At 73.0% G+C, this 111,645-nt stretch carries 106 protein-coding genes, 3 tRNA genes, 1 other RNA gene and 2 pseudogenes (2 of these 112 cut by a window edge); 54 read left to right on the top strand and 58 right to left on the bottom strand.

The genetic code is table 11. The annotated features are described in order from the left end of the window. From tmk to AC1VWI_RS24005, 3 genes are all read right to left on the bottom strand, one after another. Nucleotides 1–2,370: the 5' portion of a dTMP kinase gene (gene tmk, locus AC1VWI_RS24015; RefSeq protein WP_499513083.1), read on the bottom strand. The gene continues 663 nt to the left of window position 1, outside the view; 2,370 of the gene's 3,033 nt are visible here — the first part of the coding sequence; it begins with the start codon at nt 2,368–2,370; the stop codon falls past the left edge of the window. Between the two features lie 79 nt (nt 2,371–2,449). Next, nucleotides 2,450–5,326 (bottom strand): type I DNA topoisomerase, encoded by a 2,877-nt coding sequence (gene topA, locus AC1VWI_RS24010; protein ID WP_499513082.1) that lies wholly within the window; start codon nt 5,324–5,326, stop codon nt 2,450–2,452. Nucleotides 5,327–5,487: 161 nt separating this feature from the next. Then, complete coding sequence (locus tag AC1VWI_RS24005; protein ID WP_499513081.1) at nt 5,488–5,682, bottom strand: hypothetical protein; 195 nt, start codon at nt 5,680–5,682, stop codon at nt 5,488–5,490. 281 nt (nt 5,683–5,963) lie between these two features. On the opposite strand from AC1VWI_RS24005, the gene AC1VWI_RS24000 reads away from it, so the two are divergent. The 3 genes from AC1VWI_RS24000 to AC1VWI_RS23990 all read left to right on the top strand — a co-directional run bounded on the left by AC1VWI_RS24000 (nt 5,964) and on the right by AC1VWI_RS23990 (nt 7,197). Beyond that, on the top strand, nt 5,964–6,362 hold the full coding sequence (locus AC1VWI_RS24000) for a TM2 domain-containing protein (protein ID WP_499513080.1): 399 nt from the start codon (nt 5,964–5,966) through the stop codon (nt 6,360–6,362). A gap of 5 nt (nt 6,363–6,367) precedes the next feature. Next, on the top strand, nt 6,368–6,778 hold the full coding sequence (locus tag AC1VWI_RS23995) for a DUF2752 domain-containing protein (protein WP_499513079.1): 411 nt from the start codon (nt 6,368–6,370) through the stop codon (nt 6,776–6,778). 155 nt (nt 6,779–6,933) lie between these two features. Further along, entirely contained in the window at nt 6,934–7,197 is a 264-nt protein-coding gene (locus tag AC1VWI_RS23990; RefSeq protein ID WP_499513078.1) for a TM2 domain-containing protein, read from the top strand. 67 nt (nt 7,198–7,264) lie between these two features. Here the strand turns inward: AC1VWI_RS23990 and AC1VWI_RS23985 are convergent, their stop codons facing one another. From AC1VWI_RS23985 to bldG, 5 genes are all read right to left on the bottom strand, one after another. Next, entirely contained in the window at nt 7,265–8,782 is a 1,518-nt protein-coding gene (locus tag AC1VWI_RS23985) for a DUF7059 domain-containing protein (protein WP_499513077.1), read from the bottom strand. Nucleotides 8,783–8,838: 56 nt separating this feature from the next. Further along, a complete protein-coding gene (locus AC1VWI_RS23980) occupies nt 8,839–9,405 on the bottom strand; it encodes a small secreted protein (protein ID WP_499513076.1) in 567 nt (188 codons plus the stop codon). Nucleotides 9,406–9,578: 173 nt separating this feature from the next. Next, nucleotides 9,579–12,002 (bottom strand): sodium-translocating pyrophosphatase, encoded by a 2,424-nt coding sequence (locus AC1VWI_RS23975; protein WP_499513075.1) that lies wholly within the window; start codon nt 12,000–12,002, stop codon nt 9,579–9,581. Nucleotides 12,003–12,312: 310 nt separating this feature from the next. Further along, nucleotides 12,313–12,807, bottom strand: coding sequence for an ATP-binding protein (locus AC1VWI_RS23970; protein ID WP_499513074.1), 495 nt, complete (start codon nt 12,805–12,807; stop codon nt 12,313–12,315). 84 nt (nt 12,808–12,891) lie between these two features. Then, the gene (gene bldG / locus AC1VWI_RS23965) at nt 12,892–13,233 is read right to left on the bottom strand and encodes an anti-sigma factor antagonist BldG (protein ID WP_018562186.1); all 342 of its coding nucleotides are present in this window, start codon (nt 13,231–13,233) and stop codon (nt 12,892–12,894) included. Nucleotides 13,234–13,368: 135 nt separating this feature from the next. Here bldG and AC1VWI_RS23960 point away from each other — a divergent pair, with 135 nt between their 5' ends. Beyond that, entirely contained in the window at nt 13,369–15,774 is a 2,406-nt protein-coding gene (locus AC1VWI_RS23960) for a DEAD/DEAH box helicase (protein ID WP_499513073.1), read from the top strand. A gap of 35 nt (nt 15,775–15,809) precedes the next feature. Here AC1VWI_RS23960 and AC1VWI_RS23955 read toward each other — a convergent pair. From AC1VWI_RS23955 to ssd, 7 genes and pseudogenes are all read right to left on the bottom strand, one after another. Continuing rightward, nucleotides 15,810–16,094: pseudogene (locus AC1VWI_RS23955) on the bottom strand (Rv3654c family TadE-like protein); the annotation flags it as partial. Further along, complete coding sequence (locus AC1VWI_RS23950; RefSeq protein WP_499513072.1) at nt 16,091–16,438, bottom strand: TadE family type IV pilus minor pilin; 348 nt, start codon at nt 16,436–16,438, stop codon at nt 16,091–16,093. The gene AC1VWI_RS23950 and the pseudogene AC1VWI_RS23955, both read right to left, overlap by 4 nt. Further along, complete coding sequence (locus AC1VWI_RS23945) at nt 16,425–16,613, bottom strand: DUF4244 domain-containing protein (RefSeq protein ID WP_499513071.1); 189 nt, start codon at nt 16,611–16,613, stop codon at nt 16,425–16,427. Before AC1VWI_RS23945 ends, AC1VWI_RS23950 begins: the two co-directional genes overlap by 14 nt. Before the next feature lie 20 nt (nt 16,614–16,633). Further along, a complete protein-coding gene (locus AC1VWI_RS23940; RefSeq protein ID WP_499513070.1) occupies nt 16,634–17,410 on the bottom strand; it encodes a type II secretion system F family protein in 777 nt (258 codons plus the stop codon). Continuing rightward, nucleotides 17,407–18,315: a type II secretion system F family protein gene (locus tag AC1VWI_RS23935; RefSeq protein WP_499513069.1), complete on the bottom strand. Its 909-nt coding sequence runs from the start codon at nt 18,313–18,315 to the stop codon at nt 17,407–17,409. Before AC1VWI_RS23935 ends, AC1VWI_RS23940 begins: the two co-directional genes overlap by 4 nt. Continuing rightward, a complete protein-coding gene (locus AC1VWI_RS23930) occupies nt 18,312–19,466 on the bottom strand; it encodes a TadA family conjugal transfer-associated ATPase (protein ID WP_499513068.1) in 1,155 nt (384 codons plus the stop codon). Before AC1VWI_RS23930 ends, AC1VWI_RS23935 begins: the two co-directional genes overlap by 4 nt. Next, on the bottom strand, nt 19,463–20,617 hold the full coding sequence (gene ssd, locus AC1VWI_RS23925; protein ID WP_499513067.1) for a septum site-determining protein Ssd: 1,155 nt from the start codon (nt 20,615–20,617) through the stop codon (nt 19,463–19,465). The genes AC1VWI_RS23930 and ssd overlap by 4 nt, the downstream gene beginning before the upstream one ends. 494 nt (nt 20,618–21,111) lie before the next feature. On the opposite strand from ssd, the gene AC1VWI_RS23920 reads away from it, so the two are divergent. Further along, nucleotides 21,112–21,942 carry an HAD family hydrolase gene (locus tag AC1VWI_RS23920; RefSeq protein WP_499513066.1) on the top strand — a complete coding sequence of 277 codons (831 nt, stop codon included), beginning with the start codon at nt 21,112–21,114 and terminating at the stop codon, nt 21,940–21,942. Between the two features lie 378 nt (nt 21,943–22,320). Here AC1VWI_RS23920 and AC1VWI_RS23915 read toward each other — a convergent pair whose 3' ends face one another. Next, on the bottom strand, nt 22,321–23,151 hold the full coding sequence (locus AC1VWI_RS23915) for a Fic family protein (RefSeq protein ID WP_499513065.1): 831 nt from the start codon (nt 23,149–23,151) through the stop codon (nt 22,321–22,323). A gap of 179 nt (nt 23,152–23,330) precedes the next feature. Between AC1VWI_RS23915 and AC1VWI_RS23910 the strand changes: the two genes are divergently transcribed. The 7 genes from AC1VWI_RS23910 to AC1VWI_RS23880 all read left to right on the top strand — a co-directional run bounded on the left by AC1VWI_RS23910 (nt 23,331) and on the right by AC1VWI_RS23880 (nt 32,351). Further along, the gene (locus AC1VWI_RS23910; RefSeq protein WP_499513064.1) at nt 23,331–24,311 is read left to right on the top strand and encodes an ATP-binding protein; all 981 of its coding nucleotides are present in this window, start codon (nt 23,331–23,333) and stop codon (nt 24,309–24,311) included. Between the two features lie 197 nt (nt 24,312–24,508). Further along, on the top strand, nt 24,509–26,803 hold the full coding sequence (locus AC1VWI_RS23905) for a SulP family inorganic anion transporter (protein ID WP_499513063.1): 2,295 nt from the start codon (nt 24,509–24,511) through the stop codon (nt 26,801–26,803). A gap of 149 nt (nt 26,804–26,952) precedes the next feature. Next, entirely contained in the window at nt 26,953–28,956 is a 2,004-nt protein-coding gene (gene acs, locus AC1VWI_RS23900; RefSeq protein WP_499513062.1) for an acetate--CoA ligase, read from the top strand. A gap of 207 nt (nt 28,957–29,163) precedes the next feature. Further along, nucleotides 29,164–30,603, top strand: a complete 1,440-nt coding sequence (gene nhaA, locus AC1VWI_RS23895; protein ID WP_499513061.1) for a Na+/H+ antiporter NhaA — start codon at nt 29,164–29,166, stop codon at nt 30,601–30,603. A 52-nt stretch (nt 30,604–30,655) separates the two neighbouring features. Then, the gene (locus AC1VWI_RS23890) at nt 30,656–31,138 is read left to right on the top strand and encodes a phage holin family protein (protein ID WP_499513060.1); all 483 of its coding nucleotides are present in this window, start codon (nt 30,656–30,658) and stop codon (nt 31,136–31,138) included. Nucleotides 31,139–31,150: 12 nt separating this feature from the next. Further along, nucleotides 31,151–32,074, top strand: a complete 924-nt coding sequence (locus AC1VWI_RS23885; RefSeq protein ID WP_499513059.1) for an alpha/beta fold hydrolase — start codon at nt 31,151–31,153, stop codon at nt 32,072–32,074. Between the two features lie 94 nt (nt 32,075–32,168). Beyond that, a complete protein-coding gene (locus tag AC1VWI_RS23880; RefSeq protein WP_499513058.1) occupies nt 32,169–32,351 on the top strand; it encodes a hypothetical protein in 183 nt (60 codons plus the stop codon). Nucleotides 32,352–32,392: 41 nt separating this feature from the next. Here the strand turns inward: AC1VWI_RS23880 and AC1VWI_RS23875 are convergent, their stop codons facing one another. Genes AC1VWI_RS23875 through nth form a run of 3 tightly spaced genes read right to left on the bottom strand, consistent with a single transcriptional unit; the run spans nt 32,393 to nt 35,116 of the window. Beyond that, on the bottom strand, nt 32,393–33,595 hold the full coding sequence (locus AC1VWI_RS23875) for a MarP family serine protease (RefSeq protein ID WP_499513057.1): 1,203 nt from the start codon (nt 33,593–33,595) through the stop codon (nt 32,393–32,395). A gap of 22 nt (nt 33,596–33,617) precedes the next feature. Continuing rightward, on the bottom strand, nt 33,618–34,298 hold the full coding sequence (locus AC1VWI_RS23870) for an NUDIX hydrolase (RefSeq protein WP_499513056.1): 681 nt from the start codon (nt 34,296–34,298) through the stop codon (nt 33,618–33,620). Continuing rightward, entirely contained in the window at nt 34,295–35,116 is an 822-nt protein-coding gene (gene nth / locus AC1VWI_RS23865) for an endonuclease III (protein ID WP_499513055.1), read from the bottom strand. Before nth ends, AC1VWI_RS23870 begins: the two co-directional genes overlap by 4 nt. Nucleotides 35,117–35,371: 255 nt before the next feature. Between nth and AC1VWI_RS23860 the strand changes: the two genes are divergently transcribed. Then, nucleotides 35,372–36,046, top strand: a complete 675-nt coding sequence (locus tag AC1VWI_RS23860; RefSeq protein WP_431950174.1) for a Crp/Fnr family transcriptional regulator — start codon at nt 35,372–35,374, stop codon at nt 36,044–36,046. A gap of 125 nt (nt 36,047–36,171) precedes the next feature. Here the strand turns inward: AC1VWI_RS23860 and AC1VWI_RS23855 are convergent, their stop codons facing one another. The 4 genes from AC1VWI_RS23855 to sp36 all read right to left on the bottom strand — a co-directional run bounded on the left by AC1VWI_RS23855 (nt 36,172) and on the right by sp36 (nt 38,599). Further along, nucleotides 36,172–36,996: an MBL fold metallo-hydrolase gene (locus AC1VWI_RS23855; RefSeq protein ID WP_499513054.1), complete on the bottom strand. Its 825-nt coding sequence runs from the start codon at nt 36,994–36,996 to the stop codon at nt 36,172–36,174. Further along, nucleotides 36,993–37,865 (bottom strand): NUDIX hydrolase, encoded by an 873-nt coding sequence (locus tag AC1VWI_RS23850; protein ID WP_499513053.1) that lies wholly within the window; start codon nt 37,863–37,865, stop codon nt 36,993–36,995. The genes AC1VWI_RS23855 and AC1VWI_RS23850 overlap by 4 nt, the downstream gene beginning before the upstream one ends. Nucleotides 37,866–37,976: 111 nt before the next feature. After that, nucleotides 37,977–38,441 carry a RidA family protein gene (locus AC1VWI_RS23845; protein WP_499513052.1) on the bottom strand — a complete coding sequence of 155 codons (465 nt, stop codon included), beginning with the start codon at nt 38,439–38,441 and terminating at the stop codon, nt 37,977–37,979. Beyond that, nucleotides 38,438–38,599, bottom strand: a complete 162-nt coding sequence (gene sp36 / locus AC1VWI_RS23840; protein ID WP_450400653.1) for a Sp36 family protein — start codon at nt 38,597–38,599, stop codon at nt 38,438–38,440. The genes AC1VWI_RS23845 and sp36 overlap by 4 nt, the downstream gene beginning before the upstream one ends. Nucleotides 38,600–38,670: 71 nt before the next feature. Here sp36 and bagA point away from each other — a divergent pair, with 71 nt between their 5' ends. Further along, nucleotides 38,671–39,651, top strand: a complete 981-nt coding sequence (gene bagA / locus AC1VWI_RS23835) for an ATPase BagA (RefSeq protein WP_499513051.1) — start codon at nt 38,671–38,673, stop codon at nt 39,649–39,651. Then, complete coding sequence (bagB, locus tag AC1VWI_RS23830) at nt 39,648–41,081, top strand: ATPase BagB (protein ID WP_499513050.1); 1,434 nt, start codon at nt 39,648–39,650, stop codon at nt 41,079–41,081. The genes bagA and bagB overlap by 4 nt, the downstream gene beginning before the upstream one ends. Here bagB and AC1VWI_RS23825 read toward each other — a convergent pair. Further along, on the bottom strand, nt 41,063–41,413 hold the full coding sequence (locus AC1VWI_RS23825) for a WhiB family transcriptional regulator (RefSeq protein WP_499513049.1): 351 nt from the start codon (nt 41,411–41,413) through the stop codon (nt 41,063–41,065). The two genes, bagB and AC1VWI_RS23825, sit on opposite strands and share 19 nt — an antisense overlap. Nucleotides 41,414–41,810: 397 nt before the next feature. Here AC1VWI_RS23825 and AC1VWI_RS23820 point away from each other — a divergent pair, with 397 nt between their 5' ends. Further along, nucleotides 41,811–44,105 carry a transglycosylase domain-containing protein gene (locus AC1VWI_RS23820; protein WP_499513048.1) on the top strand — a complete coding sequence of 765 codons (2,295 nt, stop codon included), beginning with the start codon at nt 41,811–41,813 and terminating at the stop codon, nt 44,103–44,105. 141 nt (nt 44,106–44,246) lie between these two features. On the opposite strand, the gene AC1VWI_RS23815 is transcribed toward AC1VWI_RS23820, so the two are convergent. Further along, on the bottom strand, nt 44,247–44,708 hold the full coding sequence (locus AC1VWI_RS23815; RefSeq protein ID WP_499513047.1) for a GatB/YqeY domain-containing protein: 462 nt from the start codon (nt 44,706–44,708) through the stop codon (nt 44,247–44,249). Between the two features lie 76 nt (nt 44,709–44,784). Here AC1VWI_RS23815 and AC1VWI_RS23810 point away from each other — a divergent pair, with 76 nt between their 5' ends. Further along, nucleotides 44,785–45,717 carry a metallophosphoesterase gene (locus AC1VWI_RS23810; RefSeq protein ID WP_499513046.1) on the top strand — a complete coding sequence of 311 codons (933 nt, stop codon included), beginning with the start codon at nt 44,785–44,787 and terminating at the stop codon, nt 45,715–45,717. An 88-nt stretch (nt 45,718–45,805) separates the two neighbouring features. Beyond that, nucleotides 45,806–45,879: transfer RNA gene (locus AC1VWI_RS23805), tRNA-Pro, on the top strand. A 110-nt stretch (nt 45,880–45,989) separates the two neighbouring features. On the opposite strand, the gene AC1VWI_RS23800 is transcribed toward AC1VWI_RS23805, so the two are convergent. The 4 genes from AC1VWI_RS23800 to AC1VWI_RS23785 form a co-directional block, all read right to left on the bottom strand. Next, a complete protein-coding gene (locus tag AC1VWI_RS23800) occupies nt 45,990–46,736 on the bottom strand; it encodes an SDR family oxidoreductase (protein ID WP_499513045.1) in 747 nt (248 codons plus the stop codon). Between the two features lie 147 nt (nt 46,737–46,883). Further along, nucleotides 46,884–47,390: a hypothetical protein gene (locus tag AC1VWI_RS23795; protein WP_499513044.1), complete on the bottom strand. Its 507-nt coding sequence runs from the start codon at nt 47,388–47,390 to the stop codon at nt 46,884–46,886. Between the two features lie 60 nt (nt 47,391–47,450). Then, nucleotides 47,451–49,013, bottom strand: a complete 1,563-nt coding sequence (locus tag AC1VWI_RS23790; RefSeq protein ID WP_499513043.1) for an alpha/beta hydrolase — start codon at nt 49,011–49,013, stop codon at nt 47,451–47,453. 209 nt (nt 49,014–49,222) lie between these two features. Next, a complete protein-coding gene (locus tag AC1VWI_RS23785; protein WP_499513042.1) occupies nt 49,223–49,687 on the bottom strand; it encodes a GNAT family N-acetyltransferase in 465 nt (154 codons plus the stop codon). Nucleotides 49,688–49,754: 67 nt separating this feature from the next. Here AC1VWI_RS23785 and AC1VWI_RS23780 point away from each other — a divergent pair, with 67 nt between their 5' ends. Then, entirely contained in the window at nt 49,755–50,060 is a 306-nt protein-coding gene (locus AC1VWI_RS23780; protein WP_499513041.1) for a DUF6191 domain-containing protein, read from the top strand. A gap of 46 nt (nt 50,061–50,106) precedes the next feature. Then, nucleotides 50,107–51,897: a S9 family peptidase gene (locus tag AC1VWI_RS23775; RefSeq protein ID WP_499513040.1), complete on the top strand. Its 1,791-nt coding sequence runs from the start codon at nt 50,107–50,109 to the stop codon at nt 51,895–51,897. Here the strand turns inward: AC1VWI_RS23775 and AC1VWI_RS23770 are convergent. From AC1VWI_RS23770 to ffs, 9 genes are all read right to left on the bottom strand, one after another. Then, nucleotides 51,853–52,707, bottom strand: a complete 855-nt coding sequence (locus AC1VWI_RS23770) for an SURF1 family protein (protein WP_499513039.1) — start codon at nt 52,705–52,707, stop codon at nt 51,853–51,855. The genes AC1VWI_RS23775 and AC1VWI_RS23770 overlap by 45 nt on opposite strands. Nucleotides 52,708–52,755: 48 nt before the next feature. Beyond that, complete coding sequence (locus tag AC1VWI_RS23765) at nt 52,756–53,793, bottom strand: hypothetical protein (protein WP_499513038.1); 1,038 nt, start codon at nt 53,791–53,793, stop codon at nt 52,756–52,758. Beyond that, complete coding sequence (locus AC1VWI_RS23760) at nt 53,790–54,458, bottom strand: SigE family RNA polymerase sigma factor (RefSeq protein ID WP_499513037.1); 669 nt, start codon at nt 54,456–54,458, stop codon at nt 53,790–53,792. Before AC1VWI_RS23760 ends, AC1VWI_RS23765 begins: the two co-directional genes overlap by 4 nt. Nucleotides 54,459–54,745: 287 nt before the next feature. Then, entirely contained in the window at nt 54,746–56,020 is a 1,275-nt protein-coding gene (locus AC1VWI_RS23755) for an aspartate kinase (RefSeq protein ID WP_499513036.1), read from the bottom strand. Nucleotides 56,021–56,258: 238 nt separating this feature from the next. Beyond that, entirely contained in the window at nt 56,259–56,906 is a 648-nt protein-coding gene (locus tag AC1VWI_RS23750) for a DUF5063 domain-containing protein (RefSeq protein ID WP_499513035.1), read from the bottom strand. Beyond that, a complete protein-coding gene (gene recR / locus AC1VWI_RS23745; protein WP_018558314.1) occupies nt 56,899–57,498 on the bottom strand; it encodes a recombination mediator RecR in 600 nt (199 codons plus the stop codon). Before recR ends, AC1VWI_RS23750 begins: the two co-directional genes overlap by 8 nt. A 25-nt stretch (nt 57,499–57,523) precedes the next feature. Continuing rightward, nucleotides 57,524–57,859 carry a YbaB/EbfC family nucleoid-associated protein gene (locus tag AC1VWI_RS23740; protein WP_431958833.1) on the bottom strand — a complete coding sequence of 112 codons (336 nt, stop codon included), beginning with the start codon at nt 57,857–57,859 and terminating at the stop codon, nt 57,524–57,526. Between the two features lie 156 nt (nt 57,860–58,015). Next, nucleotides 58,016–60,214, bottom strand: a complete 2,199-nt coding sequence (locus AC1VWI_RS23735) for a DNA polymerase III subunit gamma and tau (RefSeq protein WP_499513034.1) — start codon at nt 60,212–60,214, stop codon at nt 58,016–58,018. 111 nt (nt 60,215–60,325) lie between these two features. After that, an RNA gene (gene ffs / locus AC1VWI_RS23730) (signal recognition particle sRNA small type) lies at nt 60,326–60,422 on the bottom strand. Between the two features lie 72 nt (nt 60,423–60,494). Here ffs and AC1VWI_RS23725 point away from each other — a divergent pair. Then, nucleotides 60,495–60,582 (top strand) — tRNA-Ser (locus AC1VWI_RS23725). A gap of 79 nt (nt 60,583–60,661) precedes the next feature. Here AC1VWI_RS23725 and AC1VWI_RS23720 read toward each other — a convergent pair. From AC1VWI_RS23720 to AC1VWI_RS23710, 3 genes and pseudogenes are all read right to left on the bottom strand, one after another. Continuing rightward, nucleotides 60,662–61,572: pseudogene (locus tag AC1VWI_RS23720) on the bottom strand (tyrosine-type recombinase/integrase); the annotation flags it as partial. Nucleotides 61,573–62,153: 581 nt separating this feature from the next. Continuing rightward, nucleotides 62,154–62,399: a hypothetical protein gene (locus AC1VWI_RS23715; RefSeq protein ID WP_499513033.1), complete on the bottom strand. Its 246-nt coding sequence runs from the start codon at nt 62,397–62,399 to the stop codon at nt 62,154–62,156. A 920-nt stretch (nt 62,400–63,319) separates the two neighbouring features. Next, a complete protein-coding gene (locus AC1VWI_RS23710) occupies nt 63,320–64,168 on the bottom strand; it encodes an alpha/beta fold hydrolase (RefSeq protein ID WP_499513032.1) in 849 nt (282 codons plus the stop codon). A 200-nt stretch (nt 64,169–64,368) separates the two neighbouring features. Between AC1VWI_RS23710 and AC1VWI_RS23705 the strand changes: the two genes are divergently transcribed. The 4 genes from AC1VWI_RS23705 (at nt 64,369) to AC1VWI_RS23690 (ending at nt 66,864) form a co-directional block, all read left to right on the top strand. Beyond that, on the top strand, nt 64,369–64,872 hold the full coding sequence (locus AC1VWI_RS23705; protein WP_499513031.1) for a MarR family winged helix-turn-helix transcriptional regulator: 504 nt from the start codon (nt 64,369–64,371) through the stop codon (nt 64,870–64,872). Between the two features lie 115 nt (nt 64,873–64,987). Beyond that, nucleotides 64,988–65,539: a SigE family RNA polymerase sigma factor gene (locus AC1VWI_RS23700; protein WP_499513030.1), complete on the top strand. Its 552-nt coding sequence runs from the start codon at nt 64,988–64,990 to the stop codon at nt 65,537–65,539. Further along, the gene (locus AC1VWI_RS23695; protein WP_499513029.1) at nt 65,532–66,107 is read left to right on the top strand and encodes a hypothetical protein; all 576 of its coding nucleotides are present in this window, start codon (nt 65,532–65,534) and stop codon (nt 66,105–66,107) included. Before AC1VWI_RS23700 ends, AC1VWI_RS23695 begins: the two co-directional genes overlap by 8 nt. 109 nt (nt 66,108–66,216) lie before the next feature. Continuing rightward, the gene (locus AC1VWI_RS23690) at nt 66,217–66,864 is read left to right on the top strand and encodes a hypothetical protein (RefSeq protein ID WP_499513028.1); all 648 of its coding nucleotides are present in this window, start codon (nt 66,217–66,219) and stop codon (nt 66,862–66,864) included. Nucleotides 66,865–66,931: 67 nt separating this feature from the next. Here the strand turns inward: AC1VWI_RS23690 and fmdA are convergent, their stop codons facing one another. The 3 genes from fmdA to AC1VWI_RS23675 form a co-directional block, all read right to left on the bottom strand. Beyond that, the gene (fmdA, locus tag AC1VWI_RS23685; RefSeq protein WP_499513027.1) at nt 66,932–68,179 is read right to left on the bottom strand and encodes a formamidase; all 1,248 of its coding nucleotides are present in this window, start codon (nt 68,177–68,179) and stop codon (nt 66,932–66,934) included. A 76-nt stretch (nt 68,180–68,255) separates the two neighbouring features. Further along, a complete protein-coding gene (locus AC1VWI_RS23680) occupies nt 68,256–68,885 on the bottom strand; it encodes an AmiS/UreI family transporter (protein WP_499513026.1) in 630 nt (209 codons plus the stop codon). 137 nt (nt 68,886–69,022) lie between these two features. Further along, nucleotides 69,023–69,301 carry an FmdB family zinc ribbon protein gene (locus AC1VWI_RS23675; RefSeq protein WP_499513025.1) on the bottom strand — a complete coding sequence of 93 codons (279 nt, stop codon included), beginning with the start codon at nt 69,299–69,301 and terminating at the stop codon, nt 69,023–69,025. Nucleotides 69,302–69,862: 561 nt separating this feature from the next. On the opposite strand from AC1VWI_RS23675, the gene AC1VWI_RS23670 reads away from it, so the two are divergent. After that, nucleotides 69,863–70,294, top strand: coding sequence for a hypothetical protein (locus AC1VWI_RS23670; protein ID WP_499513024.1), 432 nt, complete (start codon nt 69,863–69,865; stop codon nt 70,292–70,294). A 135-nt stretch (nt 70,295–70,429) separates the two neighbouring features. On the opposite strand, the gene AC1VWI_RS23665 is transcribed toward AC1VWI_RS23670, so the two are convergent. Together AC1VWI_RS23665 and AC1VWI_RS23660 are read right to left on the bottom strand one after the other, a co-directional pair. Next, nucleotides 70,430–71,539 (bottom strand): hypothetical protein, encoded by a 1,110-nt coding sequence (locus tag AC1VWI_RS23665; RefSeq protein ID WP_499513023.1) that lies wholly within the window; start codon nt 71,537–71,539, stop codon nt 70,430–70,432. Between the two features lie 115 nt (nt 71,540–71,654). Continuing rightward, complete coding sequence (locus AC1VWI_RS23660; protein ID WP_499513022.1) at nt 71,655–72,056, bottom strand: VOC family protein; 402 nt, start codon at nt 72,054–72,056, stop codon at nt 71,655–71,657. A gap of 167 nt (nt 72,057–72,223) precedes the next feature. On the opposite strand from AC1VWI_RS23660, the gene AC1VWI_RS23655 reads away from it, so the two are divergent. After that, nucleotides 72,224–72,574, top strand: coding sequence for a hypothetical protein (locus AC1VWI_RS23655; RefSeq protein ID WP_499513021.1), 351 nt, complete (start codon nt 72,224–72,226; stop codon nt 72,572–72,574). Between the two features lie 33 nt (nt 72,575–72,607). Here the strand turns inward: AC1VWI_RS23655 and AC1VWI_RS23650 are convergent, their stop codons facing one another. Beyond that, a complete protein-coding gene (locus AC1VWI_RS23650; protein ID WP_499513020.1) occupies nt 72,608–73,879 on the bottom strand; it encodes a ferritin-like domain-containing protein in 1,272 nt (423 codons plus the stop codon). A gap of 294 nt (nt 73,880–74,173) precedes the next feature. Here AC1VWI_RS23650 and AC1VWI_RS23645 point away from each other — a divergent pair, with 294 nt between their 5' ends. Further along, nucleotides 74,174–74,479, top strand: coding sequence for an ANTAR domain-containing protein (locus tag AC1VWI_RS23645; protein ID WP_499513019.1), 306 nt, complete (start codon nt 74,174–74,176; stop codon nt 74,477–74,479). Between the two features lie 14 nt (nt 74,480–74,493). Here AC1VWI_RS23645 and AC1VWI_RS23640 read toward each other — a convergent pair whose 3' ends face one another. After that, nucleotides 74,494–75,351, bottom strand: a complete 858-nt coding sequence (locus tag AC1VWI_RS23640; RefSeq protein WP_499513018.1) for a SigB/SigF/SigG family RNA polymerase sigma factor — start codon at nt 75,349–75,351, stop codon at nt 74,494–74,496. A gap of 388 nt (nt 75,352–75,739) precedes the next feature. Here AC1VWI_RS23640 and AC1VWI_RS23635 point away from each other — a divergent pair, with 388 nt between their 5' ends. Next, nucleotides 75,740–76,714: a lysylphosphatidylglycerol synthase transmembrane domain-containing protein gene (locus tag AC1VWI_RS23635; protein WP_499513017.1), complete on the top strand. Its 975-nt coding sequence runs from the start codon at nt 75,740–75,742 to the stop codon at nt 76,712–76,714. Nucleotides 76,715–76,879: 165 nt separating this feature from the next. Then, complete coding sequence (locus tag AC1VWI_RS23630) at nt 76,880–78,253, top strand: amidase (RefSeq protein ID WP_499513016.1); 1,374 nt, start codon at nt 76,880–76,882, stop codon at nt 78,251–78,253. A 30-nt stretch (nt 78,254–78,283) separates the two neighbouring features. Here the strand turns inward: AC1VWI_RS23630 and AC1VWI_RS23625 are convergent, their stop codons facing one another. Continuing rightward, nucleotides 78,284–79,669, bottom strand: a complete 1,386-nt coding sequence (locus tag AC1VWI_RS23625; RefSeq protein ID WP_499513015.1) for a serine hydrolase domain-containing protein — start codon at nt 79,667–79,669, stop codon at nt 78,284–78,286. A 193-nt stretch (nt 79,670–79,862) separates the two neighbouring features. Here AC1VWI_RS23625 and AC1VWI_RS23620 point away from each other — a divergent pair, with 193 nt between their 5' ends. The 3 genes from AC1VWI_RS23620 to AC1VWI_RS23610 are packed head-to-tail and all read left to right on the top strand — an operon-like array spanning nt 79,863 to nt 83,823. Then, on the top strand, nt 79,863–80,555 hold the full coding sequence (locus AC1VWI_RS23620) for a FadR/GntR family transcriptional regulator (RefSeq protein WP_499513014.1): 693 nt from the start codon (nt 79,863–79,865) through the stop codon (nt 80,553–80,555). After that, nucleotides 80,552–81,964 (top strand): tocopherol cyclase family protein, encoded by a 1,413-nt coding sequence (locus AC1VWI_RS23615; protein WP_499513013.1) that lies wholly within the window; start codon nt 80,552–80,554, stop codon nt 81,962–81,964. Before AC1VWI_RS23620 ends, AC1VWI_RS23615 begins: the two co-directional genes overlap by 4 nt. Then, nucleotides 81,961–83,823: a GMC family oxidoreductase gene (locus tag AC1VWI_RS23610; RefSeq protein WP_499513012.1), complete on the top strand. Its 1,863-nt coding sequence runs from the start codon at nt 81,961–81,963 to the stop codon at nt 83,821–83,823. Before AC1VWI_RS23615 ends, AC1VWI_RS23610 begins: the two co-directional genes overlap by 4 nt. Nucleotides 83,824–83,827: 4 nt before the next feature. Here the strand turns inward: AC1VWI_RS23610 and AC1VWI_RS23605 are convergent, their stop codons facing one another. Beyond that, the gene (locus AC1VWI_RS23605; protein ID WP_499513011.1) at nt 83,828–84,343 is read right to left on the bottom strand and encodes a PaaI family thioesterase; all 516 of its coding nucleotides are present in this window, start codon (nt 84,341–84,343) and stop codon (nt 83,828–83,830) included. A gap of 10 nt (nt 84,344–84,353) precedes the next feature. Then, on the bottom strand, nt 84,354–86,033 hold the full coding sequence (ctaD, locus tag AC1VWI_RS23600) for an aa3-type cytochrome oxidase subunit I (protein ID WP_499513010.1): 1,680 nt from the start codon (nt 86,031–86,033) through the stop codon (nt 84,354–84,356). 95 nt (nt 86,034–86,128) lie between these two features. Here ctaD and AC1VWI_RS23595 point away from each other — a divergent pair, with 95 nt between their 5' ends. Further along, nucleotides 86,129–86,671 carry a sigma-70 family RNA polymerase sigma factor gene (locus AC1VWI_RS23595; protein ID WP_499513009.1) on the top strand — a complete coding sequence of 181 codons (543 nt, stop codon included), beginning with the start codon at nt 86,129–86,131 and terminating at the stop codon, nt 86,669–86,671. Further along, nucleotides 86,668–87,711, top strand: coding sequence for a CU044_5270 family protein (locus tag AC1VWI_RS23590; protein WP_499513008.1), 1,044 nt, complete (start codon nt 86,668–86,670; stop codon nt 87,709–87,711). Before AC1VWI_RS23595 ends, AC1VWI_RS23590 begins: the two co-directional genes overlap by 4 nt. An 81-nt stretch (nt 87,712–87,792) precedes the next feature. Here the strand turns inward: AC1VWI_RS23590 and AC1VWI_RS23585 are convergent, their stop codons facing one another. Together AC1VWI_RS23585 and AC1VWI_RS23580 are read right to left on the bottom strand one after the other, a co-directional pair. After that, the gene (locus AC1VWI_RS23585) at nt 87,793–90,012 is read right to left on the bottom strand and encodes a family 2 encapsulin nanocompartment cargo protein terpene cyclase (protein WP_499513007.1); all 2,220 of its coding nucleotides are present in this window, start codon (nt 90,010–90,012) and stop codon (nt 87,793–87,795) included. 143 nt (nt 90,013–90,155) lie between these two features. Beyond that, on the bottom strand, nt 90,156–90,581 hold the full coding sequence (locus AC1VWI_RS23580; protein ID WP_499513006.1) for a DUF7144 family membrane protein: 426 nt from the start codon (nt 90,579–90,581) through the stop codon (nt 90,156–90,158). Between the two features lie 142 nt (nt 90,582–90,723). On the opposite strand from AC1VWI_RS23580, the gene AC1VWI_RS23575 reads away from it, so the two are divergent. Beyond that, nucleotides 90,724–91,320 carry an HhH-GPD-type base excision DNA repair protein gene (locus AC1VWI_RS23575; protein WP_499513005.1) on the top strand — a complete coding sequence of 199 codons (597 nt, stop codon included), beginning with the start codon at nt 90,724–90,726 and terminating at the stop codon, nt 91,318–91,320. A gap of 2 nt (nt 91,321–91,322) precedes the next feature. On the opposite strand, the gene AC1VWI_RS23570 is transcribed toward AC1VWI_RS23575, so the two are convergent. After that, on the bottom strand, nt 91,323–92,873 hold the full coding sequence (locus AC1VWI_RS23570; protein WP_499513004.1) for a helicase HerA-like domain-containing protein: 1,551 nt from the start codon (nt 92,871–92,873) through the stop codon (nt 91,323–91,325). Nucleotides 92,874–92,970: 97 nt separating this feature from the next. Here AC1VWI_RS23570 and AC1VWI_RS23565 point away from each other — a divergent pair, with 97 nt between their 5' ends. Together AC1VWI_RS23565 and AC1VWI_RS23560 are read left to right on the top strand one after the other, a co-directional pair. Then, nucleotides 92,971–93,267: a type II toxin-antitoxin system VapB family antitoxin gene (locus AC1VWI_RS23565; protein ID WP_499513003.1), complete on the top strand. Its 297-nt coding sequence runs from the start codon at nt 92,971–92,973 to the stop codon at nt 93,265–93,267. A gap of 132 nt (nt 93,268–93,399) precedes the next feature. Next, nucleotides 93,400–94,077: a LytR C-terminal domain-containing protein gene (locus tag AC1VWI_RS23560; RefSeq protein WP_499513002.1), complete on the top strand. Its 678-nt coding sequence runs from the start codon at nt 93,400–93,402 to the stop codon at nt 94,075–94,077. Nucleotides 94,078–94,167: 90 nt separating this feature from the next. Here AC1VWI_RS23560 and upp read toward each other — a convergent pair whose 3' ends face one another. Next, on the bottom strand, nt 94,168–94,803 hold the full coding sequence (gene upp, locus AC1VWI_RS23555) for a uracil phosphoribosyltransferase (RefSeq protein WP_499513001.1): 636 nt from the start codon (nt 94,801–94,803) through the stop codon (nt 94,168–94,170). 146 nt (nt 94,804–94,949) lie between these two features. Between upp and AC1VWI_RS23550 the strand changes: the two genes are divergently transcribed. From AC1VWI_RS23550 to AC1VWI_RS23505, 10 genes are all read left to right on the top strand, one after another. Continuing rightward, nucleotides 94,950–95,159, top strand: coding sequence for a hypothetical protein (locus AC1VWI_RS23550; RefSeq protein WP_499513000.1), 210 nt, complete (start codon nt 94,950–94,952; stop codon nt 95,157–95,159). A gap of 220 nt (nt 95,160–95,379) precedes the next feature. Continuing rightward, nucleotides 95,380–95,922 (top strand): tRNA adenosine deaminase-associated protein, encoded by a 543-nt coding sequence (locus AC1VWI_RS23545; protein ID WP_499512999.1) that lies wholly within the window; start codon nt 95,380–95,382, stop codon nt 95,920–95,922. A 38-nt stretch (nt 95,923–95,960) separates the two neighbouring features. Beyond that, complete coding sequence (gene tadA, locus AC1VWI_RS23540; RefSeq protein WP_499512998.1) at nt 95,961–96,416, top strand: tRNA adenosine(34) deaminase TadA; 456 nt, start codon at nt 95,961–95,963, stop codon at nt 96,414–96,416. A 10-nt stretch (nt 96,417–96,426) separates the two neighbouring features. Continuing rightward, a tRNA-Ser gene (locus AC1VWI_RS23535) sits at nt 96,427–96,513 on the top strand. 192 nt (nt 96,514–96,705) lie between these two features. Then, a complete protein-coding gene (locus tag AC1VWI_RS23530) occupies nt 96,706–97,062 on the top strand; it encodes a hypothetical protein (RefSeq protein WP_499512997.1) in 357 nt (118 codons plus the stop codon). A 346-nt stretch (nt 97,063–97,408) separates the two neighbouring features. Continuing rightward, the gene (locus AC1VWI_RS23525; protein WP_018558266.1) at nt 97,409–97,573 is read left to right on the top strand and encodes a hypothetical protein; all 165 of its coding nucleotides are present in this window, start codon (nt 97,409–97,411) and stop codon (nt 97,571–97,573) included. 31 nt (nt 97,574–97,604) lie between these two features. Beyond that, the gene (locus AC1VWI_RS23520; RefSeq protein ID WP_499512996.1) at nt 97,605–97,901 is read left to right on the top strand and encodes a Dabb family protein; all 297 of its coding nucleotides are present in this window, start codon (nt 97,605–97,607) and stop codon (nt 97,899–97,901) included. A 161-nt stretch (nt 97,902–98,062) separates the two neighbouring features. Beyond that, nucleotides 98,063–98,929: an RNA polymerase sigma factor SigF gene (locus AC1VWI_RS23515; protein WP_499512995.1), complete on the top strand. Its 867-nt coding sequence runs from the start codon at nt 98,063–98,065 to the stop codon at nt 98,927–98,929. Nucleotides 98,930–99,097: 168 nt separating this feature from the next. Further along, nucleotides 99,098–100,003 (top strand): RNA polymerase sigma factor SigF, encoded by a 906-nt coding sequence (locus AC1VWI_RS23510; protein WP_499512994.1) that lies wholly within the window; start codon nt 99,098–99,100, stop codon nt 100,001–100,003. Nucleotides 100,004–100,068: 65 nt separating this feature from the next. Beyond that, the gene (locus AC1VWI_RS23505; protein WP_499512993.1) at nt 100,069–100,824 is read left to right on the top strand and encodes a hypothetical protein; all 756 of its coding nucleotides are present in this window, start codon (nt 100,069–100,071) and stop codon (nt 100,822–100,824) included. An 87-nt stretch (nt 100,825–100,911) separates the two neighbouring features. Here the strand turns inward: AC1VWI_RS23505 and AC1VWI_RS23500 are convergent, their stop codons facing one another. Then, nucleotides 100,912–101,586, bottom strand: coding sequence for an esterase/lipase family protein (locus tag AC1VWI_RS23500; RefSeq protein ID WP_499512992.1), 675 nt, complete (start codon nt 101,584–101,586; stop codon nt 100,912–100,914). A gap of 145 nt (nt 101,587–101,731) precedes the next feature. Between AC1VWI_RS23500 and AC1VWI_RS23495 the strand changes: the two genes are divergently transcribed. Next, nucleotides 101,732–104,503: a helix-turn-helix transcriptional regulator gene (locus AC1VWI_RS23495; RefSeq protein WP_499512991.1), complete on the top strand. Its 2,772-nt coding sequence runs from the start codon at nt 101,732–101,734 to the stop codon at nt 104,501–104,503. 105 nt (nt 104,504–104,608) lie between these two features. Here the strand turns inward: AC1VWI_RS23495 and AC1VWI_RS23490 are convergent, their stop codons facing one another. After that, entirely contained in the window at nt 104,609–104,785 is a 177-nt protein-coding gene (locus AC1VWI_RS23490; RefSeq protein WP_499512990.1) for a hypothetical protein, read from the bottom strand. 106 nt (nt 104,786–104,891) lie between these two features. Between AC1VWI_RS23490 and AC1VWI_RS23485 the strand changes: the two genes are divergently transcribed. From AC1VWI_RS23485 to AC1VWI_RS23465, 5 genes are all read left to right on the top strand, one after another. Continuing rightward, on the top strand, nt 104,892–105,827 hold the full coding sequence (locus AC1VWI_RS23485; RefSeq protein ID WP_499512989.1) for an aldo/keto reductase: 936 nt from the start codon (nt 104,892–104,894) through the stop codon (nt 105,825–105,827). 146 nt (nt 105,828–105,973) lie between these two features. Beyond that, nucleotides 105,974–106,429, top strand: coding sequence for a MarR family winged helix-turn-helix transcriptional regulator (locus AC1VWI_RS23480; protein ID WP_499512988.1), 456 nt, complete (start codon nt 105,974–105,976; stop codon nt 106,427–106,429). A 77-nt stretch (nt 106,430–106,506) separates the two neighbouring features. After that, nucleotides 106,507–108,897 carry an MFS transporter gene (locus AC1VWI_RS23475; RefSeq protein ID WP_499512987.1) on the top strand — a complete coding sequence of 797 codons (2,391 nt, stop codon included), beginning with the start codon at nt 106,507–106,509 and terminating at the stop codon, nt 108,895–108,897. Nucleotides 108,898–109,043: 146 nt separating this feature from the next. Further along, nucleotides 109,044–109,892, top strand: coding sequence for a YceI family protein (locus AC1VWI_RS23470; RefSeq protein ID WP_499512986.1), 849 nt, complete (start codon nt 109,044–109,046; stop codon nt 109,890–109,892). Nucleotides 109,893–109,902: 10 nt separating this feature from the next. Continuing rightward, on the top strand, nt 109,903–110,373 hold the full coding sequence (locus AC1VWI_RS23465; protein ID WP_499512985.1) for a PPOX class F420-dependent oxidoreductase: 471 nt from the start codon (nt 109,903–109,905) through the stop codon (nt 110,371–110,373). A gap of 257 nt (nt 110,374–110,630) precedes the next feature. On the opposite strand, the gene AC1VWI_RS23460 is transcribed toward AC1VWI_RS23465, so the two are convergent. Next, nucleotides 110,631–111,645 carry the final stretch of an ArnT family glycosyltransferase gene (locus AC1VWI_RS23460; RefSeq protein ID WP_499512984.1) on the bottom strand. The gene runs 1,274 nt beyond the window's last position, so 1,015 of the gene's 2,289 nt are visible here — the last part of the coding sequence; the start codon falls outside the window, past its right edge; it ends in the stop codon at nt 110,631–110,633.

Genomic DNA, 111,645 nt, shown 5'->3' with positions numbered 1-111,645 from the left:
GCGCTCCTCCTCCGCCTGCCTGCGGGCCTCCTCGGCCTGGCGTCGGGCCTCCTCCGCGGCGGCCTCCTCGGCCTCGAGGCGGGCGGCCTCCTCGGCAAGGCGGCGGCGTTCCTCCTCCTCCGCGCGGAGCTTGTCCAGCTGGGCCTGGCGCTCGCGTTCGAGCCGCTCCTCCTCGGCCTTGCGGGCCGCCTCCTCCTCGGCGCGCCTGCGGGCGTCCTCCTCGGCCTGGCGGCGGGCCTCCTCGCGGGCCTCGACCTCCTTCTCCGACAGGGGGAGGATCTCGTCGAGACGGTGCCGTATCACCGTCGTGACGGCCTCGGGCTCCTGGGCCGCGTCGACGACCAGGTAGCGCGCGGGGTCGGCCGCGGCGAGCGTGAGGAAGCCGGAGCGCACGCGGTCGTGGAACTCCGCAGGCTCGGACTCGAGCCGGTCGGGCGCCTCGGTGAAGCGCTCGCGGGCCGCCTCGGGGGTGACGTCGAGCAGGACGGTCAGGTGCGGGACGAGACCGTCCGTCGCCCAGCGCGAGATGCGGGCGATCTCGGTCGGCGCGAGGTCGCGCCCGGCGCCCTGGTAGGCGACGGAGGAGTCGATGTAGCGGTCGGAGACGACGACCGCGCCGCGCTCCAGCGCGGGGCGTACGACGGTGTCGACGTGCTCGGCGCGGTCGGCGGCGTACAGCAGGGCCTCGGCGCGGTGGGAGAGTCCGCCGCTGGAGACGTCGAGCAGGATCGAGCGGAGCCGCTTGCCGACCGCCGTGGCACCCGGCTCGCGGGTGACGACGACCTCGTGGCCCTTGCCGCGGATCCACTCGGCGAGGGCCTCGACCTGCGTGGACTTGCCGGCCCCGTCGCCGCCCTCGACGGCGATGAAGAAGCCGGTGGGGGCGGGCGCCTGCTCGGGGTCGCCGCCGCGCAGCGCCTCGCGCAGGTCGCGGCGCAGGGGGACGCCCTGGCGGTCGTCGGTCTTGCCGAGGACGAGCGCGGCGACGGGCAGCAGCAGGGCGCCGATCAGCATGAGGGCGTAGGCGGCGCCGCCGTGGTCGAAGGTGAAGTGCCCGTTGACGACGCGGTGCGGGCCGATGCCCCCGGCCAGCAGGGGGGCGCCGACGGCGCCGACCGCCATGAGCAGGCGCGTGACCGCGTGCAGGTGGTCGGTGGCGCGGGCCCGCCGGGACTCCTCGGTCTCCTGGTCGATGAGGACGTGCCCGGTGTTGGCGGTGATCCCGGCCGCGGTGCCGGCGAGCAGCGCCAGCAGCAGCACCGTCGTCGGGTCGGGCACGATGCCGGTCAGCAGCAGGGCCAGACCGGTGACGGCGATGGCGATGGCGAGCAGGCGGCGCCGGGACAGCCCCGGGAAGGTGTGCGGGGCGATCCGGATGCCGAGCACGGGGCCCGCGGTGAGCGCCAGCACCAGAAGCCCGTAGCCGACCGGGCCCCCGCCGAGGTCGGCGGCGTGCAGCACGGCGAGCGCCACGGCGGCGGCGATGGCACCGGCGACGGTGGTGGTGCCGAGCACGAGCAGCGGTACGGCGCCGGTGCGCCCGCGGTCGTTGCTGCGCAGGCCCTGCAGCGGGGAGCGGAGCGGGGTCGCCTGGTCGCCCGGCAGCTCCAGCAGGTACAGGACGGCGCCGGAGGCGGCGAACAGCCCGGCGGCGACGTAGGAGGCGAGCGCGGCCTGGTGCAGCCCGAACCAGTCGACGCCGAGGCCGATCAGGTTGCCGACGAGCGTGACGACGACGAGGCCAGCGGCGGCGATCGGGAAGGCGACGAAGCCGGTGCGCTGGTCGAGGCGGCGCAGCGCGTCGAGGCGGTCGGGCAGCGGACGTACCGTTCCTGCGCCCGGCACGGGCGCGGGCAGCAGCCCGGGGGCGGCGCCGTCCTTGGCGACGGTCCACAGCCGCTCGGCCACCCCGGTGACGAAGACGGTGACCAGCAGCCAGGCGACGGCGTCGGCCGGCACCCAGTCGATCCACAACGGGGCGACGATCAGCAGCGCGAGGCGTACGACGTCGGAGCCGATCATCGTCCACCGGCGGTCCAGCACGCCGCCGGGCCCGGTGAGGGAGCCCAGCGGTCCGAGCAGGACGGCCCCGAAGAGCAGGGCGGCGAGGACCCGCGCCCCGAAGACGGCCGCGACCGCGAAGGCCGCGCCGCGGTATCCGCCGCCGAAGGCCTGGGCGCCGACGGCGGCCTGCGCCGTCAGGACGACCAGGACCAGCAGGGCGAGCCGGTCGCCGACGGTGCCGGTCAGCTGAGCGCCCCACAACTTGCGCAGGGGAGGGATCTTCAGCAGGGCACCCACGGCGCGTCGCCGCGAGTCGGCCTCGAGTTCGTCGGCGAACGTGTCCGTTGGCTGCTCGGATCGCGTCATTCCGCCAGCCTATCGGGACACGGTGCCGTCCCGGAGGGCGCCTGCCGGGACCGCACCTGCCGTGCGGCCCCCGCGGGGACTACTCGGCGGGCTCGGCGGCCGCGGCGGCGGCCTTCTTCGCCGTGGTCGTGGCCTTGGCGGCGGTCTTCTTGGCGGTCGTCTTGGCCGCCGCGGTCTTCTTCGCCGCGGTGGTCTTGGCGGCCGTCTTCTTCGCCGCCGTCTTGGTCGCGGTCGCCTTCTTCGCCGGGGCCTTCTTGGCCGCCGTCTTCTTCACCGTCTTCTTGGCGGGGGCCTTGGCCCGCTTCTCGGCGAGCAGCTCGTAGCCGCGCTCGGGCGTGATCGTCTCGACGTCGTCGTCACGGCGCAGTGTGGCGTTGGTCTCGCCGTCGGTGACGTACGGGCCGAAGCGGCCGTCCTTGACGACAACGGGGCGCTCGCTGACCGGGTCGGTGCCCAGTTCCTTCAGCGGGGGCTTGGCCGCGGCGCGGCCGCGCACCTTCGGCTGGGCGTAGATCGCCAGGGCCTGGTCGAGGGTGATCGTGAAGAGCTGGTCCTCGGTCTCCAGGGAGCGCGAGTCGGTCCCCTTCTTCAGGTACGGGCCGTAGCGGCCGTTCTGCGCGGTGATCTCGACGCCCTCGGCGTCGGCGCCGACGACGCGCGGCAGCGACATCAGCTTGAGCGCGTCCTCCAGCGTCACCGTGTCGAGGGTCATCGACTTGAAGAGGGAGGCGGTGCGCGGCTTGACCGCGTTCTTGCCGGTCTTCGGGGTGCCCTCGGGCAGGATCTCGGTGACGTACGGCCCGTAGCGGCCGTCCTTGGCCACGATCTGGCGGCCGGTCTCCGGGTCGGCGCCCAGCTCGAAGTCGCCGCTGGGCTTGGCCAGCAGCTCCTCGGCGAGCTCGACGGTCAGCTCGTCCGGCGGCATGTCGTCGGGGACGTCGGCACGCTGCCCGGTCTCGCCCTCGGTCTCGGCGGCCTTCTCCACGTACGGGCCGTAGCGGCCGACGCGCAGCACGATGCCGTTGCCGACGGGGAACGAGGAGACTTCGCGGGCGTCGATGGCGCCGAGGTCCTCGACGAGTTCCTTCAGGCCGCCGAGGTGGTCGCCGTCGCCGTTGCCCGCGTCCGCGGCACCGCCGACGGGGGTGTCGCCCTCGCCGAAGTAGAAGCGGCGCAGCCACGGCACCGCCTGTGCCTCGCCGCGGGCGATGCGGTCGAGGTCGTCCTCCATCCGCGCTGTGAAGTCGTAGTCGACGAGCCGGCCGAAGTGCTTCTCCAGCAGGCCGACGACGGCGAAGGAGAGGAAGGACGGCACCAGGGCCGTGCCCTTCTTGAAGACGTAGCCGCGGTCGAGGATGGTGCCGATGATCGAGGCGTACGTCGACGGACGTCCGATCTCGCGCTCTTCCAGCTCCTTGACCAGCGAGGCCTCGGTGTAGCGGGCGGGCGGCTTGGTGGCGTGGCCGTCGGCGGTGACGTCCCGCGCGGTGAGGGCGTCGCCCTCGGTGACGGCGGGCAGCCGGCGCTCGCTGCTGTCGAGCTCGGCGTTGGGGTCGTCGGCGCCCTCGACGTAGGCCTTCATGAAGCCGTGGAAGGTGATGATCTTGCCGGAGGCGGAGAACTCGGCGTCCCGGCCGTCGGCGGCGCGACCGCCGACCTTGACGGTGACGGACTGGCCGACCGCGTCCTTCATCTGGGAGGCGACGGTGCGCATCCAGATCAGCTCGTACAGGCGGTACTGGTCGCCGGTCAGGCCGGTCTCGGCCGGGGTGCGGAAACGATCACCCGAGGGGCGGATCGCCTCGTGCGCCTCCTGGGCGTTCTTGACCTTGCCCGCGTAGACGCGGGGCTTGTCCGGCAGGTAATCGGCGCCGTAGAGCTGGGTGACCTGGGCCCGGGCGGCGGTGATCGCGGTCTCCGACAGCGTGGTGGAGTCCGTACGCATGTAGGTGATGAAGCCGTTCTCGTACAGCTTCTGGGCGACCTGCATGGTGGCCTTGGCACCGAAGCCGAGCTTGCGGCTGGCCTCCTGCTGCAGGGTCGTGGTGCGGAAGGGCGCGTACGGCGAGCGGCGGTACGGCTTGGACTCGACCGAGCGGACGGAGAAGGCGGCGCCCTCCAGGGCGGCGGCGAGCGCACGGGCGGCGGCCTCGTCCAGGTGGAGGACGTTGGCACCGTCCTTGAGCTGCCCGTTCGCACCGAAGTCACGACCCTGCGCGACGCGCTTGCCGTCGACGGCGCTGAGCTTGGCGCCGAAGGTGCCCGGGTCGGTGGCGTCACCGGCCCGGCCGGTGGCGAAGGTCCCGGACAGGTCCCAGTACTCGGCGGAGCGGAAGGCGATGCGCTCACGCTCGCGCTGGACGACGAGCCGGGTGGCGACGGACTGGACACGGCCGGCCGACAGGCGCGGCATGACCTTCTTCCACAGGACCGGCGAGACCTCGTAGCCGTAGAGGCGGTCGAGGATGCGGCGGGTCTCCTGGGCGTCGACGAGGGGCTGGTTCAGCTCGCGCGGGTTGCGGACGGCTTCCTGGATGGCGTCCTTGGTGATCTCGTGGAAGACCATCCGGCGGACCGGGACCTTGGGCTTGAGGACCTCCTGCAGGTGCCAGGCGATGGCCTCGCCCTCGCGGTCCTCATCGGTGGCGAGCAGGAGCTCGTCGGACTCCTTGAGCAGGTCCTTCAGCTTCTTGACCTGGGCCTTCTTGTCCGCGTTGACGACGTAGATCGGCTGGAACTCGCTGTCGACGTTGACGCCGAGCCGCGCCCACGGCTGGCCCTTGTACTCCGCCGGCACTTCGGCGGCCCCGTTCGGGAGGTCGCGGATGTGCCCGACGCTGGCCTCGACGACATAGCCGGGGCCGAGGTAGCCCTTGATCGTCTTCGCCTTGGCAGGCGACTCGACGATCACGAGTCGGCGGCCGCTGCCCTGTGCGGTCTCGCGGGTCGGGGACAACTTCGCTCTTCTCTCCGGGTCGAAGGTGGTCTCGCTGCGGAGTGTGACCGTACATCCCGGTCCCGTGTCAAACGGGAAAAGTCCGCAACGCCACTCGAACGGTAACCCGACAAGCGTCCTGTCTGCCGCACGGACTGCCGTCCATGTCCGATTTGCCCAGCTCAGGGGATCAGGAACAGCCAGACCCCGACAAGAAGCGAAACGACCCCGAAGAAACCTGCCACGGCGGCGGACGCCGGGCCCCCTCCCTGGAGCACCGGCAGGTGCCGCAGCGACCGGGTGACGGTCCAGGCCAGGAGGGCTGCCCCGAATACCGCGAACACCGTCCCGGCGAAGATCCCTGGCGCGGTTTCCATGTACATGTCCCCCAGGTCCCTCTCGTGCTCCACGACCGACGCCCCCGCAGCCACGGAGAGTGGCACGCCGGGGCGACAACCGGAAGAACCCACGGTGAACTGCGCCCGAAAGGGCGTGGCCGGATCCTTTCGCTCCCGCCCGGTTCCACCGGGCCCGGACACGGCCCCTCCCCGCTCGCCGTCCCCCCTTCCCCCAGGCCGCCCTCCTCGCCCCTGACCGCCTTGACTCGCCTGACAAGATGTCCGGACACACCGAACGTTCTCTCAGGGGGAGTCCCACGATGTCCGACCCGAACAACCCGTACGGCCAGCCCGCGCCGGACGGTTACGGCTACCCGCAGCAGCCCCCGGCCGGCCCCGGCGGCTACGGCCAGCAGCCCGGCTACGGCTACCCGCAGCAGGGATACCCGCAGGGCGCCTACACCGGCGACCCCAACGCCCCGTACGGCTACGACATGTACGGCCGCCCGCTGTCGGACAAGTCCAAGGTCGTGGCCGGCGTGCTGCAGCTGCTGGTGGGCGGCCTGGGCATCGGCCGCTTCTACGTGGGCGACATCGGCATCGGCATCGCGCAGCTCCTCACCTGCGGCGGCTTCGGCATCTGGGCGCTGATCGACGGCATCCTCTTCCTCACGAGCAACGACCGCACCGACTCCCAGGGCCGGATCCTGCGCAGCTGAGGACGATGACCTCCGTGACCTGGAACCGCCTCAGGGCCGTGGCCGGACGACCGGCCACGGCCCCCGTGGCGTCGCTCGTCGCGGGCGCGGCGGGCGCCGCCTACCTGTGGGGCACCGACCCGCACCAGGAGGGGCACTGGCTGCCCCGATGCCCCTTCAACTTCCTGACGGGGCTGCTCTGTCCCGCCTGCGGCGCGACCCGCATGGTCTACGACCTGATGCACGGCGACCTGTCGGCCGCCTTCCATGACAACGCGCTGCTGCTCCTGGCGAGCCCCTTTCCCCTCTATCTGTACGCGCGGTGGGTGACGGAGGGGCTGCGCGGCCGTTCCTACCGCCCCACGCTCGGACGACGTGCGCAGATGGCGGTCCTGGGGATCGCCGTGGCCTGGGCCGTCGTACGCAACGCGGTTTGACAACGCGGTGATCACAGTTCCGTGACGGCTGTTCATCATCGGGACGGATGTCAATCATCTGATGTAAATATGTGGCCATCCGAGGCGGGGGGCCGGATCCTGAGGAAACGCGCGCTCCTGCCTGTTCGTCCCCATTCGCGCAAGGAGCGACCCCCATGGCCACGCCCACCACTGACGCCCCGCACGGCTACGACGCGGCCGGCCGTCCGCTGTCCGACAAGTCGAAGATCACCGCTGGTCTTCTGCAGCTCTTCCTGGGCGGCCTGGGCATCGGACGCTTCTACACCGGCCACACCGGCATGGCCATCGCCCAGCTCCTGACCTGCGGCGGCCTCGGCTTCTGGGCCCTGATCGACGCGATCCTCTTCTTCACCAGCAAGGACCGCACGGACTCCAAGGGCCGCGTCCTGCAGGGCTGATCCCCGCGACGCACCCCGACGGCCCGCCTCCGCTCTCCGCTGCGGAGGCGGGCCGCCGCGTTCCCGCTCACACCGGCTCGATGAAGCCCTGCTCCACCAGCAGCCGGATCGCCTCCGGCGTACGGTCCCGCAGCACCACCGGGTCCTCGCCCAGCAACTGGGCGATGGCGTCCAGGATCCGACCGGCCGTCAGCGTCCCGTCGCAGACGCCCGCGAAGCCCGCGCCGACCGTGTCCACCCTCGTCGCACGCCGCATGCCGCGGTTCGCCCGCAGGACGACGTGCTCCGGGTCCTCCGCGCCGGGCAGGCCCACCTGCTCCTGCACCACCTCGTCCGCCAGCCTGAAGCGCTCGTCGAGCAGCGCCGCGTCGTCGTGGGCCCGCAGGAAGTCCTGGCGGCCGAACCAGGCCGCGATGTGCGGCCCGAGCGGCTGCTCGACCGGGTGCGGCCACTCCTCGGCGGTGACGACGGGACGGTCGGAGCCGGTCCTGCGCACGGTGATCCAGCCGAAGCCCACGGCCTTGGTCTTGCGCTGCTCGAAGGCGTCCAGCCACGCGTCGTAGCGGGCGGCGTACGCCTCGGGCCCGGCCAGGTGGTCACCGCCGTCGCGCAGCCACAGCTCCGCGTACTGCGTGACGTCCTGCACCTCGCGCTGCACGATCCACGCGTCGCAGCCGGCGGGCACCCAGGCGGAGACGCGGTCCCGCCAGTCCTCGCCCTCGGTGTGCTCCCAGTTGGCGAGCAGTTGGAGGTGCCCGCCCTCGGTGAGGTGGTCGGCGGCCTGCCGGACGACGGTCCGGCACAGGTCGTCGCCGGCCATGCCGCCGTCGCGGTAGGTGAAGCGGCTGCCCGGGGAGATGACGAACGGCGGGTTGGACACGATCAGGTCGTAGCGCTCGCCGCCGACCGGCTCGAAGAGGCTGCCCTGCCGGACGTCCGGCTCGGGCGCGCCCGACAGGGCGAGGGTGAGCCGCGTGAAGTGCAGGGCGCGGGGGTTGAGGTCGGTCGCGGTGACCCGGGTGGCGTGCCGGGAGGCGTGCAGCGCCTGGATGCCGGAGCCGGTGCCGAGGTCCAGCGCCCGGGCCACGGGCGTGCGGACGGTGATCCCGGCGAGCGTGGTCGACGCACCGCCGACGCCGAGCACCAGGTCCGCGCGGTCCACGCCGGGCGTCGTGCGGATGCCGTTGGCGCCGCCCACCGCGCAGCCGAGGTCGGAGACGATGTACCAGTCCTCGCCGCCGTCGCCCCCGTAGGGGCGGACGTCCACCGTGGCGCGCACCTCGTCGCCGTCGCGGACGAGCCAGCCGTCCTCGAGGGCCGCGTCGAGGGGCAGCACGTCGCGCAGCCGGGCGTACGGGACCGGCTGCTGCAGCAGGAAGAGCCGCACCAGGCTCTCCAGCGGGCTGCCGCCGCGGGTGGCACGCAGGGCGGGTACGGTCTCCGCCCGCGAGAGCGCCGCGTAGGCGGTCCCCCCGAGCAGGTCGAGGCAGCCGTCGGCCGTGAAGGCCGCGGCGCGCAGCGCGTCGCGGAGGCGGTCGGCGCGGTCGGGGGCGGGCAGGGGCTGCGGGGGCGGCTGCGTACTCACGCTGCCATTGTCACCCGCGACGGGGCGCCCGGCGGGCCCCACCCGCCCTCGGACGGTCAGGACTTCGAGGGCTTCGCGCCGGAGTCCTGGCAGCCGGGCTGCTTCGCCATGGCCCGGCCGACCTCGCCCTGGCGCAGCGTGTCGAGCGCCTGCTCGCCGCTCTTGCTCACCTTGGCCAGGTTGTCGGAGACGCCCTTCAGCCCGTCGGCGAACTTCGCCTGGTCGGAGACGGGCAGCGCGTCGACCTGCTTGCGCAGGTTCGCGTAGGCGGTGGACAGCGAGTTGAGGTCGTTGACCGCGTCCTGCTTGAGCTTGGTGCCGTCGTCGACCGGCGGGTCGCCGGCCTTGCCGACGATCCCGGCGAGCGCCTTGTAGGCCTCCGAGATCTGCCCGAACGCCGTGGAGTCGGCACTCCGGACGTCCTGCGGCTTGGCGTTGCTCGGGGTGTTGCTGATGTGGGTGTTCGCGTCGTTGATCTTCTTGACCTGGGCGGAAGCCTGGTCGCAGACCGTCTTCGCCCAGGCGTCGAGCTTTTCGTTACCGCCGTCGCCGCATCCCGACAGCGACCCCGTCGCGAGGATCACAGCCGTGACGGACAGCGCAGCCGCGAGTTTGGTGTTCACGGCCCCGGAACCTACACGGCTCCTGTCCGCGGGCCACATCGCTTCCACTCGATACGCCCACTATTGCCCCTTATGAACCAAGAAGAGGGTGATGCATCTGACGTGCCCGCGGGCGGCGGGCGCCACCCCGGAGGATGACGCCCGCCGCCGTATCAAGATGAGCTCACACTACGTCAGACCGTGGCCGTCGCATTCGGGTCGGCTGATCGCTTCGTGGTCTCGGTGTCGTCGTGGCCGGCGTCGGCGCCCTCGTCGTCCCCGACCGCGATGCCGCGACGCTTGGAGATGTAGACGGCACCCACGATGACCACCAGGGACACCGCGGCGACGCCGATCCGCACGCCGAGGTTGGCCTGGTCGCCGTAGGAGAACTGGACCACCGCCGGGGCGACCAGCAGCGCCACCAGGTTCATGACCTTCAGCAGTGGGTTGATGGCCGGGCCCGCGGTGTCCTTGAACGGGTCGCCCACGGTGTCGCCGATGACGGTCGCGGCGTGGGCCTCGCTGCCCTTGCCGCCGTAATGGCCGTCCTCGACGAGCTTCTTGGCGTTGTCCCAGGCACCGCCGGAGTTGGCGAGGAAGACCGCCATGAGCGTGCCCGCGCCGATGGCTCCGGCGAGGTAGGAGCCCAGCGCTCCGATGCCGAGGGAGAAGCCGACGGCGATGGGGGCGAGTACGGCGAGCAGACCGGGGGTGGCCAGCTCGCGCAGCGCGTCCTTGGTGCAGATGTCCACGACGCGCCCGTACTCGGGCTTCTCGGTGTAGTCCATGATCCCGGGGTGCTCGCGGAACTGCCGGCGCACCTCGAAGACCACCGCACCCGCCGACCGGGAGACGGCGTTGATGGCCAGTCCGGAGAAGAGGAAGACGACGGCCGCGCCGAGCAGCAGGCCGAACAGGTTGTTCGGCTGGGAGATGTCCAGGTCCAGCCACCTGAGGTCGGCGGCGGAGATGTTCGCCTCCCGCACCGCGGTGTCGACGGCCTCCTTGAAGGACCCGAACAGCGCGGTCGCTGCGAGCACGGCGGTCGCGATGGCGATGCCCTTGGTGATCGCCTTGGTGGTGTTGCCGACCGCGTCGAGGTCGGTGAGCACCTGGGCGCCCTCGCCGTGGACGTCGCCGGACATCTCGGCGATGCCCTGGGCGTTGTCGGAGACCGGGCCGAAGGTGTCCATGGCCACGATCACGCCGACGGTGGTGAGCAGACCGGTGCCGGCCAGCGCCACGGCGAACAGGGCGAGCCAGATCGAGGCACCACCCAGCAGGAAGGCGCCGTACACCGAGAGGCCGATGAGGACGGCCGAGTACACCGCGGACTCCAGGCCGACGGAGATGCCGGACAGGACGACGGTGGCGGGCCCGGTCAGCGACGTCTTGCCGATGTCCCGCACCGGGCGCCGGCTGGTCTCGGTGAAGTAGCCGGTGAGCTGCTGGATGAGCGCCGCGAGCACGATGCCGATGGCGACCGCGACCAGCGCGAGGATGCGCGGGTCACCGCCGTGCGAGGCGATGTCGCCCGGGACGTTGGCCAGCTCCGCGTACGTCGAGGGCAGGTACGCGAACGCCGCGACGGCCACCATCGCCAGCGAGATCACCGCGGAGATGAAGAAGCCGCGGTTGATGGCGGTCATGCCGCTGCGGTCCTTGCGGCGGGGGGCCACCGCGAAGATGCCGACCATGGCGGTGAGCACGCCGATCGCCGGGATCAGCAGCGGGAAGGCCAGGCCGGAGTCGCCGAAGGCGACCTTGCCGAGGATGAGCGCGGCCACCAGGGTGACGGCGTACGACTCGAACAGGTCGGCCGCCATGCCGGCGCAGTCGCCGACGTTGTCGCCGACGTTGTCCGCGATGGTGGCGGCGTTGCGCGGGTCGTCCTCGGGGATGCCCTGCTCGACCTTGCCGACCAGGTCGGCGCCGACGTCCGCGGCCTTGGTGAAGATGCCGCCGCCGACACGCATGAACATGGCCAGCAGCGCGGCGCCGAAGCCGAAGCCCTCCAGCACCTTGGGCGCGTCGGCCTTGTAGACCAGCACGACGACGGAGGCGCCCAGCAGCCCCAGGCCCACGGTGAACATGCCGACCACGCCGCCGGTGCGGAAGGCGATCTTCATCGCGCGGTGCGAGACGGTCGTCAGGTCCGCCGGGGGTTCACCCGGCGCCGGGGTCGCGGCTCGTGCGGCTGCGGCCACGCGGACGTTGCTGCGCACCGCCAGCCACATGCCGATGTAGCCGGTGACCGCCGAGAAGCCGGCGCCCACCAGGAAGAACACGCTTCGGCCGATGCGCTGCGCCGTGGTGTCCGCGGGCAGCAGCATGAGCAGGAAGAACGCGACGACCGCGAAGACTCCCAGAGTGCGGAACTGCCGTGCGAGGTAGGCGTTTGCGCCTTCCTGCACGGCAGCCGCGATCTTCTTCATGCTGTCGGTGCCCTCGTCGGCACTGAGCACTTGACGTACCAGCACCACGGCGAGCACCAGGGCGGCCAGTGCCACCACCACGATGACGAGCACGAGATTGCGGTTGCCGTCGGTCAGTACGGGTGATGCGGCAAGCGGTTGGGCGATGTCCTGCAGGTGAGGGGTAAGTGGCCCCGCCATTCGTCCTCCTTGACGTTTGGCACGTGGGCGCGCGGCTCCGGCGACAAAGCAGCCACGACGCTCAGGCTTGTGAGCTGAGCAAAGATGGACGGATTGTAGGGAGCCGAACTAGATCAAAACAGGGCGCAGGAAACGAAATTCGCCGCCGCCGGGGATATAGCAAAGGAGATCGCCCGCAGATATCACCGGAAAAGGTGAACAGTCACCGTGTAAGTGGATCAACCACCGGGTGAATCCGCGCACGCCGAGCTGACCTGCGGCAGAAGCGCGCAGGCAGCTCGGCAGGAGTGCGTGAAGGGGGGCTGGGCGGCTAGGAGAGCGCGGCCGGGTTCAGCGGCCAGCTCATCCGGATGACATCGCCGTACTCTCCCGAGAAGACCTCGACGTCGTCGACGAGGCCGCTGATGACGGCCAGACCCATCTGGCCCTCGTCCTCCGCCTCGGAGGAGTCGGACGAGGAGGGTGAGCCGTCGGGAAGCGGCTCGGAGTGCTCGGCGGGGCTGTCACCACGCGCCGAGGGCACACTGGCGGCGTCGGCGGGGCGTTCGTCCGCCTCGGGGGACTTCTCGCCGACCTCGATGGAGAACTTCTTCTCCTCCTCGGTCAGCACCACCCGCACCGGACGGTCCGCACCACTGCTGCGGTACAGCCCGACGGCCCGGCTGCACGCCTCACCGACGGCGAGCCGGACCTCGTCGAGGACGGCCTCGTCCACCCCTGCCCTGCGGGCTACCGCAGCCGCCACCAGTCGTGCGGTGCGGACGTGCTCCGGCAGTGCGCTGAAGAGCAGTTCTACGGTGGGCATGGCCTCCCCCTCGTGCCTGTGGGCGGGCAACACAGGGGCCCGGGCGTCGGCGTCGCCCGGAGCCCCTCGGTCCGGCGTCGAACGTCAGTCGGTCGCCGCGACGGCCTCGTCGACCGAGGTGTGGATGGGGAACACCTTGGTCAGGCCGGTGATACGGAAAATCTTGAGAATGCGCTCCTGGTTGCACACCAGGCGCAGCGAGCCTTCATGCGCGCGAACCCGCTTGAGCCCGCCGACCAGCACGCCCAGCCCCGTCGAGTCCAGGAAGTCCACGCCTTCCATGTCCACGACCAGGTGGTAGCTACCGTCGTTCACGAGTTCCACCAGCTGCTCGCGCAGCTTGGGTGCGGTGTACACATCAATCTCGCCGCCGACCTCGACGACCGTACGGTCGCCGACGGTTCGAGTCGACAGGGACAGGTCCACGGATCCTCCAGCACCTTGCATCGAGCGGTCGCCCCCCATGGATCGGCAGCCGCGATGGCATTCAATCACTTACCAGCGGGCATGCACGACGCCTTACGGCGATTGTCCGTCATGCCAGTGACACACTGAGTGCCGATGGCTCAGGATCATCTTCCGCAGTCGGCGCACGGCCGCACCTCCCCGGTCGCCCTCCTGGAGCGGCTTGCCACGGGGGCGGGCAGGGCCGCGCGCATCACCCATACGGAGCACTTGCCCCCACGGGCGGGTCGCCATGCCGATTGGCCTGATCAGATCCGCCCGGAGGTGATCGACGCGGTCCGCGCGTCCGGCATCGAGCGGCCGTGGGAGCACCAGGCACAGGTGGCCGCCCACGCCCTCGCCGGCACCTCCGCGGTGGTCGCCACGGGAACGGCCTCCGGCAAGTCCCTGGCGTACCTCGTGCCGGTCCTCAGCGCCCTCGTGGAGGGCTCCGAGGCGCCGAACGGCCGGGGCGCCACCGCGCTCTACCTGGCGCCCACCAAGGCCCTGGCGGCCGACCAGCGGCGTGCCGTCGCCGAACTCGCCGCACCGCTGGGCAAGGCGGTGCGCGCGGCGGTCTACGACGGCGACACGCCGTTCGAGGAGCGCGAGTGGGTCCGCCAGTACGCGACCTACGTGCTCACCAACCCCGACATGCTCCATCTGGGTGTCCTCCCGGGCCATTCCCGGTGGTCCTCCTTCCTCCGGCAGCTGCGCTACGTCGTGATCGACGAGTGCCACACCTACCGGGGCGTCTTCGGCTCGCACGTCGCCCAGGTCATACGCAGGCTGCGGCGTGTCTGCGCCCGCTACGGGGCGGATCCCGTCTTCCTCCTCGCCTCCGCGACCGCCGCCGACCCCGGCGCCACGGCCACCCGGCTGACGGGCGTGCCCGTCGCCGAGGTCACCGAGGACGCCTCGCCGCGCGGCGAAGTCGCCTTCGCCCTGTGGGAGCCCCCGCTCACCGAGCTCAGCGGGGAGCACGGCGCCCCGGTGCGCCGCACGGCCACCGCCGAGGCCGCCGACCTGCTGACGGACCTGGTGCTCGACGGCACCCGCACGGTCGCCTTCGTGCGCTCCCGGCGGGCCGCCGAGCTGATCGCCGTCATCGCCCAGGAACGCCTCGCCGAGATCGACCGCCGGCTCACCCGCCGGGTCGCCGCCTACCGGGGCGGTTACCTGCCCCAGGAGCGCCGGGCCATCGAACGGGACCTGCACAGCGGGCGGCTCCTCGGACTGGCCTCCACGACGGCCCTGGAGCTGGGTGTGGACGTCTCCGGGCTCGACGCCGTGCTCCTGGCCGGGTACCCCGGCACGAGGGCCTCCCTGTGGCAGCAGGCGGGCCGTGCGGGGCGCTCGGGCCAGGGGGCGCTGGCGGTGCTGATCGCCCGCGACGACCCGCTGGACACCTACCTCGTGCACCACCCGGACGCGCTCTTCCGCCGCCCGGTCGAGTCGACCGTGCTGGACCCGGACAACCCGTACGTCCTCGCCCCGCACCTGTGCGCCGCCGCGGCAGAGCTACCGCTCGGCGAGGAGGACCTGGAGCTCTTCGGGCCCGAGACCGCCGCGCTGCTGCCCCAGCTGGAGCGCCGCGGACTGCTGCGGCGCCGCACCGGCGGCTGGTACTGGACGCGGCGGGAGCGGGCCGCCGACCTCACCGACATCCGCGGCGAGGGCGGCAAGCCCGTCCAGGTCGTCGAGGCCGGGACCGGGCGCCTGCTCGGCACCGTCGACGCGGGCGCCGCGCACACCACCGTCCACGAGGGCGCGGTCCACCTGCACCAGGGCCGCACCTATCTCGTCCGGCACCTGGACCTGGAGGACTCCGTCGCGCTGGTGGAGCAGGCCGACCCGCCGTACTCGACGATGGCCCGCGACACCACGGCGATCTCCGTGCTCGACGAGGACCTGGTGGAGGAATGGGGCGAGGCCCGCCTCCACTTCGGCTCCGTCGAGGTCACCCATCAGGTCGTCTCCTTCCTCCGTCGACGGCTGATCACCAACGAGGTGATGGGCGAGACCAAGCTGGACCTGCCGCCCCGCACCCTGCGCACCCGTGCCGTGTGGTGGACGGTCACCGACGATCAGCTCGACGCGGCGGGTATCCACCCCGAGGAGCTGCCCGGCGCCCTCCACGCCGCCGAGCACGCCTCCATCGGCCTCCTCCCGCTCTTCGCCACCTGTGACCGCTGGGACATCGGCGGGGTCTCCGTGCCGCTCCACCAGGACACCGGGCTGCCGACCGTCTTCGTGTACGACGGCCATCCCGGTGGCGCCGGCTTCGCGGAACGGGCCTTCCGCACCGCCCGCGGCTGGCTCACCGCCACCCGCGAGGCGATCGCCTCCTGCGAGTGCGAGTTCGGCTGCCCCTCCTGCGTGCAGTCGCCCAAGTGCGGCAACGGCAACGACCCGCTGGACAAGCAGGCCGCGGTACGCCTGCTCGACGTGCTCCTCGCGGCGGAGGGCCCGTCGGAGCCCATCCCCGCCGTACCGGCGCCCGCCCCGGATCCGGAGTCCTGAGGCCCGGCCCGGGAGCGGACCCGGGCGGGGCCGACCGCGGCCGTGACGTCGGCGATCTCACCGCTGACGGCACAGCGGACCAGCCGGGCGTGCTGGGCGGCCGCCACCCGCCCGGCCACGGCGCAGGCTTCCGCGCCGCCCCGCAGGGCGTGGTCCGCGGCGGCGAGCGCGGCGAGGTCCGCGGCGGCGCCTGCGCGGTGCCGTGCCGAGACGGCGGCGCCGAAGGCCAGCACGGCGCAGGCGGCCATCGCCAGCAGCGCTCCCAGGAGGGCCGTCCAGACCGTCGCGGAGCCCCGGTCGCTCCCTCGCCGGCGGCTCACGGCCCCTCCCCTGTTCCCTCCACGGCGGCGACCGCCTCACCGTGGAGGGTGAGGGACAGGGAGCGGGCCTCGACCGTGACCCGGACCAGGTCGCCGCCCCGGCGGACCGAGACGGCGGCCCCGGCGGGAGCCGCCGTGCGGGCCGCCCGCAGCACCGCGCCGTCCGGCTCCTCGCGGGCCGCCGCACGGGCTCCGGCCCGTGCGGCGTCGACGCAGCGGATCTGCGCGGCCGCCGCGGCCAGCCCCCACAGCAGCAGCGCCGTGAGGAACACCAGCGACGGGATGACCACCGCCGCCTCCGCCGTGACATAGCCGGCGTCACGGCGGCGCTCAGAACGCCACATCGAGGGCCCGCTTGATGAGCCCGCTGAGCGCGGAGCTGACCGCGCCCGAGGTGACCACCTTGTAGAGCACGGCCGCGAAACCGCAGGCCGCCAGCGTGCCCACGGCGTACTCGGCCGTGGTCATCCCGCCCTCGCCGGTGCGGCACCGGCGGCTCAGCTTCCTCAGACAACGCATGACTCGCATGGGATCCCCCTTCAGATCGTCGTGCCGGCGAGGATCGCCCCCGCCAGCCCCATCACCACCGGCGCGACCCCCACGAGGAGGAAGGCCGGCAGGAAGCACAGCCCCAGCGGGGCGGTGATCAGCACTCCGGCGCGGCGGGCCCGCGCCGCCCCGAAACGGGCGTGCTCGGCGCGGCAGCCGGCGGCGAGCCGCGCGATCTCCTCGACCGGCGGCACTCCCGTCGTGGTGGCGCGCTCCATGCACCGGGCGAGCTCCCGGCAGCCGAGCCGGTCCAGCCGGCCCCAGCACTGCGCGGGGTCGCCGCCCAGGCGGAGCTCGGCGGCGGCGCGGGTGAGCGCCTCGCCGAGCGGCCCGCCCAGGGACGGTCCGACGGCCTCGGCTGCCTCGCGGGGCCCGGCTCCGGCCGCGACACAGGCGGCCATCAGATCGGCCGCCAGTGGCAGCTGCCGCGCGGCCCGGGCCTGGTCCGCGGGCCCGGCGGGCCGGGGCCGCCGCTGCCGTCGGCGCAGCGCGTACGCGGCGCCGAGCCCGGCCGCCGCGCCGGGGACTCCGCCGACCAGAGCGAACGCACCCAGGGCGACCCCGGCGACCGGCGCCCATTCCCGGGCGGAGGCCGTGCCCGGCCATCTGCGGCCGCGCCGGGCCGGTGGCGCCGCGCCCATGAGCAACCGCAGCCTGCGCCGCGCGGCACGCTCCCTCCGGGTGGCGGCGAGGGCGCCCGCGGCGCACAGGGCGGTGGCGGCGACGGCCACGACGATCCCCAGCCTGTGGACGGCGTCGCCGCTCATGACCCGCCCTCCGCGGTCCGGACGATGCGCGCGGTCCAGGCGAGCCCGGCCCACTCCAGAAGCCCGCCGGCGGCCAGGCAGCCCAGCCCCGCGGGTGTGCGCAGCAGGATGCCCAGCGGATCGGCGCCCAGCCCGGCGCCCAGGACCAGCCCGAAGACGGGCAGCAGGGCCAGCAGCGCGACGGTGGAGCGGGGTGCCGCCAGCTGGGCCCTCAGGTCCTCCCGCTGGTCGCGTTCGGCACGCAGGGCGGCCGCGATCCGGTCCAGGCCGTCGGCGAGCCCCGCGCCGCCGTCCACCGCCACCTGCCAGCAGGCGGCGACACCGGAGAGCCCCTCGGCGCCCTCCAGCCGGGCGGCCGACCGCAGCGCCGCGGGCACGTCACCGCCGAAACGGGCGGCTGCCAGCAACGGCAGTGCCGCGTCCGACAGGCCGGGGTGCTCCGGCCAGCCCTCGCGGCCCAGCGCACCCGCCAGCGCGGCGGGCGGTGCCAGTCCTGCCCGCAGATCGCCGGCGACCGCCGCACACAGCGCACCCACCGCCAGGGCCCGCCGTTCCGCTTCGGCGCGCCGCTCCCGCCCGCGCAGCCACCGCCCGGCGAACGGCACCGCGGCCGCCCCGAGCAGGGCCGGCAGCACCGACCCGGCGGCCAGCCCCGCGACCAACCCGCCCGGCAGGAAGAGCACTTCGCGGCCGAGGCGCCAGCCGTACCGCACCCGGAACGGCTCCAGCAGCCCGCTGAGGCGGGTTTCGAGGCTGCCCGGCCCCAGGAGCCCACCGGTCACCCCGCGGGCCCCAGAGGCGCCACTGAGCAACGTCCTTGCCCTACGGAGGACTTCATCCCCGGCGCACGCCACCCAGGCGGCGGTGCCCGCGCACAGGGTGGCGAGGAGCACCGCGGCGCTCATGACCGCCCCCTTGCGCAGAGTGCGGTCAACCGGCCCCATCCCGGGCCGCGTTCGCCGCCGCACAGGGCCGGCACCGTGCCGACGATCCCGTCCGGCCCGCGCTCCAGGACGTGGATCTCGGCGACCCGGCGCTGCCCCGAGCGGTCCCGCACCAGATGCACCACCACCGACAGGGCGGCCGCCAACTGGCTGTGCAGCGCGGCCCGGTCCAGGCCCGCCACGGCGCCCAGCGCCTCCAGCCGGGCGGGCACATCACCCGCGGCATTGGCGTGGACCGTCCCGCACCCGCCCTCGTGGCCGGTGTTGAGGGCGCCCAGCAGATCCAGGACCTCGGGCCCGCGCACCTCTCCGACCACCAGCCGGTCCGGCCGCATGCGCAGCGCCTGCCGTACGAGGTCCCGCAGGGTGACCAGCCCGGCGCCCTCCTGGTTGGCGGGCCGGGTCTCCAGCCGGACGACGTGCGGATGGCGCGGCCGCAGCTCGGCGGAGTCCTCGGCGAGGACGATGCGCTCGCCCGGCGGGACGAGGCCGAGCAGGCAGCTCAGCAGCGTGGTCTTGCCGGAGCCCGTGCCGCCGGAGACCAGGTACGACAGGCGGGCGTCCAGCACAGCCCGCAGGAGGGCGGCCGTGCCGCCGTCCATGCTGCCCGCGGCCACCAGTTCGTCCAGGGCGAAGGCCCGGGTGCGGACGGCCCGCAGGGACAGGCACGGGGCGCCGACCACCACCGGTGGCAGCACCGCGTGCAGCCGGGTGCCGTCCGGCAGCCGGGCGTCGACCCAGGGCCGGGCGTCGTCCAGCCGTCGTCCGGCCGCGGAGGCGAGCCGCTGGGCGAGCCTGCGCACGGCCGCCGCGTCCGCGAACCGCACCTCGGTGCGCTCCAGTCCGGCGCCCCGGTCGGCCCACACCTCGTCCGGCCCGTTCACCAGCACATCGGTGACGTCCGGTTCGGCGAGCAGCCCCTCCAGCGGCCCGGCGCCGACCATCTCGGAGCGCAGCGCGGCCACCACGTCGAGCACTTCGGTGTCGCCCAGCAGCCGGCCCTGTGCCCGCAACGCGGCGGCCACGCCGGCCGGGGTGGGCTCGTCACCGGAGGCGGCCAGCCGCAGCCGTACCGCGTCCAGCAGGGCGGGCGTCATGACCTCGGCGCTCATGCGGCCGCGCTCCCGCCCGGCAGCGCCGCCGTGAGGAAGGCCGAGCAGAACCCGGCCAGTGGGCCCCGGCCGCTGCCGCCCGGTGCCTCGCCGCCGTCCAGGGCGGCGGGCAGGCCGGGCTCCGTCGGCAGCTCACCGGCGAGCGGGAGCCCGACCAGTTCGGCGAGCGCCTCGTCGGTGAGCCCCGAGCCGAAGGGGCCGCGGGCGACCACACGCAGGTCCCGCAGCACCATGGCCATCCGGGACGCGACCCGCCCGGCGGCCGCGACCGCGCGCAGCTCGGCGGGGACGACCAGCAGTCCGACGTCGATCTGGGCGAGCGCCTCGGCCACCGCCTCGTCCATGCGGCGCGGCAGGTCGACGACCACCACCCCGCCGCGCCGCCGCGCGGCGCCCATCACCGACCGCATGGCCTGCGGCGGGATGACGACGGTGTCGCCACGGTCCCAGCTGAGGACGCTCAGGGCGTGCGTGCGGGGCAGCGACTCCTCCAGCGCCCCGCTGCTGACCCGGCCCCGCGACTCGGCGAGGTCGGGCCAGCGCAGCCCGCCCACCCGTTCGGCCCCGAGCAGTACGTCCAGCCCGCCGCCGAGCGGATCTGCGTCGACGAGCAGCGTGCGGCGCCCGGAGCGGGCGGCGGTGACGGCCATCGCGCAGGCCAGCGTGCTGGCCCCCGCGCCGCCGCGGCCGCCCACGACGCCGATCGTCAGGGCCGGGTCGCCGGCGCCCTCCGCCACATCGGCGATCCGGTCGACCAGCCAGGTCTCGGCGTCGGGCAGGAAGGCGACGTGCTCGGCGCCGACATCCACGGCGCGGCGCCACACGTCCGGATCGTCCAGATCCCGTCCGACCAGGAGCACGCCCCGGCGGCGGCGCGCCGTGCCCGGCACGCGGCGGGTGTCCGCGGCGCCGACCAGCACCAGCGGCGCCCCCTCCCAGCTGCCCGGCGCCGGCGGGACCCCGAAGGCGACCTCCGGCTCCGCACCCGCCGCGGCGCACAGGCGCAGCAGGTCGTCCAGGAGGGCCCCGTCCTCGGTGACGATGAGCGGGCCGCCGCCAGGATCGTCCTTTCCGCGCGGCCATGCGGACGCCCGCCCGGGCACCCGCCCGTCACGCGCTCCTTTTGTTTCACCGTTGAATGATTCGGCCACCTCGGCGTCCCCCTCGCTCGCTCCGGCCCGTCCCGTCGGTATCGGGCACATGCACCGCACACATCTCCGGTACGGCATTTGCCGCCAGAGTCTCGCGAGTCGCCGAAACTTGATGATCTTGGTGGTAATCCGTGGATAACCAGGCCGTTGTGGATATCTCCACCACCCGCGCGAGTGGCTTCCCCCGGGCAGCACAACGAATGTGATCCGTCACTCACCGTAGCCGGGCAAAGAAAAAGACCGGCCCCCCGCGGAAGCCGCGGGGGGCCGATCACATGCCGGGCGCGTCCGGACTCATGGCCTGAATATGCCCCCGGACATGCGACGACCCCCGCCGGGGGGGAGAGCGGGGGTCGTCCCCACGGTCCGACTCGGGGGGGGAGGAGCCAGACCGGGTTAGCACGGTCGCGAACGATCCGTGACTTCCATGGTGTACCCGAAGGCCTTCTCAGGCAAACCCACGCGCAGGAGCTTACGCCGAATGGTGGGTCCCTATGCTCATCCTCGTGGAAAACCACCTGCCGCCGCGCACCGCCGCGTTCTTCGATCTCGACAAGACGGTGATCGCCAAGTCGAGCACCTTGGCGTTCAGCAGGCCGTTCTACCAAGGCGGCCTCATCAACCGCCGCGCCGTGCTGCGGACCGCGTACGCCCAGTTCGTGTATCTGCTCGGCGGCGCCGACCACGACCAGATGGAGGGGATGCGAAAGTACCTCTCCGACATGTGCCGTGGCTGGAATGTGCAGCAGGTGCGGGAGATCGTGGCCGAGACCCTCCACGACCTCATCGACCCGATCATCTACGACGAGGCCGCCTCCCTCATCGAGGAGCACCACCTGGCCGGCCGCGACGTCGTCATCGTCAGCGCCTCGGGCGCCGAGGTCGTGGAGCCCATCGGCGGGATGCTCGGCGCCGACCACGTCATCGCCACCCGGATGGCGGTCCAGGACGGCTGCTACACCGGCCGGATCGAGCACTACGTCTACGGGCCGGCCAAGGCGCGGGCCATCACCGAGCTCGCCGCCGTCGAGGGCTACGACCTCAAGCGCTCCTTCGCCTACAGCGATTCGGTGACCGACGTCCCGATGCTCGAGTCGGTCGGCCACCCGTACGCGGTCAACCCCGACCGCGGGCTGCGCCGGGAGGCGGCGTCACGCGAATGGCCGGTGCTCACCTTCAGCCGTCCCGTCCGCCTGCACCAGCGCGTGCCCGCGCTGACGATGCCCTCGGGGCCCGTGCTGGCGCTGGCCGCGGTCGGCGCGGCCGCCGCCACGGCGGGACTCGTCTGGTACGCGGCCCGTCGGCGCAGGCCCGTCCTGTCCTGATACGCACCTGTGCGCGCCCTTCGGGGAGATCCTGCTGATCAGACCCCGTATGCAAAGAACTGCGGCGAGGGCTTCCAGTTCTCCCGAAGGTGCAGTAGAAAGGTTGTACGGCCCGCGTGACCACGGACTTCCGCGAGGAACCCCGTCGAATCAGGCCCCACGGACCGAGCATGACAGCTGGGAACCCACGCGACGCAGACCCGCTGACCGGGCCGGCCGCACCAGGTGACGGGCAAAGCTCCCGACCTGATGGGCAAATATCGTGCACGCCTGGTAATCCGACGGTCATGCCAGCGGCGGCACCTACGCGGTGCCGCCGCAACCTTGTGCGCGTGACCTTGTACGCGTGGACCTCGTGGCCCGCGCCCCGGGCGGTCCCTACGCGGCGCCGCGCTGCAGGGCCTCGCAGACCGCCACGCTCTCCCGTACGCCCAGGCCCACGGCCTTCCCGCAGTGCGAGATCCAGGCCGCCATGCCCGCGGGCGTGCCGGAGACGTAGCCCCGCAGCGCCTTCAGGTACTCCGCGCGCCCGAGTTCGGCGTGCCCGACCTCGGCCGGGCAGATGGACTTGGGGTCCAGACCGCTCCCGACGAGGACGACGCGCTGCGCGGCCCGCGCCACGATGCCGTTGTACGAGCCGAACGGCCGCAGGCACAGCAGCTCGCCGTGCACGACTGCGGCGACGACCAGCGCCGGCGCCTCGCTGCCGGACAGCAGCAGGTCGGCGAGTCCGTCGAGCCGTGCGACGACCTCCGCGGGTTCGGGCATCGGGAACTCGGCGACGTCCAGCAGCGGCTCCTCGACCTTCTCGCCGGTCTGCCGCGGCCGGCCGACCGTCTCGTCCGGTGAGGTGCCACCGGCCGCGACCAGGTGCAGCCTCGCCAGCGCCTGCAGCGGCGACTGCCGCCAGACGGAGAGCAACTGGCCGGACTCGGCGGTGAGCCGCAGCGCGGCGCCCACCGCGCGCGACTCGTCGTCGGAGGAGAAGTCGCTGCGCCTGCGCACCTCTTCCAGCGCCCAGTCGGCACCGGCGAGCGCCGCGGAACCGCGGGCGCCGCGCAGCGCCGCCTCCGAGGACACCTCGTCGGAGCGGCGGCGCATCACCCGGTGGCCGTAGACCTGGTCCACGGCCTTCCGTACGGAGTCCACCGACTCGGCGACACCGGGGAGCGAACCGAGGACGGCGAGCGGATCAGCTGTCGTACCCATAGCCACGACCCTACGCACCCCCGGCGGCGCCCCGGTGGGCGAGTGGGCATCGTCACGCGGGCCGGCACCCCCTCGCCGTGCCGGACGGAGGGGCCGGACGGGACCCGGATCTCCACCGACGGGTGAACTCCCGCGGCAAAAACCGCAGGAGACGTGCGCCGTCACTACGCTTAACGAACATGAAGATCGCTTTCGTCGGAAAGGGCGGCAGCGGCAAGACCACGCTGTCCTCCCTCTTCATCCGCCACCTGGCCGCCGCCCGCGTCCCCGTCGTCGCCGTCGACGCCGACATCAACCAGCACCTCGGCCCGGCGCTCGGCCTCGACGAGGAGGAGGCCGCCGCCCTTCCGGCGATGGGCGCCCACCTCCCGGAGATCAAGGAGTACCTGCGCGGCGCCAACCCGCGGATCGCGTCCGCGGAGACGATGATCAAGACCACACCGCCCGGCGAGGGCTCGCGCCTGCTGCGGATCGGCGAGGACAACCCGGTCTACGCCGCCTGCGCCCGGCCCGTCGCCCTCGACGGCGGCGAGGCGCGGCTGATGGTCACCGGCCCCTTCGCCGAGTCCGACCTGGGGGTGGCCTGCTACCACTCGAAGGTCGGGGCGGTGGAGCTGTTCCTCAACCATCTGGTCGACGGCCGCGGCGAGTACGTCGTCGTCGACATGACGGCCGGCAGCGACTCCTTCGCCTCCGGCATGTTCACCCGCTTCGACATGACCTTCCTGGTCGCCGAGCCCACCCGGAAGGGCGTGGCGGTCTACCGCCAGTACAAGGAGTACGCCCGGGACTTCGGGGTCGCCCTGCACGTCGTCGGCAACAAGGTGCAGGGCCCGGACGACGTGGACTTCCTGCGCTCGCACGTGGGGGACGACCTGCTGGTCACCGCCCGTCACTCGGACTGGGTCCGCGCCATGGAGAAGGGCCGCCCGCCGCGCTTCGGGGAACTGGAGGAGTCCAACCGCGCCGCGCTGCGGTCGATGCACGACGCCGCGGACGCCGCGTACGAGCGGCGGGACTGGGAGCGCTACACCCGCCAGATGGTCCACTTCCACCTCAAGAACGCGGAGAGCTGGGGCAACGCGCGGACCGGCGCGGACCTCGCCTCCCAGGTCGATCCGGGCTTCGTCCTGGGCGAACGGTTCACCCTCACCGGGTAATCGTTCGCCCGTTCGGGCGAATCCTCATCCACGGACCCTTTGTCTGCATTACTCTCCATTTACCGACTCTTGAGAGTAATCAAGCAATCACATTCCGTGACTTTCAAGGCCGAGAGCACCCGCCGCACCAGCCGTGACCACGACCGCGTACGCGCACCAGCCGGACGCAGCCGCGCCGCCCCGGAGGAGACGGGAACATGCAGCCCACGCCAGAACCACAGACGCAGCAGTCGCAGGTACCGCCGCAGGACCTGCCACCGCCACCGCCCCGCGCCGACGACGGGACCGCCGCCTGGCGGCACGATCTGTCGGCCTCGATCACCGTCTTCCTGATCGCCGTCCCGCTGTCGCTGGGCATCGCCCTGGCCACCGGCGCCCCGCTGCAGTCGGGGCTGATCGCCGCCGCGGTCGGCGGCATCGTCGCGGGACTGATGGGCGGTGCGCCGCTCCAGGTCAGCGGAGCCGCCACCAGCCTGGTGGTGGTCACCGCCGAGCTCGTCCAGCGCTACGGCTGGCGCACCACGTGCGCCATCACGGTGCTGGCCGGGCTCGCCCAACTCGTCCTGGGCGCCCTGCGGGTGGCCCGGGCGGCACTCGCCGTCAGCCCGGCGATCGTGCACGGCATGCTGGCGGGCATCGGCGCCGCCATCGCGCTCGCCCAGCTCCATGTCGTGCTCGGCGCACGCCCGGACAGCTCGGCGCTCACCAACCTGGCCGCCCTGCCGCAGCAGTTGTCGTCCCCGCATCCGGGTGCGCTGCTGATCGCGGCGGTGACGGTGACCGTGCTGGTCGGCTGGCCGCGCCTGCCCGGGCGGGCCGGCAAGGCGCTGCGCACGGTCCCCGCACCGCTCGCCGCCATCGCGGCAGCGACCGCCGTCGGCGTGCCCATCGTGGTGCCGCGGGTCGACCTGCCCGCCTGGCACACGGTGGCCCTCCCCGGGCTGCCGCACGGGCCGGCGCTCGGCATCGCCGCCGCCGTCCTGACCGTCACCCTGGTCGCGAGCATGGAGTCGCTGCTGTCGGCGGTGGCGATCGACAAGCTGCGCTCCGGACGCGGGGCGCCCGGGGACACCGTCCCGGCCCGCCTCAACCGGGAGCTGCTCGGGCAGGGCGCGTCCAACGTCGTCTCGGGCCTGCTCGGCGGGCTGCCGGTGGCCGGCGGCGCGATCCGCGGCTCGGCGAACGTGGCCGCGGGCGCGCGGACGCGCCGGGCCACGGCGCTGCACGGGGTGTGGGTGCTGCTGTGCGCCGGGCTGCTGGCGGGGCTGCTGGAGCACATCCCGCTCGCCGCCCTCGCCGCCCTGGTCATGGTGGTCGGGCTGAAGATGCTCAGCTTCGCGCACATCAGGCACGTGCACCGGCACCGGGAGTTCCCGGTCTACGCGGCGACGCTCGGCGCGGTGCTGCTGCTCGGCGTGCTGGAGGGGGTCCTGGCCGGGATCGCCGTGGCCGTCTTCCTGTCGCTGCGCCGGCTGACGCACACCCGGATCACGGTGGCGGAGGAGTCCGGCGTCCACCAGGTGCACGTACGCGGGCAGTTGACCTTCCTCGCGGTGCCCCGGCTGACCCGGGCCCTGGCGGAGGTGCCGGACGGTGCCAGCGCCGTGATCACCCTGGACGGCTCCTTCATGGACCACGCGGCGTACGAGTCGCTGCAGCACTGGTGCGAGGGTCACCGGGCGCGGGGCGGCTGGGCGACCCTCACGGGCCGGTCGGGCACGCCGATCACGGTCCCGTCGAGCGCGCACGCCTGCCGCCCCTGGACGCCGTGGCGCAACCACCACTGCACCAAACCGGGTACGGAGGCGGGTGCCGCCGGGCAGCTGGTGGGCGGGCTCAGCGCCTTCCAGCGCAACACGGCACCACTGGTCAGGGACGAGCTGGCGCGGCTCGCCCGCGAGGGGCAGCGGCCCACCCAGCTCTTCCTCACCTGCGCCGACTCCCGCCTGGTCACCAGCATGATCACCTCGAGCGGGCCCGGTGACCTGTTCACCGTGCGCAACGTGGGCAACCTGATGCCGCCGCCCGGCGCCGACGCCTCCTGCGACTCGGTGGGCGCCGCCATCGAGTACGCGGTGGAGGTGCTGGAGGTCGGCAGCATCACCGTGTGCGGGCACTCAGGGTGCGGCGCCATGCAGGCGCTGCTGGGCGGGGCGGGCCACGAGCCGGGGGCGCAGACCCCGCTGGCCCGCTGGCTCCGGCACGGCCGCCCGAGCCTCGCCCGGATGGAGCGGACCGGCCGGCCCGGACGCGGCGAGGTCGCCCTCGCCGACCGCCCGGTGGCCGACGACCTCGAACGGCTCTGCCTCGTCAACGTGGTGCAGCAGCTGGACCACCTGATGGCCCATGCCTGCGTCGCCCGCCGGGTGGCCGAGGGATCGCTCCAGCTGCACGGCATGTACTTCCACGTCGCCGAGGCCCAGGCCTACGTCCTCGACACCGGCACCGGCACGTTCGCCGCCGTACGGCCGGAGGTGCTCGACACCGTCTGAGCGGCCCGCCCGCACCGGGCGGCCCGCGCGTCCCGGCCCGCCGCGCACCTGCCGGCGGGCCGGACCCGTGTGCGGGTGCTCCACCCCGACAGGTCTAAACCAATTTTTGGCGCGAGCCCTTGTCATCCCGCCCCTCCGGCTGGTGAGCTATGGCCTGGGACACAAAAGGACACCCTGCGAAGGAGCACGGCGTGAGCAACGAGAGCCTGGCCAACCTTTTGAAGGAGGAGCGCCGGTTCGCTCCGCCCGCTGAGCTGGCGGCCGGTGCCAATGTGACCGCGGAGGCCTACCAGCAGGCCGGTGACGACCGACTGGGCTTCTGGGCGGCGCAGGCCCGCCGGCTGACCTGGGCGAAGGAGCCGACCGAGACCCTGGACTGGTCCAACCCGCCGTTCGCGAAGTGGTTCGCCGACGGCACCCTGAACGTCGCCTACAACTGCGTCGACCGGCACGTCGAGGCCGGCAACGGCGACCGGGTGGCGCTCCATTTCGAGGGCGAGCCCGGTGACGGCCGGGCCATCACCTACGCCGAACTCAAGGACGAGGTGAGCCGTGCCGCGAACGCCCTGACCGAGCTGGGCGTGACGGCCGGCGACCGGGTCGCGATCTACATGCCCATGATCCCCGAGACCGTCGTGGCGATGCTGGCCTGCGCCCGCGTCGGCGCCGCGCACTCGGTGGTCTTCGGCGGCTTCTCGGCCGACGCGCTGGCCGCCCGCATCGCCGACGCAGACGCGAAGCTGGTCATCACCGCCGACGGCGGCTACCGCCGCGGCAAGCCGTCCGCGCTCAAGCCCGCCGTGGACGACGCCGTGGCGCGCTCCGCCGGCGTGGGCAAGGTGCTCGTCGTGCGCCGCACCGGCCAGGAGGTCGCCTGGACCGAGGGCCGCGACGTGTGGTGGCACGAGATCGTCGAGCGGCAGTCCGCGGAGCACACCCCGGAGGCCTTCGAGGCCGAGCACCCGCTCTTCATCCTCTACACCTCCGGCACCACCGGTAAGCCCAAGGGCATCCTGCACACCTCGGGCGGCTACCTGACGCAGGCCGCCTACACCCACCACGCGGTCTTCGACCTGAAGCCGGAGACCGACGTCTACTGGTGCACCGCCGACGTCGGCTGGGTCACCGGCCACTCGTACATCGTCTACGGCCCGCTGGCCAACGGCGCCACCCAGGTGCTGTACGAGGGCACCCCGGACACCCCGCACCAGGGCCGCTTCTGGGAGATCGTCCAGAAGTACGGGGTCACCATCCTCTACACCGCCCCCACGGCGATCCGCACCTTCATGAAGTGGGGCGACGACATCCCCGCCAAGTTCGACCTGTCCTCGCTGCGCGTCCTGGGCAGCGTCGGCGAGCCGATCAACCCCGAGGCGTGGATCTGGTACCGCGAGCACATCGGCGGCGGCCGCTGCCCGATCGTGGACACCTGGTGGCAGACCGAGACCGGCGCCATGATGATCTCCCCGCTGCCCGGCGTGACGGAGACCAAGCCCGGCTCCGCGCAGCGTGCGCTGCCCGGCATCTGCGCCACCGTCGTGGACGACGAGGCCAACGAGGTGCCCAACGGCTCCGGCGGCTACCTCGTCCTCACCGAGCCGTGGCCGTCGATGCTCCGCACCATCTGGGGCGACGACCAGCGCTACCTCGACACCTACTGGTCCCGCTTCGAGGGCCGCTACTTCGCCGGCGACGGCGCCAAGAAGGACGAGGACGGCGACATCTGGCTGCTCGGCCGGGTGGACGACGTCATGCTCGTCTCGGGCCACAACATCTCCACCACCGAGGTCGAGTCGGCCCTCGTCTCGCACCCGAAGGTCGCCGAGGCGGCCGTGGTCGGCGCCGCCGACGCCACCACCGGCCAGGCCATCGTCGCCTTCGTGATCCTGCGCGGCACCGCCGCGGCCGAGGACGGCGACGAACTGATCGCCGCGCTGCGCGACCACGTCGCCAAGACGCTCGGCCCGATCGCCAAGCCGAAGCGGATCCTGACGGTGGCCGAGCTGCCGAAGACCCGTTCCGGCAAGATCATGCGCCGTCTGCTGCGCGACGTCGCCGAGAACCGGGAACTGGGGGACGTGACCACCCTGACGGACTCCACGGTCATGGACCTCATCCAGACCAAGCTCCCGAGCGCCGCGAGCGAGGACTGACCGGTCCCCGTCACCGCACCGAAGAGGCCCCCGCGGGGGCCTCTTCGCCGTTCCCCGGGGGTGCCGGGCCCTGCGACGCCCGGCGATTGTCCGTAATGTGAAAAACGCCGGAGGCTCCGGCGCCGACCCGATGAGCTGCCGGGCGCGTAAGAAACGCGACAGTGGATCGGGGCGTGCCGGGAAGTCCGGTCGGCAAGGTGATCAGCCATGCCGAGCCCGACCGGAGGTCCACCCCCCGTGACCGCGACCAACCGCCGCCGTTCGGTCTTCCTGGGCCGGATGTCCCTCCCCGAACGGAAGTACGTCGCCGACGCACTGCGGACGGAGACCGTGGGCGGCGTGATCCTGCTCCTGGCCGCCGTCGTCGCGCTGGTCTGGGCGAACACCCCGCTGAGCGCCTCGTACCGGTCCACCGTCGCCTTCAGCTTCGGGCCCGGGGCGCTGCACCTGGACCTGTCGGTGGGGCACTGGGCCGCGGACGGCCTGCTGACGGTCTTCTTCTTCGTCGCCGGCATCGAACTCAAGCGGGAACTGGTCACGGGCGAGCTGCGCCGCCCGTCGGCGGCGGCGCTCCCCGTCGTCGCCGCGATCTGCGGCATGGCCGTGCCCGCGGCCGTGTACGCGGTGGTCAACGCCACGGGTGGCGGCTCCCTGCAGGGCTGGGCGGTGCCGATGGCGACCGACATCGCGTTCGCCCTGGCGGTGCTGGCCGTGCTCGGCACCGCGCTGCCGTCCGCACTGCGCGCGTTCCTGCTGACGCTGGCGGTCGTCGACGACCTCTTCGCGATCCTGGTCATCGCGGTCTTCTTCACCTCGGGCATCAACCTCGTCGCGCTGGCCCTGGCCCTCGCCGGGCTCGTGCTGTTCCGGGTGCTGCTGCGCTGCGAGGTGCACGGCTGGTACGTGTACGTGCCGCTCGCCCTGGTCAACTGGGCGCTGATGCACGCCAGCGGGGTGCACGCCACGATCGCGGGCGTCGCGATGGGCCTGATGCTGCGCTGCCACCGGCGCGAGGGCGAGGAGCAGTCCCCCGGAGAGCGGATCGAGCACCTCGTACGGCCGCTCTCGGCCGGGATCGCGGTGCCGCTCTTCGCGCTCTTCTCCGCGGGGGTGCCGATCGCCGGCGGCACGCTCGCGGAGGTGTTCGGCCGCCCCGAGACGCTGGGCGTGGTGCTGGGACTGGTCGTCGGCAAGGCGGTCGGGGTGTTCGGCGGCACATGGCTGGCGGCGCGCTTCACCCGCGCGGAGCTCAACCGCGACCTGGCCTGGGCCGACGTCCTGGCCGTCGCCACGCTCGCCGGGATCGGCTTCACGGTCTCCCTGCTCATCGGCGAGCTGGCCTTCGAGGGCGACCAGGTGCTGACCGAGGAGGTCAAGGCGGCCGTCCTGGTCGGCTCGTTCACCTCGGCTGTGCTCGCCGCGGTGCTGCTCAAGCTCCGCAACGACAAGTACCGCCGCATCTGCGAGGACGAGGAGCGCGACGAGGACCGGGACGGCGTGCCGGACGTCTACGAGTGGGCGGACCCCGAGTTCCACCTGCGCATGGCCGCGATCCACGAGGCGAAGGCCGCCGAGCACCGCAGGCTGGCGGAAGTGGCGCGCTCCGGGGACACCGGCGAGGATGAGTCGGGCATGATCAGGGGGTAACCCGAATGCCCCGTATGACGACTGACGCACCATGACGACGACGGAGGACCCGATGAGCCCAGCGGACGAGCCCGTGAACGTGGGGGTGACCGTGAGCCCGAACGGAAACCGCAGCCTCGGCCATCTCTTCGCCTCGGCGACGGCGGACCTGTCCGAACTGGTCCACGAGGAGATCGCCCTCGCCAAGGCCGAGCTGCGGCAGGACGTGAAGCGCGCCGGCATCGGCGGCGGCGCGGTGGGCGCCGCCGGCATCCTGGCCCTCTTCTCGCTGCCGGTGCTCAGCTTCGCGGCGGCGTACGGCATCCACAACCTGGGGCTCGGCCTCGCCTGGTCGTTCCTCATCGTCGGTGCGGCGTACCTGGTGCTGGCCGGTCTGCTGGGCCTGATGGCCCGCTCGAAGTTCAAGAAGATCAAGAAGCCGGAGCGCAGCATCGCCTCGGCGAAGGAGACCGCGGCGGTGCTGCAGGGCGTCAAGCCGCACCCCCGGAGCGCCCCCTCCGGCACGACGGGGGCCACGGTGGAGGCCAAGGTGTGACACGCTCGGGGCATGACGGTCGCTGATAGTTCCCCGGTGGTGCGCATCGACGGGCCCTGGACCCACCGGGACGTCGCCGCCAATGGTGCCCGCTTCCACATCGCCGAGCTCGGCGACGGCCCCCTGGTGCTGCTGCTGCACGGTTTCCCGCAGTTCTGGTGGACCTGGCGGCACCAGCTGACCGCGCTGGCCGACGCGGGCTTCCGCGCGGTCGCGATGGACCTGCGCGGGGTGGGCGGCAGCGACCGCACACCGCGCGGCTACGACCCCGCGAACCTGGCGCTCGACGTCACCGGCGTGATCCGCTCGCTCGGCGAGCCGGACGCCGCGCTGGTCGGGCACGACCTCGGCGGATACCTGGCCTGGACGGCGGCCGCGATGCGGCCCAAGCTCGTCCGGCGACTCGCGGTGTGCTCCATGCCGCACCCGCGGCGCTGGCGCTCGGCGATGCTGACGGACCTGCGGCACAGCGCGGCCGGCGGCTACGTGTGGGGGTTCCAGCGCCCGTTCGTCCCGGAGCGGCAGCTGGTCGCGGACGACGCGGCGCTGGTGGGACGGCTGCTGCGGGACTGGTCGGGGCCCCGGCTGCCGGAGGACGGGACGGTCGACGCCTACCGCCGGGCGATGCTCATCCCGTCGACGGCGCACTGCTCGATAGAGCCCTACCGCTGGATGGTGCGCTCGCTGGCCCGGGTGGACGGCTTCCAGTTCAACCGCCGCATGAAGCGTCCGGTGCGGGTGCCCACGCTGCACCTGCACGGCTCGCTCGACCCGGCGATGCGCTCCCGGCACGCCGCGGGCAGCGGGGAGTACGTCGAGGCGCCTTACCGCTGGCGGCTCTTCGAAGGGCTGGGGCACTTCCCCCACGAGGAGGATCCGGCGGTGTTCTCGGCCGAGCTGGTCAACTGGCTCAAGGACCCGGAACCGGACCGTTAATCCAGTATGACGATCGGCCAAATGCCGGGCGCATAGGCCAACTGATGGAGCGCCAGGCGGTTACCGACCATGGACCCCGGGCAGACAGCTCGGTATGGGCTGGACGCACGACTACCGTGACGTGTCACGCGACCGCCGCGCCAACGGAGCGCGGGTCACCACCGGGACGCAGGCCCCGGACCATCGGTCCGGAGGCTCCCGCCTCGGCATTCCCCACATCCTCAGGCGCCGCGCCCGCTGGGTGGGCGCCCGGCTGAGGCATACCCGCAGCGACTGACCGCCCGGCCCCTCGCCGACCGGCCCGCTCCCCCGGAGGCCCTACAGGGCACAGCCCTGGGTGTCGACCTGCCGGTTCGCCGTACGCCCGGCCTGGACGTCCGGCTGGACCTCGTCCGCCGTCAGGGCGTAGCCGGTGTCCGCGTCGTCGAGGGACTTGGCGAACACCACGCCGTAGACCCGCCCCTCGGGGGTGAGCAGCGGTCCGCCGGAGTTGCCCTGGCGGACGAGCGTGTACAGCGAGTAGACGTCGCGCTCGACGGTGCCCCGGTGGTAGATGTCCGGGCCCGAGGCGGGGATGCGGCCGCGTACCCGGGCGGCACGCACGTCGAAGCCGCCGTTCTCCGGGAAGCCGGCGACGATGGCGTCGTCCCGTGACCCGGCGTCGGTGGTGCTGAAGGACAACGCGGGCGCGTCCAGGGACGGTACGTCGATGACGGCGATGTCGCGCTGCCAGTCGTAGAGCACGACCTTGCCGTCGTACACCCGGCCCTCGCCGCCGATCTGCACGGTCGGGTTGTCGACGCCGCCGACGACGTGGGCGTTGGTCATCACCCGGTGCGGCGCGAAGACGAAGCCGGTGCCCTCCAGCACCTTGCCGCAGCTCGGTGCGGTGCCGACGACCTTGACGATGCTGCGCCGCGCGCGGCCGACGACCGCGCTGTCGGCGAGCGCCGGGTCGGGAGCGGGGACGGCGGTGATCGGCTCGTTGCCGAACGGCGAGAAGACCTGCGGCAGTCCGTTCTGCGCGAGCACCGAACTGAAGTCGGCGAACCAGTTGTTGGCCTCGCGCGGCACGACCTGCGCCACCCCCAGCAGCACCCGGGAGGAGCGGACCTCACGGCCGAGGCTGGGCAGCGTGGTCGTGGTGGCGAGCGCGGAGCCGATGAGCCAGGCGACCAGCAGCATCGCCAGGACGTTCACCAGGGCGCCGCCGATGGCGTCGATCGCCCGCGCCGGTGACCAGCTGACGTGCGTACGGACCTTGTTGCCGAGGTGCGTGGTGAAGGCCTGGCCCACCGACGCGCACACGATGATCAGGACCACCGCGGCGACGACCGCCACCGTGCCGGGCTGCGCGTTGTCGGTGACCGCGTTCCAGATCGCGGGCAGCACGTAGACCGCGACGAGACCACCGCCGAGGAACCCGACCACCGACATCACGCCGACGATGAATCCCTGGCGATAGCCCACGATCGCGAACCACACGGCGGCCAGCAGCAGCACGATGTCCAGCACATTCACCCGGACACCGTCTCATGGAGGATCAACCCAGCGGGACCGTCTTTGCACGATCCCAGGGTCGTTCCCAGCCCGCGTGGTGGAGGATCCGGTCGATCAGGCCCGCGGTGAAACCCCACACCAGGGCGTCCCGCACCAGGAACGCGGGCCCCTGGAAGCCGCTGGGATGCGTCACCATGGCCCGGTTGGCGGGATCGGTGAGATCCGCCACGGGGACGGTGAACACCCGTGCGGTCTCGGCCAGGTCGACCGCTCCCACCGGCGACGGCGTACGCCACCAGCCGAGGACCGGCGTCACGACGAAGTCGCTCACCGGGATGTAGAGCCGCGGGAGCACCCCGAAGACCTGCACCCCCGACGGGTCGAGGCCGGTCTCCTCCCAGGCCTCGCGCAGCGCGGCCCGCAACGGCCCCTCGCCCTCAGGGTCGCCGTCCTCCGGGTCGAGCGCGCCGCCCGGGAAGGAGGGCTGTCCCGCGTGCGAGCGCAGCGAGGCCGCCCGCTCCATCAGGAGCAGCTCGGGCCCCTCGGCCCCCGCGCCGAGGAGGATGAGGACGGCGGAGGGACGGCCGCCGCTCGGCGGCGGCAGGAAGCGGCTGAGCTGCTCGGGCCGTACGCCGTCGACCGCGCGGACCACCGGGCCGAGCCAGGACGGCAGCCCCTCGCGGTCAACCGTGACGGACTCGATGTCGGGTCGTGCCTGCGTCACTCCACCTCCAGCGGCGGCGCCGCCGTGCCCGGGAATCCCGGCTGCGGCTTGAGCCGCTGCCCCGGGCCACCGCCCATCTCGTACTTCAGCAGCTTCTTCGCCTTCTCCGGATCCGTCTCGCCCTCGCCGTACGACGGGCACAGCGGCGCGATCGGGCAGACGCCGCAGGCGGGGCGGCGGGCGTGGCAGATGCGGCGGCCGTGGAAGATCAGCCGGTGCGAGAGCATCGTCCACTCGCTCTTCGGGAAGATCGCCATGACGTCCTGCTCGATCTTCTCCGGCTCCTTCGCATCGGTCCAGCCGAAACGGTGGACCAGCCGCTGGAAGTGGGTGTCCACGGTGAGGCCGGGGACGCCGAAGGCGTTGCCGAGCACCACGTTGGCCGTCTTGCGGCCCACGCCGGGCAGCGTGACCAGGTCCTCCAGCCGGCCGGGCACCTCGCCGCCGAAGGTGTCACGGAGCGCCGCCGACAGGCCGAGCAGCGCCCGCGCCTTGGCGCGGAAGAAGCCGGTGGGACGGAGGATCTGCTCCAGCTCCTCCGGGTCGGCGGCCGCCAGGTCCTCCGGCGCCGGGTACTTCGCGAACAGCGCGGGGGTGGTCTGGTTGACCCTCAGGTCGGTCGTCTGGGCCGAGAGCACCGTGGCGACGAGCAACTGGAAGGGGTTCTCGAAGTCGAGCTCGGGGTGGGCGTACGGGTACACCTCGGCGAGCTCGCGGTTGATCCGCCGGGCCCTGCGGACCATGGCGAGCCGCGACTCGGGCTTGCCGGACGCCCGCGCGCGGCCGCCGGGCGTCGCCCGGGCGGGCTGTTCGCTCACAGCGGAATCCGCGGCGGCGGTCACCCTCCTGGCCCCGCCACCCTGCCGTTTCTTCTGCGCACTTGGCGTATCGGACACCCGGCCAGCCTAAGCCTCACCACCGACAATCGCCCTGGAGAGCCGCGATCCGGCCCCCAAACGGACCCCCGGAGCACAATCACACGAGCACATAAGACAGACTTGTGATTGATCGCACTGTTTTTGCTGTCGGGCATGATGGGGACCGACCCAGCGATGTCGACAAGGAGAGAGCTCGTGGACGACGTTCTGCGGCGCGCACCGCTTTTCGCGGCGCTCGACGATGAGCAGGCCGCTGAACTGCGCGCCTCCATGACGGAGGTCACGCTCGCGCGTGGCGACTCGCTGTTCCACGAGGGGGAACCCGGGGACCGGCTGTACGTCGTCACCGAGGGCAAGGTGAAGCTGCACCGCACCTCCCCCGACGGCCGCGAGAACATGCTCGCCGTCGTCGGCCCCGGCGAGCTGATCGGTGAGCTGTCGCTCTTCGACCCCGGCCCGCGCACCGCCACCGCCACCGCGCTGACCGAGGTCAAGCTGCTCGGCCTCGGCCACGGCGACCTGCAGCCGTGGCTCAACGCCCGGCCCGAGGTCTCCACCGCGCTGCTGCGCGCCGTCGCCCGGCGCCTGCGCCGCACCAACGACGTCATGTCCGACCTGGTCTTCTCCGACGTCCCCGGCCGCGTCGCCAAGGCGCTGCTGGACCTGTCGCGCCGCTTCGGCGTGCAGTCCGAGGAGGGCATCCACGTCGTCCACGACCTCACGCAGGAGGAACTCGCCCAGCTGGTGGGCGCCTCCCGCGAGACCGTCAACAAGGCCCTCGCCGACTTCGCGGGCCGCGGCTGGCTGCGCCTGGAGGCGCGGGCGGTCATCCTGCTGGACGTCGAGCGGCTGGCGAAGCGCTCGCGCTGACGCCCGTACGCAAAGAAGGGGCGCCCACCCGGAGGTGGGCGCCCCTTCTTTGCGTCTCCTTCAGCGGCCTTCAGCGTCCTTCAGCGGCCGCGGGGCGTGGGGGCGCCGGACGGCCACACCGGACGTCAGATCAGTCCGTGCTCCAGCAGGTAGTCCAGCTGCGCCCGCACCGACAGCTCGGCGGCCGGCCACAAGGCCCGGTCGACGTCCGCGTAGACGTGGGCGACGACCTCGGAGGGGGTCGCGAGGCCCCGCTCGACGGCCGTCTCGACCTGGGCGAGGCGGTGGGCGCGGTGGGCGAGGTAGAACTCGACCGCGCCACGGGCGTCGGCGAGGACCGGGCCGTGGCCGGGCAGGACGGTGGCGACGCCGTCGTGCATCGTGAGCGCCTGCAGCCGGCGCAGGGAGTCCAGGTAGTCACCCAGCCGCCCGTCGGGGTGGGCGACGACCGTGGTGCCACGGCCGAGGACGGTGTCGCCGGTGAGCACGGCCCGGTCGGCGGGCAGGTGGAAGGAGAGCGAGTCCGCGGTGTGCCCGGGGGTGGGGACGACGCGCACTTCCAGGCCGCCGGTGGTGACGACGTCGCCCGCGGACAGGCCCTCCTCGCCCAGGCGCAGCGCCGGGTCCAGGGCGCGCACCGCCGTCCCCGTCAGCTCGGCGAAGCGGCCCGCGCCCTCGGCGTGGTCGGGGTGGCCGTGGGTGAGCAGGGTGAGGGCGATCCGCTTGCCGAGGGAGTGCGCGGTGGAGACCACGTTGTTCAGGTGGCCCTCGTCGAGCGGCCCCGGGTCGATGACGACGGCGAGCTCGGAGTCCGGCTCGGAGACGAGCCAGGTGTTCGTGCCGTCCAGCGTCATGGGCGAGGGGTTGGGCGCGAGCACGCACACCGCGCGGGCGGTCGCCCGGCCCCCGACCTCCGCGCGGGGCTTGCCGGGCTGAAGGGCCGAGGTCATTCGGCGGCTCCCATGCGCTTGGTGAATTCCTCGTGGCCGGGCCAGGTCAGCACGATCTCCTCGCCCACCAGCGTGGCCCGCGCCAGCACCGGGGTGAGGTCGCGCCCGTCCGCGGCGCCCGCCAGGGCCGCTGACGCCGAGTCGTACGGCAGCAGCTCCCGCAGCGTCGCGATCGTCGGCGGCAGCATGGTCATCTCGCCGCGGTCGTAGCCGTTCACGGCCTCGGCGGGCCGCAGCCACACCGTGCGGTCCGCCTCGCCCGACACGTCGCGGGTGCGCTGGCCGGGCGGGAGCGCGGTCACGAAGAACCACGTGTCGTACCGGCGCTCCTCGAACTCCGGGGTGATCCAGCGGGCCCACGGGCCGAGCAGGTCGGAGCGGAGCACCAGGGAACGGCGGGCGAGGAAGTCGGCGAAGGACAGCTCCCGCGAGACCAGGGCGCGCCGGTCGGCCTCCCAGTCCTCGCCGGTGGTGTCCGCGACGACGGACCCCTCGTCGGGCCCGGCCAGCAGCACGCCGGACTCCTCGAAGGTCTCGCGCACGGCCGCGCACACGATGGCCTGCGCGGCGGCGGGGTCCAGGCCCTCGCCCAGCCGGCCGGCCCAGGTCGGCGGCGGGGGCCCCGCCCAGGCCACCGGACGCTCGTCGCGCGGGTCCACACCGCCACCGGGATAGGCGTACGCGCCCGCGGCGAAGGCCATCGAGGCCCGGCGCCGCAGCATGTGCACGGCGGGGCCGCCGTCGCCGTCCCGCAGCAGCAGGACGGTCGCCGCACGGCGCGGCACGACGGGCTCCAGGGTGCCCGCGGTGAGGGCGCGGATGCGCTCGGGCCAGCTCGCCGGGAACCACTGGCCGTTCGTGGTGGTCATGTGGCGGATGCTATGCGCTTGCGCGGGGATGTTCGATAGGGCCCGGGCCGGGCGGGCCCGGGGTACCCCTCCGGTGGCCGGGGCACGGCGCCGCCGGAGGGGTCCGGGACGTCAGTCCTCGACCTCGACCTGGATCTCGACCTCGACCGGCGCGTCGAGCGGCAGGACGGCCACGCCGACGGCGCTGCGGGCGTGCACGCCCTTCTCGCCGAGGACCTCGCCGAGCAGCTCGCTCGCGCCGTTGACGACGGCCGGCTGCCCGGTGAAGTCGGGGGCGGAGGCGACGAAGCCGACGACCTTCACGACGCGCTTGACGCGGTCGAGGTCACCCACGACGGAGCGGACCGCGGCCAGGGCGTTGAGCGCGCAGGTGCGGGCGAGTTGCTTGGCCTCGTCCGCGGTGACCTCGGCACCGACCTTGCCGGTGCAGGTCAGCTTGCCCTCGACGAGCGGCAGCTGGCCCGAGGTGTGGACGTACGCGCCGGACCGGACGGCCGGGACGTACGCGGCGAGCGGGGCGGCCACCGCGGGGAGCTCCAGCCCCAGTTCCGCCAGCCGCTGCTCGACCGCGCTCACGCGTTCTTCTCCCGCTTAAAGTACGCCACCAGCTGCTCGGGGTTGTTCGGGCCCGGCACGACCTGGACGAGCTCCCAGCCGTCCTCGCCCCAGGTGTCCAGGATCTGCTTCGTCGCGTGCACCAGCAGCGGCACGGTCGCGTATTCCCACTTCGTCATGAGGGGACTGTAATGCCTGGCACAGCCCCGCCCCCGAGTAGCCCCGCCCTCGACTGGTTAGGCTCGCAGGTGTGAGGCTCCACATCGTGACGGGCAAGGGCGGTACCGGCAAGACGACGGTCGCCGCTGCGCTGGCACTCGCCCTCGCCGCCGAGGGCCGACGGACACTGCTGACGGAGGTGGAGGGGCGGCAGGGCATCGCGCAGCTCTTCGAGACCGAGGCCCTCCCCTACGAGGAGCGCAAGATCGCCGTGGCCCCCGGCGGTGGCGAGGTGTACGCCCTGGCCATCGACGCCGAACAGGCGCTGCTGGACTACCTCGACATGTTCTACAAGCTCGGCCGGGCCGGCCGGGCCCTGAAGAAGCTGGGCGCGATCGACTTCGCCACCACAGTGGCGCCGGGACTGCGCGACGTCCTGCTGACCGGCAAGGTCTGCGAGGCCGTGCGCCGCAAGGACCGGGCGGGCTGGCGGTCGTACGACGCGGTGGTGCTGGACGCGCCGCCGACCGGGCGGATCACGCGCTTCCTCAACGTCAACGACGAGGTCGCCGGGCTGGCCCGGTTCGGCCCGATACACAATCAGGCGCAGGCCGTGATGCGGGTGATGAAGTCCCCGGAGACCGCGGTGCACCTGGTCACCCTCCTGGAGGAGATGCCGGTCCAGGAGACCGTGGACGGCGTGGCCGAGCTGCGGGAGGCGGGGCTGCCGACCGGGGCCGTGGTCATCAACATGGTGCGCCCGGTGGTGATGGACGGCGCGGCCGTGGCCTCGGCGCGCGACGGGCAGCGCACGGCGATCGCCAAGGCGCTCTCCCAGGCCGGGCTGGGCGGCGCGCGGCGCGGCGGCCTCGCGGAGCGGCTCGTCGACCCGCTGCTGGCGCAGGCGCACGAGCACGCGGAGCGCGTGGCCCTGGAGCGGGCCCAGCGCGAGGAACTGGCCGCGCTGGGGCTGCCCGCGTACGAGCTGGAGCTGATGGGCGACGGGGTCGATCTCGGCGGGTTGTACAGATTGGCTGAAAATCTGCGGAAGCAGGGGCTGGGGGTCGCATGAGCCTGGAGAGTCCGGTATTGGACATCGACCCGCTGATCGACGATCCGAGGACCCGGATCGTCGTCTGCTGCGGCTCGGGCGGGGTCGGCAAGACCACCACGGCCGCGGCCCTGGGCGTCCGTGCCGCCGAGCGCGGCCGCAAGGCCGTCGTGCTGACCATCGACCCTGCACGTCGGCTGGCGCAGTCCATGGGCCTCACGGAACTCGACAACACCCCGCGCAAGGTGGCCGGGATCGACGAGTCCGCGGGCGGTGAGCTGCACGCGATGATGCTCGACATGAAGCGGACCTTCGACGAGGTCGTGCTCCAGCACACGGACCAGGAGCGGGCCCGGGCGATCCTGGACAACCCCTTCTACCAGTCGCTCTCCGCGGGCTTCGCCGGCACGCAGGAGTACATGGCCATGGAGAAGCTGGGCCAGCTGCGCGCGCTCGATGCGTGGGACCTGATCATCGTCGACACCCCGCCGAGCCGGTCGGCGCTGGACTTCCTGGACGCCCCCAAGCGGCTGGGGTCCTTCCTGGACGGGCGTTTCATCCGGCTGCTGATGGCCCCCGCGAAGGTCGGCGGGCGGGCCGGCGTGAAGTTCCTCAACGTCGGGATGTCGATGATGACCGGCACGCTCAGCAAGGTCATGGGCGCGCACCTGCTGCGCGACGTGCAGACCTTCGTGGCGGCGATGGACTCGATGTTCGGCGGCTTCCGCTCCCGGGCGGACGCCACGTACAAGCTGCTCCAGGCGAACGGGACGGCGTTCCTGGTGGTGGCCGCGCCGGAGCGGGACGCGCTGCGCGAGGCCTCGTACTTCGTGGAGCGGCTGGCGGCGGAGAACATGCCGCTCGCCGGGCTGGTGCTGAACCGTGTGCACGGCAGCGGGGCGGCGCAGCTCACGGCGGAGCGGGCGCTGGCGGCGGCGGAGGCGCTGGACGACCTGGATGCCGCTGACGCCACCGAGGTCTCCGACGCCGGCCCTGTCGACGGATATCCGTCAACTCCCCGGCTGACCGGGGAGTTTGACGAATCCGCAGAAAATCTTCAAAGCGTCGGCATTGTGGATCAGCCCGGCGGGAAAGCTGGACTCCGTACGGCCGACGGCGGCGAAGGGACCCCCAGTACGGACAGTGCGGACACCAGCTCTCCCGAATCGCCCACCGGCTCCCCGACCGTTTCCGTGCCCGCGCAGGACCCCGCCGCGGGCCGGACCACGGACCCGCTGGACGCCGACCGCCTCACCGCCGGCCTGCTGCGCCTGCACGCCGAACGGATGCAGCTGGTCGCGCGCGAGCGGCGCACCCGTGAGCGTTTCGTCTCGGTGCACCCGGACGTGCCCATGGTGGACGTCGCGGCCCTGCCCGGCGACGTGCACGACCTCGAGGGCCTGCGCGCGATCGGCGAACGTCTCGCGCAGGGTCAGCCGACGGCGGCGTAGTCGTCGTACTCCCCGTCGTAGCCCTCGTCGTCGAGCGGGAGCACACCCGTGCTGCGCTCGTACTCCGTGCGCGCCGTCTCCAGGAGCCTGCGCCACGAGGTGACCGTGGGACGTCGGCGCAGCAGCGCCCTGCGCTCCCGCTCGGTCATCCCGCCCCAGACGCCGAATTCCACACGGTTGTCCAGAGCGTCGGCCAGGCACTCGGTACGCACCGGGCAGCCGGTGCACACCGCCTTGGCCCTGTTCTGGGCCGCTCCCTGGACGAAAAGTTCATCCGGATCCGTCGTGCGGCACGCGGCCTGCGTACTCCAGTCCGTAACCCAGCTGCTCATGCTGGCGCCGTCCTCTCCCGAATCGAGGCTCCCCCACGGCGGCAAGCGGCATATTCACCGTTGCCAGTTGAGGACGTTACGGAAGGTGGGCACGGCGCAACAGCCCTTTCAGGCCCAATCTTGAATGGCCCGAACGGACTATGGGTACGCGGCAGATCACCCGACGGAGTGAGCCGACGGCAGAACGGGCGAATTGCCGCAAAACGGTCAGCTCGCCACTTCTGGGGCCTGAGATCCAGGTCATATGGCTGGCATATGACAGGAATTCGGGCAGTTCTCATCACCCACAAGAGTGAGGATGGAAGACAGACGTGTGCGCAGTGTTCGCGCCTGTCTGTTACAGAGTAGGCGAACAAGCATGCCCACGTCTTAAGAATGGCAACGTAAGCTGCACCCCATGGGTCACAAGCGATCGCGCCCCACCAGCAGCGGCGGCACCAGTACCGCTCAGCAGGCCGCCAAGTTCCTGGGTGTCAGCGTCCTGGCCGGCGTGGTGCTGGCCGGCATCGCCCTCCCCGCGGCGGGGGCGCTCGGACTGAGCGCCAAGGGCACCGCGGCCGGCTTCGACTCCCTGCCGGGCGAACTGAAGCGCCCGCCGCTCTCGCAGAGCACCCGGATCCTGGACGTCAAGGGCGACCTGATCGCGAACGTCTACTCGCGCGACCGCACGGTCGTGGGGCTCGGCAAGATCAGCAAGTCGATGCAGCAGGCCATCGTCGCCATCGAGGACGCCCGCTTCTACGAGCACGGCGCGATCGACGTCAAGGGCATCCTGCGCGCGCTCAACAAGAACGCCCAGGAGGGCGGTGTCTCCGAGGGCGCGTCCACCCTGACGCAGCAGTACGTGAAGAACGTCTTCATCGAGGAGGCCGGCGACGACCCCACCAAGGTCCAGCAGGCCACCCAGCAGACCATCGGTCGCAAGATCAAAGAGATGAAGTACGCCATCCAGCTCGAGCAGGAGCTGGGGAAGCAGAAGATCCTCGAGAACTACCTCAACATCACCTTCTTCGGCGAGCAGGCCTACGGGGTCGAGGCCGCCTCCCGGCGTTACTTCAGCAAGTCCGCCAAGGACCTGTCGCTCACCGAGTCCGCGCTGCTGGCCGGTCTCGTCCAGTCGCCGAGCCGGTACGACCCCGTGAACGACCCGGAGGAGGCCAAGAAGCGCCGCGACGTGGTGCTGCAGCGCATGGCCGACCTGAAGGACGTCACGCAGGCCGAGGCCGACGCCGCGAAGAAGAAGCCGCTCGGCCTCAAGATCAGCGAGCCCAAGAACGGCTGCATCACCGCCGTCAACGGCGCCGGGTTCTTCTGTGACTACGTGCGCCAGGTCTTCCTCACGGACAAGGCCTTCGGCAAGACCAAGGCCGAGCGCGCCAAGCGCTGGGACCAGGGCGGCCTCACCGTCCGCACCACCCTCGACCCGAAGGCGCAACGGGCGGTCCAGGACTCGATCAGCCAGCACGTGTACAAGAGCGACGACGTCGCCACCGCCGTGACCCTGGTCCAGCCCGGCACGGGCAGGGTCGTCGGGATGGGCCAGTCCCGCCCGTACGGCTTCAAGAAGAACCAGACCCAGATCAACTACTCCGTCGACCGGAACATGGGCGGCGGCGCGGGCTACCAGCCGGGTTCGACGTTCAAGCCCTTCACCGCTGCGGCCGCCCTGGAGAAGGGCATGTCGACGGCGCAGTCCTACCCCTCGCCGTACGAGATGCCGTACCCGGACGTGACCGACTGCGACGGCAACCGCTACACCAGCAAGGACAAGGTGCCCAACGAGAGCAAGTCCGAGGTCGGCCCGTACGGGATGCGGGAGGCGCTGGCGAAGTCGATCAACACCTACTTCGTCTCCCTGGAGGCCGACGCCGGCCTGTGCGACGTGACGCGGATGGTCAACTCCCTCGGCATCACCAAGCGCGCCGGCGGGACCAAGCTGGGCCTCGGCGCCTCCTTCACCCTCGGCGTCAACGAGATGTCGCCGCTGAAGATGGCCGCCGCCTACGCGACCTTCGCCAACAAGGGCGAGTACTGCACCCCGGTCGCCATCGAGTCGATCACCGACGCGAACGGCAAGAAGCTGCCGGTGCCCAAGACCGAGTGCGAGCGGGCCATGTCCGAGCAGACCGCCTCCACGATCAACACCCTGCTCAAGGGCGTGGTCGAGGACGGCACCGGTCAGCAGGCCGGGCTCAGCGACCGCGACAGCGCGGGCAAGACCGGTACGACGGACTTCCGCTACGCCGCCTGGTTCGTGGGCTACACCTCGGACATGGCGGGTGCCGTCTGGGTCGGCGACCCGGCCCACAAGCGCAGGATGACCAACATCACCATCGGCGGCCGCTTCCACGCCGAGGTCTACGGCGCCGACACCCCGGGTCCGATCTGGAAGGACGCGATGTCCGGCGCCCTGGCCGGCACCGTCTCGCCCGGCCTGCCGACGGTCGCCATCAAGGATCCCGAGAAGCCACGGGGCGACGACGACGACCACCACGGCCGCGGTGACAACGGCGGCAACGGCAACGGTGGCGACGACGGCCTGCTCGGCGGGATCTTCGGCGGCGACACCCTCGGCGGCGACGGGGCCAACGGCTTCACCACCGGCGGTGGCAACGGCCGCAGCGGCGGGAACAACGGCACCGGGGATCCCGGGACCGGCACCCCCGAGACGGGCGGCACCGGGCCGGGCTGATCCCCGCGTGACACGACATGACGCCGAAGGGGCGCCGGGACCGATCGGTCCCGGCGCCCCTTCGGCGTTCCGGTGGAGGAGGCCCGGCGGGCCACGCCGCCCTCCGTGGCGTCGGCCCCCGTCAGCCGCCGTCGGCCCCTGTCAGCCGCCCGCGAGCTGCTTGCGCACCTCGGCGGCGACCCGGCCGCCCTCGGCCAGGCTGGCGACCTTCGGGTTCACGATCTTCATGACGGCGCCGATCGCCTTCGGCCCCTCGGCCCCGGACTCCTCGATCGCCGCGGCGACGATGCCGGCCAGCTCCGCGTCGTCCAGCTGCTTGGGCAGGTAGGCGTCCAGCACCTCGCGCTCGGCCAGCTCACGCTCCGCGGCCTCCTTGCGGCCGCCCTGCTCGAAGGCGTCGGCGGCCTCCCGGCGCTTCTTCGCCTCGCGGGCGATCACCTTCAGCACCTCGTCGTCGGAGAGCTCGCGCGCCTCCTTGCCCGCGACCTCCTCCTTGGTGATCGCGGTGAGGGTGAGACGGAGGGTGGACGAGGTCAGCTCGTCCCGCCCCTTGATGGCAGCCGTGAGGTCGTCGTGCAGACGCTTCTTGAGCGTGGTGGTCATGGCGTCGAGTCTGCCAGGTCGCCACCGGGAGGGCCGCGGATTTATCCCTGACGTGCCGTCTGCCACCATGGAGGGCATGCGCGCGCGATACGGAGTACCCCTGGGCATCACAGCTGCCGGTGCGGCCTGCGTGGCCTACGCGGCCGGGATCGAGGCACGGTCGTTCCGGCTGCGCAGGGTGGCGGTGCCGGTGCTGCCGGCCGGGATGCGGCCGATCCGCATCCTGCAGGTCTCCGACATCCACATGGTCCGCGGCCAGAACAAGAAGCGCCGCTGGCTGCAGTCGCTGGCCGGGCTCCGCCCCGACTTCGTCGTGAACACCGGCGACAACCTCTCCGACCCCCAGGGCGTCCCCGAGCTGATGGACGCCCTCGGGCCGCTGCTCGACCTCCCCGGCGCCTACGTCTTCGGCTCCAACGACTACTACGGCCCCACCCCGCGCAACCCCGCCCGCTACCTCGCCGAGCGCCTCCGGGGCACGCACGGCCTCAACGGCCAGAACAACCCCGCCATCGGCGTCATCCGCAACCCGTGGGAGGAGATCCGCGACGCCTTCGACGTGGCCGGCTGGGTCGGGGTCAACAACACCCGCGGCCGCCTCAAGCTCGACGACGGGATCGAGATCGCCTTCACCGGCCTCGACGACCCCCACATCCGCCGCGACCGCTACGCCGCCGTCGCCGGCGGTCCCGACGCGGACGCCGACCTCTCGCTCGCGGTCGTCCACGCCCCGTACCTGCGCGTGCTCGACGCCTTCACCGCCGACCGCTACCCGCTGATCCTCGCCGGGCACACCCACGGCGGCCAGCTGTGCATCCCCTTCTACGGCGCCCTCGTCACCAACTGCGACATCGACGCGGACCGGGTCAAGGGCCTGTCCACCCACGAGGCCGCCGGTCACCGCTCATACCTGCACGTCTCCGCGGGCTGCGGCACCAACCGCTACACCCCGGTCCGCTTCGCCTGCCCGCCCGAGGCCACCTTGCTCACCCTGACGCCGGGCGCCTGAGCCGCCGCCGAAAACCGGATTTCGTCTCCAGCGGGAGGTCCGCTAGAGTAATCCTCGTCGCGCCGGGCCCGAGGCCACGACGCGACACCGGGGTGTGGCGCAGCTTGGTAGCGCGCTTCGTTCGGGACGAAGAGGCCGTGGGTTCAAATCCCGCCACCCCGACTTCGTAGTTGCAGATCAGGGCTCCCAGGAAATTTCCCGGGAGCCCTGACTCGTCTCAGGTGACTATCCGCCTGACCACCGCTCGCGGTCCCGGTCGAAGCCGGGGTCGGTCATGAGGGCTTCGCCGCGCTCTGCGCCTCGAGCCACTCGGTGAACGTCTGGGTGCCGCGGGGGCCGGGGCCGGTCGGCAGCAGGCCACCGCTGCGCATCCCGCCGGGGAAGTACAGGGGCACGACCGGACGGCGGCGGGCGCCGCCCGCGGCGATGAGGCGCCGGGCCAGGTCGACCAGGGACTCGACCTGCGGGCCCGCGAGCTCGGGGGCCATCCCCTTCGGCGCTTCGAGGGCGAGGTCGACGAGGGCCTCGGCCACTTCCCGTACGGCGATGGGTTGGACCGGCGCCGTCGGCACCAGCGCGATCGGTCCGGGGACACCGCTCAGCGCCTGACCGACGAACTCGTAGAACTGCGTCGCCCGCATGATGGTCCATGGCACCGGCCCGCCCCGGATGATCTCCTCCTGCCGCAGCTTGCCCGTGTAGTACGGGTGCCCGACCCGGTCGACCCCCACGATCGACGGCGTCACGAGGTGCCGGACCCCGGCGCGTTCGGCCGCACCGATGAGGTTCCGTCCCGCCTTCTCGAAGAAGCCGACGGCCACCGACTTGCGGTTCGTGGTCACGTTGCTGACGTCGATCACCGCGTCGGCCCCGGTCAGCGCCGCTTCCAGCCCCGACCCGCTGACCAGGTCGACACCCTGTCCGCGTGACAGAACCACGGGCTCGTGTCCGCGGGCCCTTACGGCCTCCACCACGAAACGTCCGGCCACCCCGGTACCGCCGGCGACTGCGATCTTCATGACTGCTCCCGTCCTCTCGGTGCTGCACGAAAGGAAGGAACGGGCCACACCCATCGCGTCAGCTCCACCTATTGTTACGATCGCGATCGTATCATTCAATACTAATAGGGATGGCCGCCGCATGCCGGCCACCCCGAGGCCGCCCTCTCAGCCCACCGGACCCGGCGGGCACCCGGGGTCCCGGGAGCGCCAAGCGTGCGGCGGCTCGCCGACGCCCCGGGCATGCAGCCACGCCGTGGCCCGCACCAGGCCGCGCGCCGCGTCCAGGGGGGTGTCGCAGGAGCGCCCGCTCTCGGCGACGGTGTGCCCGCCGCAATCCACCGCGCGGTCGCACGCCACCCTGACCTCCGCCTCGACCTCCCACGGCGGACCCCGGCGCAGATCCCAGAGGCATCGGCGCGGGAAGTACAGCCGCGCGTGAAAGGAGACCTCGCTGAGCTCCACGGAGCCGAAGACTCCCGCGAGCTCGAAGCCCTCAACACGGAGGTACTCCAGGCCACTTCCGGTGTGACCGGCCCGGACGCCGAGGTGCTCGGCCAGCCGGGAGACCAGCGCATCGGCCGTGCTCAGCGCTTCCTGCACGGCCTCGGCGTCTGCCGGATCCGGGAACACCCAGCGCACATCGCCCCGGCCGAGCGGGATCGCTTCCTCCACGGGCACGAGTCTGACCCGGCGCGGGCCCACGGCCAAGGCCTGGACGCGCAGCGGCGCGGGTCAGCCGCAGATGGTGCCGGGGGCGGGGAGTTCGCCGTGGGTCAGGTAGAGGTCGACGGCGTCGTCGATGCACGGGCTGCCGCGGTGGTAGGCGGTGTGGCCGTCGCCGTCGTAGGTGAGCAGGTGGCCGGAGTCGAGTTGACGGGCGAGGGACTCGGCCCAGGGGTACGGGGTGGCGGGGTCGCGGGTGGTGCCGACGACGAGGATGGGGGCGGCGCCGGGGGCCGCGATGGCGTGCGGGGTCTGGGTCGCCGGGACGGGCCAGTGGGTGCACAGCACCAGGAACGTGGCCAGTGAGGTGCCGAATTGGGGCGAGGCGTGCAGGAAGGCGGGCAGTGCGGCCTGGGCCTGGGCCTCGGAGAAGCGGGCGCCGAGGGTGGAGCTGAGGCAGTCGACGGCGAGGAGGGCGTCCGCGGCGTTGCCGGAGTCGCCCTCGTCCGTGCCGCCGAACTGCTGCAGTTCGGTGGTGTCGCCGGCCAGGATCTGGCGCAGCATGGTGCGCAGTTCCTCCCAGGAGGCCTCGCGCAGGGCCGTGATGACCGCGGTGAGGAGGTCCTCGCCGGTGACGGTGATGTCCTTGCCCTGGCGCAGCGGGCCGGCGTCCAGCTTGTCCCGCAGGCCGTCGAGGACGCGGCCGGCCTCCGCGACGGAGTGGCCGACCGGGCAGTCGGGGCGTGCGGCGCAGTCGGCGGCGAAGGAGTCCCAGGCCAGCTGGTACCCGACGGTGCTGTCCAGGTTCTCGCGGTAGCCGTCGATCGCGGGGTCGACGGCGCCGTCGAGAACCATGCGGCCGACCCGCGAGGGGAACAGCTCGGCGTAGGTCGCGCCGAGGTAGGTGCCGTAGGAGTAGCCGAGGTAGTGCAGGCGCTCGTCGCCGAGGAGGGCGCGCACGACGTCCATGTCGCGTGCCGCGTCCGGGGTGCCGAGGTGGGGCAGCAGTTCCCCGGCGTGCTCCTCGCAGGCGTCGGCGAGTTCCTCGAACGCCTCGTAGGAGTCGGTGATCTCGGCCGCGTCGCCGGACAGCCGCAGGCCGAAGCCCATGGGGGTGGCCGGGGTGTCGGTGGCGCACTCCACGGGGGTGCTGTACCGCACGCCGCGCGGGTCGACGGCGACCAGGTCGTACGCGGAGCGCGTGGCCGGGGAGAAGGTGCCGGCGGCGGCGACCAGGTAGTCGACGGCGGACTCGCCGGGACCGCCGGGGTTGACCTGGAGCGAGCCGACGCGGGCGCCGGCGTCGCCGGTGGCCCGCACACGGGCGGCGGTCAGGGTGATGTCGCCCGCTTCCGGGTGGGCGTAGTCCAGGGGCACCGTCACGGTCGCGCACTGGAAGCCGGGCACGTCCTGGCAGGCTTCCCAGTCGAGGTGCTGCTCGTAGTAGCGCCGCAGCTCCGGGGGTACGCCCGCGGCGGGGTCCGCGGCCGCCCGGACGGCGTCGGGGGACAGCCGCAGCGGGACGGCGGTGGCGCAGGCAGCGGTCAGCAGGAGCCCGCAGGTGCTCAGCACCGCGAGTGCGCCACGCAGCCGGCGCCGGGGTATGCCGTCGGTGTCCCGTACAGCGATCATCGCCACGCCTTCCTCGTACGCCCGTGTGACGGGGGGACCGCCGGACGCGGCGCCCGGGCCGCCCCGGGGAATCAGGGTCCGGTCGTGTCGCGGAGCGCTCGGACGCACCCCCCACGGCTCCGCTGCGTCACCACCCCATCACACGTCGTACGTGGTGGCGGCCCGAGTGGGCCGAACGCGTGAACTTCCCCACGTGCCCGGTCAGGGGTTCAGCGGGGCGCGTAGGCGATGCGTTCGAAGGGCCAGGCGCCGGCCAGCCAGTCGCTGACGACGCGGTGGAGCGGGGCGTCCAGGGCGGCGTGGGGGGCGCTGACCCAGGAGCGGACGTCGATGACGCCGGGCTCGCTGCGGGAGCCGTAGACGTACACGCAGCCGATGACGTCGCCGCCGGGGACGGACAGGACGGTGTAGGTGAAGCCGGTGCGCCGCTCGAAGTCCTCCGCGTGCTTGCGCAGGTCCTCCAGGTTGGCTTCGAGGCTCATCCCGTCCGGCGGCGGCCAGGAGCGGCCCTCGAAGCCGGGGGTGGCGCGGATGTGGTCGATGCCGGAGGTCCAGGCGGCGTGGTCGGCGGCGTTGTGCCGCGGGCCGAGGGGTTCCAGGCGGAAGCGGTCGGTGGCGGGCGGGTCCGGGACGACGAAGTCCGGCGGGACGAGGGGCTGTTCGGTGTCGGCCATGGCGCGAGGGTAGCCCGGTGCCGGCCGGACCGTCGCCGGTGCGCCGCCGCCGTGCGAAGGTTGGGCCATGGGTGTCGGGTTCGTGGTCTTCATGACGCTGCCGGGCCTGGTGATCCTGCTGATCGGGGTGGCCTTCGTCGACCAGGTGCTGCGGGCGGGCCGGTGGGGCGGACGGAGCGGGCAGGTCTCCGCGACCGGTTTCGAGCAGCTGCACGCGAGCTTCTCGCCGGGCAAGCGCAGCGAGTTGGACGAGCGCCGGGCGACGCTGATGCTGCGCGACGAGGAGGGCGACGGGGCGCCCCCGCGGTCGCGGGTGGACCTGGGGCGGGGGACGGCGCTGATCGTCGTTCCGGGGCGTGATCGCAGCGGGTGACGACGGCCACGGTCCGCTGCGGGGCGCGATCGGGTTTGATGGTGGCATGAGCGACGTCATGGCTGGTATGCCGGATTGGGAGAAGCGCTTCCGGGCGCCACGCGTCGGACTGCCGGAGTGGGCGGAGGACGCCCCCCACCGCAGCCTGTTCGTGTCGAATGCGACGGGTACCTACGAGCTGTACGCGTGGGACCGGACGACCGGGGCGCAGCGGCAGGTCACCGACCGGCCGAACGGCACGTCGGACGGGACGCTGACGCCGGACGGCGCGTGGGTGTGGTGGTTCGCGGACACCGACGGGGACGAGTTCGGGGTCTGGATGCGGCAGCCCTTCGCGGGCGGCCCGGACGAGCCGGCCGCGCCCGGTCTGGAGCCCTCGTACCCCGCGGGGCTGGCGCTGGGCCGGGGCGGGCTGTCGGTGGTCGGCCGCTCCACCGACGAGGAGGGCACGACGATCCACGTCGTGCGTCCCGGGGCGGAGCCGGTGGAGATCTACCGGCACGAGGAGTCGGGCGGGGTCGGCGCGCTGTCGGAGGACGGCACGCTGGTCGTCGTCGAGCACACCGAGCACGGCGATGCGATGCACTCGGCGCTGCGGGTCGTCACGACCGACGGCACGACGGTCGCGGAGCTGGACGACAGCGAGGGCGGCACGAAGGAACTGGGCCTGGAGTGCCTGGGGTTCGCCCCCGTGCCGGGCGACGCCCGGCTGCTGGTGGCGCACCAGCGGCGCGGCCGCTGGGAGCCGATGGTCTGGGACGTCGCGGCGGGCACGGAGACCGCCCTGGCGATCGACCTGCCCGGTGACGTCGCGGCGGAGTGGTACCCGGACGGCACCGCGCTGCTGGTGGTGCACTCGTACCGGGCCCGCAGCGAGATCTACCGCTACGGGCTGGCGGACGGGGAGCTGACCCGGCTGGACACCCCGGCGGGTTCGGTGAGCGGCGCCACGGCCCGCCCCGACGGCACGGTGGAGTTCCTGTGGTCGTCGGCGGCGGCGCCCTCCGAGGTGCGGTCGACGACCGGCGCCGTGGTGCTGGAGGCGCCGGGTGAGCGGGCCCCGGGCTCGCTGCCGGTGGAGGACGTGTGGGTGGACGGGCCCGGCGGGCCGGTGCACGCGCTCGTCCAGCGGCCCGCGCGGGGCGAGGGCCCGTACCCGACGGTGTTCGAGATCCACGGCGGGCCCACCTGGCACGACTCGGACGCCTTCGCGGCCGGCCCGGCGGCCTGGCTGGACCACGGGTACGCGGTGGTACGGGTCAACTACCGCGGTTCCACGGGCTACGGCCGGGAGTGGACGGACGCGCTCAAGCACCGCGTCGGCCTGATCGAGCTGGAGGACATCGCGGCGGTCCGGACGTGGGCGGTGGAGTCGGGCTTCGCCGACCCGGCCCGGCTGGTGCTGTCCGGCGGCTCCTGGGGCGGCTTCCTGACGCTGCTGGGGCTGGGCACCCAGCCCGAGCTGTGGACGGTGGGCCTGGCGGCGGTGCCGGTCGCGGACTACGTGACGGCGTACGGCGACGAGATGGAGGCGCTGAAGGCGCTTGACCGCACCCTGTTCGGCGGTTCCCCCGAGGAGGTCCCGGACCGCTACGAGGCGTCCTCGCCGATCACCTACGTGGCGCGGGTCAAGGCCCCGGTCTACGTCTCGGCGGGCCTCAACGACCCGCGCTGCCCGATCCGGCAGATCGACAACTACGTCGAGCGGCTGGCGGGCCTGGGCAAGGCGCACGAGGTGTACCGCTACGACGCCGGGCACGGCTCGCTCGTCGTCGACGAGCGGATCAAGCAGCTACGACTGGAGCTGGACTTCGTCCGGCGCCACCTCGGCGGCTGAGGCCGCGACCGGCCCCTCCTCCCCGGTGAGGCCGAGCTCGGCGTCGCGCCGGGTCTCGGCCTCCCGCCGGACGAGCCGGAACCACATGAAGACCACGAAGCCCGCGAAGACGAACCACTCGCCGGTGTAGCCGAGGTTCTGGAAGGCCTTGAGGTCCAGGCCGGTGCCGCTCGGCGCGACCGGCGGGACGGCCCGCAGGGGCGCGGGGACGGCCTCGGTCTGGGTGATCCAGGCGCCGTACACCTGGTAGGGGACGAGGTTGACCAGGGACGCCGCGCTGATGATCCCCAGCTGTCCCTCGGCGAGCCCGCCACGGCCGATCGCGCCGTCGGTGTCGGCGCCCTCGGGGGCCTGCAGGGCCCCGGTGACGGTGACCTCGCCGGCGGGCGGTGCGGGCACGCCGGCCGCGGACGCGCGGTCCGCGTCGCCGGGCAGCCAGCCGCGGACGACGGGCAGGGCGGCCGCGCCGTCGCCGGTCAGCAGCGGGGTGAGCACGTAGTAGCCGGTGCGTCCGTCGACCTCACGGCCGGGCACGAGGAACTGGTGCGCCGTGTCGTAGCGGCCGGTGGCCCGTACCGTGCGGCCGGCCGTCTCGGTGGTGAGCGCGGAGGTCGCCCGCGGCAGCAGGCGCTCCAGCGGGGCCGCGTCCCGGGCGGCGGCCGCGGGCTTGTCCTGGGCGGCGCGGTGGCTGTCGACGCGGGCCTCGAACCGGCTCAGCTGCCAGCTGCCCATGAAGGTGCAGACGACCACGGCGCACACCATGAAGAGGTGCCCGCCCAGCCAGCGGGGGGACAGCAGGAACCGGTACACGCCGTCAACGGTACGGGGCGCCCGGGCGTCGCCGGGAACCGCCCCCCGCTACTGCGCGGCGATGGCGCCGGTCTTGTAGACCGTCCCGGCGCAGGCACCGCCGATCGTCGCCATGACGACGGGCGCTCCGGCCTCGGGCGTGTGGCTCAGCACGATGCTGCCCGCCGGGCCGCCCTGGCCGGGGCCGTCCACGCCTGCCGGGGGCGCGGACGCCTCGCCGGACGGGGTGTTGGTGGCGGTCGCGGTGGGCGTCGGCGTGACCGGGGGGGTGCAGCCGCCCGAATCGCCGCCGGCGGCCGGGACCCAGGTGAACTCGACCCGGTAGCTCTGCCCGGACTTGAGGATCAGCGCCGTGCCGAGGGAGTCGGGCAGTGTGGTGCCGTCGTTCGGGGTGTGGTCGACGACGCTGATACGGGCGGAGTCGGCCGCGCCCTGGGTGGAGGAGACGCTGACCGAACCGCCGCCGTCGACGGTGCACGAGCCCTTCGAGGTGTTCGCCACCTGGAACCAGCCGTTGACCCGGCCCGAGCCGTCGGCGGCGCCGGCGTACCCGGAGGCGTTGCCGAGGTCGCCGGCGGTGCACAGCGGGGCGTTGGCCGCGAGCGTGTCGGAGGGGTCCGCGGAGCCCGTCGCCCCGGGGGTGACGTGCCCGTGGGAGCCGCCGGTGCGCGTGGGGTCCTCGTCGGCCCGGCCGTCGCCGTCGGACGGGGAGGGCGTGCCGGCGCCGGCGGCCGGACCGTCCGCGTCGCCGTTCGTGCCACCGGTGTCCTGGGCGCTGGAGGCGTTGGCGGTACCGGTCTTGGCGGATCCGGAGAGGTCCGCCGCGTGCAGGGCGGCGGGGACCGCGACCAGCGCCAGCAGGCACGCGGCCGCGCTGCCGGCCAGCAACTGCCGACGGTGCGCCCGCCGGGCGGGGACCGCGCGGCGCAGGTGCTCCAGCGCCTCCTGGCCCGGCTGGATGTCGCTCACGGCGTCGCGCATGAGCCGGCGCAGCGCCAGTTCGTCGGGGTTCAGCCGCTCCTCGGGGCTGCCACCGCCGATGTCGTTCTCGGGTTCCATACCGCCGGGTGGGTTCGGGTTGGTCATGCCGGGGCCTCCATCGCGACGCGGAGCGCCGCGAGACCACGCGAGCCGTACGCCTTCACCGAGCCTAGGGAAATGCCGAGGGTCTCGGCTACTTGGGCTTCGGTCATGTCGGCGAAGTAGCGCAGGACGAGGACCTCGCGCTGCCGGCGCTGCAGCTTGCGCAGGGCCGCCTTCAACTCGTCGCGCTCCAGCGCCTCGTACGCCCCCTCCTCGGCGCTCGCCATGTCGGGCATGGGCTTGGACAGCAGCCGCATGCCCATGATGCGGCGGCGCAGCGCGGAGCGGGAGAGGTTGACGACGGTCTGCCGGAGGTAGGCGAGGGTCTTCTCGGGTTCGCGGACCCGCTTGCGGGCCGAGTGGACGCGGATGAAGGCCTCCTGGACGACGTCCTCGCAGGAGGCGGTGTCGTCCAGCAGGAGTGCGGCGAGGCCGAGCAGCGAGCGGTAGTGGGCCCGGTAGGTCTCGGTGAGGTGGTCGACGGTGGTCCCGACTGCCATCGCGGCGTCAGTGTCGCCGCGGTCGCGGTCCGAGGGCGCCTGCACCACAGGCCAGGGCGCGATCACCGGGATGCCGCCGACTGCGCGCGACGGCCGCCGGACGTGCGGACGCGCCGGAGCGCTGCCCCGCCCCACGAGGGGTGCTTCGATGCCGAGTGCCTCTGCCACGCCTGTTGGACACGCGTCCCCCCGTCAGGGTTGTACGCCCGAGGCACCGTTTTTGACGGTGTAGCACATATGCGCATGCGTACCAACTCTTCCCCAATGCCCCTTTTGCTGGCGCTGTTGCGCCGCGCCCGGCCTGCAGCACAGTAGGGCAGTGCGCTGACACAAAGACGCTCCCTGCGCGTCGCACGGTTGCGACACACAGGGAGCTGAAATTGTCTGGCGCCTACAGGCTTCCGATCAAGCGGTCCAGACCAGAGATTTGGGTCACCCGACCGAAATCGGGGTGCTCAGCGGCCTGTTCCTCCGTAGACGACCGCTTCGTCGGTTTCGCTGTCCAGGCCGAACGCGGAGTGCACGGCGCGTACGGCCTCGTTGACGTCGTCGGCGCGGGTGACGACCGAGATGCGGATCTCGGAGGTCGAGATCAGCTCGATGTTCACGCCCGCGTTGGACAGCGCCTCGAAGAACTGCGCCGTGACACCGGGGTTGGTCTTCATGCCGGCGCCGACCAGCGAGATCTTGGCGATCTGGTCGTCGTAGCGGAGCGTCTCGAAGCCGATGGTGCCCTGGACGCGCTTCAGGGCCTCGATCGCCCTCGGGCCGTCGGCCTTGGGGAGGGTGAAGGAGATGTCGGTCAGGCCGGTGGCCGCGGCCGACACGTTCTGCACCACCATGTCGATGTTGATCTCGGCGTCCGCGATCGCCCGGAAGATCACGGCTGCCTCGCCCGGCTTGTCGGGCACACCGACGACCGTCACCTTGGCCTCGGATGTGTCGTGCGCGACACCGGAGATGATCGCGTGCTCCATGCCCGTCTGGTCCTCTCGCGGCTCATTGCTGACCCACGTGCCCTGGAGGCCGGAGAACGACGACCGGACGTGGATCGGGATGTTGTAACGGCGGGCGTACTCCACGCAGCGGTGGAGCAGCACCTTGGAACCGGAGCTGGCGAGCTCCAGCATGTCCTCGGAGGAGATCCAGTCGATCTTCCGCGCCTTCTTCACCACGCGCGGGTCGGCGGTGAAGACGCCGTCGACGTCGGTGTAGATCTCGCACACCCCGGCGTCCAGGGCAGCCGCCAGCGCCACCGCGGTGGTGTCGGAGCCGCCCCGGCCCAGCGTCGTGATGTCCTTGCTGTCCTGGGAGACGCCCTGGAAGCCGGCCACGATCGCGATGTTGCCCTGGTCGAGGGCGGTGCGGATGCGGCCCGGCGTGACGTCGATGATGCGTGCTTTGTTGTGGACGGAGTCGGTGATGACACCCGCCTGGCTACCGGTGAACGACTGCGCCTCGTGTCCGAGGTTTTTGATCGCCATCGCCAGCAGGGCCATGGAGATCCGTTCTCCGGCGGTCAGCAGCATGTCGAACTCGCGGCCGGTAGGCATCGGAGATACCTGTTCGGCGAGCTCGATCAACTCGTCCGTCGTGTCACCCATCGCCGAGACCACGACGACCACCTGGTGGCCGCTCTTCTTGGCATCGACGATCCGCTTGGCAACGCGCTTGATGCCCTCGGCATCCGCAACGGAGGAGCCGCCGTACTTCTGCACGACAAGGCCCACGTGCGCTCCTCAAATCCGGTACTGCGTTCGGCTCAGTCTAACGAGCAGGCCGGGACCGACCCCTCAATACCACATGCTGAGACGCCGGGCCCACTCTGCGAGCCATCTGCCCAACGACACGCCGACGTATGCACACCGGGCGGCGTGCTCCGGGTCACTACGGCCCCCGGGTCACCGCCTCGGACGCCCGGCCACGCACACGCGCCCGCCCCTCGGGAGGGGCGGGCGCGGTGGGGGTTCAGCGGCTGGGGCGCAGTCCCAGCGGCTTGGCGATCTCGGCGGCCATGACCCGGCCGGCCTCGGCGGCGAGCTTCTCCTCGTCGTCCGCGCCGTGGTCGGTGTCCAGTCCGTCCAGCGCGTCCAGCGGGCTGTCCAGCCGCACGTGGGCGACGAGGGACTGCAGGGCCCGCAGCGAGGCCGAGGCGGTCGGCCCCCAGTTGGACAGGTAGGAGAACTGCCACCACCACAGCGCCTCGCTGACCCGGCCCTCGCGGAAGTGCGCCAGGCCGTGCGCCAGGTCCGTCACCACGTCCGCGAGGTCGTCGGAGATCCGGCAGGCCACCGGCGTGCTGCGCGGCACGTAGGGGTCGAAGACCTCGGAGTAGACGTCGATCGGCTCCAGCAGCACCGCGAGCCGCTGGCGCAGCTCGTCGGCGTCGGGCTCCGGGCCGATGTCGGGCTCGTAGCGCTCCTCCGGGACGATGTCCTCGTGCGCCCCGAGGCGGCCCCCGGCCAGCAGCAGCTGGGAGACCTCCAGCAGCAGGTAGGGCACCGCGCTGTCGGGGTCGTCGCCCTTGGCGACCTCCCGTACCGACAGGATGAAGCTCTCGATCTGGTCCGAGATCGAGGAGGCGAAGTCGTCGGGGTCCAGGGCGTTGTCAGACATCAAGCAGCCGCCTTCCTTCAAAGGCCCGGCCGAGGGTGACCTCGTCGGCGTACTCCAAGTCGCCGCCGACCGGCAGACCGCTCGCGAGACGGGTGACCTTCAGTCCCATCGGTTTGACCATGCGTGCGAGATACGTGGCCGTCGCCTCCCCCTCGAGGTTGGGGTCGGTGGCCAGGATCAGCTCGGTGACGCTGCCGTCCGCGAGCCGCGCCAGCAGCTCCCGTATGCGCAGGTCGTCCGGGCCGACCCCCTCGATCGGACTGATCGCGCCGCCGAGCACGTGGTAGCGGCCGCGGAACTCGCGGGTCCGCTCGATCGCCACCACGTCCTTGGGTTCCTCGACCACGCAGATGACGGCCGGGTCGCGGCGCGGATCACGGCAGACCCGGCACTGGTCGGCCTCGGCGACGTTGCCGCAGACCGCGCAGAACCTGACCTTCGCCTTCACCTCGCTGAGGGCGTGCGCGAGCCGTCGGACGTCGGCGGGATCCGCCTGCAGGATGTGGAAGGCGATCCGCTGCGCGCTCTTGGGACCCACGCCGGGCAGCCTGCCCAGCTCGTCGATCAGGTCCTGAACCACGCCCTCGTACACGCTGTGCCCTCTTCGTCGCCTGGAACTAGAAAGGAAGGCCGGGGATGCCCCCGAGCCCCTGGGCGAGCGGGCCGAGCTTGCTCTGCTGCAGCTCCTGCGCGCTCGCGGTCGCGTTGTGCACGGCGGCGACGACCAGATCGGCCAGCGTCTCCGTGTCCTCAGGATCGACCGCCTTGGGGTCGATGACCAGCCCCCGCAGCTCACCGGCTCCGGTCACGGTCGCCTTCACCAGGCCACCGCCGGCCGTACCCTCGATCTCGGTCTCGGCGAGCTCCTGCTGGGCCGCCGCGAGGTCCTGCTGCATCTTCTGTGCCTGCTTGAGCAGCTGCTGCATGTTCGGCTGACCACCACCGGGGATCACGGTCTCGCTCCTGCCTCACGACGTCGGTTGTGCGGGTAGGGCGAGCCTACGTGCTCGGGGGCCCGCTCGCGCTACCCGTACGAGGGAACGAGCGGCGCGCGTCGCCCGTTCCGCCCCCGCCGTGCCGTTCCGCACAGGGGAACGGGGGCGCCGCGGCTACTCGTTGGCGATCTCCTCGATCACGGTGGCACCCAGCTCCCGCACGATGAGGTCGTGGCCGCTGAGCGCCGTCTCGTCCAGGTCCGGGTCGTCGTCCTCGGGCATGTCGTACTCGATGGGCGGCGGCTCGTCGGTGACGGGCGGGTACGCGGACGCCGCGGGCGCCGCGTTGACGGCGGCACGGGCCGCCGCGGCGGCGGGCGGCGACGGGGACGGAGCCGGGCTCTGGGACTGCTGGTGGGGTTGTTGCTGCGGCTGCTGGTGCTGGTGCGGCTGCTGCGCGGACGGTGCCGGGGACGCGGGGGCGGGACGGGAGCCGCCGGGGCCACCGCCGGGTCCCGCCGGGCCCGGGCCGCCGCCCGGGCTGACGATCGCCTCGATGCGCCACTGGACGCCCAGGGCCTCGCTGATCGCCTGCTTGAGCACCTCCTCGTGGCCGCGGTTGGCGAAGCTGTCGCGGGCACCGGGGTTGTCGAAGCCGATCTGCAGGGTCGAACCGTCGAAGCCGACGAGCCGGGCGTTCTGGTCGAGCAGTATCCACGTCACCTTGCGCAGCCGCTTGACCGCCTCGAGGACGGTGGGCCACATCTGGTGGACGCGTGAGGCGTCGCCGATGGGCTGCGCGCCCGCCGCGGCCGGTGCGGGAGCTGGAGCCTGCGCGGGCGGCGCCGCGGGGGCGGACGCCGGGGGCGGGGCCGATGCCGATGCGGATGCCGCGGTGGGCCATGCGCCGGGACGCTGCCCGCCGCCGGGGGCGGCCGCGGTGGGCCAGGCGCCGGGACGTTGCGCGGCAGGGGGCTGCGCGGGCGGGGCGGCGGGCGCAGGCGTGGGCTCGGGGGCGGCCGTCGGGGCCGGGGCCGGTGTGGATGTGGGTGCGGGTGCGGGTGCGGGTGTGGCGGCGGGTGCGGCTTCGGCGGGCCGGACCGGTCCGCCCATCGCCGCGCGCGCCGCGGCGGGGCCGCCGCCGGGCGGGAGCGGCTCGCCGAACTCCACGACCGGGGCCGCCGGGCCGCCCGCGGGGGCCCCGAAACCACCGGCGGAGGCGCGGCGTTCCAGCCGGTCCAGGCGGGCCTGCAGCGACCGCTCGTCGTCGTAGGCCGCCGGCAGCAGCACGCGGGCGCAGATCAACTCCAGCTGCAGACGCGGCGAGGTCGCCCCGCGCATCTCCGTGAGCCCGCTGTTGACCAGGTCCGCGGCACGGCTGAGCTCCGCCGCCCCGAACACCCCGGCCTGGGCCCGCATCCGCTCCACGACGTCGGCGGGGGCGTCGATCAGCCCCTTCTCCAACGCGTCCGGCACCGCCGCGAGGATCACCAGGTCCCGCAGCCGCTCCAGCAGGTCGGCCACGAAGCGCCGCGGGTCGTGCCCGCCCTCGATCACGCGGTCCACGACCTCGAACGCCGCCGCGCCGTCCCCGGCGGCGAAGGCGTCCACGACGTCGTCCAGCAGCGCGGCGTCGGTGTAGCCGAGCAGCGAGGTCGCCATGGCGTACGTCACACCGGCCTCGCCCGCACCGGCGAGCAACTGGTCCATCACGGACATCGAGTCACGCACCGAGCCGGCCCCGGACCGGACCACCAGCGGGTACACCCCGGCCTCGACCGGGATCGCCTCCCGCTCGCAGACCTCCGCCAGGTAGTCGCGCAGCGTGCCGGGCGGCACCAGCCGGAACGGGTAGTGGTGGGTGCGCGACCGGATGGTGCCGATGACCTTCTCGGGCTCGGTGGTCGCGAAGATGAACTTCAGGTGCTCCGGGGGCTCCTCGACCACCTTCAGCAGGGCGTTGAAGCCCGCCGAGGTGACCATGTGCGCCTCGTCGATGATGTAGATCTTGTAGCGGCTGCTCGCCGGCCCGAAGAAGGCCTTCTCCCGCAGGTCGCGGGCGTCGTCCACGCCGCCGTGCGAGGCCGCGTCGATCTCGATCACGTCGATCGACCCCGGGCCGTTGCGGGCCAGGTCGCGGCACGACTGGCACTCCCCGCACGGCGTCGGCGTCGGGCCCTTCTCGCAGTTCAGGCAGCGCGCCAGGATGCGGGCGCTGGTCGTCTTGCCGCAGCCGCGCGGCCCGCTGAACAGGTACGCGTGGTTGACCCGGTTGTTCCGCAGCGCCTGCTGCAGCGGGTCCGTGACGTGCTCCTGCCCGATGACCTCGGCGAAGGACTCGGGACGATAGCGGCGGTACAGAGCGAGGGACACGCCTACGACGATATCGGCCCCCACCGACACCCGGGCCCCGCGCGTGTGACGGCCCCCACACCGGCGGCCCCCGCGGCCGCCCCGGGCCGCGTTCCCACAGGCCCGCGGGCAGCAAAAGACCCCTCACGCACCCGCCAGAGCCCACCTACCCTTGCTGCCTTCCGGCCCTGGGGGAGTTCAGCGAGATAGCGCCACGTGAGGGGCTACGCCCACCCTACCTGATCGGATCACCCGGGAACGAGTTCGCGAGCACTCCCTCCGGTCTAGTAATGTTTGCCGCGGAGGATTCGCCTAGAGGCCTAGGGCGCACGCTTGGAAAGCGTGTTGGGGGCAACCCCTCACGAGTTCGAATCTCGTATCCTCCGCCAGTGCCTCACCGGGCACGTTGTCGAAGGGCCCCACCGGTCGCGGTGGGGCCCTTCGACGTTCTCCGTCCCGGTTTCCGTCTCAGTTGGTATCCGGCGAGCTCCACAGCGCGTCGCCGACCTGGCGAGCCACGTTCTTCAGCACCGGTCCGGTCACGTGCATGTCCCGCGAGCGCATCCGGGCCGAGCCGCCCGGTTCCCAGCCCATGATCGCGTCCACGACGACATCGGGGACTCCGAGCAGAAGGAGGACCGTCGCCGCGGTGTGGCGAGCGTCGTGCAGCCGGCCGTCCCGTACCCCCGCGAGCTGAAGCAGCTCCTTCCAGTGGTGGTAGCCGTGTTCGGCACCAGTGGCGAGCCGTCAGGCTGCGCGAAGACGTACCCCGTGCCCTGCCAAGCGTCGCCGGCAGCGATCCTTTCGCGCTCCTGCTCTTCCAGGTGGCGACGGAGCAGCTTGATCAGCGGGTCCGGCAGGCCGATGGTGCGGCGGCCGGCCCGGGACCTGGTCGACTCGTACTCGCGGCGTACCTGCTCGCGCTGGGGGCAGTACCCGGCTTTCCTGCCACAGTCGCCGCCGCAGCCGTGTGCGTACTTCGAGCGAAGGCGGTTATTGCGGGTGCGGAGGTATCCGGTCTCCAGGTCGATGTCCTCCCAGTGCAGACCCAGGGCCTCTCCCTGTCGCAGCCCGAGGGCGAGCTGGATCACCCACCGGGCGCTGTTGCGTCGCTTCGATGCCTGCAAGAGCAGGCTCTGAATCTCCTCGATCGTGTACGGCTCGATCTCTTCTTCTTCGAGGCGAGGTGCCTTTGCGATCTCTGCGGCGTTCGTAGGGACGTGCCCGCGGCGCAGGGCCTCCCCGAGAGCCGTACGCATGGTGCGGTGGGCGTGGTGTGCCGTACCGGCGGCGCTGCCGTTGGCCTGCATCTTCCGGTAGAAGCGCTCCAGGTGCTCCGGCTCCAGCCGGTCCAGGCGGTGCGCTCCCAGGCCGGTCACCGCCATTGGTCTCTCTCCGGGAAGTACAGAAGGCTGACGACGATGGTCAGCGATGTCGGCCCAGCCAAGGTGAGGATGGCCGTAAGTACCGGGGCAGCCGCAGGGTCAAGCATCAGGTGAAGCCACACTGTAGCCATCAACCGAGACAGGACAACGGGTGCTATGACCAGGCCTGTTACAGATTTCTCTACCTCATCAAGGCGGCTCGCTCCGCTCGCCGCGCGCGGCCCCGGCTCGCCGCCGGGCCCGACGCTCTTGTCTCTGCCCCGCTCCGGGCCCGGCTACGCCGGCCGCGCAGTTGTAGCGAGCACACCCGAGCGGTGGACGGTAGCCCGCGGTGGCTGGGCCCGGTCGGCTCCACGGTTTTAGGCTGGAGCTGCCATGGGGCGAGAGATCGGGGCCCGTACGCTGGTCGCGAATCGGGCAGTCTCTGGACCCAAAACCGCTCCCGCCGACCTCATCGGGCCCGTGTGCGATCGTCACGTTGAGCCGTCAGCCGAGGGGGAACGCTCGCGAGGGAGCGCCCCGCAACGCGTGGCTGCGGGGCGCCGATCCACTTTCACAACGGGCCCTAGTGGGGGTTAGTCGACCGTCTGCCCGTCGTACATACCGCCCCTGCAGGTCGGGAGCACGGGCGTCGACCGATCGATCGTTCCGCCGCCGTCCGTGCACTCACCCGGGGTGACGCTGGCCGGGGTGACGCTGGCCGGGGTGACGCCGCCGGCGGTGGCGGCGGTGGCGGCGGTGGCGGTGGCGGCGCCTGTGAGGCCGAGTCCGGCGAGGGCTGCCGTGGCGAAGACTGCGGCGAGGATTCGTCGAATGCGCATTTGGTTCGCCTTTCACAGATTGCCTCGGTTGGGGCACTAGCCAGCTTGATCTTCACCCATATGAGTGGCACGTCATGTTGGGCCATTCGGGTGACAGTGTTGTCGGGTGCGGGGTCGGTGACGCGACCCGTCAGAGCGGATGGAAGCCCGTGCCAGATCCGTGCCAGATCCGTGCCAGAAAGAGCGGATCCCAGCGGTCAAGAGCAGTCAAGCGCGACGCCTCGCGATTAATCACCAGAGGCCGTTTGCGCTGGTCAGCGTCAACCCCCTCCGTGACGGCCCGGTGATTCCCAAGCTCAGAGCGCCCGCGGTAGCCTGCCTCCTCAAGACAACGCAAGAAGGAATCTTGGCAGGGTCCATCGAACCCGGTCTGAAAGCCGCCCTCGTAGAGTTGCGAAGGGTAAAACGGCTCAGGCCAGCCGAAGGCGACAGCGACGCATACGCCGAGTGGCGAGAGCAGATAGCTGCAGCGTTGGAGTCGCTGGCCGGCGTCCTACCCTTTGAAGCTGATCGGCGTGGGGCCATCGCTGAAGCAGCGGCAGCCCGCCAGCAAGCCGCCAGCATCCGAGGCCGCCCTCCACTCCAGACGGCAGCCCGTCTCAGTTTCCGTCTCATTCATCGGCGTCCAAGCCCGTTCACCTGAGGACCACATCAGGGATGAACCGCTACGCCGAACCAGGCTGAACGGTGGTGGACTGCCACGGTCGGCCCGCTCACATACACCAACAGACTTGGAAAGCGTGTTGGTGGCAACCCCTCACGAGTTCGAATCTCGTATCCTCCGCCAGTGCCTCACCGGGCACCTTGTCGAAGGGCCCCACCGGTCGCGGTGGGGCCCTTCGACGTTCCTCGGTGTCCGGGGCGTCCACGCCGATCGCCGCAAGACCCCGTCAGGCCTTCGAGGGCGTAGGCGGGGTGGGTCAGCGGACGGTGGAGCGGGCGGCCTGCTCGATGATGCGGGTCACCGCGCCGGGGCGGGAGACCGAGACGGCGTGGGAGGCCTTGACCTCGACGGTGTGGGCGTGGGCCCGCTCGGCCATGAAGCGCTGGGCGGCGAGGGTGATGTTCTTGTCCTGGGTGGTGACCAGGTCCCAGGACGGGATGGTCCGCCAGGCGGCGCCCGCGGCCTTCTCGTCGAAGACCGACGCGGCCACGGGGCGCTGGGTGGCGGCCATCTGCTCGGCGACGGACTTCGGCACGTCGGCGGCGAACTGGGCGCGGAACTTGTCGGCCTTGATGTACAGATCGGTGCCGGTGCCGCCGCCGGGGAGCGGGAAGGGCACGGCGTTGAGGGTCTCGCCGAGGGTGCCGCCGGGGAACCTGTCGGAGATCTGCGTGACGGTCTCGTTCTTGTCCGGGGCGAAGGCGGCTATGTAGACCAGCGCCTTGACGTTGGGGGAGTCGGCCGCGGCCTCGGTGATCACCGAACCGCCGTAGGAGTGGCCGACGAGCACGACCGGGCCCTTCACGCTCTTCAGGAAGCTGTGCACGTACGCCGAGTCGCTCGCCAGGCCGCGCAGCGGATTGGCCGGGGCCACGACCGGGTAGCCCGCGTGCTTCAGGCGCGACACCACGCCGTTCCAGCTGGAGGAGTCCGCGAACGCGCCGTGCACCAGGACGACCGTGGGCTTCTTCTCCTGCGGGCGGTGCGCGGCCTTGGCGGCGTTGGCCGGGGCCGTGGCCGCCAGCGTGAGGGCCGCGACGCCGGCGGCGGCGCCCAGGGCGGCGACGGTCTTGCGGGTGGGGCGGAGGACGGTCTTGAGGTTCACGGTGGCTCCTTGGCGTACGGCACCCGGCTGGCACGCCGGACAGGCGGTCGGTCCGGGGCGTCCGCTCCGGGCGATGACGAGAAATCTAGCGTCCACTTAACTTGTGCGCAAGTCAATCGGAGACGAGTTACTGGCCCGCACGGAAGGTGCGACAATGTGCGCCGGGAGAACCACCGACGACCAAGGAGGGGGAGGGAATCGTGAACGACGACACCCGCGCACCCGGGAACGGCGACACCGCGGAACCCTCGCTGCTGCTGGACGACCACTTCTGCTTCACGCTGTACGCGGCCTCGCGCGCGGTCACCGGCGTCTACCGGCCGCTGCTGGACGCGGCGGGCCTGACCTACCCCCAGTACCTGGTCATGGTCGTGCTCTGGGAGCACGGCACCGTGTCCGTCAAGGAGCTGGTGGCCGCCCTGCACCTGGACTACGGGACGCTCACGCCGCTGATCAAGCGCCTGGAGTCGCACGGCCTGCTCGAGCGGCAGCGCCGGGCGGACGACGAGCGGGTGGTGGAGGTGGCGCTGACCCCGGAGGGGACCGCGCTGCGGGAGCGGATCCGCACCGTGCCGCTGGCGATCGGGGAGGCCATGGGGCTGGCCCGGGAGGAGATCGGGACCGCACAGGACCTGCTGCGCCGGCTGACGGCCAACGTGGACCGGCATACCACGGGCGCCGGGCCCGCCGCGACGACGCCGTAGCCGCCGTAGCCGCCGTAGCCGCCGCTTGAGCGTGGTCGCCCCGGGCAACAGAATGGTCCCGCGGCGTTGATCACGTGTGTGCCCGGACGCACGGCGTCCGGCCGGGGGATGAGGTATGGGACTGCCGGAGGACCCTCCGGGGCGCGTGATGGGGGAGCGTGAGTTCGACGCCTTCTACGGCGCGAGCGTGGGCCGCCTCATCGGCCAGCTGTACGCGATGACGGGCGACCTCGCGGAGTCGCAGGACGTGGTGCAGGAGGCGTTCGCCCGGGCCTGGGAGCACCGGGCCGAACTCGATCTGCACGGCGCGCCCGAGGCCTGGGTGCGCACGGTGGCGTGGCGCCTGGCCGTCAGCCGCTGGCGACGCGTGCGCACAGCGCTGGCGCTGGCCCGCCGGCAGGGCCCGCCCCCGGTCGTGCCGGCGCCGGAACCGCACCACGTGGTGCTGGTAGAGGCCTTGCGGCAGCTGCCGGAGGGGCAGCGGCGGGCCGTCGTCCTGCACCATCTGTGCGATCTGCCGGTGGAGCAGGTGGCCGCCGAGACCGGCTCCCCGGTCGGCACCGTCAAGGTGCACCTCAGCCGCGGGCGGGCGACGCTCGCGCGGTTGCTGGCGCACACGGAACTGGACCCCGGGGCGGGCCGACTTCCGGAGGGGAAGCATGGCTGACGGGACCGAGCTGGGCAGGCTCCTCACCGAACTCGCCGAGTCCGGCCGTGGGCGGGCCGTACCGGCGGCCGCGCACCAGGTACGGGCCCGCGGCGAAGAGCGCCGCCGCCGCGCGCGGACGGTACGGGCGTCCGTCGTGGCCGTGCTCGCCTGCGCGCTGCTGGGCGGCGGCCTCGCGCTGGCCGGGACCGCCCGGGGGCCGCAGCCGGCGGCGGTCACCCCGTCGCCGCCGCCCTCCCGCTTCGTCCCCCCGGCCCCCGCGCCGGGCGAGGAGTACGCCGGCGAACTGGGCTACGTCCACGAGGCGGTGGCCCAGGGCGACAGCGTGCGGGTCACCGTGCGGCAGCTCCGGGCGGTCGCGGGCGGGCGGCCGACGCCCACCGGCGTGGTGCACACGCTGACCCTGCCGAGCACGACGCTGGTGGAGACGCGCCGGCTGTCGGGCGGGCAGCCCGCGGACCGTCAACTGGGCGAGCTGGTCGGCCGGCTGGCCGGGGGGCCGCGGTGGATGTTCGAGATCGACTACGACGGCGAGGGGCGGGTGGCGTCCCTGCGGGAGGCCGGTTAGCGCGGCGGGGAGTTGTTACCGGTCCATGACATTCCCGGTGTAACCCGCGCGGCGGTCCGGTGCGTAGAGCCTGTGCACGCCGCCCGTACCCGACCCGATGGGACCCACCGTGTTCTCTCCGTTCTCCCCGCACCGCCGCGCCGCCACCGGGCTCGCCGCCCTCGCCCTCGCTGCCCTCGCCCTCAGCGCCTGTTCCGGGGAGGGGAAGGGCGACGGGGACACCGGCCGTACCGACGTGGCCGCCTCGTCCCCCGCCCCGGCGCCGACTTCGGCCCCCGCCTCGCCCTCGGCACCGCCCTCGGTGAAGCACTCCGACGCGCCCTCCCCCACGCACTCCGCCCAGGCCCCGTCGTCGGACGGCCCCTCGGACGGCCCCTCGGACGCGCCCTCACCGCAGGCTCCGGCGCGCTGGGCCGGCAGCAAGCAGTTCGTGCAGATCGACAACGCGTGGATCAAGGACGGGCGCACCTACCTCTCGGTGCGCTCCGCCCGCAAGGAACCCCTCACGGGACCGATAGAGGGATGGGAGATCATCCCCGGCAAGGGCTCCTACACGACGGTACGCATGGCCCCGGAGGGCCGGGTCCTGCTGTCGGTCCCGCTGGGCGACGACTCCGTCCCCCACACCTACTCCCAGACGCAGTTCATCAGCCGGTGGTGGGCCCAGCCCGCCGCGGACCGGAAATGGACGGGCTACGACGTCAGCTTCGACCTCAACGGCGAGGTGGTCAGGCTCCAGTCGCTCTACCGCCCCTGACCCCGGGCGGTACGGGCGCGGACGGGTCCCGGCCCGAGGAGGACCGGGACCCGGGTGAGCGGGGCGGTCAGGAGGTCAGCGCGGCCCGGCCGCGGTCCGCCCGCGCCGGTCCGGTGGCCGACGGCCGCACGTCGAAGTCGAACATGGCGGTCGGCACGTACAGGGAGCAGCACGCGTTGGGGATGTCGACGATGCCGCTGATGCGTCCCTCTATGGGGGAGGAGCCGAGCAGCAGGTAGGCCTGCTCGCCGCTGTAGCCGAACTTCTTGAAGTACTCGACGGCGTTGAGGCACGCGCGCCGGTAGGCGAGCGTCGCGTCGAGGTAGTAGTTGGTGTCCGTGTCGTGGTCGACGGAGATCCCGATGAAGGTGAGGAAGTCCGAGTAACGCGGTTCGACGTTGCCGGGCATGAACACCGGGTTGGTCGAGATGCCGTACGTCTCCATGCCGCCCTTGATCAGGTCGACGTGGAAGTCGATGAAGCCGCCCATCTCGATGGCGCCGCAGAAGGTGATCTCCCCGTCGCCCTGGCTGAAGTGCAGGTCGCCGCCGGAGAGCTTGGCGTCCTTGACGTGCACCGGGTAGAAGACCCGCGAACCCCGCGTGAAGTTCTTGATGTCGTGGTTGCCTCCGTTCTCACGGGCCGGCACCGTGCGGGCGCCCTCCGCGCAGATGCGCGTGGCGAGGTCCCCGGTGGCCGTGCCGGCGAGCGCGTGGGAGGGGTCCGGAGGGACGGCCAGCGGCGGGACGCGTTCGGGGTCGGTGTCGATGAGCGCCTTCTCGCGCGCGTTCCACCGGCCCAGCAGCTCGGCGGAGGGGGCGGTCCCGAACAGCCCGGGGTGGGTGATGCCGGTGAAACGGATCCCGGGCAGGTGCCGGGAGACCGCCTGCTGACCGTGGAAGTCCCACACCGCCTTGTAGGCGTCGGGGAAGTAGTCGGTCAGGAAGCCTCCGCCGTTGGCCTTGGCGAAGATGCCGGTGTACCCCCAGCCCTGGCCCGCGGCGTCCCCGCTCTGCTGGGGTACGGGGCCGAGGTCGAGGATGTCGACGACGAGCAGGTCGCCCGGCTCGGCGCCCTCCACGCCGATCGGGCCGCTGAGCATGTGGGGGATGGTGAGGTCGATGTCGCGGACGTCGTTGGCGGAGTCGTTGTTGCCCACCTGGCAGTCGGTCCAGTCCCGGCACTCCATCCGGAACTCGGCTCCGGGCTTCACCATGGCGGCGACGGGGATGTCAGGGTGCCACCTGTTGTGTCCCGGGGTGTCCTGATCGCGCATCGACTTGGTCTGGTCCACGCTGAAAACTACTTCGGGCATGACAGCCTCTCTTTTTCTGATCCGGTCAGGACGGTGCGCCCACGCCTCCGGCCCGTCGGGCCGGGAGGGCGGACGCCTAACCCGGCGACCCGGACGACGCGGCGGCGCGGGCCTGTGCGCGCGACTTCCTGGTGAGCGGCCACAGCGCCGCGAACACGACCACGCCGAAGGCACCCAGGGCGATGGCGATCTCCGTGGTGTGCTTCCAGTAGCCGGACAGCAGCAGTGCCGCAGGGATCACACCGGTGACCCAGCCCTCGATCGCCGTCACCCAGCCGACATAAGTGCCGAGCTCCGTTTTCCTGAGACCGAGCAGCAGGAAGAACAGGCCCCACAGGAACGCCCAGTACAGCCAGATGACACCGAACGGGTAGTCCTTGAGGAGATGGAAATTGGCGAACGAGTACCCGAGGGCGACAATCGCCACGAACAGGGAGTACCAGCCGACGCAGATGTTGTCGATGTTCGCGAGGATGACGATACCCACGTACAGGTAGGTGAATCCGAAGAGGTAAATCCCGGATGCCGCCAGGATCTTGTCCTGGTCACCGCCGGCCGTGAAGATGAGGTACGTCGGGGTCAGCACCTGCAGTGCACCCACGAAGAGGTTGAACACCGCCGCCGACTTGGGGTCGACCTTCTGCAGGAGCAGCAGGCCGTTCATGAAGAGCACCGCACCGACGAAGAGCAGTCCCACGTTCGCCACGGGGACGCACCTCCTAAGTCCGCGTGGGGACGGATTGCCGCCGGGGCGCCTCCTGATCCCGCCTGGGCGGGAGGAGCGTCCGCGCTCCGGCGTCGGCCCCCCTGAGCACCTCTGACGCGCCGATCACCGCCCTCGGACTAGGGCTTGGGCAGCCGGGACAGCGCCGGATGGGGCCGCGGCGCCGGCCGCTCGCGCGGCGGTGGGGCGGACACGACGTCCGGCATCTCACGGGACTTCTCCTCCCGTTCGCGGGAGGTGGCGAGCCCGTGCGGCGTGAGGGCGAGGGAGGGCGAGGAGAACACGCGCCTGGACTCGCCCGCGCAGGCGGGGCAGTCGTACGCGTCGGGTGCGGAACCTATCGCGAGCTTGACGTCGAAAGGCCCGCAGTTGCTGCAAAGGTATTCATAGGTCGCCATGAAGTTGCCTCCGGTCGTCGGCGCACCCAGGTCAACCTCGACGTCTGCGACACACCCCGTTGAGCGCACGCCGGGGAAACAATCCCTATATCAAGGAGACGCCACGGCAAGACAGTTGTCAAGGTCGGCAGGAGACGTCCGGAGCACGCCCCGAAGGGAGTTCCGGAGTTCCCTTTCCGCCGCCATCGGAAACACCGGATTCCATTCACTCGCCCTTCTCCCGGTCCGTTCGCCGGGAATACCTCATCGCCGGCGCGACCGCATTCCAGGCCTCGCGGAGGGGGCGCCCGGAGGCCTTCCCGGCGCGCCGCGCACCCGCCCGCCGGGGCCGGACCGGGCCGGTTGCGCCGCCCTGCCCTGGGCGCGGGGCGCCCGACCCGGGCGGTATGACCGCTGTGAGGCGGTTCACTGCGCTTTTCCTGGACGGATACCACTCGCGGCTTTAGCGTTCATATGCATCGGCCTTTTCCGTGAATGCAGTGGCAATGGCGCCTCGCTCATCGGACGGCACACAACGCTTCGCACGGAACAAGGCGAACGCCGGAGAGGTGGACAATGAGCATGGACGCCGTGTGGGTCCGTGGCGTGAACGGGCTTCAGATGCACCACGTCACCGACCTCCAGGACGCCGGCAGGTTCCTGGGCAACGCAGCCATGGCCCTGCGGGCCGCCCACGTGCGGACCGGCGCAGAGCACTTCGAGGGCCTCGCCGCCGAGCTCAAGGCCCTGGTCACCCGGGTACGGGAGCTGGAGGACCAGGCCCGCTCCGCGATGCACGAGCTGCACGAGACCGACCCGGAGCGCTTCGTCCGCTGCCGCGAGGGCCACGAGCCCTGGCCCGGCGAGATCCAGGCCGGGTTCATCCCCCGCCACACCTGCCGCGACGAGTGCCTCTACCACGACCGCGGCGTGCTCGAGGCGATCACGCAGTGCACCTGCGGCAGGCCGCCCTGCCAGGCCTGCGAGATCGGCGGGAAGCCCGTGATGAACTGATCCACCGCACTTCGCGGCCGCCCCGGGCGGCACGAGGGCCCCAGCCTCCGACGAGGCCGGGGCCTTCGTCATGCTCACCGCCCCGATCCGGATCCCGTACCGCGACGCCCCGCTCCCGTCGCGCGACCGGGCCGGCTAAGCAAGGAGGCTCAGCAGCAGCACGAGAACGACCAGCGCGCCCGCCGCGATCGCCAGGCCGCGGGTGACCCGGCTGCGGGAGGGCAGCCCGAACACCTCGATGCCGGTGGTCCCGGGGAAGGCGTAGAAGACGCGGTCGGGGTCGGTGGGGAGGGTGATGCGGGCGAGGGGCAAGTGACGCAGGACGACGCGGCGGTGGGCCTCGCCCGCGCGCGGGGCGAGGTGCGGGACGAGCGCCTCGGTGTGCGTGGCGTCGAGGTCGCCGGGCAGGGGGTCGTCGCCGGTCAGCACCTCCTTGCGCCACCGGCCCGACCGACGGGTGCGGCGGCGGACGAGGAAGGGGGGCCGCTTGCGGGGACGGCGCACCAGCTCCTCGCGGCTGCGCTGCTCGATGAGGCCGCCGACCCAGGTGGTGACGACCCCGCTCCCCCCGCAGGCCTCGTGCGCGACGGTGCCGCCGCCCTTGCACTTGGGGCAGTCGACGAGGCCCGTCCCCTTGCACTGGGCGCACTGCGTGCGGCCCCGCCCGGCACAGGTGGGGCACGCGGCGTCGGGGCGCCGGCACTTGGCGCAGCGGACGCGTCCGGGGACGGTGCGGGCCGCGGGCGCCGCCGCGGCGCGGTCGCCGGCGCGGTCCTTGGTACGCGGCCGCCGTCTGCCGGTGCCGTCGCACTCGGTGCAGGGCTCCAGCCCGCGGCAGTCGGGGCAGGCCGTGGTGGGGTCACAGGGGAGCCGGCCGCGGCCCTCGCAACGCCTGCAGGCCCATTCGCCGTTGCCGCACTGGCAGGTGTTGTGGCGTACGGATCCCTCGCGCACGAGCTCGATCCGGCGCAGGGTGCCGTGCTCCCCGGGCGGGCCGGGCCGGTGGCCGTCGAGGTGCGTGTAGGTGGGGAGCGCGGAGAGGTCCTTGCGGCCCTTCACGGTCCTGGCGGTCTCCGTGCGGGTCTCCGTCGTGCGGCGGATGCGGCAGTCGAGGAGGGAGTGCCAGGTGAGGTCCGCGCCGGCGGAGGAGCCGGGGCCGACGGCGCCGCCGTCCCCGGACAGGTGCCGCGCCAGGGCCTGGAGCATCTCGTCGTCGGACGGCGTACCGGACGGGTCCTCGGCCATGACGACCACTCCCCTCGACGGGCGCGAGGCGCGCTGTCGGCAGGGTACGGGTGACCTGACACTCCATCAAGATCCGGGACCGGGAGGGATCTTGCGACCCCTCCCCGCCGCCCGCTCAGCTCTCGCCGGTGGTGCTGCCGCTCCCGTAGGGACGGGTGATGACCTCCATGCCGTGCCCGGCCGGGTCCATGAAGTAGACGCCGCGGCCGCCGTCGTTGTGGTTGATCTCCCCGGGCCGCTTGCCGTGCGGATCGGCCCAGTAGGTGAGTCCGGCCTCCTGGATCCTGCTCAGGATGCCGTCGAACGCGGCCTCGGGGACGAGGAAGGCGTAGTGCTGCATGACGATCGTCTCCGCCGGGACGGCGGCGAAGTCGAGGGTGACGCCGTTGCTCAGCTGCAGGGGGACGAACGGGCCCCATGCCTCGCCGGCCCGCAGGCCGAGGATGTGCGCGAGGAAGTCGGCGGATTCCCGGTTGTCCCGGGCGTGGACGATGGTGTGGTTCAACTCGACTGACACGGTGGGATGCCTCCGTAAGGCATTCTCACGGGCACCTCCATGCCTCACCCGGCCGGTGACCGGCACGCGATGCCGTGTCCTCGATCCTATGCCGGGCCGTAATCCGGTGGGCCGGGGACCGTCGCGGCCCGTACGGTGGACGGCCGGACCGAGCGGGGAGGACGACGATGACGGACACGATGACGCTGTGGCGACCCACCGGGCCGCAGGAGCTGGCCCTGGTCGAGGCGTCGGGGTGGCGGGAGTGGCCGCCGCGGCTGCCCGAGCAGCCGCTCTTCTACCCGGTGCTCGACGAGGACTACGCGATCCGGATCGCCCGCGACTGGAACGTCCCCGCCTCCGGCGCCGGTTACGTGACGCGCTTCGAGGTCGAGGCCGGGTTCGCCGCCCGCTACCCGGTGCGCCAGGTGGGCGGCCGGACGATCCTCGAGCTGTGGGTCCCGGCGGAGGAACTCCCGGAGTTCAACCGGCACATCGTGGGCCGGATCGAGCTCGTCCACGAGTTCCTGGTCGCGTAGCGGCGGGGCCTCCGGCAGGCGCCGCCGCCGCGCTCACCCCCGGCGTCCCCGGGACCCGCTGCCCGCGGACGGGGGCTGCCCCGCGTCCGGAGCGACCGGGCGGAACTGGGGGCCGTAGGTGTGGCGCCCGTCGCCGAGCGGGATCTCCATGAGGGCCAGGGCGGGCTCCTCCAGCTGCTCCATCGTCTTGATCGCGCGGTTGAGCGCACCGTGGTCCGCGGACTGCCAGGCGGCCTCCAGGTCGCGCAGCAGTTCGCCGTAGGCGCTGTCGAAGCGGCGCAGCAGCGTCGCGGCCTCGCGCGGCGGGTGGGGCCAGCCGCCCCGGGGGACCACGCCCATGGGGTGGACGTCCGGGAAGGGGACGGGCGGCCCGCTGAAAGCCCACACGCCGTCCTCCTCCTCCAGGGTGCGGCCGTGGTAGATCTCGGCGAAGGCGTAGTAGTGCGCCACGTCGCGGTGGCCCCCGGTGGCCTCGCCGGACGGCGCCTCGGGGGAGTCCGAGCTGCCCTCGCCCTGCTCCTTGATGATCTCCACGGCGGCGACGACGTCGTCCAGGTTCCGCATCGGGCGCAGTTCGTCGGGGCCGATGCGCTGGCCCATCTGACCGCGGACGCTGAGCTCGGGGCGGTGGTCGAGGAAGGCGGTGACGAGCCCGTCGTAGAAGTCGCCGATGGTCGGCGGCCCGGCGGACGGCTCGGGCAGCGGGGACTCCGGGGTCTCGATGGCCATGAGGACGTCCCGCACGTACGCGCGGGTGAGCCCGGAGAGGTACACCGTCAGGTTGCTGCGCACGCCGCCGGGCAGGGGGGCGGGGTACTCGGGGGTGACGGAGGCGATCCGCGGCCGCCCGCCCACGGCGACGAGCATGTTGCAGGCCAGCCCCATGTGGAACATCTCGTCGGTGACGATGCCGCGGATCAGGTTGGCCACCGTGTCGGACCGGTCCCGCACCGACCACCAGGCGCACAGGTACGGCGGGATGGTGGCGAGTTCCAGCTCCACGGCCACCTGCAGGGCCTGCCGCAGCCAGTCGTCACGGCGGGACGGCGCGGGGACGGCCAGCAGACGGGCGACCATGCCGTGGGCGGCGGCCGCCGCGACGCCGGGGGCGGCCATCGGTGCCGCGGCGGCGGCGGCCGGGACCGCCGCCGCCGGCAGCGACGGTGCGAGCGGGGCCGCGTGGGCGGCGGTGCCGAGGACGGCGGGGCTGACGGCGGCCGCCGCGGCCGACTTGACGAAGCCCCGGCGGTCGAGGGTGACCGCGGTCCCGTGCTCGTTGTCCTGGTCGTCCACCGGTCCCGTCACACAGGTCTCCGTCCCCGAGAAGAATGGCGCGCGGGAGCCGGCACACGGCGGACCCGCGAGGCTGGCGAAGCTACCAGCCGGGCCCCGGCCCCCGGGCCCGCGACGCCGCGCGCGCCGTGCCGCGCCGCCCGTGCGGCCCAACGGTCCCCGGACGCCGGACGCCGGTGGGCAACCCTGGTCACGCCCTCGTCCGGGATCGCGCCGCGCGCCTGGGCCCGGGCTGTCGGGCCATCACCTCCCGTACCCGTATGGGACCGTACATTCGGGGCATCCGGACGTCAGGAGGTGCTGACGATGGTCCCCCTGCCGGCCGGTCCCGAGGACGACGCGGAGAGCGAGATCGGGCGGCTGCGCGCGGAGAACGAGCAACTGCGTCGCGCGCTGGGCAGCCGGTCGGTCATCGACCAGGCCGTCGGCATGGTGATGGCGCTGACGCCCTGCCCCGGCGACGTGGCCTGGGCGGTCCTCGTCCGGGCCTCCCAGTACGGCAACGTCAAGCTCCGCGACGTCGCCGCCGCGCTGGTGGCCAGCGCGGGGGGCCGGCCCCTGCCGGCGGACGTCCGGCGGGCCCTCGTACGGGCCATGCGTCCGTCCGGCTGACCGGGCGTTCCGCGTCAGGCCTCGCCGGCCGCCCGGGGGTTCCCGCTGTTCCCGCTGTCCTCGGCCGCCTCCACCTCCTCGCGGAGGCGGCGGCAGGTGCGGCTGATCAGCCGGGAGACGTGCATCTGGGACAGACCCAGCTGGTCGGCGATCTGGGTCTGCGTCATGTCGCGGAAGAACCGCAGGTAGAGGATCTTCCTCTCGCGCGGCGGGAGTTCGCGCAGCCGCGGCGCGACGGCCACGCGGTCCACGACGGAGTCCAGGCACGGGTCCTCGGCGCCCAGGGTGTCGAGGAAGGTGCGGCCCTCCGTGCCGGGGGTGGCGGAGTCCAGGGAGGCGGGGGCGAAGCTGTCGAAGGCCTCCATGGCGGCCAGCACGTCCTGCTCGCTCATGCGGGCGTGCGCGGCGATCTCGGCGACGGTCGGGGGGCGCCCCTTCGTCCCGACGAGTTCGTGGCGGACGGTACGGACCCGGCTCCGGAGCTCCTGGACCCTGCGGGGGACGTGGACGCCCCACAGGTGGTCGCGGAAATGACGTTTCACCTCGCCGACGATGGTGGGGACGGCGAAGCTCTCGAAAGCGCTGCCGCGTGCGGGGTCGTAGCGCCGCACCGCCTTCACCAGGCCGAGCGCGGCGACCTGCCGGAGGTCCTCGGTGGACTCGCCGCGGTGCCGGAAGCGGCGTGCGAGCCGGTCCGACATCGGCATCCAGGCGATCACGACCTGCTCGCGCAGCGCGTCCTTCTCCGGGCCGTCCGGGAGCGCCGCGATCCGCCGCAACGCCTCGGCGGTGTCCGGGGTGTCGTCATGCGGACGCGGGCGGGCACCCGGGTGCGGGTGCGGATGCCTGGTACGGGGCTGTCGGACGGCCATGGCTGGTCCTGCGCCTTCCTGCGGGGTCCGGGAGCCGCGCCGCGCAGGGCGTGCCGTACGGGAGGACACGCTCCGCGCTCCGGGACCCGGCCGGGGCGCCCCGCGCGTGCGTGCCTCCCTTCCGAAGCACGGGGATCGCCTGCCCGAGGGGGCGGTGCGCAAACCCCCGGCTCCGGGCCCGGTGATGACCCGCCGTCAGGGGGCGACGAGCCGCCGGAGCGCCGGCAGCCGCGACGGCCGCGACCGCCCTGCGGCCGGCCCGGCGCCGTTCCGCCATCCGGGGACGGGACGGACGTCAGCCGCAGGACACCCGCAGGTCGCGCGGACAGGGCATGAAGGGGCGACAACACCTGCGGACAGGCGCACGACGCGCGGGGGCGAGCGGACCATGGGCATCACCACCACGACGACTCCACACCTCTTGAGCGGCGCGACGCTGCGCCGGATCGCCTGCCTGGCCCCGATCGTGCTGGTCGGGTGGTGGGTGGCCCGGCACTGGCAGCTGATCGCCGACGGGGGCCGCGGGCTGCTCGACGCCAACCGGGGCTGGCTGCTGGCCGCCGTGGCGGCGACCGGGCTGGCCTGGGTGGCGGTGTCGTTCATGCGGCAGGGCACGGTCCTGGAACGGCTGCCCGCGGGACGGCTGCTGGCGACGCAGTTCGCCGCGGGCGCCGCGAACCACCTGCTGCCCGCGGGCATCGGGGCGAGCGCGGTCAACCTGCGCTTCATGCGGGCGTGCGGGCTGCCGCCCGCCCGGTCCGCGGCGGCCATCGCGCTGTACTTCCTGGCCGAGTGCGTGGGCCGCGGGACGCTGCTGGCCGTGCTGCTCGCCGCGTTTCCGCACGCGCTGCGGCTCGACGGACTGCTGCCCGACGGCATCTCCGTACCCGTCGGCCCGACGGCGGGGGCGGCCGCCGGGGTCTGCGCGGTCGCGGCGGTCGTGCTGGTCGCCGTACCGCGGCTGCGGCGGGTGGTGGTCACGTTCCTGGCCACGGCGTTCACGGACGCGCGGACGCTGCACGCCCGGCCGTCGCGGGCCCTCGCGCTGTGGGGCGGATCGCTCGCCTTCCCCGCCCTGCAGGCCGCCGGCCTCGTCGCGGTCACGATGGCCCTGGGCGTCCCGGTGCCCTTCGCCCACGTCGCCGTCGCCTACCTCGTGGCCAGCGTCGCGGCGGCGGCGCTGCCCACCCCCGGCGGCGTCGGCTCCGTCGACGCGGCCCTCGTGGTGACCCTCGTCGCCACGGGCGCCTCCCTCGCCGCGGCCACCTCGGCCGTGCTCGGCTACCGCATCGTCACCGTGTGGCTCCCCCTCGTCCCCGGCGCGCTGGTCCTGGGCGCGCTGGTCCGCCGGAAGGTCGTCTGACCCGCACCCCCCCATGACGCGCGCCACCGTCCGCTCGAGCACCGCCCGCCCGCGCAAACCCCGTGGTGGCGGCCGGGCGGCGCGTGCCAGGCTGGCCGCGGGAACGGGGCACGGGAGGGCGGAACACTGGAGCTGCACGAGTACGCGGAGCGGGACGCGACGGGGTTGCGGGATCTGATCCGCGCCGGGGAGGTGAGCGCGGGCGAGGTCGAGGCCGTCGCGCGCAGGGCCCTGGAGGCGGCGGATGCGGAGCTCAACGCGCTGACGCTGCCGCTGTTCGACCCCGCGCCCGCGCACCGGGCGGACGGGCCGCTCGGCGGTGTGCCCTTCGTGATCAAGGACGGCGGTCCGTTCGTGCGGGGCGTGCCGTTCACCCTCGGCAGCCGGGCCCTGCGGAGTGCCGTGGCGGACGCCGACCACGATCTGATGACCCGCTTCCGCGAGGCGGGCCTGGTGGCGCTCGGCCAGAGCACCGCGCCGGAGTTCGGCCTGAGCTTCGCCACCGAGCCGGTGCGCTACGGGCCGACGCGCAACCCCTGGGACCCGGAGCGCGGGGTGGGCGGGTCGAGCGGCGGGTCGGCCGCCCTGGTCGCCGCGGGGGCGGTGCCGGTGGCGCACGCCAACGACGCGGGCGGTTCGATCCGCATCCCGGCGTCCTGCTGCGGGCTGGTCGGGCTCAAGCCGAGCCGGGGGCGCACCCCGTGCGGGCCGCTCGCGGGCGAGGCGGCCTTCGGGCTCCAGGTGGAGTTCGCCGTGACCAGGACGGTACGGGACGCCGCGGCGCTGCTCGACGCGGTGGGCGGGCCCTCGTACGGCGACAAGTACCCCCTTCCGGCGCCCCCGTCGCCGTACGCGCGGGCGGCGCGCTCCGACCCGGGGCGGCTGCGGATCGCCCTGACCACCGCCGCCTGGACGGGCACGCCCGTGGACCCGCAGGTCGCCGCGGTCACCGTCGACGCGGGCAAGGTGCTGGAGTGGATCGGGCACCGCGTCACCGAGGACACACCGCGCCTGGACGCGGACGACCTCGTGGAGGCCACCGCGCTGGGCGCGTTCGCCAGTGGCGGCGCGCTGCTGCGGGCGGCGCCGCGCCTGGACCGCTCGCTGCTGGAGGCGGTGTCGCGGGCGGTGCTCGCCGAGACCGAGGCGTGGACGGCGCTCGGGCTGATGGCGGCGATCGACGCGCAGCACCGCGTGACCCGCGCGGCGGGCCGCTTCTTCACCGCCTACGACCTGCTCGTCACGCCGACGCTCGGCGCGCTCCCCGCGCCGCACGGCACCCTCGGCCACGACGACCCCCGGCACACGGTGCGTTCCTGGCTGCGCGAACTGTTCGCGTACGGGCCGTTCACGGCGGCCTTCAACGTCTCGGGGCATCCGGCGGTGAGCCTGCCGCTCGGCCAGAGCCGCGAGGGACTGCCGGTCGGGGTGCAGCTCGTCGCCGCCCAGGGCCGGGAGGACCTGCTGCTGGGCGTGGCCGCGCAGTTGGAGCAGGCCGTCCCGTGGCGGGACCGCAGGCCGCCGTTCCTGGTCGGCTGACCTCTTCCGCGCCAGCGGGGCAGCCCGCGCTCAGCTGCTGCTCGGGCTGGTGCCGGTGCCGTTGGTGGGCGGGAACGCGTAGACGTGGTCCGGGGTGACGATCTTGGTCATCGCCTCGGCGAAGAGGCTGCTGGGCTCGCTGCCGCCCACGGCGGTGTCGGTGTTGAGCAGCACGACCATGGTCGCCTTGGCGTCGGGCAGGTACACGGCGGTGCTCTGGTAGCCGGGCAGCGATCCGTTGTGCCCGATCCAGCCGTGGTTGTCGAAGAGGCCGAGGCCGTAGCCGATGCCCGGGTACGAGGTGGGGAGGAAGGTCGTGCGCTGCGCCTGGGTGGCCTTGCTGAGCAGGGTGCCGTCGGCGACGATGCGGGCCCAGGCCCGCAGGTCCTGCTGGTCGGAGACCATCGCGCCGGCGGCCCAGGCCCAGGAGGGGTCCCAGTTGGTGGCGTCGCCTTCCTTACCGTCCTTGGTCTGCCGGGTGTAGCCGTGGGCGTGCGGGTTCGGGAAGGCGCGCCCCGCGGGGAAGACGGTGTGCTTCAGCTTGGCCGGATCGAGCACGTCGCGCCGCAGGTAGTCGCCGAACGGCATGCCGCTCGCCTTCTCGATCACCAGGCCCAGCAGGACGGTGTTGGTGTTGGAGTACTGGAAGCGGGAGCCCGGGGTGGCCTGCGAGGGGTGCTGGAAGGCGTAGGCGAGCAGCTCGGCAGGGACGAACCCCCGGTTGGGGTCGGCCTTGAGGGCCTTCTGGAAGTTCGGGTCGTCGGTGTAGTTGTAGAGCCCGCTGCGCATCTCGGCGAGCTGCCGCAAGGTGATGCCGTCGCCACCGGGCACGCCGTCCACGTACCGCGAGACGGGGTCGTCGAGTCCGGCCTTCTTCCGGTCGACGAGGGTCAGCAGCGCCGTCACGGTGAAGGTCTTGGTCTCGCTGCCGATCCGCATGTTGAGGTCGGGCGACATGCGCGCCTTCGACTTCGTGTCGGCCACGCCGAGGGCGCGTACGTAGGAGCCCTTGCCGGGGGCCCACAGCCCCACGATCGCGCCGGGCACGCCGGTCCTCTTGAGGGTGTCCGCCATCGCGCCGTCGAGCTTCTTGACGACGTCGCCGGAGAGCGCCGGGAAGTTCCCGCCGGCGCCCGGTGACCCGCTGGGGGAGGCCTGCGCGGGGGACGCGGACGCGGGGGACGCGGACGCCGGGGAGGCGGAGGCCGGGCCCGCCGTGCGGTCCTCCTCCTCGGCCCGCGCGAGCGGCGAGGCCGGAGCCGACCTCGCCGTCCGGGTGCCCTCGGGGGAGCGGGTGGTGTCCGCGGGCCCGCCGCACGCCAGGGCCGTGGGGAGCGCGGCGGCGGCCAGGACCGCGGCGACGGCCTTGCGCACGGTGCCGCGGAGCCTGGGCGGACGGGCGCACGGGTGCGTCATGTCAGTGCCTTTCGGCCGTGGGGACGGGGCGGGGCGGGGGCACGCCATCGCGAACGTAAGCCGCCGGCCGCGGTGCGGCGACCGGGCGGCGGGGGGCGCGCGGCCGAGCGGGTGACGTCCGTCGCGGAGGCGGGTCTTGACGGTGCGTCGGGTCATTGGTTGAGTGGCTCATCCACTGACCCATGGAGGTGTGATGGAAGCGCTGCCGCGCACGTCGATCGTGGACGTCCTGGAGGACCGGATCCGCGAGGAGATCCTCACCGGCCGCCGTCCCGCGGGGAGCCTGCTGCCGCCCGAGCGCACGCTGGCCGAGGGGTACGGCGTCACCCGCACCACCCTCAAGCACGCCTTCGGGCGGCTGGTCCAGGCCGGACTGCTGGAGACACGGCACGGCGTCGGTACCCGGGTCCGGGACTACGAACGCCTCGGCGGCGCCGACCTGCTGCCCATGCTCGTCCGGCACGACGCGCGCTGGCTCTCCGAGATCTTCGAGGTGCGGCGCGGGGTGGGCGCCCTGATCGCCGGCGCGGCGGCGACCCGGGCGAGCGGCGCCGCACGGACCAGGCTGCGGGACCTGGTGGAGGCCGTGCGCACGGCCGGGGACCCGGACGCGGTGCAACTGGCGGACGCCGAGGTGCACCGGGCGCTGGCCCGCGCCACCCGCAACCGCGTCTACGTGCTCCTCACCAACACCCTGTTCAACGCCTACCTGCCGATGCGACGTCACCTCGCCGGCCCCTTCCAGGACGCGGAGGAGGCGTACGGACGGCTGGCGCCGGTGGTCGCCGCGGTGGAGGAGGGGGACGGTGCGGCCGCCCGAGCAGCGGCGGAGGCGTATCTGACGGCGACCGAGGAGATCATGCGCGAGGGACTGAAGTCCCGGTGAGCGCGGGACGGGGGACGGTCTTCGCCGAGACCATGACGGGGACCGTACGGCTGCGCGGCGAGGACCGGGAGCGGCCGGTACGGCTGGAGCTGACGGCGCGCAGCGACGACCTGCTGCTGCCGCACCGCACGACCGTGGCTCGCGCCACCGGGCGGCTGCGCATCGCGGGCCGCGCCGACGCCGCCGCCACCGGCACGCTGGAGGTGTCGCCGCTGGCCCGGCGGCGCATCCACTACCGGCTGGAGTTCGCACTCGACGGCGAGCGCCACCTCCTGGAGGGCTGGAAGTCCGTCACCCCGCGGCGGCCGCTGGCCTCGATGACCACGCTGCCCTTCACCCTCACCGCCGGGGACGTCCCGGAGCCGGCCGGCAATGGCACGCTGCGCTTCCGCACGGCGACCTCGCTCGTGCCGTTCCTGGCGAGCTTCCGCTTCCCCCGCCGGGACGACCCCCGGGCGCAGTGGGCACCGCGCTGGGACGGCGCCGCGGGCCGCACCGAGGTCTGGTACACCACGGCCACCGACCCGGCGACGGGCACCGGCCTGTGGCTCCACCACGAACTCGTCGCCCCCGCCGACGGATCCCCCGCCTTCGCCCACGGCTGGGCCGCCGTCTTCCCCCCGGACGGCAAGGGCCCGGTGGAGCACGCCCGCTTCGGCCCGTTGCCCTGGCGTGCCGCGACGGGCGCCGAGGGCTTCACGGCGGACGGCGTCGAGGCCGTCCCCGGCCGGTTGCGCGGCACGGCGGGTGACCTCACCTGGGACCTCACCGAGGACGCCGGCACCGATCAGCCGCTGTACACCTTCCCGCGCTGGTCGTGGCGGCATCCGCTGCTGCCCGCCGCGCAGATCGTGCCGTCGCCCCGCGCCCGGTACACGGGAACCGTCCGCCACGGCGGGGGCGAACTCGCCCTGCGGGCCGCGCCCGGGGCCTCGGCACGCATCTACGGCCACGGCAACGCCCGGCGCTGGGCCTGGCTGCACGCCGACCTCGGCGACGGGGACGTGCTGGAGGTCGTCGCTGCCGTCTCCACCCGCCCGGGCCTGGACCGGCTGCCTCCGCTGGTGTTCCTGCGGCTGCGCAGGGACGGCCGCGACTGGCCGCGCGGCGGCCTGCGCCCGGCCCTGGGGCGCGCCGGCCTCGGCCGTTTCACCGCCGAGATCGGCCTGCCGCGCTGGACGGTGACCGGCCGCGCCGGCGGGCGGCGGATCACCGTACGGGTCGACCAGCCGGCCGAGCGCACCCTCGCCCTCGACTACGCCGACCCCGACGGCTCCCCCGCCGTGTGCCGCAACAGCGAGACCGCCGACGCCCACGTCGTGCTGGAGCGCAGGGGCCGCGGCGGCTGGCGCACCGAGGCGGAGTGGACGCTCGCCGGCACCGCCCACGCAGAAGTGGGCGACCGGTGAGCGCCGCCGTCCGCGGCCTGGTGGCGGCGCTGCTGGCCGACGCGGGCGACGGCGACTGGACCACGGGCGTGCCGCACCGGCTGGACGGCCTGCTGGCGGCGATGCCCGCGCGGACCCGGCACGGCTTCCGCGCCGCGGCGGCCGCGGTGGACGCCTACGCTGCGGCGCGCACCGGGCGGCGGCTGGACCGGCTGGGCCCGGGCGAGCGGGAACGGGTGCTGGCGGGCCTCGCCGCGCGACCCGCGCTGCTGCCCCTGCTCGACGTGGTGAAGGTGCCGGTGCTGCTGGCGGCCGGCACCGAACGGCTGCTGGCGCAGCCGCCCCGCGCCACGGCGCCCGTGGCCCCGCAGGACCCTCCGCTGGACTGCGTGCCCGCCGGCGAGTGGCCTGACCGCTCCCGCGCGGACGCCGTCGTCGTCGGCTCGGGCGCCGGCGGGGCGATGGCGGCGCGCACCCTGGCACGGGCGGGACTGCGGGTGGTCGTCCTGGAGGAGGGCCGGCGGCACACCACCGCGGAGTTCGGACGGCGGGCCCCGCTCGACCGGTTCGCCGAGCTGTACCGGGACGGCGGCGCGACCCTCGCCCTCGGCAACCCCCCGATGGTCGTGCCGACCGGGCGCGCCGTCGGCGGCACGACGGTCGTCAACTCCGGCACCTGCTACCGCACTCCGGACCGTGTGCTGGCCCGGTGGCGCGAGGAGTACGGGCTCGGGGACCTCGCGGACCCGGTGGCCTTCGGCGCGTACCTGGACGAGGTGGAGCGCACCCTGCGCGTGGCCCGCCAGCCGCAGGACGTACTGGGCCGCAACGGCGCCCTCGCCCTGCTCGGCGCGGGCGGCCTCGGCTGGCGCGCGGCGCCCCTGCGGCGCAACGCCCCCGGCTGCCGGGGCTCGTGCCAGTGCGTGGTGGGCTGCCCGTCCGGGGCGAAGCAGAGCGTCCAGCTGTCGGTGCTGCCGCAGGCGTGCGCGGCCGGGGCCCGGATCGTGACCGGCGCCCACGTGCGGCGGGTGCTCACCGAGCCCGACCGGCCGGGCGGCCCGCGCGCCTGCGGGGTCGCGGTACGGCGGCCGGACGGCAGCGAACTGGAGATCCTCAGCCCGCTGGTCGTGGTGGCCGCGGGCGCCCTGCGCACTCCCCCGCTGCTGCGCCGCTCCGGCCTCGGCGGGCACCCCCGGACCGGCCGCAACCTGGCCGTGCACCCCGCCACCAGCGTCGCCGGGCGGTTCGCCGAGCCGGTCGCGGACGGCGGCCCGGCGGTGCTGCAGAGCGTCGGCGTGGAGGAGCTGCACGAGGACGGCATCCTCGTCGAGGCGACCGCCCCGCCGCCCGGCATGGGCTCGTTCGTGCTGCCGGGCGTGGGCCGGGAACTGCGCGCGGAGCTGGAGGACTCCGGACGGCTGGCCACGTTCGGCGCGATGATCGCGGACCGGCCCGGCGGACGCGTCCTCGGCCGCGAGGGCGGCCTGCTCCGCTACGACCTCGATCCCCGCGACGGCCGCCGACTGCTGCGCGCCGTCCGCGCGATGGGCGACCTGCTCTTCGCCGCCGGGGCCGAGGAGGTCCTCACCGGCGTCCCCGCCGCCCCGCGGGCGCGTACGCCACGGGAGTTCACGGCGGCCCTGGAGGGGGTGACGGCACGGCAGCTGCACCTGTCGGCCTTCCACCCCACGGGCACCGTCGCCCTCGGCGCGGACCCGGAGGTGGCGCCGGCCGACCCCGCCGGCCGGCTGCGCGGCGTGCACGGGGTGCTGATCGCCGACGCCTCGGCGCTGCCCAGCTGCCCCGAGGTGAACCCGCAGCTCAGCATCATGGCGCTGGCCCTGGCCGTCGGCGAGGGCGCGGTGCGGGCGGCCGGCTGAGCGATCAGCGGGGGCGCAGCACAGCGCAGGTCGTCGTGCCGTGCGCGTAGAGCTTCCCGTCGGCCGCGCCGGTCACCCGGGCCTCGGCGGTGGCCGTCGTCCGGCCGACGTGGAGCGCCACGCCCTCGCAGCGCAGCGTGGACGTCCCGGGGAGCACCGGCCGGATCATGTGCACCCCCAACTGCACGGTGGTGTACGCGGATCCGGCCGGGAGGCGGCTCATCACGGCCGAGCCGAGCGCCGAGTCCAGCAGCGTGGCGAGGAAACCGCCGTGCACCGTGCCCATCGGGTTGAGCAGGTGGTCGCCGGGGTCGCCCTCGAAGACCGCGCGCCCGTCGCCGACCTCGACGAAGCGGAAGCCCAGGGTGCTCATGATCGAGGACTCGGGGAAGCGGCCGTCGATCGCGCCCTGCAGGACCTCGCGCCCGGTCAGCGCCAGCAGTTCGGGGGTGGGCTCGGGGCGCGGCTCCCAGGTGTGGGTGCGCGAACGGGTGGCGGTGGCGGCCTCGTACGTCGTCATGACACCGACGCTAGGCGTCGGCCCTGGTCGCCGGGAGTGGCGTATCCGGCAGCTTGGATACCGTTCCCGACACGGCCTCCGGGACCCCTGCCGCGCCGTGGCGCAGGTCGAAGGCGGGCGACTCGGACCTGATGCGCGGCAGGGAGCGGAAGTTGTGCCGCGGCGGCGGGCAGCTCGTCGCCCACTCCAGGGAGCGTCCCCAGCCCCAGGGGTCGTCGGTCCCGACCGGCTTGCCGTACTTGGCGGTCTTCCACACGTTGTAGAGGAACGGGAGGATCGACAGGCCCAGCAGGAAGGAGCTGATCGTCGAGATGGTGTTCAGCGTGGTGAAGCCGTCGGCGGCCAGGTAGTCCGGGATGCGCCGCAGCATGCCCTGCGTGCCCAGCCAGTGCTGGACGAGGAAGGTGCCGTGGAAGCCGATGAACAGCGTCCAGAAGGTGATCTTGCCCAGGCGCTCGTCGAGCATCTTGCCCGTGAACTTCGGCCACCAGAAGTGGAGCCCGGAGAACATGGCGAAGACGACCGTGCCGAAGACGACGTAGTGGAAGTGCGCCACCACGAAGTAGGAGTCGGAGACGTGGAAGTCCAGGGGCGCCGACGCCAGGAGCACCCCGGTGAGCCCGCCGAAGACGAAGGTGATCAGGAAGCCGGTCGCCCAGAGCATCGGCGTCTCGAAGCTGAGTGAGCCCTTCCACATCGTGCCGATCCAGTTGAAGACCTTCACCCCGGTCGGCACCGCGATGAGCAGCGTCATGAAGGAGAAGAAGGGCAGCAGCACGCCGCCGGTGACGTACATGTGGTGCGCCCAGACCGTCGCCGACAGTCCGGCGATCGAGATCGTCGCCGCGATCAGGCCGGTGTAGCCGAACATCGGCTTGCGCGAGAAGACCGGTATGACCTCGCTGACGATCCCGAAGAAGGGCAGCGCGATGATGTAGACCTCGGGGTGCCCGAAGAACCAGAACAGGTGCTGCCACAGCAGCGCCCCGCCGTTCGCCGGGTCGAATACGTGCGCCCCGAAATTCCGGTCCAGCTCCAGCGCGAGCAGCGCCGCGGCCAGCACCGGGAAGGCCATCAGCACCAGCACGCCGGTGAGCAGCACGTTCCAGGTGAAGATCGGCATCCGGAACATCGTCATGCCGGGGGCGCGCATGCAGATGATCGTGGTGATCAGGTTGACCGCGCCGAGGATCGTACCGAAGCCGGACAGCGCCAGCCCCATGATCCACAGGTCGCCGCCCACGCCCGGCGAGTGCACCGCGCCCGACAGCGGCGCGTAGGCGAACCAGCCGAAGTCGGCCGCGCCCTGCGGGGTGAGGAAACCGCCCACCGCGATCAGCGAGCCGAACAGGTAGAGCCAGTACGCGAACATGTTCAGCCGCGGGAACGCGACGTCGGGGGCACCGATCTGCAGCGGCATGATCCAGTTCGCGAAACCGGAGAACAGCGGGGTCGCGAACATCAGCAGCATCACGGTGCCGTGCATCGTGAAGAGCTGGTTGAACTGCTCGTTCGACATGACCTGCAGCCCGGGGCGGGCGAGTTCGGCGCGCATCAGCAGGGCCATCACCCCGCCCCCGCAGAAGAAGGCGAACGCCGTGCCGAGGTAGAGCGTGCCGATGGCCTTGTGGTCGGTCGTGGTCAGCCATGCCACGGCGGACGCCGTGCGTCGCGGGAACGTGAGCCTCATGCCCGGTAGGTGTCCGGGCCCGCCCGCGGCGTCACGCGGAAAAGGTCACAGCGGCGGGGTGTGATGATCGGTCCCATGGCGGACACCAAGCGGTCATGAGCACGGACGAGACGCGGTCACAGGCGTTCGCCGCTGCCTACCGCGAGCACTACTGGGCGGTCAGCCGCTACGTCGCCCGGCGGACGGCCGGGCGGGCGGCGCACGACGAGGTGGAGGAAGTGGTGGCGGAGGTCTTCGCCGTCGCCTGGCGGCGGCGCGCCGAGCTCCCCCCGTACGCGCTGCCCTGGCTGTACGGCGTCGCCCGCAACTGCCTGGCGAACAGCGTGCGCGGGCAGGGGCGGCGGCGCAGGCTGCTGGACCGGATCGGGAACCACGAGACGGCGCACGGCGCGCACCTCGTGCCGAGCCCCGGCACCGAAGCGCCCGGTGCCTGGGTGCACGAGGCACTGGGGCGGCTCGCGGCGGCCGACCAGGAGGTGCTGCGGCTGACCGCCTGGGAGGAGCTGGACGTCGGGGAACTGGCGGTGGCCCTCGGCTGCGGGCGCTCCGCGGCCGCCATGCGCCTGCACCGGGCGCGCCGCAGGCTGCGCGAGCAGATCGACCGCATGGGGATGACCGTGACCCAGGAGGGGCCATGACCGAGCTGGAGCCGGAGCTGGAGCTGCTGCGCCGTGCCGATCCCGTGCCTGCCGGCGATCCGCGCTGGCGCGACCGTCCCCTGGACGCGCGGGCCGAACTCGGGCTGCGGCGGCTGCTGGCCTCCGGACCGGCACCTGAGGCAGCACCCGGAGCAACGCCCGTCCCCGCGCCCCGCCGGACCGCCCGCCGGGTGGGCGGCCTCGTCACGGGCCTGGCCGCGGTGGCGGCGACCGTGGTGGCCGTCCTGGTCGTCGTGCTCTCCGGGGCCGGCACCACCCAGGCGGTCGCCGCCCCCGTGGCGCTGCGTCCGCTGGCCGGGTCGCGGGAGGTCCCGCTGACCGACGTGGCCGGCGCGGCACGGGAGGCGGCGGCGCGGGGCGGCGGCCCGGGCACCCGCCGCGGGAGCCACGTGATGATGTGGAGCATGGGCATGGAGGCGGGCCCGGGCGCCCGCCCGCCCGTCACCCTGCCCGAGGAGCACCTCACCCGCTGGAACGCCGACGGCAGCGGCACCGAACTGGTCGTCGCCACCGACCCGCGGCACCCCGGGGAACCGGTGATCAGCGACTCCGGCGGCTCCCCGCACACCGTCGCGGACGGCGAGGTGCTGCACCGCGCCGCGTACCCGCCGGGCACCCTCCCTCCGTACGGCCGCTCGGGGACCGAGCCCCCGGACTCCGCCGAGGAGCTGCGGGCGTACCTGGCCCAGGTGTACGGCTGCGCCTGCGCCGGCACCCCGGAACTGGTGGACGCGCTGGCCTCGCTGCTGCAGGACTGGACGCCGGGGCCCGCCGGCACCGCCGCGGTCGACGAGCTCCTCGCCGCCGCCCCCGGCCTGCGGCCCGCCGGTACGGTCACCGACCGGCTGGGCAGGCGGGGCCAGGCCTACGTCCACGACGCCGCCGGGCTGCGCCGCATGCTCGTCCTCGACCCGGCCGACGGGCGCGTCCTGGGCATCGAGGAGACGTACACGCAGGACCAGCCCGAGTACCGGGTGAAGGCCGGCGACGTCATGTCGTACCAGGCCTGGATGGACTGACGCCCGGCGCGCGCAGCGCCGGGACGGGGCGGGGGCCCGGCGCCCCCGCCCCGGCCCCCGCCCCCGCCCCCGCCGTGGCGGTCAGCGCGCGGCCAGGACCGCCAGGCGCGCCGCGGAGGTCCCCAGTCCGGTCGGCCCGGTGGGCAGCCGGCCTCCCCCCACCGGGCGGCGCAGTTCCTCCTCGTCGTAGCGGCGGCAGCCGCGGTGCCAGGTCAGGATGCCCGCGAGCCAGTTCCGCAGCTCGCGCACATAACCGTCGAGCACCGCCCGCGCGTCCGCGCCGAGCCCGAAGTCGTCGTAGAGGACCGGGAGTTCGTTCGCGGCGACGTGCTGGAACTGCCGCATGCGCCCGGTCATCAGGTCGTGGACGACGGCGAGCGAGGCCTGCTCGTCGCAGTCGAAGAAGTTCTGCACGACCAGCAGGGCGTTGTGGATCTCGCCCTCGTACTCGATCTCCTTCTGGTACGAGAAGACGTCGTTCATCAGGCAGGCGTAGTCGGCGGCGGAGTTCTCCAGCGACCGCATCGGCCCGCTGCGGTAGACCTCCTCCGGCACCCGCTCGCCGTGGCCCAGCCGGCACAGGCTCATCGTCAGGTCGGAGCCGAAGGTGTGACGGCGCATCTCCAGGTAATCGACCGGGTCGGGGATGCGGTTCTGCGCCTGGTTGGCCAGTTCCCACAGCCAGCCGGCGGTCATGTTCTCGACGGCCGTGCGGAAGCGGCGCCGCGCCTGCGGCTCCATCGGCCCGGCCGTCCGCGCCCACAGGTCGGCCAGGCTCCGCTCCAGGGCGCTGACCGGGGCCGGGGTGGCGGAGCCGTCGACCGGCATGAAGGCCGACAGCCGCTCGTTGGCCGCGCGGGCGCCGGCCAGGTCGCGGGTGCGGCCGTACACGGCGGGGAACCAGTCGTCGGCGTAGGTGCCCCAGGTGAGCCAGTCCGAGGTGAGGTCCAGCCCCTCGGGGGTCGCGTCGGGGTGGATGCCGGCGGCGCAGAGCGGGAAGTCGAAGGCGGTCAGCTTGTGCTCGTCCCACACGTGGGAGTGCGGGACCCCGGGCTGCGGCAGCAGCAGGCCCATCCGGTGCGCCCAGTCGACGACGTGGCGCCGGGCGGCGTCCAGGTGCGGGCTGAGCGTGGCCGGGAAGGGCATGAGGAAGTCGGGCAGCGGGGTCGGCCCGGTGCGCCGCGGCACATGGGTGAAGCCCCGGGCGCGGGCGGCCTCGGCGCGGCCGGTGGTCCGCACGGTGCCCGCCGACAGCCCGAGCCCACCGGGCAGCGCGAACGGCGACCACCCGGCGTCCGCGGCCCCCGCCCCGCCGCCGTTCATGTAGCGGCTGGAGCGCATGTGCCACTCGTGGCCGCCGGACTGCCAGTCCTGCAGGCCCTTCGCGTACGCCAGCACCCGCGCGCACTGCTCCGGGTCGAGCGCGTGCTCGGCGAACAGCGGCGGCAACTCGGTGAGCGCGGTGTTCTCGAACTGCTGGAGCCGGGAGGTCAGCAGGTCGTTGACCGACTCCGCGGCCTCCTGCGTCGTACAGCCGAGGAAGGTCTCCAGGACCAGCACCCCGTTGCTGAGCTCGCCCTCCTCCTCCGTCTCGCGCTGGTACGAGAAGAGGTCGTTGCGCAGGTGCACCGCGTCGGAGAAGGCGTCCCGCAGCACGAGCAGCGGCCGCGCCCCCGCGACGGCGGCCGGCACCTCGGCTCCGGCGGCGTACTCCACCAGCCCCGCCGACCAGGGCGCGCCGCCGACCTTGCGGCGCATCTCGATGTACTCCACGGGGTTGGGCACCCGGCCCGCGTTGATGTTGGACAGCTCCCACAGGGACTCGTTGAGCAGGTGCTCGGTGCTCTCGGCGAAGCGCCTGCGCCAGTCCATGGACATCGCCGGCACCGTGCGCGCCCACAGGTCGGCGAGGCCCGCCTCCACCGGGTTCCGCGGCTCGGGCATGCCCTGCGCCAGGTCCATCGGCATGAAGGCCGGCAGCCGGTCCAGGTACGCCTTGCCGCCCTCGCGGTCCTGCGTGCGCTTGAACGCCTCCAGGAAGTGGTCGTCGAAGAAGAAGACCCATACGTACCAGTCCGTCACCAGGGACAGGGCCGGTCCGGAGCAGTCCGGGTGCGTGTACGCGCACAGCAGCGCGTAGTCGTGCGAGTCGAGGTCGCCGGTGTCCCAGATGCCCGAGCCTTCGAGCATCCCCATCTCCCGCGCCCAGCTGCGGGAATGCTCCCGGGCCCGCTCCACGTGGGGATTGAGTCGCGCCGGGTGCGGCAGGTAGAAGTCGGGCAGTTCAAATGGCTGCGTCACTCGTTCAGCGCTACCCGGGGCCGGGGGCGCTATCCGGCATGACGGACAACCCATACGAACGGGTGAAAACACCCTGGGAACACCCCGGGAACGGCCGGGGAGGCCGGCCCGTGCGCCGGGCCGGCCCCCGTCGTCCGCGGAGGTCAGGCCCGCTTGGGGTGCTCCCCCCAGCTCCTGCACAGCGCCCAGATGACGAAGACGTCGATGGCGATGACGATGATCGCCCACACCGGGGTGTACGGCATCCACGCGAAGTTCACGACGATGTTGAACGCGGCCAGGGCGACACCGGCGACCCGGGCCCAGTCGGGGGCGTTCTGGAGCAACGCGGCGCCGACCACGATGACCAGCACGCCGAGCACGAGGTGGATCCAGCCCCAGGCCGTCAGGTTGAACTTGAAGACGTAGTCGCCCAGCCGGACCCAGATGTCGTCCTGCGCGATGGCCGAGATGCCCTCGAAGATCATCACGACACCGGAGACGATGAGCAGCACACCGGCGAAGGTGGTACCGCCCGACGCCAGGCCCGAGTGCGGGCGCCCGGTGACCGGCTGTGTCTGCTGGCTCATGAGATGGCTCCCGTCCCTCGCCGCCCGGGCTCGCTGCCCGGACACTCCACACGGTCCGCCCGGCCGGTGCGTACGGCCATCCGCGCTGCGCCGTCCGGGTGACCCAGGGGCGGCAAACCCCGGCAGGCGAGATCATCGGTGCATGACGACCACACTCCACCTCGCCCAGCAGCCCGAGGCCGACGCCCTGCTCTCCCGCAGTCCGCTGGCGGCCCTGGTCGGCATGCTGCTCGACCAGCAGATCCCCATGGAATGGGCCTTCTCCGGCCCCTGGACCATCGCGCAGCGCATGGGCCGCGACGACCTCGACTGCGGGGAGATCGCGGCCTACGACCCCGAGGCCTTCTCCGAGCTGCTCTCGCAGAAGCCCGCCGTCCACCGCTACCCGGGATCGATGGCCAAGCGGGTCCAGCAGCTGTGCCAGTACCTCGTGGAGCACTACGACGGTGACGCCGAGGCGGTCTGGCGCGAGGTGTCCGACGGCCGCGAGCTGCTGACCAGGCTCAACGAGCTGCCCGGCTTCGGGAAGCAGAAGGCGCAGATCTTCCTGGCGCTGCTGGGCAAGCAGCTCGCCGTGACGCCGAAGGGGTGGCGCGAGGCCGCGGGCGCGTACGGGGAGCGGGGCTCCCACCGGTCGGTCGCCGACATCACCGGCCCGAAGTCGCTGGACAAGGTGCGGGCCTTCAAGCAGGAGCAGAAGCGGGCCGCCAAGGAGGCGAAGGCCGCGAAGGGGTCCTGACCCTAACGACGGCGGCGCTTGGACGTGCCGAAGAGGGACCGGGTGATCTCCCGCCCGAGCTGGGTGCCGATGGAGCGGGCCAGCGACTGGAAGACACCGCTGCCCATCACCTGCTCCACCACACCCGTCCCCTCCTCCGGCCGCTCCCGGCGCCCCCGCCCGGCAGGCACCGGTGCGGACGGCCGCACGGGCGCCGGCGCCTGACGCCCGGCCAGCCGCTCGTACGCCGACTCCCGGTCCACCGCCTGCGCGTAGCGCCCGTACAGCGCCGAGTTCCCGATCGCCGCGTCCATCGCCGCGGGGTCGGCGGGGCCCATCAGCGACCGCGGCGCCCGCAGCCGCACCGCGGCGACCGGGGTGGGGGCGCCGTCCTCGTCGAGGACGGTGACCACGGCCTCGCCGGTGCCGAGCCCCGTGAGCAGTTCCTCCAGGTCGTACGGGGAGGTGGGGAAGGTGCGCACCGTCGCCTTGAGCGCCTTGGCGTCCTCCGGGGTGAAGGCGCGCAGTGCGTGCTGGACCCGGTTGCCGAGCTGGCCGAGCACCTCGGAGGGCACGTCCTTCGGGGTCTGCGTCACGAAGAAGATGCCGACGCCCTTGGAGCGGATCAGCCGCACGGTCTGCGTGATGGCCTCCAGGAAGGCCTTGCTCGCCCCGGTGAACAGCAGGTGGGCCTCGTCGAAGAAGAAGACCAGCTTGGGCCGGTCCAGGTCGCCGACCTCCGGCAGGTCCTCGAAGAGGTCGGCCAGCAGCCACATGAGGAAGGTGGAGAACAGCTGCGGCCGGTCCTGCACGGCGGGCAGTTCCAGCACGGAGACGACGCCCCGCCCGTCGCCGTCCGTCCGCAGCAGCTCGGCGGTGTCGAACTCGGGCTCGCCGAAGAAGGCCCCCGCCCCCTGTGCCTCGAAGGCCGTCAGCGACCGCAGGATCACCCCGGCCGTCGCCGGCGAGACCCCGCCGATCCCCTTCAGCTCCGGCTTGCCCTCGTCGCAGGTGAGGAAGGTGGCCACGGCCCGCAGGTCCTTCAGGTCCAGCAGTTCCAGGCCCTTGGTGTCGGCGTAGTGGAAGATCAGGCCGAGCGACTGCTCCTGCGTGGTGTTGAGCCCGAGCACCTTGGACAGCAGAACGGGACCGAAGCTCGTCACCGTGGCCCGCAACGGGATGCCCCGGCCCATGCCGCCGAGGGCGTAGAACTCGGCGGGGCAGCCGGCCGGGCTCCATTCCTGGCCCACCTCGGCGGCCCGCCGGGCAACGCGGTCGCCGGGCACCCCCGGGGACGAGATGCCGGAGACGTCGCCCTTGACGTCGGCGAGGAAGACCGGCACGCCCTGCGCCGAGAGTTGTTCCGCGACGAGCTGCAGCGTCTTGGTCTTGCCGGTGCCGGTGGCCCCCGCGACGAGCCCGTGCCGGTTGAGCACCGCCAGCGGGACGCGCACGGGCGCCTCCGGCAGCACCCGGTCCTCCCACAGCAGGGCGCCGAGTTCGAGGGCCGGCCCCGTGAAGGCGTACCCCTCGGCGATGGCCCGGGCGGTGCCGGGCGGGCTCGGCGTGGTCATGGGCTGCTCCACTGCTCCCGCTATCACCGTATTTGCCCACCATCGCACTCCTGCGCCGTTGCTGCGCCCGTACGCCCTTGCCCGGTAGGCTTTCCGTGTGATCTTCAAGCGCATCGGAAGCGGGCGGCCGTACCCCGACCACGGCCGGAAAAGCACCCGTGAATGGGCGGACGTCGCCCCACGTCCGGTACGCCTCGACCAGTTGGTCACCACCAAGGGCAACCTCGACCTGGAGACCCTCCTCGCCGAGGACTCGACCTTCTACGGGGACCTGTTCGCGCACGTCGTGAAATGGCAGGGCGACCTCTACCTGGAGGACGGGCTCCACCGGGCCGTGCGCGCGGCGCTGCAGCAGCGCCAGGTGCTGCACGCCCGCGTGCTGGAGATGGACTGACCCCCGGACCGCTCCGCGGACCCGTCTCCGCCGGGGGACTCCTTCGCCCTTTCGGGTTCAAGTGCCCCTCATTGGCCCCGATTGGTTGATCGTTTAGTAGGCCCGGACGCCCGATCGCACTACGCTGCGCACATGAGCATGCTGACGCCCCCTGGCATGGGCGGAAAGTACCGGGTCACCGGGAACCAGTACCCCCGGATGCGCCGCCCCCGGAGCAGGGTGCGCATCGTGGCGGTCGTCGTGACGACCGTCGCCGTTGTCGGCCTGGCCGGCTGGGGCACGCTCCAACTGGTCGACGTCTTCGGCGGCAAGTCCACGCCCGCGAAGAACGCCGCGGCCAAGGCGGAGAACGCCGCCAAGGAACGCACCTGCAAGGCGGCGGCCGCACCGGGCTCGGCCTCGACGGTGCCCACCGCCTTCCCGGAACCCGGGGAGCTCACGGTCAACGTCTACAACGCCACCGCCAAGGGCGGCCTGGCCAAGGACACCGCCGACGAGTTCGCCGCACGCGGCTTCAAGGTGGGCACCTTCGGCAACGCCGACCCCGAGTACGACCGCAAGGTGCAGGTGGCCGCGCTGCTGATCGGCGGCCACGGGCCCAAGGCCGAGGCCGCGATGAAGCTGGTCGGCGCCCAGGTCAAGGGCACGGTCACGCTGAAGCCCGCGGCCGCCGGCTCCAAGCGCCCCACCGGAACGGTGGACGTCATGCTCGGCAAGGGCTTCACCAAGCTCTCCGGCGACAAGGCCGTCGAGAAGGCCCTCGCCGCCCTGGCCCGGCCGAGCGCGGCGCCGAGCGCCGGCGCCTGTTAGGCCCACGGTTCCCGTCGCGTCGTACGACGGGACCGGCCGCCGGGGCATGGGCCCCGGCGGCCGGTCCCGCGTGTCGTGGGACGACCGGCGTCAGCCGGCCGTGCCGTAGAGGCGGTCGCCCGCGTCGCCGAGGCCAGGGACGATGTAGCCGTGCTCGTTGAGGTGGTCGTCGACCGCCGCCGTGACCACGGTGACCGGCTTGCCGGCCAGCGCGCGCTCCATCGCCTCGACGCCCTCGGGGGAGGCGAGCAGCACCACGGCCGTCACGTCGTCGGCGCCCCGCTCGATCAGCAGGTCGATCGCGGCGATCAGCGTGCCGCCGGTGGCCAGCATCGGGTCGAGGACGTACACCTGCCGCCCGGACAGGTCCTCGGGCATGCGGGTGGCGTAGGTCTTGGCCTCCAGGGTCTCCTCGTCGCGGATCATGCCGAGGAAGCCGACCTCCGCGGTCGGCAGGAGGCGCACCAGGCCCTCCAGCATCCCGAGGCCGGCCCGCAGGATCGGCACGACCAGCGGACGCGGGTGGGACAGGCGCACGCCCGTGGTGTCCGCGACGGGGGTGCTGATGTCCACCTGCTCGGTGCGCACGTCACGGGTCGCCTCGTAGGCGAGCAGGGTGACCAGCTCGTCGGCCAGCCGACGGAAGGTCGGCGAGTCGGTGCGCTCGTCGCGCAGGGTGGTGAGTTTGTGCGCCACCAGGGGGTGGTCGACGACGTGGATCCGCATGTCCACGACTCTAACGTTCGGCCTGTCCCCCGGCCCGCCCGGTCCGTGCGGCCGGTCACGCTTCGAACCACCCGGGAGGGGGAATGCGTGCCCTTACGCCCGGACCTGTCCCGGCCGGGCACGTGGATCTCTAGGGGTGGTGCCCCATGGCGGAGCGCGGCAGCGACGGCGCCGGCGCGGACGACACGGGCGACGCCCGTACGCAGCAGGATCGCGACGCCGAACGCAGACGGCGGCGCGCCATGTTCCTGCGCGAGCTCAACGAGGCCAAGGAACTGCGCGACCGCGTCCAGCCACGCCGGGCGCGCGCGGCACGCGCACGCCAGCAGATGCGGATGCGGACGTTCCGCTGGTAGTCCCCAGGTCGGCACAATGCCCCCACCTGGCGGGCGCCGAGGGGGTCCCCGCAGGCCGCCACGCGGAAAAAAGCCGGAAGGCCTCTCACGACGCAGCGCGGAAGACCCTTCGCAAAGCCGAGGTTTCTGCCACGATGCCGAGTGTGGGCGGGGACCTGCGCCAGATCATTCGACTCCCGCCCGAAAGTCCGGACGGCCTGAGACCTGTGGGAGAGTCACGGTGTACTTCGCCGCACTGCTCGCGCGCACCGAGGACGGTTGGGAAGCGCGCGAGACCGATCTCGACGATGTGGAAACCCTCGGCGACCTGACCGACTTGGCCCGGGCGGCTTCAGCCGGGGAGGATACGGTCCTGGTCTTCATCGAACAGGAGGACGCCTGGTTCGGCGTCGTCCGCGTCGACGGGGAGGAGGACCCGCGGATCTACGTGTCCGACGCCGCCGCCGCGGCGCGCAGCTCGTACGGGGAGATCCTGCTCACCGACGAACTGCTGGGCCGCGACCCGGAGGACCTGGACGAGATCGTCGACCTCGACGGCACCGAGGAAGGTGACGCCGACGAACTCGACGACGACGTGGTGCCCGGCCCGACGGAGGTCCACGTCCCCGTGGGCCCGCTCGGGGACGCCGAGCTCCTCGCGGACTTCGGCATGAGCGACAAGGAGCTGCTGGCCCTCAGCGGCGACGGCGCGCTGACCGGGGAGGCGCTCGGGGAGATCGCCGACTCGCTGGGCTGCGCCGACGTGCTGGAGGCGGTCCGCTGACCGCGCCCGACCCGCTGCGCGACCCCTGGGTCGCCCCGATGCGGCTCGCCCTGGAGGAGGCCCGCCTCGCCCCGCGCACCGGCGACGTGCCGGTGGGCGCGGTGGTGCTGTCCCCGCAGGGCACGGTCATCGGGCGTGGCCGCAACGAACGCGAGGCGGTCGGCGACCCGACCGCCCACGCGGAGGTCCTCGCCGTCCGCGAGGCCGCGAAGGCGCTCGGGGAGTGGCGGCTGACCGGCTGCACGCTGGTGGTGACCCTGGAGCCGTGCACGATGTGCGCGGGGGCCGTCATCGCCTCCCGCCTCGAACGCGTGGTCTACGGCGCGCTCGACGAGAAGGCCGGGGCGGCGGGCTCCCTGTGGGACCTCGTCCGCGACCGCCGGCTCAACCACCGTCCGGAGGTGATCCACGGCGTGCTCGCCGAGGAGTGCGGTGAGCTCCTCACCCGCTTCTTCCGGTCAAAGGATTTCGGAGCACACCCGGACGTCCGCTAAGCTCTCTCTCGGTAGCGTGTCCGAGCGGCCTAAGGAGCACGCCTCGAAAGCGTGTGAGGGGGCAACTCCTCCGTGGGTTCAAATCCCACCGCTACCGCTCTGAACTGGTGAGGGGCGGCGCCTGGGAAATTTTCCCGGGTGCCGCCCCTTGTCGTGGTCTCGTTTCTGGTCTCAGTTGGCCGGCACGAGGGCTCCTGAGGAGGCGTCGTCGTCCTCCTCCCCCGATCCATCCGGCAGGGAGCCCCACAGAGTGCTTCCGAGCCGGAATACGGCCACCACCGAGGGAGACATGCGCACCCGCTCTGTCACATCGGTTGTCGCCATCACCGTCCTCGCCGGGCTCACCGCATGCAGCACCTCCCCTCAGCCGCAGGAGTCTCAGGGCCACGTCGCCCCGTCCCGACCTTCAATGACGTCGACCGCTTCACGCTCCGGCCCGGGCGACGTTCCGATGCCCAACTTCCTCGGCGGCAACGTGAAGCGGGCGGTCGAGCAGATCGGCCCCGACGCTGACGTGCAACTCTTCGACGCGAGCGGAGAGCATCGCACGATCGGGGACGGCGATGCATGGAAGATCTGTAGTGCGAAGACGACTCCCGATCAGCTCATCGTCTTCGGCGCAGTCATGAGTAACGAGAACTGCTGACGGTTGTGTCAGCAAGTCGGCCGCGGGCCCCGCTGCGGCAGCACTCAGCATCGCAGTGCCGCTGTACGGAACCGATGACGCCGCCAGGGGACCATGCGCAGGACAGCTACCCCCCACCGTGGGGGCTGGTCGCAACCGTTCGGCACGCCGGCCCACCGCCACCGCCGCGAGCGACGACCCCCCGTGGTACCCGCCCCTTCCGGACCGGGCGTTCTCGGCGTTTTCCGGCCTTCCGAACCCGCTGTGGCGAGCGTCACACACGGAGCGGGGCGGGCCCGTGGATCACCCGCAAGGAGGCCTTCCGTCACCCGGTCTGATTGGGCCATCCGGTGGATACACTCCAGCCATGGCGCAGGCGAAGAAAATCACCATGTACGTCATCGTGGCTTTCGTGCTCTATACGATCGTGACATCGCCGGCCCGCGCAGCCGATCTCGTGCAGATAGGCTTCCAGGGCATATCGGACGCCGCCAAGGGCGTCGGGGAGTTCATGACCGCGCTGGTCAACTGACCGGCCGGGAGCCGGTGAGGAGCACAGCACCGTGATACGCCACCTGGTCCTTTTCAAGCTCGGCGAAGGCGTGGAGCGCGACGACCCGCGGGTCGTGGCCGGCGTCGACGCCTTCGAGCGGCTCGGCGGGCAGATCCCCGAGCTGGCCTCCTGGGAACTGGGCTGGAACATCTCGGACCGCCCGATCGCCTACGACTTCGCCATCAATTCCTCGGTGGCGGACGCCGACGCGCTCAAGACGTACCTGGAGCATCCCGCACACCAGGCCGGGGTCGCGCTGTGGCGCGAATTCTCCACCTGGGTGGTCGCCGACTACATGTTCGAGTGACCCCCCGCGGCGGCCCCTCGGGCCCCGCTCCTGCCGTACAGCCCTCCGCCCGCCGGGCGGAGGGCTTTTTCATCGAGGGCCGCGCCTCACTTGCACACAGTCCACATGAATTGTGATGCTATGACCGCTTTTGCCGGATGAGTGGACCGATGAGGAGTGGCATGTCCGTGTCGGCCCGACCCGCGTCACCATCGACCTCCGGAGACGGCAGCGGGACCGGTACGACCACCGGCGGCGGCAATCGCGGCGGAAGCACCAACAGCAACGCGGTGGAGGCGCGGGCGCTGACACAGGTGCTGTTCGACCAGCTGTCGGGGCTGGAGCCCGGCACCCCGGAGCACTCCCGGGTCAGGGCCGCCCTCATCGAGGTGAACCTGCCGCTGGTGCGGTACGCGGCCGCCCGCTTCCGCAGCCGCAACGAGCCGATGGAGGACGTCGTCCAGGTCGGCACGATCGGGCTGATCAACGCCATCGACCGCTTCGACCCGGAACGCGGGGTGCAGTTCCCGACGTTCGCGATGCCGACCGTGGTGGGCGAGATCAAACGTTACTTCAGGGACAACGTCCGCACCGTCCACGTCCCGCGCCGGCTGCACGAGCTGTGGGTCCAGGTCAGCGGCGCCATCGAGGACCTGACGGTGGCCCACGGGCGCACCCCCACCACCGCGGAGATCGCCGACCGGCTCAAGCTCTCCGAGGACGAGGTGCTGGCCTGCCTGGAGGCCGGGCGGGCGTACCACGCCACGTCCCTGGAGGCGGCCCAGGAGGGCGGCGACGGGGCGCCCGGGCTGCTGGACCGGCTCGGCTACGAGGACCCGGCCCTGACCGGCGTGGAGCACCGGGACCTGGTGCGGCACCTGCTGGTGCAGCTCCCCGAGCGGGAGCGGCGGATCCTGCTGCTGCGCTACTTCGGCAATCTGACGCAATCGCAGATCAGCGCCGAACTCGGGGTTTCGCAGATGCACGTCTCCCGGCTGCTCTCGCGCAGCTTCGCCCGGCTGCGATCCGCAAACCAGCTCGAATCGTAACCCTTAAGGACTACCCACCCCCCGGGAAATAAGTCGACATGGCGCTACAGCGCGTTGCCGACATGTGACATTCTGCGGGAACTGCGTTTGTCGCGGTCCGGCCTCCGGTATTCCAGTGGGGAACGAACCGTCGCCCGCGACACCCGTCCGCGACCTCAAGGGGGTGGCATGTCCGTAGAAGTGGGCAGTCCGAAGGTGCTGAACTCCGACGCGCCGCACGATGCTCCTGACGACAAGGCCATCGACACCGCCGGCACCGCCGTCGCCGACACCGCCGCCGTCGACAGCACGATCGAGGCCATCGACACGAGCGTCGACACCCGCACGCTCTCCCGCTCGCTGTTCCTGCGGCTCGCCGAGCTGCCGGACGACAGCCCGGAGCGGACGTACGTACGGGACACGCTCATCGAGCTCAACCTGCCGCTCGTGCGTTACGCGGCGGCCCGCTTCCGCAGCCGCAACGAGCCGATGGAAGACATCGTCCAGGTCGGCACGATCGGGCTGATCAAGGCGATCGACCGCTTCGACTGCAACCGCGGGGTGGAGTTCCCCACCTTCGCGATGCCCACGATCGTCGGCGAGGTGAAGCGCTTCTTCCGCGACACCTCGTGGTCGGTGCGGGTGCCGCGCAGGCTGCAGGAGCTGCGGCTGGCGCTGACCAAGACCAGCGACGAGCTCGCCCAGCGGCTGGACCGCTCGCCCACCGTCTCCGAACTCGCGGCGGCGCTCGGCGTCTCCGAGGAGGACGTGGTCGACGGCCTGGCGGTCGGGAACGCGTACACCGCGAGCTCGCTGGACTCGCCGCCCCCGGAGGACGACGGCGGCGAGGGCTCGCTGGCCGACCGGCTGGGCTACGAGGACACCGCGCTGGAGGGCGTGGAGTACCGCGAGTCGCTCAAGCCGCTGCTCGCCCAGCTGCCCGCGCGGGAGCGGCGGATCATCATGCTCCGCTTCTTCGCCAACATGACGCAGTCGCAGATCGGCGAGGAGGTCGGCATCTCCCAGATGCACGTCTCCCGGCTGCTGACCCGGACCCTGGCGCAGCTGCGCGAGGGACTGACCGCCGAGCAGTAGGGCGGGGCCCGGCGACGGAAGGACCGGGCGGTTCATTCCTGACGGTTCGTCAGTACACTGGCGGGATGGTGCACATACCACCGGGCCGCCGGGGCGCGCTGGCCGCTGCCTCGGCGGCCAGCGTCTGCCTGGGTGCCTTCGCCGCGCTGGGCCCGGACTGCGAGGGCAACGGGCCGGGCTACGTGGCCGTCGGCGCCCCGGGCCCGGCGGGCGGCCCCGCGGTGAACGCCCCGCCCTCCGGCGACGTGGACCTCGTGCCGCTGGACGGCCGTACGGGCTCCCCGGCCGGACCCGGCCGGACGGCGCCCACCGCGCCGGGCGCACCGGCCGGCAGCGGCGGCGCGGGCTCCTCACCTCCGGCGGACGTACCGGAGGGGCCGGACAGGCCCGGCGCCACGAGCGGCCCGCCGCGGCCGGGCGGCACCGCGCCGCCCGCGACGGCCTCCGGCGGCTCCACCGCGCGGCCGGCCCCGGGCGGTTCCGCGTCCGTCCCGTCCCCACCGGCGACCGGTGCGCCGGCGCACCTGGTGGTGAGTGCGGTCGAACGCACGGCGGCCGCCGACCGCTGGTGCGAGAAGGTCACCGTCACCCTCGCCAACACCGGGGATCGTGCCGCGACGACGGGCACCGTCACCTTCGGCACGCACGTCATCGGCCTGCTGGGCGTCGACTGGGCCACGCTGCGCAGCAGTCGTGCCGCACCGGTGCCGGTCCCCGGCGGCGGCAGCGCGAAGCGCACCTGGGAGGTCTGCGTCGAGGCGTGGCGGGTGCCGCTGGGCATGCACGTCGAGACCCGGGACGTCTCGGTCGCGGACTCCTGAACGCCGGTACGCCCCGGGGACGCGGAGGCGGGGACCGGCCCGTCCCGGGACCGGCCCCCGCCTCCCCGGGGAGGAGCGGTGGTGCGCTCAGCCGGCCAGGTAGGAACGGATCTCGCCGAGGGTGCCGGTGTCGCTGAGGAACCCGATGTGGGTCGTGCACGCCACCAGGTGGTTGTTCGCGCCGCTCAGCGGGGTGCTGGTGTACGGGATGATGATCCCGTCGCACGGCGAGTACCAGGTCGCGTAGACCGTGCTGCCCGGCGTCTCGTCACCGCTGCTGATGGTGCGGACGAAGGACGAGCCCGGCAGCATCTCGACGCAGGACGCGTAGATCACGCAGGCCGAGGCGTAGGTGGTGCCGTGGTTCGCGCCCGCCACCGAGGCGACCCGGCGGACGGAGGAGGTGCCGCCGAGCTGCGTGAGGTACCACTGGGTGACCAGGCCGCCCATCGAGTGGTTGACGATGTCGACCTTGGTCGCGCCGGTGCGGGTCAGCACCTGGCGCACGTAGCTCGCCAGCCCCGCGGCGCTGGTCTTGTTCGACTGGGCCCAGTTGTACTCGTACGCGAAGAGCTCGCTGCGGCTGTAGCCGCCGGCCACGAAGACCGACTCCGCGTAGTCCCAGTTGCTCGCGCTGCCGGTGTAGCCGTGCACGAAGACCACCGGGGTGTGGGTCGCGGCGTTCGCGGTGCCGGGCATCACGAAGGTGCCGAGGCCGACGGCGGCCGCCACGGTGAGCAGGATCGCCCATATTCGTCGCATCTGAACTCCTTGTCGTGGGGGTCGACAGGAGTCTCCGAGCGGCACGCGGGCGACGGACCGGTGGAATCACCAGTGTCTTCCTGTCATGCACGGAACATGATGCAGGACCCTTCCCTCCCGGTGGACGCCAGCAGACACTGGCGTCATGGAGGCCGGACGGAGCGACCCCGCCGCGTGGCCGCCGGCGCTGTACGGCCGGGACCGCGAACGCGCCCTCCTGGACGCCCTGTCGGACCGGGCCCGGCAGGGCGGGGGACGGGCGCTGCTGCTGCTCGGCGGACCGGGCACCGGACGCACCTGCCTGCTCACGGGCGCGGCGCGCACCGCCGCCGCGGCCGGTGCGACCGTGCTGCGCACCGACGGCGTACGGGCCGAGGCGCGGGTCCCGTTCGCGGCACTGCACCGCACCCTGCTGCCGGTCGCCCCGCGCGTGCGGGCCGTACCGGGGCCGTACGGCGTGGCGCTCACGGAACTCCTCGCCGGGCGGGTGCCCGCCGGGGGCGAACTCGCGCTGGGCGCCGCGCTGTCCGGCCTGGTGGCCGGACTCGCCCGCCCGGCACCGCTGCTGTGGTGCGTGGACGACGCGCAGTGGCTGGATCCCGCGACGCTGCGCGCGCTCGGCATGGCGGCGCGCCGTCTCACGGGCCTCGCGGCCACCGTGCTGTTCGCCGCCGACGAGGTCTGCCCCACCGCCGGAGCGCTGGAGGACCTGGACGTCCTGCGCCTGCGCCCGCTGGCACCGGAGGCCGCACGCCGGATGCTCGCCGACCGGTTCCCCGGGTTGCCGCCGCGCGGCGCGGACGCGGTCGCGGTGCTCGACCTGGCCGCGGGCAACCCGCTGGCCCTGGTCGAACTGGCCGGGGCGGCCGTGGACGGGCGGCTGCCGGAACCGCCCGCGCTGCCCGCGGGGAGCCGGCTGCGGGAGCGGCACCGGCAGCGCTTCCACGCCCTCACGCCGGGCGCCCGCACGGTGGTGGCGCTGCTGCTCTGCGGCGGGCCGCTGGCCGTACCGGTGCTGGAGTCCGCCGCCCGCCGCCGCGGGCTGGGCGCCGGCAGTGTCGAGGAGGCCCGCGCCTGCGGCCTGGTCGACCTGCGCGACGGGACGGCGACCGTGCCGGGACGGCTGCTGCGCGCCTCGCTGGCCGCACTGCTCTCCCCCGCCGACCGGCTGGCCGCGCACGCGACGCTGGCCTCGGTGCTGGACCCCCCGGCTGCCCGGCTCTTCCGGGCGCTCCACCGGCTCGGCCGGTCGGCCGGCCCGTCGCCGGACACCGAACGGGAACTGGAGGCCGCGGCCGGGGCCGCCCGCAGGTCCGCCGGTCATGCCGCGGCCGCCGCCGCGTGGGAGCGGGGCGCCGAGGCCACCGCCCGTCCGCACACCCGGGTCCGGTGGCTGGTCGCGGCCGCCGCCGACGCGCAGGCCGCCGGGGAGACCCGCCGGGCGCGCGGACTGATGCGCCGGGCCGGCGCACAGGGCGGCCCGGCGCCGGGCGGGGCGCCGGGCGCCCTGGTCCAGGGCGAGATCGAACTGCGCGACGGGGTGCCCGCCGTGGCCTGCCGCGACCTGACCGCCGCGGCCGGCCGGTTCCCCGCCGACCGGCGCGCACCGGCCGTAAGGGCCTTGATGCTCGCCGGCGAAGCGGGGTGCGTGGCGGGCGACTTCGCCGCCTTCTTCGGCCTCGCCGAGCGTGCCGGCGCGCTGCGCCGCAGCGACGACCCGCCGGAACAGCGCCTGGTCTTCGACCACTTCGCGGGGCTCTCGGCGACCTTCCGGGGCCGGCACGACCGCGCGCAGTGGGCGCTGCGGCGGGTGGTCCGGCTCGCCGAGACGCTTCAGGACCCGGAGTCCGCGATATGGGCCGCCCAGGCCGCGTACACCCTGGGGGACGCCCGGCGGGCGCACGCCCTGGCGACCGCGGCCGTGCACCGGGCCCGCCGGCAGGGCGCGGGCGCACTGGTGCCCGCGGCCCTGGTCTACGAGGCGCTGTGCGCGCTGGCGCTCGACCGGTACGCAGCGGCCGGGGCGGCCGCCGAGGAGGGGCTGCGGCTCGCGGAGGCGACCGGCCAGCGCAACCTCGCCGTCGACCACCTCGCGGTCCTGGCGCTGCTCGCGGCCCTGCAGGGCGACAGCGTGACCGCCGGGCTGCGGATGGCGGCCGCCGAAGGAGCCGTCGCGTCACGGGGGCTGGGCCGCCCCGGGGCCTTCAACTGCTGGGTCTCGGCCTGCGCGGACCTCGCGGCGGACCGGCCCGCCGACGCGCTGTCCCGCTTCGCCCGCATGCGCGGCGGCGCGGGCCAGGTGAACCTGGCGGTCCGGGGGATGGCCGCCCCCCACTTCATCGAGGCGGCGGTGCGCTGCGGACAGCGGGCGAAGGCCGCGGGGGCGCTGCGCGCGTACGAGCACTGGGCGGCGGCGAGCCGCAGCAGCGTACGACTGGCCCTGGCGCACCGCTGCCACGGGCTGCTGGCGGAGGACGACGCGAGCGCCGTGGACCACTTCCGGGAGGCGCTGCGGCTCCACCAGGACGACGACACCGTCCTGGAGCTGGCCAAGACGGAGCTGTTCTACGCCTCCCGGCTGCGGCGCACCCGCCGGCCCGGCGAGGCCCGGGGCCTGCTGCGGGACGCGGTGGCGGTGTTCCGGCAGTTCGACGCCCGCCCCTGGGCGGAACGGGCCGCGGCCGAACTGCGGGCCGCCGGGGACCGGGTGGGCCCGGTGGACCGGGAGCCCGGGGGCCGCCGGGAGCTGACGGCGCAGCAGACGAGGATCTCCGAGCTGGTGGCGCAGGGCGCGACCAACCGCGAGATCGCCGACCTGCTGCTGCTCAGCACGCGCACGGTCGAGTACCACCTGCGGAACATCTTCAGCCGGCTCGGGGTGCGCTCGCGCGTCGAGCTGGCCTCGCTGTTCCGCTGAGCGGGGGCGGGGCCGCCGGACGCGGACGCGGGCGCACGACGGCCGCCGGACGGCCGGCGACCGCCGGCGTCCGGTGTCAGTGGACGTGGTGGGGTGGTGCGCCCGTCAGGCGACCGCGAACCAGACCACGGCGGCGATCACGACGACGGCCGCGACGATGCCGACGATCAGCCCGGTCTTGTTGCCGCCCGCGGCCTGGGCCTGGGCGGGCTCCTCGTCGACGAAGGCGCGGAACATCTGGGTGTTGCCGGCCGGGTCGTAGTTGTTGTCAGGGGTAGTCATGGGGCAGGACCCTAGCGAAGTCACGCTGCGCCGGTCACCCCCGCCCCGTCGTTGGGAAGGGGAACACCCCGGGAATACCGCTCGTCCCCGCCGTGTCCAAGACCACATGGCACTCATCGGCAACTCTGATCTCGACGTCTTCCCCCTCTGCCTCGGTGGCAACGTCTTCGGCTGGACCTCGGACGAGGCGACCTCCTTCGAGGTACTGGACGCCTACGCGGAGGCGGGCGGCAACTTCGTCGACACCGCTGACGTGTACTCGGCGTGGGTCCCCGGCCACACCGGTGGGGAGTCCGAGACCGTGATCGGCTCCTGGCTCGCCAAGCGCGGCCGTCGCGACGACGTCGTCGTCGCGACCAAGGTCGGCTCCCACCCCGACTTCAAGGGGCTGAAGGCCGCGACCGTCAAGGCCGCGGCGGAGGAGTCGCTGCGCCGCCTGGGCACCGACCGGATCGACCTCTACTACACGCACTACGACGACCTCGCGACCCCGGTCGAGGAGATCGTCGGCGCCCTGGACGAGCTGGTCCGCGAGGGCAAGGTCCGCCACGTCGCGGCCTCCAACATCAGCCCCGAGCGGCTGTCGGCCTCGCTGGAGTTCGCCGAGCGCGAGGGCCTGACGAAGTACGTGGCGCTGCAGCAGCACTACAACCTGGTGGAGCGCGGGAGTTACGAGGGGCCGCTGCGCGAGGTCGTCGAGGCGCACGGCCTCGCCTCCGTGCCGTACTTCGGTCTGGCGCGGGGCTTCCTCACCGGCAAGTACCGGCCCGGGGTCGCGGTGGACAGCCCCCGGGCGGAAGGCGCGGGCGCCTACCTGGAGTCGGAGCGCGGCCCGCGGGTGCTGGCCGCGCTGGACGAGGTCGCGGCGGCGCACGGCGTGGAGCCGGCGAGCGTCGCACTGGCCTGGCTGCGGACCCGGCCGACCGTCGTCGCGCCGATCGCCAGCGCCCGTACGCCCGCGCAGCTGACCGCGCTGCTGGCTTCGGCGCCCCTGGAGCTGACCGCGGCGGAGCTGGAGCGTCTCACGGAGGCATCTGCCTGACCTGCGGCTTTTACCCGAAGACCCGTCTCCCTTGACCGGAGGCGGGTCGTTCCTTTTGGAGGTTTTTACCCGAAAGAATTTGCCTGCAGCAACCAACGTTCCTAAGGTTGCTTGAGGCAACCAATAAGAGTGGGAAGCGAGGCGCCATGGCGACGCAGGAGCAGTTCGCGGAGCTCGCGAGCCAGCTGCGTGCGATCCCGGTGGTCGCCCGCGAACTCAGCCGGGCCTGTCCACCGCAGTGCCCGCCGTCATCGCTCGGCGTGCTCTCGGTGATCAGCCGCCACGGCGAGATGCGGATGAGCCGGCTGGCCGAGCTGCTGGAGGTCGACATGTCCGTCACCAGCAGGCACGTGGCCCACCTCGCCGAGCGCGGCTGGATCGACCGGCTGCCCGACCCCCACGACAAGCGGTCACGGTTGCTGCGCCTGACCCCCGGCGGCACGGACATGCTGCGCGCCGCCCAGGACGGGGTCGCCGAGGCGCTGGCCCACCACCTGAGGGACTGGCCGGACGAGGACGTCACCGAGTTCTCCCGGCTGCTGGACCGGCTGCGCAGGGACTTCGCCGCCGACTGCCGCCCCCGTACACATTCCACGACGTGAAGAGGATGACGATGGCAACAACCGCACCACCGACCGGTGTGCGGGGGACCGATACCCACGCAGGACACGCGGCCCCCATGTCGCACCGGCAGATCATGGAGGCCCTCACCGGGCTGATCCTCGGCTTGTTCGTGGCGATCCTGTCGTCCACGATCGTCTCCAACGCCCTGCCGAAGATCATTTCCGATCTGAACGGCGGGCAGAGCGCCTACACCTGGGTCGTCACCGCCGCCCTGCTCTCCACCACCGCCACCACCCCGCTGTGGGGCAAGCTCTCGGACCTGTTCAGCAAGAAGCTGCTGGTCCAGCTGGCGCTGGTGATCTACGTGGTGGGCTCGCTGGTCGCGGGCCTGTCGCAGAACGCCGGGATGCTGATCGCCTGCCGTGTCGTCCAGGGCATCGGCGCCGGCGGTCTGACCGCGCTGACCCAGGTCATCATGGCCGCGATGATCTCCCCGCGCGAGCGCGGCCGGTACAGCGGCTACCTGGGCGCGGCCTTCGCCCTCGGAACGGTCGGCGGCCCGCTGCTGGGCGGCGTGATCGTCGACACCGACTGGCTCGGCTGGCGCTGGTGCTTCTACGTCGGCGTGCCCTTCGCGATCGTCGCGCTGATCGTGCTGCAGAAGACCCTGCACCTGCCGGTCGTCAAGCGCCGGGTCAAGGTCGACTGGGCGGGCGCCTCCTTCGTCACCGCCGCCGTCAGCCTGCTGCTGGTCTGGGTGACCTTCGCCGGCGACAAGTACGAGTGGATCTCCTGGCAGACCTACGCCATGGTCGCGGGCGCCGTCCTGCTCGTCCTGATCTTCGTCCTGGTCGAGTCCCGCGCGAGCGAGCCGATCATGCCGCTGCGGCTGTTCCGCAACAAGACGATCAGCCTGACCTCGGTCGCCTCGCTCTTCGTGGGCACCGCGATGTTCGGCGCCACGGTCTTCCTCAGCCAGTACTTCCAGCTGGCGCGCGGCGAGTCGCCGACGATGTCGGGCGTCATGACCATCCCGCTGATCGCCGGCCTGTTCGTCTCCTCCACGGCCTCCGGGCTCATCATCACCCGCACCGGGCGCTGGAAGGCGTTCCTGGTCTCCGGCGGCGTGCTGCTCACCGGCGGCCTCGCCCTGCTGGGCTCCCTGCGGGCCGACACCACGTACTGGCACCTGGCGCTCTTCATGGCGCTGCTGGGCCTCGGCGTCGGCATGATGATGCAGAACCTGGTGCTGGCCGTGCAGAACCAGGTGGGGGCCGCCGACCTCGGTGCCGCCAGTTCCGTCGTCACCTTCTTCCGCACGCTCGGTGGCGCGATCGGCGTCTCCGCGCTGGGCGCGGTGCTCGGCAACCGTGTGACGCACTACGTCAAGGACGGCCTGGCCGCCCTGGGTGTGAAGTCCACCGGTGAGTCCGACGGCGCGATCCCGGACCTGGCCACGCTGCCCGCACCGATCCGCCACGTCGTGGAGAGCGCGTACGGCCACGGCGCCGGCGACGTCTTCCTGGTCGCGGCCCCGGTGGCGTTCCTCGCGCTGCTGCTGGTGCTGTTCATCAAGGAAGTGCCGCTGAAGACCGCCAGCGGCCTGCAGCAGGCAGCCGGTGTCGCCGGCCACGCCGAGCAGACCCCGGTCATACCCGCCCAGGCCCCCGCGGCCGAGGCCGCCGAGGCGGTCGGCGTGGCCGCGCCGCCGGCCCCGCTGCCCGCCGAGGGCACCACGGTCCACGGCCAGGTACGCAACGCCGAGGGCGCGGGCGTGGAGCGGGCCACCCTGACCCTGATATCGCTCACCGGCCGGCAGCTCGGCCGCGCCTCCACCCGAGCCGACGGCGGCTACACGCTGACCGCGCCCGGCGCCGGCTCGTACGTCCTCATCGCCGCCGCCGACGGCCACCAGCCGCAGGCGTCCACCGTGGTGGTCGGCGAGGAGCCCGTCCCCTACGACGTGGTCCTGGCCGGCACCAGCGGACTGACCGGCACGGTGGTCGCCGAGGCGACCGGGATACCCGTCGCGGGCGCCATGGTCGTGGTGACCGACGTGCGCGGCGAGGTCCTCGCCACCGGCGGCACCGGCCCAGACGGCGCCTTCGGCTTCCAGGACCTGCCCGCGGGCGACTTCACCCTGGCCGTCAACGCCACCGGCTACCGGCCGGCCGCACTGCCGGTCGAGGTCGCCGGCAACGGCCCCACCCACGTCGGGGTCCCGCTCCGCACCGGAGCCCGCCTGCAGGGCACCGTCCTCGGCGGCGCCGCCCGCACACCGCTGCCGGAGGCCCGCGTCACCCTGATCGACGCGGCCGGGAACGTGGTGGCCACCGCCACCACCGGCACCGACGGGGCCTACGCCTTCGGCGACCTGGACGCCGGCGAGTACGCGCTGGTCGCCGGCGGCTACCCGCCGGTGGCCACCCAGGTCACCGTCGGCAACGACGCCACGGCCGGCCACGAGGACGGCTTCGACGTCGAACTGAACCACCCCGAGGGGTGAGCCATCGGCCGGTCCGTGCGCCTGCGGAGACGCACGGGCCGGTGAACGGGGGACAGCGGGTCCGGTCGGACGGCCGGGCAGGGGACGGCCCGGGCCGTCCCGGCCGGACCCGGCCGGGGGAACGCACCGAAGGGCGAGCGAGGTACATGAACACGACGGCAGGAGCCGGGCTGCGCGGGCGGATCCGGACGAAGGACGGTTGGGCGGTACCGCACGCCGTGGTGACCGTCACCGACATGACCGGGCAGCAGATCGCGCGGGAGGCGGCGGACGCCGAGGGCGCCGTGCGCACCGCCGCGCTGGCCCCCGGGGCGTACACCGTGATCGTGACGGCCGTGGGTTACCGCCCGGCCGCCGCGACGGCGCTGGTGAACGCCTCCGGCTCGGCGGACCTCGGGACCCTGCTGCTGGGCCGCGCCGGCGGCCTCGAACTGCCGCCACCCGGACCGTGGACGATCGACCCGGCGCACTCCGAGGCCGGCGCGGTCGCCCAGCACCTGGGCCTGTCCACCGTGCACGGCCGCTTCAGGACCTTCGCGGGCCGGATCGACGTCGCGGAGCAGCCGCTCGCGTCGTCCGTCGAGGCCGTGATCGACGCCGCCTCGATCGACACCGGCAACGGCACCCGCGACGAGCACCTGCGCTCCGCCGACTTCCTCGACGTGCGGGAGCACCCCACCGTCAGCTACCGCAGCACCTCGCTGGAGCCGTCCGCCGGCGACCGGTGGACCGTCCACGGGGAGCTGACGATGCGCGGGATCACCCGCCCCGTCGACCTCGACCTGGCCTACCTGGGCACCGGCCCGGACGCCTGGGGCGGCGTGCGCGCCGCCTTCCGCGCGACGGCCGAACTGCGCCGCGAGGACTTCGCGATGAACTGGAACCAGGTCGTACGCGCCGGGATCGCCACCATGGGGACGACGCTGAGGGTCACCCTCGACATCCAGGCGGTCCAGGGGACGGCCCTCCCCGCCGTCCGGCCGCGGGAAGCATAGGCTGCCGTCCATGGCTGCCTACATCGCGACCAATACCAGCGTGCAACTCGACCAGTTGCTGGAATTCGTACGACCGCGCCACCGCGCCCTGCTGCTGACCACGCGCGCCGACGGCCGCCCCCAGGGCTCCCCCGTCGCTTGCGGGGTCGACGACGCGGGGCGCCTGGTCGTCTCGACCTACCCCGAGCGGGCCAAGGCCCGCAACGCCCGCCGTGACGCGCGGGCCTCCGTGATCGTCCTGTCGGACGAATGGGACGGCCCCTGGGTCCAGGTCGACGGCACCGCCGAGGTCATCGACTCCCCCGACTCGGTCGAGCCGCTGGTGGAGTACTACCGAAACATCGCGGGCGAGCACCCGGACTGGGACGAGTACCGCGCCGCCATGGTCAGGCAGGGCAAGTCCCTGGTGCGCGTGACCCCGGAACGCTGGGGCCCGATCGCCACGGGCGGCTTCCCGGCGCGGCTGGCCCCGAAGGACTAGGCCGTGTCGTCAAAGGAGCGCCGGCCGCCCGGAGGGCGGGCCCAGCGGCGTCTGGTGCAGTGCATCGCAAGGCGGAGAGTCGTCCTCGTAGTGGGCTACTCGGACGATTCGACAACGCAGCGAGGTGCCGTGCCAGGCGCCGCTGGGCAGGCGGGACTTTGACGACACGGCCTAGGACCCGGCCCTGGGGTACCGGATGCCGGAAGGGGGCGGCGGCCCGGTGGCCGCCGCCCCCTTCCACGTCCCACGACCTGGGTTCAGCTCGGGTCGGTCAGGTCGTAGACGGTCGTTCCGCCCAGGGTGGTGGAGCCGAAGTTCTCCTCCACCCACGAGCTGATCTGCGAGGAGGTGCCGCTGCCGCCGCGGCCGCCGCCCCCGCCCATGCCGCCGGAGGCGATGAAGTAGTGGATCTTCCCGGCGGCCACGTACTCCTTGAACCGCTCCAGCGTCGGGGACGGATCGCTGCCGTTGAAGCCGCCGATCGCCATCACGGGCTTGCCGGTGGCCAGCTGGTAACCCGCGGCGTTCTGGGAACCGATGGCGGCGGCCACCCAGGTGTACGCGTCGGCGTCCTCCAGCAGCGCCTCCCTGGTGGCGTCGGCCACCTGTGAGCCGCCCAGCAGTCCGCCGAGGCCCCCCGCCGCTCCGCCGCGGCGGTTCTCGCCGCCCGCACCGCCACCCGTACCGTTGCCGGGGAAGCCCTGGCCCTGACCCTGCCAGCCCTGGCCCTGCTGCCCGTTGCCGCCGGGCATGCCCCCGGGGAAGCCGCCCGTACCGCCGGGGCCGCCTCCCGGGAAGCCCTGCCCGCCCTGGCCCTGCCGTCCGTCGCCGCGCGGCGTACCGCCCGGGAAGCCGCCGCGCATGCCCCCGCCCTGCACCGCCGGGCCCGCCGTCACGATGGAGCCGGTGTGCGCCGTCCCGACGGTCTGCACGGTGTACGCCAGCGGCCCGCCGAGGGCCGCCACCAGGCCGGCCGCGGCCGCGAGCGGCGCGAGCCGCCGGAGCAGCCGGGCCCCGAGCAGCAGCCCGCCCGCCGCGATCCCGGTGACCGGCACGGCGTACCGCACCCAGGGGTACCAGTCGGCGGAGCGCCCCAGCAGGACGTACGACCAGACCGCCGTGAGCACGACCGTGCCCGCGAGGACCGCCGCGGCCGCGGGGTGCGCGCGCCGCTCCCACAGCATCGCCGCGCCCATTCCGGTCAGCGCCGCGATGTAGGGCGCCAGGGCGATGTTGTAGTACTGGTGGAAGATCCCGGACATGAAGCTGAAG

The sequence above is a fragment of the Streptomyces sp. TOM-9 genome (genome assembly GCF_056858595.1).
Note: the sequence above shows the minus strand (reverse complement) of the source record. Positions and strands in the feature narration are given on the sequence as shown.

Excerpts from the sequence above, each read along its gene's own strand:
- AC1VWI_RS24005 (WP_499513081.1), bottom strand. The coding sequence starts at position 5,682 with ATGGAAACCGCGCCAGGGATCTTCGCCGGGACGGTGTTCGCGGTATTC.
- AC1VWI_RS24000 (WP_499513080.1), top strand. The coding sequence starts at position 5,964 with ATGTCCGACCCGAACAACCCGTACGGCCAGCCCGCGCCGGACGGTTAC.
- AC1VWI_RS23995 (WP_499513079.1), top strand. The coding sequence starts at position 6,368 with ATGACCTCCGTGACCTGGAACCGCCTCAGGGCCGTGGCCGGACGACCG.
- AC1VWI_RS23990 (WP_499513078.1), top strand. The coding sequence starts at position 6,934 with ATGGCCACGCCCACCACTGACGCCCCGCACGGCTACGACGCGGCCGGC.
- AC1VWI_RS23975 (WP_499513075.1), bottom strand. The coding sequence starts at position 12,002 with ATGGCGGGGCCACTTACCCCTCACCTGCAGGACATCGCCCAACCGCTT.
- AC1VWI_RS23970 (WP_499513074.1), bottom strand. The coding sequence starts at position 12,807 with ATGCCCACCGTAGAACTGCTCTTCAGCGCACTGCCGGAGCACGTCCGC.
- AC1VWI_RS23960 (WP_499513073.1), top strand. The coding sequence starts at position 13,369 with ATGGCTCAGGATCATCTTCCGCAGTCGGCGCACGGCCGCACCTCCCCG.
- AC1VWI_RS23950 (WP_499513072.1), bottom strand. The coding sequence starts at position 16,438 with ATGTGGCGTTCTGAGCGCCGCCGTGACGCCGGCTATGTCACGGCGGAG.
- AC1VWI_RS23945 (WP_499513071.1), bottom strand. The coding sequence starts at position 16,613 with ATGCGTTGTCTGAGGAAGCTGAGCCGCCGGTGCCGCACCGGCGAGGGC.
- AC1VWI_RS23940 (WP_499513070.1), bottom strand. The coding sequence starts at position 17,410 with ATGAGCGGCGACGCCGTCCACAGGCTGGGGATCGTCGTGGCCGTCGCC.
- AC1VWI_RS23935 (WP_499513069.1), bottom strand. The coding sequence starts at position 18,315 with ATGAGCGCCGCGGTGCTCCTCGCCACCCTGTGCGCGGGCACCGCCGCC.
- AC1VWI_RS23930 (WP_499513068.1), bottom strand. The coding sequence starts at position 19,466 with ATGAGCGCCGAGGTCATGACGCCCGCCCTGCTGGACGCGGTACGGCTG.
- AC1VWI_RS23920 (WP_499513066.1), top strand. The coding sequence starts at position 21,112 with ATGCTCATCCTCGTGGAAAACCACCTGCCGCCGCGCACCGCCGCGTTC.
- AC1VWI_RS23915 (WP_499513065.1), bottom strand. The coding sequence starts at position 23,151 with ATGGGTACGACAGCTGATCCGCTCGCCGTCCTCGGTTCGCTCCCCGGT.
- AC1VWI_RS23910 (WP_499513064.1), top strand. The coding sequence starts at position 23,331 with ATGAAGATCGCTTTCGTCGGAAAGGGCGGCAGCGGCAAGACCACGCTG.
- AC1VWI_RS23905 (WP_499513063.1), top strand. The coding sequence starts at position 24,509 with ATGCAGCCCACGCCAGAACCACAGACGCAGCAGTCGCAGGTACCGCCG.
- acs (WP_499513062.1), top strand. The coding sequence starts at position 26,953 with ATGGCCTGGGACACAAAAGGACACCCTGCGAAGGAGCACGGCGTGAGC.
- nhaA (WP_499513061.1), top strand. The coding sequence starts at position 29,164 with ATGCCGAGCCCGACCGGAGGTCCACCCCCCGTGACCGCGACCAACCGC.
- AC1VWI_RS23890 (WP_499513060.1), top strand. The coding sequence starts at position 30,656 with ATGAGCCCAGCGGACGAGCCCGTGAACGTGGGGGTGACCGTGAGCCCG.
- AC1VWI_RS23885 (WP_499513059.1), top strand. The coding sequence starts at position 31,151 with ATGACGGTCGCTGATAGTTCCCCGGTGGTGCGCATCGACGGGCCCTGG.
- AC1VWI_RS23880 (WP_499513058.1), top strand. The coding sequence starts at position 32,169 with ATGGGCTGGACGCACGACTACCGTGACGTGTCACGCGACCGCCGCGCC.
- AC1VWI_RS23855 (WP_499513054.1), bottom strand. The coding sequence starts at position 36,996 with ATGACCTCGGCCCTTCAGCCCGGCAAGCCCCGCGCGGAGGTCGGGGGC.
- AC1VWI_RS23850 (WP_499513053.1), bottom strand. The coding sequence starts at position 37,865 with ATGACCACCACGAACGGCCAGTGGTTCCCGGCGAGCTGGCCCGAGCGC.
- sp36 (WP_450400653.1), bottom strand. The coding sequence starts at position 38,599 with ATGACGAAGTGGGAATACGCGACCGTGCCGCTGCTGGTGCACGCGACG.
- bagB (WP_499513050.1), top strand. The coding sequence starts at position 39,648 with ATGAGCCTGGAGAGTCCGGTATTGGACATCGACCCGCTGATCGACGAT.
- AC1VWI_RS23825 (WP_499513049.1), bottom strand. The coding sequence starts at position 41,413 with ATGAGCAGCTGGGTTACGGACTGGAGTACGCAGGCCGCGTGCCGCACG.
- AC1VWI_RS23820 (WP_499513048.1), top strand. The coding sequence starts at position 41,811 with ATGGGTCACAAGCGATCGCGCCCCACCAGCAGCGGCGGCACCAGTACC.
- AC1VWI_RS23815 (WP_499513047.1), bottom strand. The coding sequence starts at position 44,708 with ATGACCACCACGCTCAAGAAGCGTCTGCACGACGACCTCACGGCTGCC.
- AC1VWI_RS23810 (WP_499513046.1), top strand. The coding sequence starts at position 44,785 with ATGCGCGCGCGATACGGAGTACCCCTGGGCATCACAGCTGCCGGTGCG.
- AC1VWI_RS23800 (WP_499513045.1), bottom strand. The coding sequence starts at position 46,736 with ATGAAGATCGCAGTCGCCGGCGGTACCGGGGTGGCCGGACGTTTCGTG.
- AC1VWI_RS23790 (WP_499513043.1), bottom strand. The coding sequence starts at position 49,013 with ATGATCGCTGTACGGGACACCGACGGCATACCCCGGCGCCGGCTGCGT.
- AC1VWI_RS23785 (WP_499513042.1), bottom strand. The coding sequence starts at position 49,687 with ATGGCCGACACCGAACAGCCCCTCGTCCCGCCGGACTTCGTCGTCCCG.
- AC1VWI_RS23780 (WP_499513041.1), top strand. The coding sequence starts at position 49,755 with ATGGGTGTCGGGTTCGTGGTCTTCATGACGCTGCCGGGCCTGGTGATC.
- AC1VWI_RS23775 (WP_499513040.1), top strand. The coding sequence starts at position 50,107 with ATGAGCGACGTCATGGCTGGTATGCCGGATTGGGAGAAGCGCTTCCGG.
- AC1VWI_RS23765 (WP_499513038.1), bottom strand. The coding sequence starts at position 53,793 with ATGACCAACCCGAACCCACCCGGCGGTATGGAACCCGAGAACGACATC.
- AC1VWI_RS23750 (WP_499513035.1), bottom strand. The coding sequence starts at position 56,906 with ATGTCTGACAACGCCCTGGACCCCGACGACTTCGCCTCCTCGATCTCG.
- AC1VWI_RS23715 (WP_499513033.1), bottom strand. The coding sequence starts at position 62,399 with ATGCGCATTCGACGAATCCTCGCCGCAGTCTTCGCCACGGCAGCCCTC.
- AC1VWI_RS23700 (WP_499513030.1), top strand. The coding sequence starts at position 64,988 with ATGGGACTGCCGGAGGACCCTCCGGGGCGCGTGATGGGGGAGCGTGAG.
- AC1VWI_RS23695 (WP_499513029.1), top strand. The coding sequence starts at position 65,532 with ATGGCTGACGGGACCGAGCTGGGCAGGCTCCTCACCGAACTCGCCGAG.
- fmdA (WP_499513027.1), bottom strand. The coding sequence starts at position 68,179 with ATGCCCGAAGTAGTTTTCAGCGTGGACCAGACCAAGTCGATGCGCGAT.
- AC1VWI_RS23675 (WP_499513025.1), bottom strand. The coding sequence starts at position 69,301 with ATGGCGACCTATGAATACCTTTGCAGCAACTGCGGGCCTTTCGACGTC.
- AC1VWI_RS23670 (WP_499513024.1), top strand. The coding sequence starts at position 69,863 with ATGGACGCCGTGTGGGTCCGTGGCGTGAACGGGCTTCAGATGCACCAC.
- AC1VWI_RS23665 (WP_499513023.1), bottom strand. The coding sequence starts at position 71,539 with ATGGCCGAGGACCCGTCCGGTACGCCGTCCGACGACGAGATGCTCCAG.
- AC1VWI_RS23655 (WP_499513021.1), top strand. The coding sequence starts at position 72,224 with ATGACGGACACGATGACGCTGTGGCGACCCACCGGGCCGCAGGAGCTG.
- AC1VWI_RS23645 (WP_499513019.1), top strand. The coding sequence starts at position 74,174 with ATGGTCCCCCTGCCGGCCGGTCCCGAGGACGACGCGGAGAGCGAGATC.
- AC1VWI_RS23640 (WP_499513018.1), bottom strand. The coding sequence starts at position 75,351 with ATGGCCGTCCGACAGCCCCGTACCAGGCATCCGCACCCGCACCCGGGT.
- AC1VWI_RS23635 (WP_499513017.1), top strand. The coding sequence starts at position 75,740 with ATGGGCATCACCACCACGACGACTCCACACCTCTTGAGCGGCGCGACG.
- AC1VWI_RS23625 (WP_499513015.1), bottom strand. The coding sequence starts at position 79,669 with ATGACGCACCCGTGCGCCCGTCCGCCCAGGCTCCGCGGCACCGTGCGC.
- AC1VWI_RS23620 (WP_499513014.1), top strand. The coding sequence starts at position 79,863 with ATGGAAGCGCTGCCGCGCACGTCGATCGTGGACGTCCTGGAGGACCGG.
- AC1VWI_RS23605 (WP_499513011.1), bottom strand. The coding sequence starts at position 84,343 with ATGACGACGTACGAGGCCGCCACCGCCACCCGTTCGCGCACCCACACC.
- ctaD (WP_499513010.1), bottom strand. The coding sequence starts at position 86,033 with ATGAGGCTCACGTTCCCGCGACGCACGGCGTCCGCCGTGGCATGGCTG.
- AC1VWI_RS23595 (WP_499513009.1), top strand. The coding sequence starts at position 86,129 with ATGAGCACGGACGAGACGCGGTCACAGGCGTTCGCCGCTGCCTACCGC.
- AC1VWI_RS23590 (WP_499513008.1), top strand. The coding sequence starts at position 86,668 with ATGACCGAGCTGGAGCCGGAGCTGGAGCTGCTGCGCCGTGCCGATCCC.
- AC1VWI_RS23580 (WP_499513006.1), bottom strand. The coding sequence starts at position 90,581 with ATGAGCCAGCAGACACAGCCGGTCACCGGGCGCCCGCACTCGGGCCTG.
- AC1VWI_RS23575 (WP_499513005.1), top strand. The coding sequence starts at position 90,724 with ATGACGACCACACTCCACCTCGCCCAGCAGCCCGAGGCCGACGCCCTG.
- AC1VWI_RS23570 (WP_499513004.1), bottom strand. The coding sequence starts at position 92,873 with ATGACCACGCCGAGCCCGCCCGGCACCGCCCGGGCCATCGCCGAGGGG.
- AC1VWI_RS23560 (WP_499513002.1), top strand. The coding sequence starts at position 93,400 with ATGAGCATGCTGACGCCCCCTGGCATGGGCGGAAAGTACCGGGTCACC.
- upp (WP_499513001.1), bottom strand. The coding sequence starts at position 94,803 with ATGCGGATCCACGTCGTCGACCACCCCCTGGTGGCGCACAAACTCACC.
- AC1VWI_RS23550 (WP_499513000.1), top strand. The coding sequence starts at position 94,950 with ATGGCGGAGCGCGGCAGCGACGGCGCCGGCGCGGACGACACGGGCGAC.
- tadA (WP_499512998.1), top strand. The coding sequence starts at position 95,961 with ATGCGGCTCGCCCTGGAGGAGGCCCGCCTCGCCCCGCGCACCGGCGAC.
- AC1VWI_RS23530 (WP_499512997.1), top strand. The coding sequence starts at position 96,706 with ATGCGCACCCGCTCTGTCACATCGGTTGTCGCCATCACCGTCCTCGCC.
- AC1VWI_RS23525 (WP_018558266.1), top strand. The coding sequence starts at position 97,409 with ATGGCGCAGGCGAAGAAAATCACCATGTACGTCATCGTGGCTTTCGTG.
- AC1VWI_RS23515 (WP_499512995.1), top strand. The coding sequence starts at position 98,063 with ATGTCCGTGTCGGCCCGACCCGCGTCACCATCGACCTCCGGAGACGGC.
- AC1VWI_RS23510 (WP_499512994.1), top strand. The coding sequence starts at position 99,098 with ATGTCCGTAGAAGTGGGCAGTCCGAAGGTGCTGAACTCCGACGCGCCG.
- AC1VWI_RS23505 (WP_499512993.1), top strand. The coding sequence starts at position 100,069 with ATGGTGCACATACCACCGGGCCGCCGGGGCGCGCTGGCCGCTGCCTCG.
- AC1VWI_RS23500 (WP_499512992.1), bottom strand. The coding sequence starts at position 101,586 with ATGCGACGAATATGGGCGATCCTGCTCACCGTGGCGGCCGCCGTCGGC.
- AC1VWI_RS23495 (WP_499512991.1), top strand. The coding sequence starts at position 101,732 with ATGGAGGCCGGACGGAGCGACCCCGCCGCGTGGCCGCCGGCGCTGTAC.
- AC1VWI_RS23490 (WP_499512990.1), bottom strand. The coding sequence starts at position 104,785 with ATGACTACCCCTGACAACAACTACGACCCGGCCGGCAACACCCAGATG.
- AC1VWI_RS23485 (WP_499512989.1), top strand. The coding sequence starts at position 104,892 with ATGGCACTCATCGGCAACTCTGATCTCGACGTCTTCCCCCTCTGCCTC.
- AC1VWI_RS23480 (WP_499512988.1), top strand. The coding sequence starts at position 105,974 with ATGGCGACGCAGGAGCAGTTCGCGGAGCTCGCGAGCCAGCTGCGTGCG.
- AC1VWI_RS23475 (WP_499512987.1), top strand. The coding sequence starts at position 106,507 with ATGTCGCACCGGCAGATCATGGAGGCCCTCACCGGGCTGATCCTCGGC.
- AC1VWI_RS23470 (WP_499512986.1), top strand. The coding sequence starts at position 109,044 with ATGAACACGACGGCAGGAGCCGGGCTGCGCGGGCGGATCCGGACGAAG.
- AC1VWI_RS23465 (WP_499512985.1), top strand. The coding sequence starts at position 109,903 with ATGGCTGCCTACATCGCGACCAATACCAGCGTGCAACTCGACCAGTTG.